We start from the raw sequence: 112927 nt of genomic DNA, 5'->3' as shown, positions 1-112927 counted from the left end.
GTCTCTGGATTCCCAACTTCTTCTACTGGGGCCTGAACCAGTACATCATGCAGCGTACGCTGGCTTCCAAGTCCCTGGCGGAAGGCCAGATGGGCATCGTGTTCGCCGCGTTCCTCAAGCTCATCATTCCGTTTGTGGTGGTAGTGCCTGGCATTCTGGCCTACAACCTGTACCGCAATGACCTGAAGGAACAGGCCGAAGTGAAGTACGCGGCGGAAATCCGCAACGCGGAAGACCCCGCCAAGGTCCAGGGCCGTCCCGTCATCTACAAGCTTACGGACAGCTTCCTGGTGGAAAACGTGGAAGAAGGCTGCGCCCACGCCCTGCATAACGCGGAGGTGATGAAGGTTGGCGGCGAGGTCATGGCCGAATTGAAACAGGCCTGCGCCGATCTGAAGGCGGATGCCGCCAATGACCAGACTACTCTGGCGGAACGCGCTCCGTTCGTGGAAAAGATCGCCTCGCTTAACAGCAAGATCATCAAGCCGGCCGTAGACAACTCGGACAACTATTATCTGACGGATACCCTGGTGGGCTTTGACTATGACTCCGCCTTCGGCACGCTGATCAGGAAGCTGCTGCCCGGCACGGGCTGGACGTGGTTTGTGCTTGCCGCACTCTTCGGCGCGGTGGTGTCTTCCCTGGCGTCCATGCTGAACTCCGCCTCCACCATCTTTACGATGGACATTTACAACAAGCTTCGCAGGAACGCGAAGCCCACGGAGCTTGTTACTGTTGGCAAGATCGGCCTGCTGGTGTGCGCCGTGATTGCGCTGTGCATTGCGCCGTTCCTGGACAGCCCTGCTTTCGGAGGAATCTTCAACTTCATCCAGGAATTCCAGGGCTTCCTGAGTCCTGGTGCCCTGTGCGTGTTCCTCTTCGGCTTCTTCGTGCCCAAGTGCCCGCGCATCTTCGGCTGGCTGGGTATTGTCATCAATGCCCTCCTGTACGGAGCCTTGAAGATATGGCAGCCGGAAATGGCCTTCCTGAACCGCATGGCCGTGTGCTTTATTACGGTGGTGATCATCGGCTTCATCTTCACGGCAGTGAACGTCGCCCGCGGCGGACAGTCCATCGTGCTGCCCGATAGAGGCGTGGTGGCCCTCCAGTCCTCTTCACGCGCCAAGATATTCGGCTGGTTCGTGATTGCCGCGACGGTTGCCCTGTACATCATCTTCTGGTGACGGACAGGGGCGTTAAGCCTGTGTTTTTCAATCCCTCCGGTCCAGGCCGGGGGGATTTTTTGTGCCCGGAAAGGAGGATGAACCTGCCCTGAAGCCCTTGGAGCGGAAAAGGATGTCAAAACGGATGACAAATGCTTTCTTGTTGTATCTAAACGAATTGCGTGTGAAATTGAAAAAATGGGACTTTTTTTTCATCTATCGTGTGAACCTGGGAGGCGGGTTCGAGTCAAATCCCTTGTTGATCGTCAATCAAAGGAAAGACGTCAACAGGATATAAGCAAACGGAAAAACTCCATCTCTGTTGATGATATGAAAATGCGTTTATGTATAATGTCGCTCCTTGCTCTCCTGTGCTCCGCACCGGGATGGGGGAAAACGACAATGGTTTCGTTCGGCGAAAGTTCGAACACCTATTCCGCTCCGTGGAATTTGGCAAGCGGTACAATGACAAGTGGCAACCGCACGACCGGCAATTCCATGAAAGCTACGGACGGTACGGCGTCCGCGATTCAGGTTACGTATAACATCTCCGGCGGTCTGCTCGGAGGAGTGCAGGCTACCAACAGCAACATGTACGGTACGCACACGATCGGGACCGGCGGCCTGAACATGTGGAAGCAGGCTTACGGCTATGACCTGGATGCCGCCAAGACCACCCGCGGGTGGAATGAGACCCTGGTTCTTGGGGTGGGAGGCCTCGTCGCCCCCGGTGACGTTAGCGTCACCGGATTTCAGGCCAATAGTTCCTATACGATGTCTTCCGTGTTCACCATAAGCGGCTTGGCAAATGTGGCCACGTGGGGAACGAACAGCCCCGTGAACCTGACCGGTACTGGTATCAACGTCAAGAATATCTATCTGGCCGGCTCCAACGGGCAGGTAGTGGATCTGCTTCACATCAGCGGCGGTAGCCTGGCTACCCTGCTTTCCAGCGGTACGTTCATGCTGACCTGGCAGTTTGAAACCAATTCTTCTTTCAATCCCAGCTCTTCGGTCACGATGGACTTCTCCGACAGCCTGCTTTCCCTGGCCGGCGACTACGGAATGTCCGCCCTGGCAGTCAGGGACGGAATGCCGAGCCTGGCTGTTCCGGAACCGGCCACGGCTTCCCTCAGCCTTTTTGGACTGGCGGCCCTGCTGATGCGCCGCCGCCGTTCCCGCTAAACCTGTCCCGGTAAAAAATAACTCATGGTTTAAAGGCAGCCGGTGAAGCACCCGGCTGCCTTTTATTCATCTTCCAGAAGCATGCTGCGGAGGGAGTCGAAAAAGTTTCCGGACTCCTCTTCCGTCGCTTCCGCATTCATGAGATCCTCCCATTTGGAATAATCCATCAGGTGGGGAGGAATTTCACTCAGGAAAGAGGAACGCTGGCAGGGCATGCGGTCCCCGTAGCGCAGGCGCGTGGCGCAATAGGTCAGCATGAGTTTTTCCTGGGCGCGCGTGATGCCCACGTAAAGCAGGCGGCGTTCTTCGTCACAGTTGCCGTCTTCCAGGGAACGCTTGTGGGGCAGGATGCCTTCTTCCAGTCCCACGAGGTACACCACCGGGAATTCCAGCCCCTTGGCGGCGTGCATGGTAATCAGGCACACGCCGGGCTTGTTCTCCACGTCGTCGTCATTGTCCTCCTTGTCCAGAGTGACCTGGGCCAGATAGTCCCGGAGGGTTTTTCCGGGCTGCCAGAAGTTGCGGAGGGAGGCTTTCACGTCCCCGATGGATACCAGCCGCTTCTGGATTTCTGCCTCCGTCTTGCACAGGCGCGTGACGTACTCGCTGAATCCGGTTTCTTCAATGAGCTGTTCCAGGGCGTCTCCAAAATCGGTCTCCTTATCCTGGAAAAGGTCGATGTATCTGGCAATCAGGTCGTTGAACTCCAGCACGCTGTTGCGGGCGCGGGTGGAGAGTGTGGCCAGGAATTCGTCGTCCTGCAGGGCGGCCCATACGCTGTTGCCGTGTTCCCGGCTCCAGTCGATGGCCAGGTGACTGGTCAGCTCGCTGATGCCGCGCGGGGGCGTATTGAGGATGCGCAGCAGGTATTCGTCAGCCTGCGGGTTTTCAATGGTCGCCAGGTAGGAAATGAGGTCCTTCACCTCCTTGCGGTCAAAGAAGCTCTGCGCCCCCACCATGCGGTAGGGAATCTTGTGCTCCCGGAGCGTCTGTTCAATAATGCGGCTCTGGGTGTTGGCCCGGAACAGGATGGCGAAATCCTCCCAGGGGCGCTCCTCCTGCCTGCGGACGTTTTCAATGTCCGTGATGATGAACTCCGCTTCCTCCGCGTCTCCGGGCATGGAAATCAGCCTCACTGCTTCTCCGCCGCCCTTGTGGGCGCGCAGCGTCTTGTCCCTCCGGCCCAGGTTGTGGCGGATCAGGGCGTTGGCCGCGTCCAGGATGGGGGCGGTGCAGCGGTAATTCTCCTCCAGCTTGATGACGGCGGGGTTCGGGAAAAAGCGTTCGAACTCCAGGATGTTGCTGATCTGGGCGCCGCGCCAGCCGTAGATGGACTGGTCGTCGTCGCCCACCACGCAGACGTTGTGCGCGGGACCCACCAAGTGTCCCAGCAGGCTCATCTGGAGGCTGTTGGTATCCTGGAACTCATCCACGGTGATATAGCGGAAGCGCTGCTGCCACGCCTCCCTGACGTCCCGGTGCTCCTTCAGCAGCTTGTCCGCCAGAATCAGCAGGTCGTCAAAATCCACGGAATTCTGCGCCTGAAGCTCCCGCTGGTAGGAGGCGGCGATGTTGGCCGTCAGGTTGTCTTCAATGGAATCCAGGCCCAGGCCGCTATTCTTCATCCGGCTCATGGCGGACAGCACGTCCTTGGGGGTGATTTTTTCCGTGATGCCGCCGTGGCGTACGATCAGGCGCCGGATCAGTCCGCTCTGCTCGGAACCGCTGTAAATGGTGAAATTGGTCTTGTACCCCAGCCGGCCTATGTCCTCCCGCAGGATGCGCACGCAGAGGGAGTGGAAGGTGCTCACCATGATCTGGCGGGCCGCCTTCCGTTCCACCATCTGGCCTACGCGCTCCCTCATTTCCAGGGCGGCCTTGTTCGTGAACGTCACGGCCAGGATGCTTTTGGGGCTGATGCCGCGGTCCACCATGTGGGCGATGCGGCAGGTGACGGTGCGCGTCTTGCCCGTTCCGGCCCCGGCCAGGATCAGCACGGGCCCCTGCAGGGTCTGTACGGCCTTCCTCTGGGCCGCGTTCAGGCTCTCCATGGAAAAGGACTTGGCCATTTACACGTCAAAATGGATGTCTTTCAAATTCGGGTGGCCGGCGATGAGCTGGGAGATGTTCATGCGCGTACTTCCTTCAAGCTGGACGTTCGTCACCAGCAGGCCGCCGCTTCCGCAGGCGATCAGCAGCCCCTGTTCTCCGGCGGAAAGCACCTGGCCCGGTTTCCCTTCCGCCTCCGGAACGATGGAGAAGCCGGGGAAGATTTTCATGTTGCGGATACGCTTCTTGCGGTTCCAGTAATTGGTGAAGGTGCCGGGCCACGGGTCATACGCCCGGATCATGCGTCCGATTTCCTCTGCGGGGCGCGTCCAGTCAATCTTTCCGTCCGCACGCAGGAGCTTGGGAGCGTACGTCGCCAGGAATTCCTTCTGAGGGACGCGTGTGGCGGTTCCCTTTTCAATGGCGTGGATGGCTGGGAGCAATACGTCCGGCGTCATCTGGGCCAGCTTGTCGTGCAGGGAGCCGCCGGTTTCCGTGCCTTCCAGCGGGGTGCTGATCTGGGCGATGATGTCCCCGGCGTCCAGCTTTTTGACGATGTGCATGATGGTGATTCCCGTCTCGGAATCGCCGGACTTGATGGCGGACTGGATGCAGGCCGCTCCGCGGTGGCGCGGCAGCAGGGAGGCATGGGCGTTGATGCAGCCCATGGGCGCCATGTCAATCACTTCCTGGCTCAGAATCTGCCCGTACGCCATGACCGCGATCAGGTCCGGATTCAGCCTTTTAAGGTTGATCAGCGCATCCGGAGTCCGCAGGGAGTGCGGCTGGAGCACGGGAATGCCCGCTTCTCTGGCAATGTTCTTGATAGCGGGAGCCGTAAGCACCTGGTGCCTGCCGACGGGGCGGTCAGGCTGCGTGACCAGGCCTACCAGGTCCGAGTTACGGACCAGGCTGCGGAAGGCGGGAATGGCAATGTCGCCTGTGCCCATGAAGACGATGCGCATGGCTGAAAGCTTGCCCTGACGGCCTGCGCAGGTCAATGTTAAATCCGGATTCGGGAGGGGAATAATGGTGTGCAAATGCTGTTTTGCGGTCCTTTTCCGTCCGCGGGCCGCAGGGGCCTTTCGGCCCTTGCAGACAAAACCTCTTCGATTCATTCCGGATTGGATCCAATGATGAAGGCCGGGAGGCCTTCATTCCCGGCAGGGCGTTTTCACGCAGTCCGCGGGAAGGTGTTTTTCCGTGTTTCCCGCTGGCTGCCCCGCCGGGAACAAGGCTCTTCCGGCCCCTGCCGTCAAGGCAGGCGCTGCGCCGGATCTGCCGGAAGAAGCTCTGCGGGCGTGCCCGTCTTCCTGCAAGAAGTTCTTTCCGATTGACTGGAATACTGGTATATCCTGTCCCATGGAGAAGAGAAGGCTGCCGCGAATTCTGATCGTGACTGCGGGATACGGGGAAGGGCACAATTCCGCCGCCAGGGGTGTGCGGGATGCCCTCGCAGGGCGCGCGGAAGTCCGCGTGACGGACCTGTGCGCGGAGGCGATGCCCCGGATGTTCCGCCTGACGCGCGCCGCCTACCTGTGGATTATTTCCCGCCTGCCCCGCCTCTGGAAGCTGATGTACGAGGTGAGCGACAAGCGCAACCTGGCGGAAAAACCCGTCAAGGGGCTCGCTCCCGTGGAGCGTTTTCTGGAACGGCTGCTGCGGGATTGGAAGCCGGACGCCGTGGTCTGCACGTACATGGTGTATCCCTACATGCTGGATTCCCTGGCGGCCCGCACGGGGAACGCGGTGCCGTACTTGACCGTTGTGACGGATTCCTTCGTCATCAATAAGTCCTGGCTGTGTTCGGAGTCCCCCCGTGGGCCGTGACGGACCCCTGGACGCGGGAAATCATGGTGGAGAAGGGGCTTCCTCCGGACAGGGTGCGCGTCACGGGATTCCCCGTCAATCCCGGCCTGGGGGCGCTGGCGCGGGAGCGCCCCGTTTCCTGGAAGGCGGGCGAGCCGTTCCGGGTGCTTTATTTTGCCCAGCGTTCCGCACGGCATGCGCGCGCGGAGCTGGAGGCCATGCTGGAGGCGGACCCCTCCATACGCGTCACCTGCATCCTGGGCCGCCGGTTCAGGCGCATTTACCCCCATATCCGGGATTTGCGCGCCAGATACGGGCATAGGCTGGCCGTGCGCGGCTGGACGCGCCGCGTGCCCTTCTATCTCGCCGCCAGCCATGTGGTGGTTGGGAAAGCGGGAGGGGCCACCGTGCACGAGGTGCTGGCGTCTGCACGGCCCATGCTGGTAAACTTTCTTCTTCCGGGCCAGGAGGAGGGCAACGCCCGCCTGCTGGAAAAACTGGGCGGCGGCCGCCATGTGCCGGACGCCCGTGCCCTGGCTGCCGCCTTGCGGGAGATGGTTGAGGAAGGCGGTGCGCCGTGGAGGCGCATGCATGAAAATTTGGTGAAGGCGGAGATGACCGGGGGAAGCGGCAAGATAGCGGATTTGGTCTTGAAACTGGCGGAGGAACGTACTAACTGATTTCCGTGACTTATCTGCTGATCGACAATTCCAATACGCGCACCAAGTTCGTGCTTTCCACGCCGGACGCCCTGCTGCCGGAACGGTACATGATTCCCACCCGGGAGGTGAGCGAGGAACGGCTGGATGAAGTGCTGGCCGGCGTCCATTACGATGCCGCCGTGGTGTGCTCCGTAGTGCCGCGCGTGGGGGAGGTGCTGAAAAACTGGATAGGCAAGCCGTGCCATTTCCTTTCCTGCGATTCCCGGCTGGGCGTGGGCATCGACTACCCCCACCCGCGCCAGATAGGAGCCGACAGGCTGGCGAACGCCGTGGGCGCCGCGGCCTATTACGGCTGCCCGTGCGTCGTGGTGGACTTCGGCACTGCGGTGACCTTTGACGTGATCGGCCCCCAATGCACCTATCTGGGCGGCGTCATTGCTCCAGGGCTTGCCAGCATGGGGGATTACCTGGAGCGCAATACCGCCCTTCTTCCCGCCATCGACCCGCAGGAGCCCGCCCATGCCATTGGAACCAGCACGGTGGAGGCCATGCAGTCCGGCGCCGTGTACGGCTACCGGGGGCTGGTGAAGGAAATCCTGGCCCGGCTGGAGGAGGAGCTGGGCACGCGCCCGGCCGTGGTGGCTACGGGCGGGGACGCCGCGCTGATCGCCAGGGGCGTGGAGCGCATCGACCATGTGGACCCGGATATTACGCTGAACGGTTTGCGGATAGCTGCCGTGCTTAATCTTTGAAGAACGGGCAACGGCCTGGCCGGGAGCTTGTTACTTCCGGCGAGGGGGCCGGATGACACGTAAAAACTCATAAATAGGTGTTGCAAATTGCGTATACCCCATGTAGTATCCATGAACCTTAACAATAAATATCATGTCTGACAACAGCATCGAAGAAAAAGTAAGAAGTATCATCGTTGAGCAACTTGGCGTTGAATCCGATAAAGTGACTGCTGATGCGAAATTCATCGAGGATCTCGGTGCTGATTCGCTGGATACCGTTGAACTCGTGATGGCTTTCGAAGAAAACTTTGACATCGAAGTACCCGACGAAGAAGCTGAAAAGCTTCAGTCCGTTGCCGATGTCGTTGCTTACATCGAAAAGGTTCAGGGTTAAGTTGAACTGCTAAAAATCCTTTATTACAAAAGCGGCTTCCCTGTCCAAGGCAAGGAAGCCGCTTTTTCATGGAAAGCTCCCGGCTTCTTCTTCCATGAGTGATCTGCCCTCCTTCTCCCGTGACGATATCCGCTATGCGGCGGAAATGACCCGGGTGGTTTATGAACCGGACCGCCGCATTGATACCTTTGGCGATACCAGGTTCAATTTCCTTCTCCTCAGCGAGCTGATGGATGAAGCGGGCGTGGTGCGCGTGCGCAGCGGCTGGGTGGAGGCGGAAAAGCCGAAAATCATACGCCCTTCCGTTTACAATGAAGTCAGTACGGAGGGCTTTTCCGGAGAGGCCAAGCGCTTCTTTGACTGGCTTTCCAAGAACGGACCGGGCTTTTTGACGCTGCTGGAATACGGCTTCAGGTTCAAGAGGTCGGAAGTGAATGAGGAAATTCTGCATGAACCCCTTGATGCCGTGCGCGGCCGTCTGCTGGACCAGGTGCGCAACGGAGAGGATACGTTCATGGCCCTCATTGAAGGGGTGGATGACGCATGGGAGGTCTCCCTCTTGAAATTCACCGTGGAAATGATACAAAAATCCCATGAGATCAATATCTTTGACTTCAAGCGCAAGGGTCTTCTTTAGCCTTCTGGCGGCGGCCTGCTGCGCCCAGGGAGTTTTTGCGGACGGGGAGAACTATTCCCTCTGGCCGCGCCGTCCGGAAGCCCTGGCGGAAGCCCGGCGCCTGATGGACCGGGGAGCCTGCCGCAGGCTCTGGAGCTGTTGCAGCCCCTGGTGGAGCAGGGCGGCGTGGTGGGGAGGGAAGCGAAGGATCTCATCGGCAGCCTGCGCATCCGGCAATTGCTGGACCCCAACGGGCCGGATGTGAAGAAATACACCGTACGGAGAGGGGATTCCTGGATACGCATGGTCAGGAAGCTGGACTGCTCCCAGGCCATGGTGATGCACCTCAACGGCCTGATGGACATTCCCGTTCTGCATGCGGGGGATGTGCTCAAGTACCGTCCCCTGGATTTTCATGTAGTGGTGAACGTGCCGGAGAAGGAAGTCTGCCTGTACGACGGGACGAATTTTGTGAAGGGCTATCCCATTCTCTCCATGAAGGACGGAGGAAAAAAGAATTTGGAGACGTCCGTCAAGGACGAGCAGGCCCCTGTTTCCATTTACAGCAAGCAGTTTCCCTCTGCGGACAAAACGCTGGTGCTGGCGGCGGGGGGCTATGTCATTGACGTTTCCCGCGGAGCTCCCCGTTCACCGGGCTTTTATTTGAGCCGGCAGGACTGCAATGAGCTGGCCATGCTGACCCGTGCGGGCACGAAGGTGACCATTCTGAGGGAGAAGGGAGCGGCGCAGTGAGGCTGGTCATTCAACGCGTCACGGAGGCTGCCGTGCACATCGGCGGCGTCTGTGCGGGAAGCACGGGTCCGGGACTGATGATTCTGGCGGGCATTGAAGAGGCGGATACGGAAGAGGATGTGCGCTGGCTTGCCAAAAAGGCGGCGGACATGCGTATTTTTTCCGATGCGGAGGGGAAGATGAATCTTTCCGTGAAGGAAATGGGGGGAGTGCCCTGGTGGTGAGCCAGTTTACGCTGCACGCCTCCACCAGGAAGGGCAACAGGCCCTCCTTCATCCGCGCCGCAAGGCCGGAGCAGGCCGTTCCCCTGTATGAACTGTTCAAGAGGGAACTGGCGTCCTTGCTGGAAGGCAGGGTGGAAAGCGGCGAATTCGGCGCGGATATGCAGGTTTCCCTGGTCAACGACGGTCCGGTGACCATTTTCATGGATTCCCGTAACAGGGAGTGACGGGAGGGGTGAGAGTGGAGAGTGGAGAGTGGAGAGTGGAGAGTGGAGAGTGGAGAGTGGAGAGTGGAGAGTGGAGCGGCCTTGCGGAATGGGGACTGCCTCCATTCGGAAGTGACAGGGCCAATAAAGGGAAGCCGTACCGCTTTTGCGTTTGGCGCGTATAAGGCGCGCTGTGACCAGCCATGAATACTTGAAAAGGGTTGAAATTGGTTGAGGAAGCTTGAAAATACAGGCTTCCGCTCCGGAATGGAAGGGCCACGGGGCAATTGAAGAAATAAATGCCTGAAAGGGGCCGTCTTGAATAATTGAAAGGGGCATTTGTCCCATTGGGGACACTTCACCCTTTTCTTTCCCCTTCCTGATCTTTTCAGCCATTTAAGGGCCTATTCTTCCGTCCATTTATGGTTGGTTGCAGCGCCGTCTTGCGGAAAGCGGGAATGCTTCACTTGCCCCGGTTTCTGTCTGTTGCGCAGGTTTGCGGCGTTTCCCGGAGCAATAAAAAACTCCCGGCGGGCACGAGCGCCGCCGGGAGTTCTGATTAACGTTTTGAAAAGGGGGCCCGCCTTAGTAGGCGAGGCCTTCCTTGGTGTTGGCCACGATAAAGTCGCGGTTGAGGCGGGCAATGTTGTCCACGCTGATGCCCTTCGGGCAGGCGGCTTCACATTCATACTGGTTCGTACAGTTGCCGAAGCCTTCCGCTTCCATCTGCTTCATCATGGCCAGGACGCGCTTGGTGCGTTCCGGCTGGCCCTGCGGGAGCAGATTGAGGTGGGCGATCTTGGCGGACGTGAACAGCATGGCAGAGGCGTTTTTGCAGGAGGCCACGCAGGCGCCGCAGCCGATGCAGGCGGCGGCATCAAAGGCGGCTTCCGCCTTCACTTTTTCCACGGCGATGTTGTTGGCATTCGGCGCGGAGCCGGTGCGCACGTCGATGTAGCCGCCGGAGGCGATAATGCGGTCCAGGGCGGAGCGGTCCACCATCAGGTCCCGCAGGATCGGGAAGGCTTTCGCGCGGAAGGGTTCGATCCAGACGGTATCGCCGTCCTTGAACTTGCGCATGTGAAGCTGGCAGGTGGTTACCTGGCGTTCCGGGCCGTGGGGAATGCCGTTGATGGTCAGGGAGCACATGCCGCAGATGCCTTCCCGGCAGTCGTGGTCAAAGTGGATGGGTTCCTTGCCTTCCTTGACCAGGCCTTCATTGACGATGTCCAGCATTTCCAGGAAGGAGGCGTCCACCGGAATGTCCTTGGCGGCATAGGTCTCAATGCGGCCCTTGGCTTCCCGGTTTTCCTGGCGCCAGACCTTGAGAGTGAGATTGAGTGTTTTAGCCATGTTATAATCTTTCTTTTAAGTGTTAATGTATTGGCTATCTTTACTTGTAGCTGCGGATGGCAAGGTGCACGTTCTCGAAGGTCAGCGGTTCCTTGTGAAGAATGGGCAGGCTGTCCACGCCGGTGTATTCCCAGGCGGCCACGTAGGCGTATTCTTCGTCGTTGCGCTTGGCTTCGCCGTCCGGCAGCTGGTATTCCACGCGGAAGTGGGCGCCGCAGGATTCCTGGCGGTTCAGGGCGTCATAGCAGAGCAGCTGGGCGAATTCCAGGAAGTCCGCCACGCGGCAGGCTTTTTCCAGTTCCGCATTGATGCCGTCCGCCGTTCCGGTCACACGCACGTTTTCCCAGAATTCCTTGCGGAGCTGGGGAATGCGTTCGATGGCGTTCATGAGGCTTTCTTCCGTACGGGCCATGCCGCAGTCTTCCCACATGATGAGGCCCAGTTCCCGGTGGAAGGAGTCCACCGTCTTGGTGCCCTTCACGTTCAGGAGCTTGTTGATGCGTTCCTTCACTTCGTCTTCCGCGGCCTTGAATTCCGGGGAGGCGGTGGTGACGGAGCCGGGCTTGATGGTCGTGAGGTAGGCGGGCAGCGTGGCGGGAATGACGAAGTAGCCGTCGGACAGGCCCTGCATCAGGGCGGAAGCGCCCAGGCGGTTGGCGCCGTGGTCGGAGAAGTTGGCTTCACCGAGGACGTGCAGCCCCTTCACGTTGGACATGAGGTTGTAGTCCACCCACAGGCCGCCCATCGTGTAGTGGGAGGCGGGATAGATCATCATGGGCGTTTCATGGGGATCGTCGTCTGTGATTTCCTCGTACATGTCGAACAGGTTGCCGTACTGGCCGTCAATCCATTCGCGGCCCATGCGCTTGATTTCATCCGCAAAGTCCAGGAAGACGCCCTTGCCGGTGATGGCTACGCCGCGGCCGTCGTCGCAGGCTTCCTTGGCGGCGCGGGAGGAGATGTCGCGCGGAGCCAGGTTGCCGAAGGAGGGGTACTTGCGTTCCAGGTAGTAATCGCGTTCTTCTTCGGGAACGTCGGAAGGCTTGATTTCCTTCTTGCGGATTTTTTCCGCGGTTTCACGGGACTTGGGCACCCAGATGCGGCCGCTGTTGCGGAGGGATTCCGACATCAGCGTCAGCTTGGACTGGTAGTCGCCCTTGACCGGAATGCAGGTGGGGTGAATCTGCGTGAAGCAGGGGTTGGCGAAGAAGGCGCCGCGCTTGTAGGCCTTGTAGGCGGCGGTGACGTTGCAGCCCATCGCGTTGGTGGACAGGAAGAAGACGTTGCCGTAGCCGCCCGTGCAGAGCAGGACGGTGTCCCCTGCGTAGGACTGGATTTCACCGGTGATCAGGTTGCGGGTGACGATGCCCCTGGCTTCGCCGTCCACCAGCACCAGGTCCATCATTTCATGGCGGGAGAACATTTCAATGTGTCCCTTGGCCACTTCCTTTTCCAGGGCCTGGTAGGCGCCCAGCAGGAGCTGCTGGCCCGTCTGGCCGCGTGCGTAGAAGGTGCGCTTGAGCTGGGCGCCGCCGAAGGAGCGGTTGTCCAGCAGGCCGCCGTATTCACGGCCGAAGGGAACGCCCTGGGCCACGCACTGGTCAATGATGTTGGAGGAAACTTCCGCCAGGCGGTAGACGTTGGCTTCACGGGCGCGGAAGTCGCCGCCCTTCACGGTGTCATAGAACAGGCGGTAGACGGAGTCGCCGTCGTTCTGGTAGTTCTTGGCCGCGTTGATGCCGCCCTGGGCCGCAATGGAGTGGGCGCGGCGGGGGCTGTCCTGGTAGCAGAAGCACTTGACGTTGTAGCCAAGCTCGGCAAGCGTGGCGGCGGCGGAGGCGCCGGCCAGGCCGGACCCTACCACGAGCACGGTGTACTTGCGCTTGTTGTTCGGGTTGATCAGTTTGGACTCAAGCTTGTACTTGGACCATTTGTCCTGAATCGGGCCGGAAGGAATCTTGGCATCCGGCATCCAGTCGCTTACGGGAAAATTAATCATGACTTTGAGAGGAGTTGATGGTTATTTGATGATACCCAGAAGAACCGAGACCGGCACGGAAATGAAGCCCAGGCAGATCACTGCGCCGTAGGCGATGGCGACAAAGTTGTAGAAGGGCCGGATTTTGCGGGAATCAGCGCCCACCGTCTGGAAGATGGACTGCACGCCGTGGCGCAGGTGGCTGAACAGCATCAGGATGGCCAGGATGTAGAAGGCGGAGCACCATACGTTGGAGAATCCGGCCACGATCATCTTGTACACGTCAAAGGTTTCCACCTTGCCGTCGGAAATGAAGGCGGTGTACTGGGCGGGATCGTAACCCACGCGCAGGGTGTACTGGTACAGATGGTAGATCAGGAACACCAGGATAGTCAGGCCGGTGTAGATCATGTAGCGGGAGGAGAGCGTTGCCTTGATCGTGTTCTTGAACACGTAGGGTTCGCGGGCGGCGTGGTTTTCCAGCTTCAGCTGGATGGTCAGCCAGATGTGGATGATGAAGATCACCGCAAGCCCCGCGCGGATGCCCCAGAGGGCTGCTTCCGGCATGGAGTGCAGGCCGTGGGCGTAGGTGTTGATCCATTCAGGGCCTCCGAAGATAAGAAGGTTGCCTGCCAGGTGTCCCGCGAGGAACAAGACCAAACATAACCCCGTCAGAGCCACAATGATTTTGCGGCCGATGGAGGATGTCACGAATGTACATATGGTTTTTACTAGTGCATTCATAGGCGCTCTAATGAAATAAATGCGTCTCCACAGGATGCCCGGTTCAAACCCGGATGGCAAGCCTCTTCTTGAATTCCCGGCGCTTTTTGGATTTTTGAAAAGACGTGAAAAGACGTTGCAGTTCACTAGTTTGGAATAGTTATAATTTTGTTACCTGTTCCGGCTTGACGAGGCTTTCCGCATGGGCGTATCGTCTGCGTATGAAAAGGAGTAAAAAAGAGGTATTGGACGCCGATTTTGCGGCGGCGCGCGCCGGGGTGCTGGATATAGCCGCGTTTCTGGACCGGGTGGACCGGGGGAAGGGGAGGCGGATTTCCGCTACCGCGCCCTGATGGAAGCGCTCCCCCTCCTGTCCGCCTCCGGCGCCGGGCGCGTCCGGGCCATTCTGGAAGCCCTTTCCTACCGGGATGACGCCGTGCCGGAAACCGCCGCCGCCAAGGCGGCCTGCGGAGCCCCGAACTTCAGCAAATAAGAATCATGGCTTTCATAGAACCTCATATACACATGGTGTGCCGCACCACGGACGAATACCGGGCCATGGCGCAGGCAGGCTGCCTGGCGGTAGGAGAACCGGCGTTCTGGGCCGGCTATGACCGTTCCTCCGCGGACGGTTTCCGGGATTACTTCGTGCAGCTTACGGAATGCGAACCGGCCAGGGCGGCCAAGTTCGGCATGGACCATTACACGTGGCTGTGCATCAACCCTAAGGAGGCGCAGGATGTGGCCTTTGCCCGGGAAGTGATGAAGCTCATCCCGGAATTTATTGACCGTCCGAATGTCCTCGGCATCGGGGAGATCGGGCTGAACCGGAATACCTCCCATGAAATGACTATTTTTGAAGAGCATCTGGACATGGCAATACGCCTGAACCAGCTTGTCCTGATTCACACCCCCCATCTGGAAGACAAGCTGAAAGGGACCAGAATGATTCTTTCCGCCCTGAAAAACCGTCCGGAGCTGGACCCCGGCCGGGTGCTGGTGGACCATTGCGAGGAGCACACCTTCCCGCTGGTGAAGGAGGCCGGCTACTGGGCCGGGCTGACCCTTTACCCCACCAGCAAGCTGAACCCCAAGCGGGCGGCGGATATTCTGGAGCTGTACGGAATGGATTGCGTCTGGGCCAATTCCGCGGCGGACTGGGGAGATTCCGACCCCCTGGCGCTTACGGCCCTGGCCTGCGAGCTTTACAAGCGCGGTTTTTCCCGGCAGGAGGCGGAGAAGCTTCTTTTAGGCAATCCGGAGGCGTTCATGGGACAGTCCCCGAAGTTCCGGAAGGTATCGTCCGTCTAGCCGCATCCCTGGCCGCGGGCCGCTAGTCCCCGTCCGGAAAAAAGACGGTGAAGACGGCTCCCAGGATGACTGCGGCGTCATCCAGGAGACCCAGCTTGCCGATTCCGTCAAACAGGAATTCGTCAGGAGTCAGGATGTAGGCGGCGGCAATGGCGAGCAGCCATATATTCCGCTTGTTGAAAAACCGCGGTTCTCCTTTTTTGCTTTTGAAATACCGGAAAAGGCGCAGGAGCAATTGCTGTTTCTGGAGATTCATGATCAGGATGTGGGGTATGCAGGTTAAAAACGTTTCCCCCTTTCAGGCGGAAGGAGCAGCTTGAAACAGGCGCCCTTCCCGGAACGTGGGGGTGTGCTGCTCCCGGCAGAGCCTGAATGGCCGCTCTGCGCAGGGGTAGGACGGCTGCAAGGATGAGGCGCGCCGCCCGCAGAGGGAAGACGGTTTTTTCCGTATCCGGTTCCGGCTGTTCCGGCGTGGGGGAAAAGGATTTGTGCGGAAGGTGGGGTGACACGGACGCCCCGTGAAGCGTTTCAGCCGGAGGCTGCCTTGAACATCGTTTTTCAGGGGAGGAAAGGAAGAAGTATCTGCCTCCGGTAGGGTAGGCGCGTTGTGCGGATGCAGAAAGGGCCGCCTCACGGAGTCGCGAGGCAGCCCTGAAAGAAAAACGGAGAACCGGTGCGGTTTTATGCCCTGCGGCGGCGCATCATCAGCGCGGCCAGTCCCAGCAGGCCCAGGGTTGCCGTTGCGGGTTCCGGAACGCTGGCGATTTCACTCATCAACTGGCCGATCTGCTCCTGGGAAAGAGCGGAGTCATGAACGTAGAGCTGTTCAACAGCGTCAGCCAGTCCCGCGTCAATCAGAATCTGGGTGATATCCACGCCGCCGAATTTCAGGCCGCTGGCAGTATGGTACGTGGCACTGTCGCCCAGGTAGATGCGGGTGCCGAATTCCCCGGTGACCACGGAAATGGTCAGGGTGCCTTCCGTGCCCAGAGCGGAGGTGGTAGGGCCGCCGCTGTATGCGGCATTGTTCCATAATCCCTGGAGAGTACGGTCCGTATTCAGGCCCGCACCCCAGCTGGTACTTCCTCCCTTGGCGTTAAACAGGGCGGTATAGGCTTCCGGAGTGTTGATTTTGGACAGATCCAGAACCATGGTCACGGTCATGTTGTTGCGCGTGCTTCCCCCGGAAACGGGCTGGCTAAAGGTCGTGCCGGACAACACCAGATTGCCGCCATCGGTCGTGATGGCAACGGAATCCTTCCGGGTGCCGAAATCCGCCAGACGGGAGGTGAAGTCGGAATACCCTACGATGGAACTGTCCAGAAGCGTGGTCGCCGCGGTGGCGCTCAGGCTCATGCCGGCTGCAAGCATTAAGGCGGATAGTATTTTCTTCATGATCAATGTTCTGGAGTAAACGGTACGCGTGCGCATGCATAAGCAGGGCTTCTGCGTAAGTAACTAAATAACGGATTTGGAATCCGGATTTGGAATCCGGCAAGTATGAAAAAGAGGCCAAAGCAATAGGGAAATCAATGAATAACAAAGACCGTTCCACCACGTTAATAAAAGAACCAGAGGCATCAAAAAATCATTATTTCCAACGAATTATGAATGCAATATATTAACCTTTAATATTTTTAATTGTTTGCGGATTCCAAATCCGCTACAAAGCCTAAAAGGAACAGGACAATAGACATGAAGAAAACACTAACAATTTTAGCCGCACTTGGAACCTTCGCCGTTTCCTCAGAAGCCGCGACTGTTTTTAATTATTACACTCCTGGAGCAGACAATTACAACAGCACCATTCATGGGTTCTATCTGGGGCTGGATTCTTCCGCCCTGGCCCCCGTCTCTGGTTCCGGCTCTCCCGCCTCCCTGTCCGGAGATATCCGGCTGGACAGTTTTACTCTGCGCGGGCCCAGCGGCAATACGGGCGCTAACGTCACTTACGGTTTTCTGGTGCTGAACGCTTCCGATAATTCGGTCATCGGCCTGAGCACCAATATGGGAACCTCCGGCAACGGGGTCAATCTGACGTTCAATTTCTCAGCCGTGGATGGTTCTTCCCTGATTCTTGACGCCGGCACGACGTACCGTTACCTGACCGTGAGCCAGGCCGTGATGGACATGATCAATGGAGATACGTCAAAAACGTACTTGTATGCTGCGGGAGGGACAGGCGCGCCTACTTCTTCCACGGATGGAGATACGGTAACCATCAGCAACGGATTGACTGCTCCCGGCATTCGCGGCCATCATGACAGCGCGGGAGCGCCCGATGATTCCATTGTCATTACAGGAGCCAATGGAACCAATACCTTCGCTCAATTATCCCCCATTTTTACGGAGATCCGCGGGGAAGTGGTTCCGGAACCCGCTACGGCCACGCTGAGCCTGCTGGGGCTGGCTGCCCTGATGATGCGCCGCCGCAGGGCCTGAGCCCTTGATGACAGGCTTTTGACGGATAAGGGCTGTTCTCATGGAACGGCCCTTATTTTTTACCCCTGGAAAAAAGGGCTGCGAATGTAACGTATCCGGATGCGGGATTCATGACATCCGGAGGGTGCAAGGATTTCCGGTTTCAGGTTCCCGTATCCGCTTTTCTCCGCATGGCGGCAATTTTCTCAAAGCGCTTTTGCGACGGAGTTCCGGAGACCATCTCCTTTGCCGGAAAATGCAGGTCAAATTCGGCGGCGCACTTTTCATCAAGATCATACACGGCAGCTTCCACGTAACGGCCTTTCATGCTGGATAAGGCCTCTTCCTGCAGTTCGCAGACCTGGAGGGCTGCCGCGTACATGTCATCCGCCGTTCTGATGCCCAGCGTTTCCGCGGCCACGAACCCGTGGCGTGAATAGTAGTCCGGGTCGCCGTACAGCAGAATGGCCCGGAACCCCATTTCACGGGCCTTCATTTTGGTATGTTCGATCATTTGCCGTCCAATTCCCCGGCGCTGGTATTCCGGAAGAACGGAAATGGGCCCCATGCCCAGCACCTCGCATTCCTTCCCGTCATCTGTCCTGATGACGGATTTTGCATAAACGATGTTCCCGACAATGCGGCCGCCGTGGACGGCGACCACATCCAGTTCCGGGATGAAGGAGGGGCTGCCGCGCATGATATGGAGCAGGTAATGCTCATTGCAGCCGGGGGAATAATGGTTCCAGAACGCTTCCCGCGTGACATGTTCCGTTTCGGCATAGTCTGCGGGCTGTTCCGTTCTTAATTTGATGGTCATAGAAGGTCTCTCTTCACGGCTCCCCCTTGGAGAAGTTCCAGAGGCGGTGCATGGTGATGACGTCCGGAATGTTCATGGGGCGTACCACGCGGAAGCCGATCATGCCGCCGTCCGTCAGGTACCAGATGCTTTTGGGGTTCTGGGGATCCTGCCGGTTCCAGGCGGGGGAGCTGGCGCGGCGCGCGGCGCTCCGCAGGCGGTCCGGATCGTCTTCCCAGGAGCCGCCGCGAACGACGTGGGGAGCCTTGGGCGCGATGACCAGGGGGTCTTTGGCGGGCTGGCCGTCCCGCTTGCCGTAGGCATCCGGAAGGTAGGAATCCAGAACCCATTCCGCCACGTTTCCGTGCATGTCCCGGAGGCCCCACTTATTCGGCTTTTTGGAGCCTGTTTTTTGGTAGCGGTCGTTGGAATTGTCCCAGTACCAGGCGTACTGGTCCAGGGCTTCCTCCCCGTTTCCGTAAGAGTAGGCTCCGGGGTTCCCGGCACGGCAGGCGTATTCCCATTCCGCTTCCGTCGGCAGGCGGTAGTAATGCCCGGTCTGGGCGCTCAGCCATTCGCAGAATTTGCTGGCGGCGTGATGGGACATGGAGATGGCCGGCAGGCCGTGTTCATAGCCGTGGCCCATGCCCAGGTTCATGGCGGTGTAGGGGGCTGTGGGCTGCGTGACGGAGTCCCACAGTTCATCGTCCGGCTGTTCCTCCAGAAGCTGGCCGTCCTTGGCGCGCGGACGTCCATTTTCCATGAAGGCCGTATAGAGCTCCCAGGGAATTTCCGTTTCCGAGATCCAGAACGGAGAGACGTTCACTTCATGCCGCGGGCCTTCGTCCGGCTTGCGGCCCGGCTCCTCCGCAGGGCTCCCCATGAGAAAGGTTCCGCCGGGAATGGCGGCCATGCGCAGGGATGCCCCCGCTGCGGGCACCGCTTCCGTATAGGATTCAAAACGTGAGGGGATCCCGGAAGCTTCAATGAGCTGGTGGATTTGGCGTGTGGTGCCGACCAGCTCCCTGGCGGGCAGATCGTCCGGAATAGGGAGGGCGGGTCCGGCGGCGCGGTCCAGCTCCCGTTTTTGCAGTGCGGAGCGGCTCTCTCCCCACTGGCGCGCGCCGGTAATGCGCGCGGCATCCTCCGTGGCCGGGCGGGGGGAGCCGTCGTCCCGGCACCCGGCCAGCAGGGCGCTTCCTCCCAGAAAGCAGGAAACAAGGAAAATGCCGCGCATGGGATGGTGAAGACCGGGAAAGCCTTACATCGTCATGCCCCCGTCACAGGCGATGACCTGTCCGGTGATGTAACGGGCATCGTCAGAGGCGAGGAAGGCCGTCAGGGCGGCGATGTCTTCCACGGAGCCCTGTTCCTTCAGGGGAATTTTCTTGACGATTTCTTCCTTGAGGTTGTCCGGAATGGCGTTGGACATTTCCGTGGAAATGAAGCCGGGGGCAATGGCGTTGCACGTCACCTTGCGCGGGGCGAATTCCAGGGCCAGGGATTTGGTGAAACCGATGAGGCCCGCCTTGGAGGCGGCGTAGTTGGCCTGCCCGATGTTGCCCACGAGGCCGATGACGGAACTCATGTTAATGATGCGTCCGGCAGGGGACTTCATCAGCACGCGCTGCAGGGCTTTCACCGTATTGAACGCGCTTTTCAGGTTGGTATCCATGACGGCGTCCCAGTCTTCCTCCTTCATGCGAAGCATCAGGGAGTCACGGGTAATGCCGGCGTTGTTCACCAGAATGTCGATCTGCGGAAAGTCCTTCAGGATGGCGGAGACGGTTTCCTGAACGGCGGCGTAATCCGCCACGTCGCAGGGATAGGCCTTGCAGGAGTCCGGGAATTCCTTGTTAATCTCTTCTGCGGCTCCTCCACAGCTTGACGGGCTGCGGCTGATCAGGATGACTTTGGCTCCTTCTGAAGCGAAGCGGCGGGCGATGGCATTGCCGATGCCGCGGCCTGCCCCGGTAACGATGGCTGTTTTACCTGCTAACTTTTGCATGCTGCCCACAGTAAACCCGTTTTTCATGGTTCCGGCAAGCTTGAAATGGAAGCGGGAAAGGGCGGTTGTTCTCCACGGCTTTTCCTGTATGGGCGCCTTTTTCCGGTCAATTCGGCGGGAGGAGGTCTTCAGGGTTGGGAGAAAGAACGTTTCCGGCTGTGGCTGGCGTATTGTCCTCCTCCGGTTCCGCCACATCTTCATCCGGCTCGACGAGATCGCTGAATTCATCCGAGTTTTCCAGGATGTCCTTCAGGGCGGAGGAGCCGTAATAGCGGGCTTCCAGCAGCCGCTGGCCCTCCTTTTCACAGCGTTCGCTCAGCATGTCCATCCGTTCCTCCATTTTTTCTGACAGGGCGTCCATTTTTTCCTTTTCCGCATCGCTCAATTTCTCCCGGAAGCCCATGAGACGCTGAATGTCCTTCTGAATGCCCTGCAATTTCTTGACGGCCTTGTCCCCGCTTTCCTTGTCCTGTACTGCCGCCAGCGTCTGCTGGACATCAATGGCTACGGAAAAGGCCTGGTTGAGGAGGGAATCCGCGGACGGAGTTTTTTCCGCCGGGGCTGCCGGCGCGGGTGAAGCCGCCGGGGCAGCCGTTTCACCAAAGGCGAGCGGAACTCCGGCCATCAGGGCGGAGGCCAGGACGGGGACGAGGAAAGTCTTCATCCTGTCTTTCTAAGGCAGGATGAGACCCAAGGCAAGGAGAAAAGGGAAGCTGAAAAGGGGAGGACGGTTATTCCGCCGTGATGCCGCCTTTTTCGTCGTCCAGAATGCCTGACTTTTCCAGGTAATAATCGTACCCGCCCGCATAGGTGGTGATGGTTCCCCGGTTCACGTGCAGGGTTTTTTCCGCCAGGGAGCGGATGAAGTGCACGTCGTGGGAGATGAAGACCAGGGTCCCCTCATAATGTTTCAGGGCCTGCACCAGGGCTTCCACGGACAGGAGGTCCAGGTGGGTGGTCGGTTCGTCCATCAGCAGGAGGTTGGGCGGGTCCACCAGGAACTTGACCAGGCTGAGCCGTGATTTTTCTCCGCCGGAAAGCACGCTGACGCGTTTTTCCACATCCAGCCTCCGGAACAGGAAGGAGCCCAGGATGGATCGGGCCTCCTCCTCCCGGATTTCAGCGTTGCACTTCATGATTTCCTCCAGGACGGTGTTTTCCGTATTCAGGTTTTCCGTGCGTGCCTGGGAGAAGTAGCCGATGCGCGTGGTGGTGCCGGGAGTGCGTTTTCCCGAGTCAATGGGGATGATGCCCGCCAGGATTTTCAGCAGGGTGGACTTGCCCGCGCCGTTGGGGCCCACCAGCACGGTGCGTTCTCCCCGTTCCACCAGCAGGTCCAGGTTTTCATAAACCTTGTGGTCGCCGTAGGACTGGCAGATTTTTTCCAGCTCAATGACCTTCTGGGTGCTGCGCGGAGGCTGGGGAAAGTTGAATTTGAACACCTTCCTGCGGGCCACGGGTTTTTGGATGAGCTTCATCTTTTCCAGTTGCTTGATGCGGCTCTGGACCTGCCCGGCCTTGGAGTTGATGGAGCGGAAGCGGTCGATGAATTCCTGGATGTGCGCGATTTCCTTCTGCTGGTTGCGGTAGGCGGCCTGAAGCTGTTCAAAGCGCATGTCCCTTTGTTTCAGGAAATCCGAGTAGTTGCCGCGGTATTCCACCAGTTCCTCGTTGTCGATGTCGTACACGCTTTCCACCAGTTCGTCCATGAAATCCCGGTCGTGGGAAATCATCAGGATGGCGCCGGGGTAGTTTTTCAGGTAGCGCTGGAGCCACAGCAGGGAAAGGAGGTCCAGGTGGTTGGTGGGTTCGTCCAGCATCAGGAGGTCCGGTTCCAGGACGAGCAGTTTGGCCAGGTACGCGCGCATGATCCAGCCGCCGGACATTTCCCGAGCGGGGCGGTGGAAGTCGCTTTCCCGGAAGGCCAGCCCCTTGAGGATTTTCTTGGCCTTGGGTTCCAGCTGGTAGCCGTTGGCGGCGTTAAAGGTGTCAATGGCCTCCGCATACTCCGGCGTATCCGTCTTGTTGGCGTTTTCCGCCGTCCGGATGACGTGGATGGCGCGTTCCATTTCCGGCGTGATGCCCATGGCTATTTCCAGCACGGTTTCATCCTTCGGTTCGCTGGCTTCCTGCGGAAGATAGCCCACCATGGCGTATTCATCCATGTTGATAGAGCCTTCGTCCGGCGTATCTTCTCCCAGAATCATGCGGAACAGGGTGGACTTGCCCGCGCCGTTGGGGCCTACCAGGGCAACCCGTTCCCCCAGTTAATGGTCATTTCCGTTTCCCGGAACAGGGTGCGTCCGGCGTGGGATTTCGTGAGGTTTTTGATCGTCAGCATGGTGAAGAGGGGCGGCATTCTACCGGGGAGGGAGGGGGAAGGCAAGAGCCGTCAGGGCAGGGACGGTCATTTTTGAAAGCTTTACTGGATTTTTACGCGTAATCTGCTAGCCTTGGCGCGCCATGCCGACCATGCAGACATTCAGGCTTTTGCTTGCTGCCGCCCTCCTGTGCGGATGGAGTTCCTGCTGCACTCCTCCGGCTGAGGATTATATACAGAGACCTTACGTGCAGCAGCAGATGTCCGGATTGGCGAATGCTTTTCTGGGGCTGCTGCCGCCGGAGAAGGCCGCTCTTCCCGCCGCCAGGGCGGAAGCCAAGTGGCTGGCGGACACGGCGGTAGTCCAGTCCGCGGCGATTGCCCGGAATAACAGGATTGTGCTGTTCGGCTGGCTGAACAACATCCTGGTCAATTCCAACCTGCGCGACAGGGGGCTCTGCTGGCAGGTGCAGCAGGATTTGTACCGTGACATGCGCCGCCGCCCCGTGAAGTTTTTCCGTGTGGGGTTGACCATCCGCGACCATGGAACGGGCAGGGAGCACAGCTGCGTGTACGTGAACGCTGCCGGAGGGGGATTGCAGGGTTCCATCGTCCTGGACGCCTGGAAGAACTGCGGGCATCTGGTGGTGCTGACCCAGAAGGACCGGGAAGGGGGCAAATGGGAGGAGGACTGGCGGGAACCGTTCGTGTCCAAGGCCTTTCCTGAAGGGCATTCCTACGGAATGGACCATCACCTGGTCTGGCCCGGATGGGCCAGGAAACGCCCCCTGCTGATCCAGAGGATATTCCAGTCCGGTCAGCAGGAGGAGGCGAAGGCAAGCGGTTCCGCTGCTGTCCATAAAGAAGCTGGCGCTTCCGGCGGCGGAGCTTCCAAGGCTGCCTGAATGTAAAAGGCCGTTTAACGAGGCCGGAGCTTGTGCACGTCCCTGCTTGATGGCGGGTGACGCCTGCATGTGCGGGGAATGCCTGCGTTTGCTACGGCGTCCGCCGTTTTTAAGGAAAATCCCGGTGAACCGGCAAATGACGGCTGAAAACCGGGTTCCGGGCAAATAAAAACGCACTCAGTGCGTACACCGAGTGCGGATTAATTGGATGATTTGCTAATGTTGCAGGGCGAGGCCCTGCTGCAAACTTACTTGCCCTTGGCCTGCACAACCGGAGCGGGAGCAGGAGCGGTGGTTTGCTGTTGCTGCTGCTGCTGGGAGCAAGAAGCGACCAGGCAAGCGGCGCCGGCGATGGCGAGGATAGCGATGTTCTTCATAATTCGAATTAAATACAGTGTTTGTTAACTACTGGAACCTCCGCATCCACGGAGGTTTGCTGGGACCAATGTAAATGGTGGCAAGTAGAAATCAAGAGATTTTCTTGTTCCATGTCACGGCATTACAGAAAAGAGCAGGACCCCCGGTTTCAGGAGTCCTGCTCTTTTTGATGCGTTATGGAAAACGGTTTGTTTCAAAACCGTTTTTTACGGTCACAGGCTGGTGCCTAGTTCAATAATGGAGTAGTCCCCGTCCGGCCTCCGGTACACGATCTGGAGCACGTCGCGTCGCGCATTCCTGTAGAGCACGAAGGGCTTGTCGGAAAGTTCCAGTTCCATGATGGCTTCCTCCTTGTAAAGCTTCTTGAGATTGTAGCTTTCTCTGTGAATGAGGAGGGGTTCCGGGTCTTCCTTGGAATCTCCGGGGTAATCCAGTACGGAATCGTCATATACCGTTTCATCCAGCTTGCGGATGGTTTCCTGGTGATGGGGGCGGAAATTTTTCATCAGGCGCGTCTTGTGCTTGCGCATGCGGCGCATGATTTTGGTGATCGTTTCGTCGATGCAGGCGTACATGTCCGTCCCTTCCGTGGAAGCGTCAATGGTGATGTGGTCCGAGCAGAACAGAATCACCTGGGAAATCTTGCGGTCGCGTTGCACATCAAGCAATACTTTAACCTCCATAATGCGTGGGAAGTCCAGGCGGATCCCCTCAATCTTTTTCGTTACGAATTCCCGAATCGCGTCTGTGACTTCCACGTGGCGCCCCGTGATCGTAATGGGTGTGTTTACGTTTACCTTTTGCATTGTCGTACCTCTTTCTAGTTGATGTTAATGCGCGGAACCCAGTCCGCACCTTTCAAGATATACAGATTTGACAATGTTTGTCGAGGAATCCTTTCTTTTTTTCCGTGTGCGGGGAAGGGGATTTTTCCGCTCTTGTTCCCTCATGCCGGGGCCGGGCAACTCTCCTACCTGTTGTGAGCCAAGCCGCCGGAAGGGGCCTGCGTTTTTCCTTTCCCTTCCGCCGCCCCCGGAAAGCGTTTCCGGACCTCTGTCATACGGTCGCAGCCATGAAAATTTTTATTTGAAAGTACTTGACATGCTGCGGAAGTAGGTTATAACAATTCCGCACTCCTCTACGGATGCTCTTTAAATCGCGGGATGGAGCAGCCAGGTAGCTCGTCAGGCTCATAACCTGAAGGTCGCAGGTTCAAATCCTGCTCCCGTAACCATTTGAAAGCCCTGCAAGTCAAAAGCTTGCAGGGCTTTTTCGTGCCCCTGCGCCATGGGGCGGAAGTAATTCTTTTAAAAAGGTCATCCTTGAAAGGGAAGTGGCTGTGAACGGGTATTTTATGGCCGTGTGGAGCAATGGTGCGCCGTTACTGCCGTCTTTGGCCTTGTGGCGATTACGGACAAAGGGTATGGTGCAGCAAGATAATCTGCGCCACTGGACGGCATGACGAAGGAAAACGGCCCGTTGCCCGGCCGGAAACGATCGTTTGCATCCCTTCCGTGGCGCCGCTCCGGCTGAATAATATAAAACACTACAATAATGGGAAACTCAATTGACCATGGCATGTTCCGGAAGTCCGTCCTGCTGGCTTTCGGATTGTCTTTTCCTTCTCCGGTCTCGCCGTTGCCGCATCGGGAGAACTGACCCCGGAACAACAGGTCCAGCCCGTTGAAGGCGCCAGGAAAATCAACCCTGCCGCCGTGGAAGTGCTGCTTGGCAAGAACCACCGGATGACATTCGATTTTTACGGGGACAACGTTTTCCGGATTTTCCGGGATGACAAGGGCGGCATTATCCGCGACCCCAAGGCGGAGCCGGAAGCCCGCATCCTGGCGGACAACCCCCGGAAGCCGGTTTCCCGCCTGGACGTGGACCAGCAGGGAGATGTGGTCACCATCACCACAGGGAAGATCAGGATTGAAATAGACAAAAAGACCTCTCTTCTCAAGATCATCAACCTGAAGGACAATTCCGTGGTGGTGGAGCAGGCGGCCCCCGTCCTTTTTGAAAAGGGCAGCACCAGCTTTTCCCTGAAAGCGAAGCCGGATGAATATTTCTACGGCGGCGGCGTGCAGAACGGCCGTTTTTCCCACAAGGGGAAGGTGATTTCCATTGAGAACCAGAACAGCTGGACGGATGGCGGCGTGGCTTCCCCCACTCCCTTCTACTGGTCCACCGGCGGCTACGGCGTCATGTGGCATACCTTCAAGAAGGGCCAGTATGATTTCGGCTCCAGGGAGAAGAACCTGGTCAGCCTTTCGCATGATGAAAATTACCTGGACGTCTTTTTCATGGTCAACGACGGGCCCGTCAGCCTGCTGGGGGATTTCTACCAGCTTACCGGCGCCCCCGTCCTGCTGCCCAAGTTCGCCTTTTACCAGGGCCACCTGAACGCCTACAACCGGGATTACTGGAAGGAAGACGAGAAGGGCATCCTGTTTGAGGACGGAAAACGGTACAAGGAAAGCCAGAAGGATAACGGAGGCATTAAGGAATCCCTGAACGGGGAGTTGAACAATTACCAGTTTTCCGGCCGCGCCGTGGTGGACCGCTACAAGGCCCATGACATGCCGCTGGGATGGCTCCTGCCGAACGATGGCTACGGAGCCGGCTACGGCCAGACGGATACCCTGGACGGCAATATCGCGAATTTGAAGAACCTGGCGGACTACGCCAGGAAGAACGGCGTGGAAATAGGCCTGTGGACCCAGTCCGACCTGCATCCCAAGCCGGAAATCAGCGCCCTGCTCCAGCGCGACATCGTGAAGGAGGTGAGGGACGCCGGAGTGCGCGTGCTGAAGACGGACGTCGCCTGGGTGGGCGCCGGCTATTCCTTCGGCCTGAACGGCATTACGGACGTGGCCCAGATCATGACCTATTACGGTAACAACAGCCGACCGTTCATCATTTCCCTGGACGGCTGGGCCGGAACCCAGCGTTATGCCGGCATCTGGTCGGGCGACCAGACGGGCGGCGTCTGGGAGTACATCCGTTTCCATATTCCCACCTACATCGGCTCCGGCCTCTCCGGCCAGCCCAACATCTGTTCGGACATGGACGGCATTTTCGGCGGGAAGAATCCGCTGGTGAACGTCCGCGATTTCCAGTGGAAGACCTTCACTCCCATGGAGCTGAACATGGACGGCTGGGGAGCCAATGAAAAGTATCCCCACGCCTTCGGGGAACCCTATACCTCCATCAACCGGTGGTACCTCAAGCTCAAGTCGGAATTGCTTCCGTACGCCTACAGCATCGCGGAGGAATCCGTTTCCGGCCTGCCCATGATCCGGGCCATGTTCCTGGAATACCCCAATCCCTACACGCTGGGGAAGGCCACGCAGTACCAGTTCCTGTACGGCCCCTATTTTCTGGTGGCGCCCGTTTACCAGGAAACCAGGGCGGACAAGGAGGGGAATGACGTGCGCCACGGCATTTACCTGCCGGAAGGACAATGGATCGATTATTTCACCGGGGATTTGTATGAAGGCGGCAAGATTTACAATGACGTTGACGCTCCCCTGTGGAAACTGCCCGTGTTTGTCAAGAACGGCGCGATCATTCCCATGGCCAATCCGAGCAACAATGTCTCGGAAATCAATCCTAACCTGCGCATTTACGAGCTTTACCCGCACGGCAGCACTTCCTTTACCGCGTATGACGACGACGGCGTGACGGAGGAATACAGGGCCGGCAAGGGTGTCCGCACCCTGGTTGAATCCCGGGCGGACGACAAGAACAACGTGACCGTCACCGTTCATCCGGCGGTGGGGGATTTCAACGGCTTCCAGAAGAAGAAGGCCACGGAGTTCCGCATCAATGTGACGCAGAAGCCGTCCAGCGTTTCCGCCAAAGTCGGGGAAAACAGCGTCAACCTGGCGGAAGCGAATTCCATGGAGGATTTCAAGTCCCGGGAGAACGTGTATTTCTATGACCAGGCTCCCAACCTGAACAGGTTTGCGACCAAGGGAAGCGATTTTGAGAAGAAGGTGATTGCCAAAAACCCGCAGCTGCTGGTGAAGCTGGCCCCGGCGGATATTACGGCTGTCCCCACCGTGCTTTCCGTGGAAGGCTTCCGCTTTGAACCCGCGGAAAAATACCGTGTCTCTTCCGGCGCCCTGACCGCTCCCGCTAATGCCAGGGTGACGGAGGAAAACGCGGCCGCATATACCTTGACTCCTTCATGGGATGCTGTTCCGAACGCTGATTTTTATGAAATCGAATTCGGCGGAATGCTGTATACCACCATCAAGGGGACGGAGTTCCTGTTTGAGGATTTGGAGGCGGAAACGCCCTATTCCTTCAATGTACGCGCCGTCAACAAGGACGGCCATTCCGCCTGGACGGCCATCAGCGCGAAGACCAAGGCCAACCCGCTTGAGTTCGCCATTCCGGGAATCGAAGGTGAAACGAGCGTGGAAAACCAGGGCAATTCCCTGACGAAACTCTTTGACTTCAAGGAAAAGGACGCGTGGCACACGAAGTACAACGAGAAGGCCGTGCCGTTTGACCTGGTTCTGGACCTGAAGACCATCAACAAGCTTGAGAAGTTCCATTACGTTCCGCGTGAGGACGGCGGCAACGGAACGCTCCTGAAGGGCTCCATTTCCTACAGCATGGACCGGGAAAACTGGACGAAGGCCGGAACGTTCCAGTGGGACAAGAATGGCGACGTGAAGATCTTCAACTTCAAGGACGCCCCCACGGCGCGCTACATCAAGCTGAATGTCACGGAAGGCGTGGGCGACTACGGCTCCGGCAGGGAAATCTACGTCTTCAAGGTGCCGGGCACGGAAAGCTATCTGCCGGGCGACATCAATAATGACGGCAAGATCGACCGGAACGACCTGACCTCCTACATCAACTACACGGGCCTGCGGAAAGGCGATTCCGACTTTGAAGGCTACATCAGCAACGGAGACATCAACAAGAATGGCCTTATTGACGCTTACGATATTTCCGTGGTAGCCACCCAGCTGGAAGACGAAGCCGACCAGCCGCAGGAAGAAGCCGCCAGGAAGGACGAGGAAGGGGATAAGAAGGAAGGGGACGGCGAGAAGAAGAAAGCCGCCGAGGAGGCAAAGAAGAAAGCCCGCTTGGACGGAAAGCTCCTGCTCAGCGCCGATAAGAAGAGGTACGCCAAGGGAGACGCCGTCAAGGTGACCGTGAAGGGCCGGAACCTCCGGCTGGTGAATGCTCTGAGCTTTGCCCTCCCGTACGATCCCAAGGATTTGGAATTCGTGGGCGTGGAGGTTAAGAACATGAAGAAGATGGAGAACCTGACGAACGACAGGCTTCATACGAACGGAACCAAGGCCCTGTATCCCACCTTCGTCAATATCGGGGACAAGGAACCTGTGGAGGGAACCTCCGAGCTGTTTGTGCTGAAGTTCAAGGCCCGTCGCGACGTGAAGTTCCAGCCGAAGCTCACGGACGGCATGGTGGTGGATAAAAAGCTGAACACCAGGAAATTGTAATTTTAACATCCTGATGCGGCTCCATGCGCGGCTGGACAGCGTCCACGCATGGAGGCCGCCGTTTCCGGCAGGGCGCCCCCGCGGCTTTCGCCGCCGTGGAACGGCGCCCTTCCGCATGTTCCGGAGGCTTCCGGACGGAGCGGCGGAGGGGAAATATTTCCCTGCGTTGCTGTTCCGGCGGAGGGGTGACGCAATGAGGCTCCCTTCACGGGCGGATGAACCGTTTTTTTCTGGAGCGCCCGGTCTTTTCACTTATGTTGGGGGTGCCAGACAGGCGCCCACGATGCCATGACCGGCCCCGGACTCATCTCCTTGTTCTGCTTTCTGATGACGGCCGCCCATTTTTTGCGCGGCGGGATGCATGCGGGCGTCATTTTGTGCATGGGGCTGGCGGCGCTTTCGTTTTCCCGGCGCGGCTGGCTCCGCAGGAGCGTCACGTTCCTGCTGCTGGCCTCCCTGCTTTTCTGGGGGGCGGAAACCTGGCATCTGGCCAGGCTGCGGATGATGGAGGGACTGCCGTTTCTGCGGCTGGCCGCCATTCTGGCGGGCGTACTGCTGCTTCATGCGGCGGCCATCCTGTGGCGCAGGCGCGGGGAGAAGGATTTGCCTGTTCCGGAGCTGGCGCGCAGCCGCGTGTTTTCCGCCTCCGTGCTATTTCTGTTTCTGCTGGATGCGCTGGCCCCTTTCCGCCTGCTGCTGGGAGAGCGTGTTCTGCCGTGGCAGGGCGTCAACGGATTCGTGATTCTTCTTCTGGCCTGGTGGGGAGGCTATTGTGCGGAGGGGCTGCTGAATCCGCAGGCGTCTCCCCGCAGGCGGCGGCTGATGTGGACCGTATTCGCCTCCGTGTTTTTTCTTCAGTTTCTGCTGGGCGTGACGGTGGCTTCCTCCCTTCTGATGACGGGCAGGCTGCATGTTCCCGTGCCGTTCATGATGATTTCCGGCCCGGTTTACCGGGGAGAAGGCATCTTCATGCTGGCGCTGTTCAGCGTATCCGTCCTTCTGGCCGGGAGCGCGTGGTGCAGCCATCTGTGCTACTTCGGGGTGTGGGACTGCCTGTCCGCCGCCTCCTCCCGCAGAAAGGGGCGTCCGGTGAAGGGAGGCAAGGGCCTCCGGGACTGGAGATGGGCGGCCCTCGCCGCAGCGGTGGGAACGCCGCTGCTCCTGTCCCTGTGGGGACTCCCGGTGGAATACGCCCTGGCGGTTGCGCTTGCCGCGGCTTTCCTGGCTCCCCTGGCCTGGAGAATGAGCGCCGCGGGCGGCGTGAGGGAATATTGCAGCAGGTTTTGCCCCATGGGGCTGGCCGCCGGTTTGCTGGGCAGGCTGTCCCCCTGGCGCATGCTCGTGAAGGAGACGTGCACCGGGTGCATGCAGTGCGCCGCCGCCTGCCGTGACCTCGCCATCTCGCGCGAGGGCGGGGCCTGCCGCATTTCCAGGCGCTGCACCCTTTGCCGGGACTGCATTTCCCGGTGTTCCCACGGCGCTCTGGGCCTCGGCATGGCCGGTCCCTTCTCCTCTGTGCCGTCCGCGCGGGCGGACATGTATTTTGTAACGCTGGTTTCCGTCATGCACGTGGTGTTCCTGGCGACGGCGCGAGTCTGATTTTATTCATCATGAGAAATACCTACACCCTGGAATATCCGTTTTGCGGAGGATGGATGGAACCCGCCCAGTGGCAGGCCGTTCTGGACGCCGTGGACGGGGGATGCCGCCTTGTTTCCTTTTCCACCCTGTCCATTCCTCTGGACGGGGTGGATGAGCGGGAATGCGTGGAGAAGGGCATTGCCCTGGCGGAAAAGCTTTCCCGCCTGGTTCCCTATACGGAACAGGCCGTGGATGTAGGTTCCTCCCTCTGCTGGGGGAAAACCGGGACGCATGGCTGGAGTTCGCCGGAAAGTTGAACAGGTTTTCCGCTCCCGTTTCCTTCCCCGCGTATGAAATACGCAAAAACCGCGAACGTCTTTTTTCCTCGGACCCGCAGCCTGAAGGACGTTTTTCCGCCCTGCACAAGCGCGCCCGTATTTGTCTGGAAGAGGCTCCGCACCATGAATTCGGGCTGTTTTCCTGTGACCTGGGCTTTGTGGTTCCCAAGGGCGGCCATCCGGAGGGCGGCGTGCATTTGTTTGCCGGAGGCGGGGGCGGCATTCGGGGGGCAGTGCGGCCCTGGCGCCGCGGGCGGCATCCTGGCTGGGGCGGTATTCCCTGCCGGAGGCCGTGAAGGCGGCGGGGGTGCTGACGGCCCTGAATGAACAGTTCGGGGAACCGGACAATCCGCGCAAGAGGAGATTGAAGTCGCTGTTCGCCTCCCGCAGCCTGGACTGGGTTCTGAATGAATTGAAAAACGCCGGCTTGTACCCGGGAGAGGGGGAGCAACCTGAGTTTTCCTCTTCCGGGGAGTGGAGCCGCAATGATTTCTATAACGGGCTGCTGGTGGCGCTCCCTTCCGGCAGTCTGGAGGATACGCCGGAATATGCCGTGGCGTCGGCATGGCGGCGCGTGGTCCCTTTTTTGACTTCTCCGGTGCGCATCACGCCGCGGGGCAATTTGAGGCTTCATCCGGCGGACAGGTGCGTGGCGGAACGCATCAAGGTACTGCTGCGCGGGTCCAGGCATTTTCCCCGCTCTCCATTGAATCCTGCTCCTGCCGCGGCTTGCCGGGCTGCCGCCGCGCCCGCGCCGCTTCTTCCCTGGTCCACCGGGAGCTCAACGGATGGCTGGAAGAAATTCTCGTGAATTTGGGCTGGATGACGAACCCGTGGTGTTCCGGATTTCCGGCTGTCCCAACGGCTGCTCCCGCCCCTTGTTTGCAGAGCTGGCCATGGTGGGCCGCAGCGAGGGCGTTTACGATGTTTTTGCCGGAGGGCGCGCCCAGGGCGACAGGACGGCGTTCCTGCTGCGCCGCGCCGTTCCCCTTGGCGAAGTGAGGGAGCTGTTCCGGGAACTTTTCCGGCAGTTCGCCCTTGCCAAAGGGGAGAATGAGGAGTGGACGTTCGGGGAGTGGGTCTTTGACCGCCTGCTTTCCGGAGAGACAGAGCCGTGACGGCTGCACCGTCCGTGAATTCCACGGGAAGCTTCAGGGGGCGCGCCGGGACCTCCCTGTTTTTTCATGGGCATGCATCAGGAGGCGCGAAGATGAAAGCCGCGTTTTTCCTTTTTCCGGTATGTTGTTGTGTGGCGATTTTTTGACCTGAAAATGGTTCAGGCGGGTTCCGGAACGGATATGGTGGGGAATCATGTCCCTGGCCTCTTTTTTCTATGCCGCCTGTTTTGGCTGCGCCGTCGGCTTTGCGTGTGGCGCGGAAGGTTTTTCCTCCTGGAACGGAACGGCGGGCGGCGTGTCCTCCCTGTCCGGACTCTGGGCGCAAAGCTACGGAGCCCGTCCCGGCAACGTGCATTTGTACAGGAATGGCGAGAATCCGTGGCTTCAGGAGTTCAACGTGTCCCTGCGGGCCCAGTACCAGGCGGCGGCCGTGTCCCCCAGCGGTTCCGGGACGTACCCCGGCTCCCACGGGCGCACGGAGGAATGGCGGCGGCTGAGGCTGGGCTGGAACGCCAGGGTGCTCCGGGACCTGAAAGTGGCTAATATCTGGAACATGGGCGGCGTGGACAGTCTGGGCTATTACAAGGGCGGACGCTGGAACAACCACAAAATGACCCGCGGCAACCTTTATGAGGCCCATTTGGAATATTCCCTGCCGGGCGCTGTTGTGGGTGCGGGGAAGGTGCTTCCCGTCATTCTGGCGGAGAACCGCATTTCCAGTTCCAAGTATAAGCTGCCGGAGATTTCCGCCGTGGAAAACATGCTGGTCAGCGACAGTTCCTTCGGCGTCTGGAGCTATAATGACGAAAAGAAGGAGCCGCTGGGGTATTACGCGGGCCTGTGGTCCAACACGGACGAGAGGAGCCGCGGAACCTGGGGCACTTGGGAGTCCGTGAACATGAGCCTGGGCCTGTCCGCGCGCGCGGACGGCCTGCTGCTGAAGGAAGGGCGGCTTTACTGCGACTGGATTTACAACTGGGGCGACATGAAGGACCGCCCCTACGACGGCAATTACACGGGCACCGGGGCGCGGAACGTGCTGGCGCTGTATTATTACGGAAAGCAGGGCGCATTTGAGCTGATGGCCCAGGCGGTCTGGGCCTCCCGGCTGCGGGAGTATTCCTCCGGCGGCGTGATAGCTCCGTCCGGCCTGGCGGGGCTGACCGTCATGCCGTCCCTCAACCTGACGGGGCATGTGCAGGCGGTCGCCCGCTACCAGCTCGCATTCGGTCCGGACGCCGTGAAGCCGAACAAGCGCTATGCCTCCCTGGCGGAAAGGGGAGGGAACCGCGTGGATTGCTACCAGGCCGTGGCCGCCGGGTTGAATTTCTTTGTGTACCGGGACGATCCCGCGCGGCTGAAGATCATGACGATGGCGGAGTACGGGCATTCCCGCGGAGGCCGTTCCGCCGGGTTTACGGGGTGGACGTTTATCTGCGGCGCGTACACGAATTTCTGACCGTGTCCGGCGCCGTTTATGTGACAACATTGCAACCAGGCGGCTCTTGTCCGGCGGCGGGGAAGGTTTTAGGTTGGCTCCGTTCCCGGAGGAAAGCCGCCGCTGCTGCTCCTTCAACGACCAGACATTACAGATTATGAATAAAGTCAGTTGCATCATCATGGATTGGGCCGGTACGGCCGTGGACTTCGGCTGTTTCGCCCCTTTGAACGTTTTTTTGAGCGTGTTCAGGGAAAAGGGCCTGGATATCACCTACAGGCAGGCGCGGGAACCCATGGGGTTGCTGAAAGTGGACCACATCCGCGCCATTCTGGAAATGGAGCCGGTTCGCGAACAGTTTGAGAGGAAGTACGGCCGTTCCTGGAATGAATCCGACGTGCGGGAGCTTTACGCCGGGTTTGAAACGCACCTGTTCGCCTCCCTGAAGGATTTCACCACCCCCATTCCCGGCGTGGTGGAAACGCTGGAGGGGCTGAAGGCCCGTGGCATCAAAGTCGGGTCCACCACGGGCTACACGGCGGAGATGATGGACATTGTGCGTCCCGGGGCTGCCGCCCGGGGTTACGTGGTGGACAACCTGGTGACGCCGGACGAAGTGCCCGCGGGCCGTCCCGCGCCGTACATGGTTTACCGGAACATGATTGACCTGGAGATCCCCTCCGTGGACCAGGTGGTGAAGGTGGGCGATACGATGGCGGATATCCGGGAAGGATTGAGTGCGAAAGTGCACACCGTGGGCATCATCACGGGCAGCAATGAACTGGGCCTGAGCGAGGAGGAATATGAGGCCATGCCCGCCGCAGAATTGAACAGAATGAAGGAGGAAGTGCGCCGCCGCATGCTGGACGCGGGAGCGCATTACGTGCTGGATTCCATTCGTGAACTGCCCGCCTGCATTGAGGAGATCAACGCCTCCATGAACCGCTAGCCTTTCAACCATCCATTAACCATGAGAAATTACCTTCTTCTTACCCCCGGCCCGCTGAGCACTTCCGAATCCGTCCGCCAGGCCATGCTTCAGGACTGGTGCACCTGGGACAAGGATTACAACGAGGGCGTGGTCACCGTCATCCGGGAACAGCTTTTGAAGCTGGCGGGGCTGGACGGCGAATACACCACCGTTCTTTTACAGGGCAGCGGCACCTATGCCGTGGAAGCCACGCTGAGCTGCGCCGTCAGGCCGCAGGACAAGCTGCTGATCGTCGCCAACGGTGCGTACGGCAAGCGCATGGGGGACATCGCCCGCCGCCATGGCCTGAATCACGTCCTCGTTTCCCTGAAGGAGACGGCGCCCGTGACGCCGGAGGCCGTGCGGCGCGCGCTGGAGGAACACCCGGACATCACCCACCTGGCCATGGTGCACTGCGAGACCACCACCGGCATTCTGAATCCGGTGGAGGCCGTCGCCAGGGCGATCCGCGGTCGCGGCCTGACGTTCATCGTGGACGCCATGAGCAGCTTCGGCGGCATTCCCATTGACATCCGCAAGCTGGGAATCGACTTCCTGGTCAGCAGCGCGAACAAGTGCATCCAGGGCGTTCCGGGTTTCGGCTTCGTCATTGCCAGACGCTCCTTCCTGTCCCGGTGCGAGGGGGTCTCCCGCTCCCTGTCCCTGGATTTGTATGACCAGTGGGCGGAGATGGAGAAGGGCCATGGCAAGTGGCGCTTTACCTCTCCCACGCATGTGGTGCGCGCCTTCTTCCAGGCCGTGAAGGAGCTGGAAGATGAGGGCGGCGTGGAAGCGCGCCATGACCGGTACCGGGAAAACCATGCGGCGCTGGTGGAGGGGATGCGCCGGAGCGGGTTCCGGACCCTGCTGCCGGACGAACTCCAGTCCCCCATCATCACGTCCTTCCTGTACCCGGAGGAGGATTTTGATTTCCAGAAGTTTTATGAGGCCTTGAAGGAACGGGGATTCGTCATTTACCCCGGCAAGATTTCGGAAGCCCCTACCTTCCGCATCGGCAATATCGGGGACGTGTTCCCGGACGATTTCCGCCGCCTGGCGGAGGCCGTGGCGGATATCCGCCGGAACAAGTAGTTCCCTTCCCATCCATCAATGCCAGCGGGCCGCTGCGGCGGCCAGGAGGTTACCATGCTACAGTTGAAAAACATCAAGAAAGTCTATAACGGAGTTCCCATTCTGAACGGCATCAGCCTGGACATCGGGAAAGGGGAAATCGTCTCCATCCTGGGGCCGTCCGGCAGCGGAAAGACTACGCTGCTGAACGTCATCCTGGGGCTGGCGGAACTGGACGGCGGCCAGATCCTTTTTGACGGGGAGGACGTGAGCGGCACGCCCATGCAGCGGCGCGGCTTCAACATCGTGTTCCAGGATTATGCCCTGTTCCCCAACCTGAACGCCTATCGGAACATCACGTACGGCCTGAAGAACAAGCCGGGGGTCAGCTCCCCCGTGAGGTGCGGGAGCTGGTGGAGCTGCTGGGCCTGAGCGAACATCTGGACAAGCGCATCGACCAGCTTTCCGGCGGCCAGAAGCAGCGCGTGGCCCTGGCCCGCACGCTGGTGATGAAGCCCCGCATCCTGCTGTTGGACGAACCTCTGAGCGCCCTGGACGGCGTCATCAAGGAGTCCATCAAGTCCCGCATCAAGACGATTGCCCGGGAGTACAACCTGACCACAATCATTGTGACGCATGACCCGGAGGAGGCCCTTACCCTGTCCGACCGGGTGCTGATCCTGAACGAAGGAGGCATTTCCCAGTATTCCACGCCGCGGGAAATCATTTCCAGCCCCAGCAACAGCTTTGTGAAGCAGTTCATCCTGAACCAGCTGGAGATCAAGAGGAATAACATTCTTTCCCTCTTTGAGGGTTCCTATGCATAAAACCCAGATAGAAATCCGGGGCGTGTTCTGGGCGGTTGCCCTGGTGTTCTCCGTCTTCCTGGTCCTGCCCATGGCGCTGCTGCTGGGCAAGTCCTTCCTGGTAGGTGGGGAATCCGGCCTGGGGAATTATACGGCCATGCTGGCCAGCCCGGCATTCCTGGAATCCTTCCGGAACAGTTTTCTGATTTCCGGGATTTCCGCGGCGCTGACCACCGCGCTGGCCTTTTTCCTGGCGTATGCCGTGAACAATACGGGACTGCCGCCCTTGTTCCGCAAGTTCATCGCGGGAATGACGGTGGCGCCCATGTTCCTGCCCACCATCACGTACGGCTTCGTCATCATCTATTCCTTCGGCAGGGAAGGGCTGCTGACGCGGCTGCTGGGGTTCCAGGTGCTGGACATTTACGGGTTCCAGGGAATGCTGCTGGGCTACACCATTTACACGCTGCCGGTCGCCTTCCTGCTGATTAACAACACCTTCAAGTATGTAGACAAGAACTTCGTCATCGTTTCCAAGGTGATGGGGGACGGCCCCGTTCGCACCTTCCTGGGAACGGCCGTGAGGCCGCTGGTGGGTACGCTGGGGGCGGCGCTGATCCAGTCGTTCACGCTGAGTTTTACGGACTTCGGCATTCCCGCCTCCATCGGAGGCAGTTTTGACGTGGTGGCCATCCATTTGTACAATGAAATGCTGGGGGCCATCCCGAACTTCGGCGGCGGCGCGGCGGTCGCCGTTTCCATGCTGCTGCCGTCCATCATCAGCATCCTGCTGATCAATTACCTGGAACGGTACAATTTCCGGTACAACAGGATTTGCCGCCAGGACATCGTCAAAAGCCGCCTGAGGGACGCCGTGTGCGGCGCCGGGTCCCTGGCCGTCATCGGAACCATTGCGGCGGTTTTTGCGGTCATGTTCGTGGTGCCTTTCGTCAGAAACTGGCCTTATGAGGTGGAATTTTCCCTGGAACGCTTCATGCGCATCCTCTCTTCCCGCGGCCTGCTTTCCATTTACGGCAATTCCCTGTGGGTGGCGCTGCTGACCGCGCTGCTGGGCACCCTGCTTTCCTACGGCGCCGCGCTGGCATCCGCGCGCTCCGGGCTGGGGCGGGTGGCCCGCGGCGCGATTGATGGGATAGCCGTGGTGACCAACACCATTCCGGGCATGGTGCTCGGCCTGGCATTCCTGTTCGCCTTCACGGGAACCAGCCTGCAAAACACCTTCCTGATTCTGGTGCTCTGCAACGTGGTCCATTTCTTCACCACGCCCTACCTGATGGGCAAGAGCTCCTTGGAGAAAATGAACAAGGGCTGGGAGGCCACGGCCGCCCTGATGGGTGATTCCTGGCTGAAAACCCTGTGCCGGGTTGTGGTGCCCAATTCGCTGGGAACCGTGCTGGAAATGTTCAGCTATTATTTCATCAACAGCATGATCACGATCAGCGCCGTCATCTTCCTAGTGGGCGCCAGAACGGCCGTGCTGACCACCAAGATCAAGGAATTGCAGCATTACGCGCAGTTTGATTCCATCTTTGTGATGTCCCTCCTGATTCTGGCCACGAATATCCTGGTCCGGGTCATTCTGGGCGGCATTGTCGCCCGATGCACCAAAAAACAATAAAATACCGTCATGAAAAAACAGTCCACCATGATTGCCTGCGCGCTTGCCGTCGTTTCCGGAGTCCTTCTGTGCCTGGGCGGCTGCAATCAGAGCCCGGAGGTAGTGATTTACTCCAACGCGGACGAAGAATCCCGGCTAGCCATGCAGGACGCCCTGGACAGGGCCGGATTTTCCGGACAGTACATTTTTTCCTCCTTCAGCACCTCGGAGCTGGGCGGAAAGATCATGGCGGAGGGCAGCAACATTGAGGCGGACGTGATTACCGCCTCCACCTACTACCTGGAAAGCGCCCAGCAGGCCCACCGGATGTTCGCCCCCCTCTCCTTCACGTTCCATGCCCTGGAAAAGACGCCCGGTTTCTGCGCGCCCCTTACGGCGCAGGAAGGGGCCATTTTCATCAATACGAGGGCGCTTCAGGAGAACGGGCTGCCCCGGCCCGCCTCCCTGAAAGACCTTGCAAGCCCGGCGTACAAGGGATTCATCTCCATTCCCAATATCCGCAGTTCCTCCACGGCATGGCTGATGGTCCAGGCCCTGGTCAGCGCGTACGGGGAGCAGGAGGCGCGACGCCTGCTGCACAGCATTGTGGAGAACGCGGGGCCTCATCTGGAAAATTCCGGTTCCGGACCGCTGAAGAAGGTGCGCGCCGGGGAGGTGGCGATTGCCTTCGGCCTGCGCCACCAGGCCGTGGCGGACAGGAAGGCTGGGCTGCCCATTGATTACGTGGACCCGGCGGAAGGCAATTTCATGCTGACGGAGTCCGTCTGCGTGACGGACAAGGGCGCGGGGGGCAATCCCCTGGCGATGAAGATGGCGGAGACGCTTGTCCGGACCGCCCGCCCCGGCATCCTCAAGGTCTACCCCGTGCCGCTGTATGAGGGGAAAACTTTAGGGAGGATGCCAGATCGTCCAACGTGAAGGCCTTTCCCGAACCGCTGACGGTAGACTTGCTGAAAAGGCACCAGGCGCTGATGAATTAGGTTTTTCCCGGCAGAGACGGGTGCCATTCAGGCCGCGGAATACGGTTTCCGCGGCCTGAATGCGTTGGTAAGGCACGGTTTCCAATGGCCGTTCAGAAGAGATAAATTTGGTTTCAGAAGGTCATTTCTGCTGTTCATTGATGAATTTATTGAGTATTTAAAGTTTTTGCTATGATTTTTGAATGACCATTAAATTTATTAAAGTCACTAAAAAAGATAGGATTTGTTATGCCCCGGCGCCGGAACCGGTGGAGCACGGAGACAAGCTGGAAATCATGGAAATGAAGGATGACTCCCTTACGCCGCTGTTGGGGAGGCCCGCCGGATTTTCCCTGTCCAGAAACCCCATGGTGTTCGTCAAAATGAACGACGGGTTCCAGCGCATCCTGATGAAGCATATCCTGTATGTGGAGGCGGGGGAAGCTACTGCACGCTGCACGTGCACGGCATGTCGTCCATTCTGGTATCCGCCCCGCTGGCGCGGGTGGCCGAGCACCTGGACGGGGAATATTTCATCCGCGTGCACCGTTCCTATCTGGTTAATAAATTACACATAGAGTCCATTGCGGGTAATTTCCTTCAGGTGGGGAATGTTTCCATCCCCGTCAGCAAGTTCATGAAAAAGAAAGTGCTGGGAAGCCTGAACATGCTGTCGTTTTCCAAATAGACCCCGGCCATGGCCGCCGGCGCCGCGGGAAAGCGGAACAGTTCTTCCGGACAGGCGGGATGGAAAAAGCGCCGGAATGACCCCATGATCACAACGTCGCCAAAAGGCGGCACCTCATATTAACCTCAACCAGAAAATAAAATAATATGGCAATTGACAAATCAGCAGCAGATGTGGCGACCTCCTCCCTCAAGTCGCTGCCTTTCGGCAACATCATCGGCGGTCCCCTGGTCGCCTGCGTGGAAGCCCAGGCCCAGGCGGCCCGGACCTCCTGGGAATTCATCCAAAATGTGGGTCTGTACACGGAAGGAGAAGAGAAGAAGACGGTGAATGTCTCCTTCCAGTTCATCAAGGACGGCCACATGGCCCAGATTACGGTTCCCCTTCTGACCATCGTCCCCATCCCCTACATCGCCATCAACTCCATTGACATCAACTTCAAGGCGAATATCAGCGCTTCCGCCGCCAGTACGGAGACGGAGAATTCCTCCAGCTCCGTAGATACCAGTGTTTCCGCCTCTGCAAGATGCTTCTGGGCGCGCGGCAGCATGAACGCCAGCTATTCCAGCAAGAAGGACTCCTCCGCCACGAAGGACTCCAAGTACAGCGTGGAGTACACGATGGACGTGGCCGTTCATGCCGGACAGGACAGCATGCCCGCCGGGATGGCCAAGGTGCTGGAAATGCTGAACAACAGCATTTCCGTGGTATCTCCCACCGGTTCCCTGGAGGTTCAGCATGCCATCCAGGACGATGGAAGCGTGAAGCTGATGACCTCCTACAAGAACAAGGAAGGCCTGTTTGAGCCGGATGCCATCACTCTCCGGATAGGGGACGCCACGGACCCGTTTGATAACGGTGCGGGGAATGAAGCCAAGATTGTGAAAACGGATTCCGGCAAGGAATACACGATTTCCAAGGAAGACGCCAGGAACTGCACGGTGAGCGCCGGAGAGCTCAAGAGGAAGGTGGCCGTGGCCGCTACGCCTGCACAATAACCGGAGCATAACGATTTCTCTTCCATCCCAGAGCCATGTCTCGTCTGAATCTGATTGTCGAATCCCTGCTTAGGGACATTATCGAAGCGCAGCACGCGGCGAACTGCCATGCGGCGGGGCTGGCGCGCCAGTACGGGAAGCACGGCGGTGTGCGTGGCTTCCAGCTTCCCAGCGCCCAGATAGGGTCCCTGGAATTCGATTTGAAGTATGCGGTGACGGGAACCTCCGGGGTGGAGGAGAGGCAGGTGCTGGATGCGGAGCAGTGCAGCCTGTTCCAGCAGGAACTGGCGGAGCGGGTGCCTGCGTATGCCATCCGTTCCATTGTGATGGCCGTGGTGCACTCCAATCTCCCGGCGGATGAGGCGAGAAGTGATTTTTCCTCCCTGCTTGCCAGGGAGGAACAGTGGAAAAGGAATTTCTGCCTCTACCTGGGGAAGAAGATCACTGCGGCTGTTTCCGGCCATGAGGGGGCCCTCCTGCGGGCGGACTCCGGACTGGACAAGGGATTGCTGGCGGAGCTTCTGGCGGATGTGGCGGAGAAGGAATTCATGGACAATCCCAATCTGGCCGACCTGTTCCAGGGTGCCCAGGGGGACGCCCTCAGGCAGGAGTGCCGCACGAACCTCCGGGAAGGCCTCTCCTCCTTCATTGACGTGCTTGCGGAAAAGTATGCGTTCACCCGGCAGGTAAGCAATGTGGTGGTGGACGTGGAGGTGGAGACGGAGAAGCTCAAAAAGATGCCGGAGAACTCCATCCAGACGCTTCACCTCAACATCGCGCCCGCCGCCGTTCCCGCCGTCCTGGCGGAGCAGAATGACGTTTCCGGACTGGCCGCACAATAGTGATATTATTATGAGTGATTCTACAAACAACAAGGTGAACGGGCACATCATGAGCCTGCAGCAGTTGATCTCGGCCCCGCTGGTCGCGACGATTGATGCGGACGCGATGTCCACGGAACGCTACATGAAGCATTTCATGTCCCTGGCTTTCGAGTCCTACAATCCTGCGGACGGTTCCACGGGGGCGCTGAGGCTCATCAGCTTCAATTTTACGGACAGCGACGCTTCCGGCGGCGCGGAGAAGAAAGTCAGCGTGCCGCTCATCAGCCTGGTGACGCTGCCGCTGCTGCAAATCAAGCAGGCGGACTTTGACTTTGACATCAACATCATTGACGCGGTCGCCTCCGCTCCGGATGAACGCTTTTCCCTGAACAAGGGCGAGGTGGATTCCTCCGCCGGAAAGGGGCAGGATGACGGCCTGAACTTCCGCGCTTCCCTGGCGCCCCAGTCCGGGAGGGGTTCCTCCTCTTCCTCCCTACAGGCGAACATGAAAATCCATGTCACCATGCAGCAGGCGGACATGCCTTCCGGCCTGTCCCAATTCCTCCAGCTGACCTCCAGGCCGCATTATGAAGATTCTCCCTCCCAGGAGAAAAAATAACTAATTGAAAGAAAAAAACATGGACCAGAAAACCACTTATTCCTACCAGCGCACTCCGGGGCTTGACTGCCCCAAATGCGGAGTGTATTTCCCCACGACCATTCCGGACCTGTTGTCCGGCGGCATTGAATGCCCCCACTGCGGGCTGAAGCTTTCCATTGACCGGAAGGCTTCCGACCACGCCATGCAGGCCCTGGAAAAGTTCCAGGCCACCATTAACAAGCAACTCCCCGCCGCCTCCCTGTCATGAAGAGACTATTGATCATGCTGTCCGCCGTGCTCTGCATGGCTCTGCCCCCTCTTTCCCGGGCGGAGATGCAGCAGCGGGAACCGCGCCAGCTGGCCGCCGCATGGCAGGAGGTGAAGAAGCAAATTTCAGGCGACGGCCAGTCCATCCGTGTGAGGGACGGCGCCAGGGCGCTTGAACTGCTGGAAGAGCTGGGCGTTTTCTCCGTTCCGGAGGATGGCGTGAAGCTGTCCCGCGGCAGCCTGACCATTACCGTCACGCGCGGGAAGAAGGAGGACCGGGTGTTTTATGTGCTGGCCGTCACGGAAGAGGACGGGACAAGGCGGGAAGTGAAGCTCGTTCCCCCTCCTGATGACGCGGGAAGAATGCGTTCCTTCCGGGGGAAGGTTATTCGCTCTCAAAATCCCACACGCGGCGGCGGGCGTTTTTCTTCGTCCGTCCGCCGTTGGCCTTGCGGAAGGGGTCAAAAAGAGGATCCAGCCCGTTACCTTTCAGCAGCAGGCACTGTTCCATCAGGCAGCCAAGTTTTCCCTTGGGAAAGCCCTTGGCCTGGAACCACGCCAGGTATTCCTGGGGCACGTCCATCAGCGGGCACCCCTTGGGCGGGTACTTGGCCGGGCCGTACATGCCGAAGGGGACGTGGGTCTGCGCGATTTCCTCCACCAGTTTTCTCAAATCTTCCGCGTCCGGTATTTTGGGATCGTTCATGGGTTTTGCAGGATGAATTGTTGAAGGCTTTCCGCCAGCCGCGCCGGAGCTTCCAGGGGGAGGCGGTGGCCGGCGCGGGGAATGATGACGGCTTGTTCCCCCGCCGCCCGGCGGGCCAGGGCAGTGAATTTGGGATCACGCTCCCCGGCTATCCATAACTGGGGAACAGGGGACTGGTTCAGGAGCGGGGCCAGGTTTTTCTGGGCGCCCACGGACCAGTCGATGAAAGCGCGGGAGATGGATTTGCGCCACGGTTTCAGGGAAGAACGGTCCGGAGGCGGCGGGCCGCCTTCAAATACGCCCTGCGCGTCCCATTCCTTCAAAAAATCCTCCCATGGCGCGGAGAGGCACTTGACGGCCCATTCTGCGTCCTTCGCGCGCCGGGCCGCTTTTGCCGTTTCATCCTCCATGCCGGGATTGGCGCTGACGAATACGGCGCCTTTCCAGAGGGGGGATGGGCCAGAACGGCCTGCATGGCCAGCCTGCCTCCCAGGGAATAACCGCAGAGCCAGGGGTGCTTGTCCTGGGCGGCTATTTCAGAGCACAGCACGCGCCCCATGTCCTTCAGGCTCTTGGGGCAGCATTCCAGGTACTTCCAGAGGTTCAGGGCGCGGGCTTCCACTCCCCCGGCGCGCAGGACTTCCATGACGGGTTTCCAGTCCGCCGGAGAGCCCAGGTTACCGTGCAGGAGCCAAAGCATGGTCGGCGCGCCTTCCTATTTCACGCCGTACCCGGCGAGTCCGTTCATAAACATCTGGACGGAAATCATGATGAGCACCATGCCCATCATACGTTCCAGGGCGATCGTCCCTTTTTCCCCCAGCAGGCGCAGGAACTTCTGCGCGATGAAAAGCACCAGTCCGGAGAGGAACCAGGCAGTCACGATGGCGCCGGCATAGGTCATCTGGGAGATGCTGTCCGGGCTCTGGGAGGCGTGCAGCATGATGATGGCCAGGGAGGAGGGGCCGGCCATCAGGGGCATGGCGATGGGAACGATGAAAGGCTCGTCCTGTCCGGTCGTGCGTCCGGCGGAAGAGAGCATGTCCTTGGCGGGAAAGACCATGCCCAGCGCCACGAGGAACAGCAGGATGCCCCCGGAAATATTCAGGGTGGACGGTTCCAGCCCCAGCAGGTCCAGCAGGAATTTCCCGGAGAAGAAGAACAGGAGCAGCAGGCTCAGGGCAAACACAAGCTCCCGCATCAGAATGGCCTTCTGCTGGGCGGCCGAATATTTCTTCAGCATTCCCTGAATCATCGGGGCCAGTCCCACGGGATCAATGACGATGAACAGGAGAATAACGGTGGAAAGGAAGTCCTGCATGGAGTAAGCCCGTTGTAAACGATACGGGCGTGCACGTCAAAGGGAACCGTCGGCAGCGGAAATTTTCCCCGTCCGGATGGCCGTTTTCTCCACCAGTTCCGGAAATGGGTTTTTATATCTGGAAAGCGATTTGAGGGACTTTGGGAGGCTTTGCGCAGGAGACCATGGGATTTTTAGGAGAGGTAATAAGTGTTCTAGAATGACGGTGTACAAGTCGAGCATGTGCCCGAAATGGATTGTATAAGCTACTTCCGGCATCAGGAGGCAGTATTTTTACCGCCTCCAAGGCGATTGATCAACCAAAGAAAAATCTGCCCTCCCTACATATTTTCTCCGAACACCCCGTTCTCCGAATCCGTCCCAGAAGTTTACTTCCAACTCGTATCTCTTGTCATTGCGGAGTAAGTCGAGATATGTCAATAATAAATAGGCATTTTGGATAGGCACTTCATGTTTCTCTCCGGGTTCCAGAGTAATGAAGTGTATGGAGTTCGCTCTACGTTCTATCAGATATGGGGCTCCATACCAAGCTATGGCTTTTTCCATCTTTTTCCCGTTTCCCAGTTTTAAGTAGATATATATGGAAATATTCGGGCCATTATCCTTGAGGGGATAGAAGTCGTCAAAAAGGCGAACCGTCTTTTCGCCCTTGTTCGTGAACACCAGCTTGAAGTCCGGGAAAGCCTCTCTCGCGTCAAACCGGGTTTTTTCCATCACAACGGAGCATTCCACTCCGTTGTCAGCCGTATCCCCCATGCCGCTGCATGGAGGGACAGGCAAACCAAAATTCCTAAATACCGGAAGATTTTTTTCATCACAGCGAGAGTTTGGCCGTCGCCCGGAGAGTCCCCAGGAAACAATCCTTACCCTGCTGATTATAGTAGCGCGTTTCGAGTTCACAAGAACATTGTTTCCAATCTTCCAGCTCGACTTCATCGAGGAACACCGGAATCGTGACGCTGTATTCCTGGCCGGGGAAAGCTTCCGGTAGTTCAAGGGACGGTTGAAGGTGATTTTTCCCGTTTCAGCATTCAGGATGCGGACGTTCCCTTGTTCGCTCCTCAACACCGTCAGGAAGAAATAATCAGCCGTTTCGTCGTTGATTTCATCGGGAATGCGGACAGGCTCATTTCCTTCGTTGCGGAAGCACAGCGTAATCCTGCCTTCCGCGAACCGGGAAGTATCCGCAATGGAGAGCTTCAGGGGGGACGGTTCCTCCGCAACGGCCATGCTGCGGGTTTCCCCTTCGCTGACCGGAGGCATGAAACAGGGCGGCTCAATAGCTCCCGGTTCCGTGATTTGATCGGGTACGTTGCTCCATCCATTGGCTTTCGCCTGTTGTATGACTTGGCGGGTAGCTTCATTCAGAGCTTGTTGTCCGGCACAGTAGGGACGGTCATTGGCATCGTCTGGTAATCCTCTGACATAATTATCAACTTCAAACCAGAAGCGCTCCGTCCAAGTGTTGGCATATTCTTGCGCGAATTGGATGACAGTATCCATGTCGGGGACATTCTCAATATTAAAAGTCTTTTCTTCAATTTTTTCTTGAATCTTCATGTGCTTCCAGAAAAACTTGCCTGCATCTTCGTATTGTCGGCAATGGTGATTCTCATGAGCCGAGGAAGCCTCCTTTGTATGCCATGCTCCTACCCCTGGACGAGATTGATAGCCGTTCATTGAGTTAACTGCTGTAATGGCTTCTGCTTCGGTCTTGGGAGGGTTAAGCGTAGCGTCCCTGTAACCTCCAGTGCGTATAACAACGTCAGCACCCCCAGAAACAGCGACAACACGCGTCCTCCAAAGTTTGGCCGCCTCATCCTTGCAAACCGTTACTACGGTAGAGGGTTTAGTTCCTCGTGTTGTGCAGGCGTTATCTTCATCAAGATAGGTAGTTTTCGGTTTTTTAAATTCATATTCGACTTCCTTGGATTCTTCGCATTTGATGTCGGATTCCCTTTCAATCGTCCACAGCTTGATTTTGGGAGAAGGCGAAAATTCACGCTTCATCGTGGAATCTCCTTCATATTTCCCTTCCTGAATCGGTTCCTTGTCCATCGTGACGTTGAACGCGATCGCGTTGTTGCTGGTAGGATCATAGGCGTTGTTGGTCCACGACAAGGCAACCTTGTAATAACCAGCTTTCAAATATCTGGAAGCCGTTTTGATATTCAGCTTGCCGTTGGGTTTATCTCCCTTCTTTTCGCAAAGCTTATCACCAGTTATTGTAATACTGCCGGAGTCGTCGGCCTCTACGCCGAAGTAATACAGGCCGTCTTCTTCGACCTTGATGAACATTTCCGGAGCACCGGGACAAGTGGCGTGTTCACACGCCGACCCGTCAAAGTTGAACGTCATCGCATCGACTCCGAGCTTCTGAGGGATGAGAGCCTGGTACCCGTCGCAGATGACCTTCGGGCCAACAGCCTTGTTTAGAGGAATATAGTTATTCATTTTCCTGATCGTTTTTTGTTTCTGAACCAAACGTTTAGTTCACCGGGAATCATGAAGAGTTCCTGGGCCAGCAACAACACGCCTCAGACGTGATAAGAAGACGAACTTCGACCGCCTTCACGAAAAGACTGCCAAATGAATATTCTCTGATCTATGCCAGAAACCACCCCGGTTCAATCCGAAGGTTTTTACAGAACAAAATGGATGCTTTGACAATCGATTCAAGGAAGAAAAAACAGGAAGCAATCCGAAGAGAGAATTGCAAATGCTCTACCGATTCCAGGGCGATTGATCGACCACGGAGAAATTTTCTCTCCCTACATACTTCCTCCAAATACCGGGATCTCCATACCCATCCCGAAAGATTACTTCCAACTCATAGTTCTCACCATTGCGAAGACGGCGTAAAGGCCCAAAATAGTGCATCAACAGATAAGCATCCTTAATGAGCACTTCATGCTTTTCTCCGGGCTTCAGCGTAATAAAATTCAAGAAACGTCCTCGTTCAATGCAATAATGAGGGTAATATGCTGCTACCTTTTTCCTTTTCTCTTTTCCCAGTTCCGAAAAAATCTCTATGGAAATATGCGGCCCGTCATCCTTCAGGGGATAGAAGTCGTCGAACAGGCGAACGGTCTTTTCGCCCTTGTTCGTGAACACCAGCTTGAAGTCCGGGAAAGCCGCCCTCGCGTCAAACTCGGTCTTTTCCATCACCACGGAACATTCAATCCCGTTGTCGGCCATGTCCCCCCATGCCGCTGCATGGAGGGGCAGGCAAACCAAAATTCCTAAATACCGGAAGATTTTTTTCATCACAGCGAGAGTTTGGCCGTCGCCCGGAGAGTCCCCAGGAAACAATCCTTACCCTGCTGATTATAGTAGCGCGTTTCGAGTTCACAAGAACATTGTTTCCAATCTTCCAGCCCGACTTCATCGAGGAACACCGGAATCGTGACGCTGTATTCCTGGCCGGGGGCAAGCTTCCGGTAGTTCAAGGGCCGCTGGAAGGTCATGGTACCGATTTCCCTGTTCAGAACGCGCATTTTCCCCTGTTCCGTTCTCAACAACGTCACGAAAAAGAAATTGGACGTTTCGTCGTTGATTTCGTCCGGAATCCGGACAGGCTCATTTCCTTCGTTGCGGAAGCACAGCGTAATCCTGCCTTCCGCGAACCGGGAAGTATCCGCAATGGAGAGCTTCAGGGGGGACGGTTCCTCCGCAACGGCCATGCTGCGGGTTTCCCCTTCGCTGACCGGAGGCATGAAACAGGGCGGCTCAATCGTACCGGGCTTTGTGATGAACCTGGGTACATTGTTCCACCCCATCGCGTCGGCCAGACGGATGACATGGGCGGTTGCTTCGTTCAGGACTTCCTGTCCGGCGCAATAGGGCCTGTCATTGGCCTGATCCGGCAACGCCAGAACATAGGCCGACGTTTCTGTCCAAAGGTCCAACGCCATTTCATTGGCAAGCGATTGCATGAATTTGACGGCTTCATCCATGTCCGGTTCTTCGTCGCAGGAGAGAGTCTCCTTTTCAAGCATTTCCTGTATTTTGGATTCCTTCCAATAGAACTTGTAGGCATCCTCCCATTGACGGCGGTGATGTTCTTCATGGGCTAGGGAAGCTTGCGGCGTGTGCCATGTGCCCACTCTTCCTCGTGCCTGGTAGCCGTTCATTTCGTTGACAGCCTCAATAGCCTCTTCCTCGTCGAGAGGAGGATTAAAATAGGGGTCAATGTAGCTTCCCTGATACACCTTTAGTTCGGCTCCGGCAGAAACGGAAACAACACGGCACTTCCATACGTTTTCCGCTTCATCTTTGCAAACCGTCACGCAAATCTTAGGTCTCATGCCCTTTACATTGCAGTCAGCATGCCCTTCCAAATAGACGGGTTCCGGACTTTCAAATTCCAGCTCCACTTTCTTGGACGGTTCACAGGTAATGTTGGATTCCTTTTCAATCGTCCACAGCTTGATTTTGGGAGAAGGTGAGAATTCCCGCCTCATCGTCGAGTTGCCTTCATACTTCCCTGCCTGAATGGGTTCCTTGTCCATCGTCACATTGAATGCGGCTGCATTGTTGCTGACGGGATCGTAGGCATTATTCTCGTAAGACAGGGCCACCTTGTAATAACCAGCTTTCAGGAACCTGGAATCGGTTTCAATATTCAGCTTGCCGTTGGGCTGCGTCCCATCCTTTTTTATAGCTTGCTCACCGGCAATCGTAAGGCTGCCCGTATCGTCGGCCTCTACGCCGAAATAATACAGGCCGTCTTCTTCGACCTTGATGAACATTTCCGGAGCACCGGGACAAGTGGCGTGCTCGCACGCCGACCCGTCAAAGTTGAACGTTATCGCATCGACTCCGAGCTTCTGAGGGATGAGAGCCTGGTACCCGTCGCAGATGACCTTCGGGCCGACTGCCTTGTTTAGAGGAATATAGTTATTCATTTTCCTGATCGTTTCTTGTTTCCGAACTAAACGTTTAGTTCTACGATGAACATGGCAAATTCCAGGGAAGGCAACAACAATCCTCATGCGGGATAAGAGTCGATTCCTGGAAGAATCGGCCGTCTTTGGATATCTGCCGTATCATCCGGACAGAACGCCCGAAAGAAAGGGAAAAATCTTTGGCCGTCTCATATGAAAAATTGGCGTATGCCATTCATTACCAGCTAATACAGTTGTTGCAGTTGGATGTATTTCTTCGCAAATAGGTTAATTGGTGCAGCAGCTACCGGGCCTGATAGCTGCGCCCTTCCTGCCGGATAAATCCCCTATTCCGGATGGCCGTTTTCTTCGCCAGTTCCGGGGTTTGGAAACTCTGCCTTCCGTTCCGGATGGAGACTAGCAAGACGGGGGGAAGGCACAGCCATGGCCGGAAGAGAAAAGGCTTTATAACAGTGGGGGCCGGGGCAGCGCGGCGTTCCTACGGTTCCGGTGTCCGGTGTTCCCGTTTGCGGAGAAAACCGGTTTTCAGGAAGGCGGATTCGGGACGGGGAGGAAAGAAATCCGGTTTGCCCGGCGAAGAGTTTCCGCTCCCTGGGCCGGGAACGAAGAATGCTTCCGTTTCCGGAGTTACAGAAGGAGGTCCTGGATGTTGTCCGAGGAGATGACGCCCGTTTCCGTGGAGGACAGCACGCAGAGAGCGTCCACCAGGTTTTCCTGGCCCAGAGCCAGACCGGCTTCTTCCACCAGCACATCGTCAATGTTCAGGGTGGCGATGGAGAGGGGGGCGTTTGCGGAGCAGAGGGTTCCATCAGGGCTGCAATGCCGATGACGGCAGCCACCAGGGCCGCCGCCGCGGCGCCCCAGATGCGGAAGGAGTTCCGCTTGAAGTGGTGGATGGATTCCGCCGGAACGGCGGTGGCGTGTTCTTCCCCGGCAATACGCATCATGACCCTGCGGGCAAAATCATCCCCCGGCGCAGGCTGGGAGGCATGGCCCAGAATCTGCCAGAGTTTTGTATCGTCCTGTTCGTTCATTATGGTGTTTCTGCTGAGGTTTCCATGAATAAAAACACCGGAAAGCGGGTCCGGTTTCTTGGCGGAGTCATTTTTTCCGTTCCGCCGCCTGCCTGATGACGGGGGCCAGCACGGCGGCGATGCGCTCATAGCCGGCCGCGGAGGGATGCAGCCCGTCGCTGGAGAGTTTTTCCGGAACGTGTCCTGCGGCGTCCGCCATGACGCGGCCCGGTTCCGTGTACAGGAAGCCCTGTTCTGCGGCCAGACGGTTCAGGAGGAGATTGATGGCGGCAATGCGTTCCGCGGTATCTTTACGGGCGCTGTTGCGCGGGTAGAAGCCCTGGAGGATGATGACGGCCTTTTTCAGCCTTCCGGTAATTTCCCCGCAGACGGCGCGGATGCCCTGGAGTATTTCCCCGTCCGTGTTTTCCGCGAGGTTGTTCGTGCCGAGGAGCACCACGCAGACGGCATCGTCCGCCGCTCCGTCCAGTTCGCCGTGGCGGAGCCGCCACAGGGCGTTTTCCACCCGGTCATAGCCGAAGCCCAGATTGACCGCCCTCATTCCCTCCGTGCACAGGCTCCAGGTTTCCGGAGATTTCTGGAGGATGTCCCGGTGCGGTTCGTCCACGGGAGGCCCTCCCCAGAAATGCGTGATGGAGTCTCCGATGAAGAGGAGGTCCGGATGCGTTTTCCTCACCGCGCGGCAAGCGGCTTCGTGCCGGGCCGCCCAGTCGTAAATCATGAAGTCCCTGTTCTGGGTGCAGGGAATCAGCGTGGAAGGAACGGGCTGGGCGGGAGGAGCTCCGGGCATGATGAAGGTTTCCGGGGCCGTCAGACCGCGCTTCCCCTGGAACAGGCGGAAGCGGATGCGCGTGCCGGGCGGGGCCTGCACCGGAGCCAGGTAGCGGCCCTGCGTGCAGAGCATGCGGGGGAAGTCGCATTAACGTCCATCCGGATGACGGCTCCCGCAGGGGCGTTCACCATGGTGAGTTCCAGTTCTCCCGCGCCGTTCAGGGCGGCGCGGATGCCGGGGGTTGGAGATGGTTCTGTCATGAGACGTCGCGCATGTGCTGGCGCATCTGCCTGCGGCCGATGGAGTCCGGTCCACGGCCGTCCTGCATGCAGTAGTTTACGGGACGGCTCTGGGAGGCGCCGTGCGGAGCGCCCAGGCGCTTGTCCGGTTCCGACGGCAGCAAACGCACCACTCTTTTGTTTTTCCAGACCAGCCAGAGCGCCACTACGGCCACCAGTGCGGAGGCGTGCAGGATGATGCCGGCCACATTGGCCAGGGCAAAGGACATCCAGGCCTTCATCATGGCGTGCAGATGGGATTCACGCGCTTCCTCCGGCTCCTGGATGGTGATGTTGGCTTCCGGGATGCTGGCGGGGTTGTCCGGGTCCAGCGCGGGCAGGGAAGGCTTGGGGGCGGAGGCCATGTCCGCCTCTGTCCTCCGCGCCAGGGAAATCATGGCTTCAACAAGCTCGTCCTGCGGGTTGGTGAACCGGGAGGCGTCCTGCTTCACCTGGTACAGGAGGTCCCGCCGCCCCGCATCCCCGAGCTGGGCGCTCAACTCCGGATCCAGCGCGATCTGGGCGCTTTTAATGTCCCCCATGTGGAAGTGGAGGAGCAGGTTCCGTTCCTTGTTTTTGAATATCTGGCGGGCGATTGTGGGGGCGTTGACGGAAGGGGGGACTTTCTGCCCGGCCGCGAAGATGCTGACGAACAGGTTGACGTTGTAACGGGATTTGATGAGCTTGATGAGTTCAATGACGTCATTGCTCTCCACTTCCGTGAGAAGCTTCTGGGGGTCGATCAGGCCCGTGGAGGTGCGGATGTAGTCCGGAAGGAAGTATTCGTTGACGTCCGTGAAATCCTCCGGAACAGGGTCCACAGCGGGGGAGTCTGCATTGGCGGAGGGTTCCGGGACGGAGGCGGAAGGGGCCACAGCCGCATCCACAGGGGGCAGAAGGGGTGCGTTGGCTTCCCACCAGGTGCCCTTCATCAGGGATTGCTGGTCACGGGCGTTCCATTTAAGGGCGGGGAGTTCCTGCGCCGGGGCCACGCACATGGCCGCCGCCAGCATGAAGGGGAACAGCAGGAATCTCATAGGCCGCCTCCTTTCCGGTTTGCGGGGGGAGGGGGCGTCAACCCGTAGCGCATGGGGTGCCTGACCTTGGAGCGCGCCTTCCGGGCCACGAGCTGGACGGCGTCTTTCATGATAGAGCCCACGGCCTGGAGCAGCATGCTTTCCCGCAGGGGGATGCGGGCCTTCATGATGGATTTGTTGATCAGGTCCGGCTCTACGTAGGGATCCAGTTCATACCCCCACATGAAGCAGGCCGTGTCCGTCCGCACGTCCAGTACCAGAATCAGGAGCCACTGGGGGTCCAGCGGGCCCTGGTGGCTGGGGAAGCCGGCTTCGTCCACCGTCAGGTGGTTCATCACCCAGAAGCTGTGGGGAATGAGGGAAAAGGGCTCCAGAATGTTGGGGAAATAGACGGAAAGGAGGACGGGGGGAATGCGGCGCTCCAGTTTTTCCAGCAGGGCGTTCAGCTTTACGCGGTCCTGCTGCCGCAGGGCGCCGGCGTTGTCGCATACGCGGCGGTAGGGGATGGAGTCCCTGCCGTATTTCTTGTCCAGGTTTTCCAGGGAAAAGCCGCAGTGAGGGCACAATGATTCCGCCCCGCGGTGGAAATTATGTAAACACTTCGGACAAGTCGGCACGGGGAAAGTTTAAGCACGAAATTCGTTGCCGAAAAGGCTAATTGTCAGAAAGAAATCATGTATGTCTCAATCTTCCAGATTTTCTTTCGTCACTCGGTAAATGGCGGCGCACCTGGGGCAGGTGACTTCCAGCGCCTCTTCCCCCTGGAACAGGTCTTCCTCCCTTTCCTGAAGCGCCTTGAGCGTCGGCAGGATGCGGTCCAGCGTGCAGCCGCAGTAAAAGCGGAACCGGCGCGTTTCCAGTACTCGGGTATCTTCATCCTCTTCCAGATGGGCCATTTTTTCCCGGGTTAGGGAATTCAGCCATTCTTCATCCGCGTCCGGCTGGGCCGTTACCATGGTGTAGCATTCATCCGGCAGTTCAATGCAGCGCGCGTTTCTCTGTTCGCTCTGCTTGTAAATTCCTCCACCCACCGGGCGGGGGAGGTTCCCGGAATGGGGACGACGGAGTACCGCGGTTCAAAGCCCTTGCGGAGCAGGGTGGAGTACAGCGTGTTTTCCTCAGGCTCCTTGATGTCCTGCGTGAAGATGCGCCCCACTACGGATTCCGTCAGGGAGGAGCCCGTAACGAACAGGTTGGCTACGGCGGGCGTTCTGAGGTTGACCGTCCAGGCGTGCTGTTCCGCCCAGGGCCGCGCGACCATGTAGAGGGTGAAGTAGGCCATCAGCTCTTTCAGCAGGCTGTCGTAGGGTTCCTCGTTACGCAGGCCGTACTGCATGAGATGAAGGTAGTAGTCTGTGAACAGGGGAGAGAATTTCGCCTTCAGCGCCAGGCAGTTGCGCCCACGGACAAAGATGGATTCAACCGTAACGAATTCTTCTACCAATTCTTCGCTCATATCATTCAAATTCGGCCCTTTCCGGTAGAAAATCAACCGTTCCTCCTGTCATTAGGGCCCGTCATGACAGGTAGGCGCCGCGGGGGCGGCCTCCTTGCCCGGCATGGAAAAGGAGGAAAAGAGGCCGGCGGAGAAATGGGGGCGCAGGCCCGGCGGCAGCACGCAATACAGTCTTTACCATGCCTTTCCGCGCGTTTAACATGCACCCATGGCAACTGACAAGAATATCACCATCCACACTTCCAAGGGCGACATCAAGCTGACGGTATTCGCTTCCAAGACGCCCGTGACGGCGGCTTCCTTTCTGAACCTGGCTTCCAGGGGCTTCTATGACGGCCTCAAGTTCCACCGCGTGATTCCGAATTTCATGATCCAGGGCGGCGACCCCACCGGCACGGGCATGGGAGGCCCCGGCTACCGTTTTGAGGACGAGTGCCGCCCGGACCTCAAGCATGACGGCCCCGGCGTGCTTTCCATGGCGAACGCGGGCCCCGGCACCAACGGTTCCCAGTTCTTCATCACGCATGTACCTACCGACTGGCTGAACGGCAAGCACACCGTCTTCGGCAAGGTGACGGAAGGCCAGGACGTGGTGGATTCCATCGGGCAGGGGGATACCATTTCCGGTATCACGATTGAAGATGGCGCGGATGATCTGTTCACGGAGCAGGCCGACCGCATCGCCGCGTGGAACAAGGTTCTGGACAAATAAGCTTATCCGGCTTTTCCTGGCGGCGGAACAGGCGATGCAACGCCGCGTTCCGCCGCCTTCCTCTCTACTCATTCGGTACATGGTTCTGGCCGTTCAAAATCTGCGCGTGCAGTACGGCGCGCGCGTCCTGTTCAATGATCTTTCCTTCACGGTGGAGGATGGGGAAAGAATTGCCCTGGCGGGGCATAACGGCGCGGGCAAGTCCACGCTGATGAAGTGCATGGCCGGCCTGAATGAGCCGGATTCCGGCTCCATCATCAAGTCCAGGCACTCCCAGGTGGGCTATCTGCCCCAGGAGGGCATCCATGTCCGCGGGCGCAGGCTGATTGACGAGGCCATGTCCGCCTTTGCGGACCTGATGGACCTCCAGGAGCGCATTGACGCCCTGACGCAGGAGATGGAGAAACTGGACCCCCGTTCCGCCGCCTATTCCGAAGTGCTCAACGAGATCGGGGAACTGGAGCTGGTGCTGCACGCCCATGATTCCGCCCGGCTGCGCCCCCGCACGGAGTCCATCCTGCGCGGCCTGGGGTTCAAGGACCGGGACTTTGACCGGGACTGCGGGGAATTTTCCGGCGGCTGGCAGATGCGCATTGCGCTGGCCAAGCTGCTGCTCCGGGAACCGGAAGTGCTGCTGCTGGACGAACCCACGAACCACCTGGACATTCAATCCCAGCGGTGGATGGAACAGTACCTGCGCACCTACCGGGGGGCCATCATCCTCATTTCCCACGACGTCGCGCTGCTGGATTCCCTGGTTTCCCGAACGATTGCCTTTTACCACGGGCGCGCGGAGGAGTACGCGGGCAATTTTTCCTATTTCCTGAAGGAAAGCGTGCTGCGGAAGGAGATTCTGCTGCGCCAGAAAAAGGCCCAGGAACGGGAAATCGCCAAGACGAAGGAGTTCATCGACCGGTTCCGCTACAAGGCTACCAAGGCCTCCCTGGTGCAGTCCCGCATCAAGCAGTTGGAGAAGGTGGAGCTGATTGAGGTGGAGGAGGATGACGCCGTGATGAATTTTCATTTTCCCACCCCGCCTGCCGGCGCGCATTCCGTGGTCAGGCTGGAAAAGGTTTCCAAGCGGTACGGCTCCATTTCCGTCTTTGAGGATGTGGATTTTGAAATCGTAAAGGGGGACCGCATCGCCATTGTGGGGGTGAACGGAGCGGGCAAGTCCACGTTTTCCCGCCTCATTTCCGGCGGGGAGGAGCCCAGCTCCGGGAGCGTGACGATGGGGCGCCACACGCAGATCGCTTTTTTCTCCCAGACGCATGCCGATGACCTGGACCCGGAAAAAACGGTCCTGGAATGCGTGGAGGCGGCCGCTACGCGGGAATCCGCGCCCATGGTGCGGAACCTGCTGGGCTGCTTCCTGTTCCGGGGGGACGACGTGCACAAGCGCGTGGGCGTGCTCTCCGGGGGAACGCTTCCGCGTGGCGCTGGTGTGCATGCTGCTGCATCCGGCCAATTTCCTGATTCTGGACGAGCCGACGAACCACCTGGACATCCAGTCCCAGCAGGTGCTTCAGCAGGCGCTGTCCGAATATCCGGGTTCCTACTGCATCGTTTCCCACAACCGCAGCTTCCTGGACCCCATTGTGACGAAGGTGCTGGAATTCGTGCCGGGAGAGAAACCGCGCGTTTACATAGGCAACGTTTCCGATTATCTGGAGAAGGTGGAGCGGGACCAGGCTCTGGCTTCCTCCGCTGCGTCTGCCGTCTCCGGAGCGGCTGACCCGGGAGCCGGGGCGGACCGCAAGGCGCGCAGGCGCATGGAGGCGGAAATCCGCCAGAAAAAGGCGCGCCTGCTCCGTCCCCTCCAGGAAAAACTGGAACAGTTGGAAGCGGAGATAGCGCGTCTGGAAACGGAAAAGACGGAGATCGCCTCCCAGTTGGAACGTCCGGAGGTGGCGGCTGATACGGAGGCCGTCATGGAGCTCACCACCCGGTTCCAGCAGGCGGACCGCCAGTTGGAAACCTGTTTTACGCAGTGGGCCGATCTTTCAGAAAAGATTGAAGAGACGGAAGCCCGTATTGAAGAAGAGGCGGAAAGAAACGTTTCCGGAAATTGAGCGGATTTTTATTTAAAAAAACAGGACCGTTTCCCGGTGGGGGACGGTCCTGTTTTAGTAAAGGAATAAAGCAGAGATTAAATGATGCTCCCGCTTATACGCGGCGGCGCAGGAGCAGGGCGGCCAGTCCGAGCAGTCCGAGGGAGGCTGTGGCCGGTTCCGGCACTGCGTCCCCGTGGAGGGCCAGTTGGGAAAGCCCCAGGAAGGTGCCCCCGGTGTTGGGTGCCTTGGCGTTCACGGTGAGGGTAAAGGTTTCTCCCGCCTTGACCGTGACCGGGGTATTGAAGGAGGCTTGCTGGATGTCCGCTGTCGGCGTGCCGTTCTTGTCGGCCTGGACGCGTTCGAAGCTCAGATCAGCCGTGGCAGAGGAATCTCCGGCGGCCAGCGTGACGGTAGCGGTTCCCGTTTTGGAATCTGTGTTTCCGTGCCGTGTTCCGGTACCGGTGACGAATTGGAAGCCCAGGTTCAGGGAAGAGATGATGATGTCCTGCGTAGCCGTGAAGGAAAAGGTAACGGTCCATCCGGCGTTGTTATTCTGCATTTGGACATTGGGGACAAGGAGGTCCGCGGCCAAATTGCCGGAAAGGGATGTGGAAGGATTGGTGAGCGAGACGGAAGCGCCGTCCAGAAAGTCACTGTCCACATTGATGGCGGTCTGGCGGAACTGGGTTTCATACAATGTCGTTGCCGCCTGTACCCCGGAAATGCACAGTAAAAAAGCTGGGATGGAAAGGAGCTTTTTCATGCGCGCCATACTAGCGGATTAGATATCCGGTAACGGAGAAGGGAAAATGGAAGTGAATGATGGAACACATCCTCAATGATTCATGAATACGGAACTTCATTGCATCTTGAACGTATTTCTGATTATTCCCCTTTGCCCGCGGTGAAACTCGTTTTTTTTCAAAAAATTTTGTTGTCTGCGGATATCTAATCCGCTAACAGCCATCCTCTGGGGGCGGAAAGCGTTGCAACGCCGGAGGCATTCCGTCCGGGAATATTCGCCAGCCGTTTTTCTTCCTGGAAAAAACAGCATGATTCCGGAAAGCAGGGGGAATCAGCCTTTTTGCAGAACGGGCTTTTCTCCCTTTTCTCTGACGCTCTTCCGCGTTTTTTTCCTGTACTCGGAAATCGTGACGCCGCAGAGGGTCAGGAGAATCCCCGTCAGGGATATCCAGGTCAGGCGTTCCCCCAGGATGATGGCGGAGGCCACTACGGCCACGACCGGAACCATGTAAATGTACACGCTGGATTTGACGGCTCCCAGGATTTCCACCACGCGGTTCCAGGAGAGGAAGCACAGGGCGGAGGCAAACAGGCCCAGGTACAGCAGATTGAGGGCGTTGACGGGCTTCACCATCAGATGCCAGTCCATGTTCACCGGAAGGACGAACAGGGCCGGAATCATCAGCACGATGCCGTAAAAGAAGATGCGGCGCGTGCAGATGATCATGTTGGACGTGTTGACGCCGATTTTTTTCATCAGGATGGAATAGACCGCCCAGACGAAGGCCGCGCCCAGAGCCAGCACGTCCCCCGCCGGGTTCAGTTCCAGCACGAAGGCGCCGTTCGCCATGATGAGGAAGATGCCTGTGAAGGCGGCGGCGAAGCCCAGGAAGAAGCGGCGGGAGAAGCCCTCCCCTTTCAGCAGGAAGTGGGCCAGAAGAGCCGTGAAGAAAGGCACCACGGCCACGATGATGCCCACATTGGAGGCGAAGGTGTACGTCAGGGCGATGTTTTCCAGCAGGAAGTACAGGGTGACGCCGGTGAGGCCCGCTCCCGCGAACAGGAGTTCCTTTTTCCAGCCGGAGAGCGGAAGCAGGCGCGGCTTCAGGCACCAGAGGAAAGCGTACCCGATCACGAAGCGGGTGAAGAGCACCGTGACGGGGGTAAAGTCCGGAGAAGCACCTTGGTGGACACGAAGGTGGTCCCCCAGATCAGGATGGTCATCAGGGCGGCGGCATGGCCCAGCGTGCGTTGGCGGGAGTTCATCGGGTTGTAGGTAGTTGGGGGGCGCGGGCGGCTTCCAGCGTAAGGCCTACGATTTCCGCCGGTTCCGCGCTCCTGTTCCAGACGGCATGACGGCCGCCGCCGGGCACGAGCAGGGATTCATGCTCACGGACCGTTTTTTCCTCTTCGTCAAGCAGGATAACGACCGTTCCGCGGGTGACAATGAATAAATGGGCGTGGGCGTGGCGGTGCGGGGAAAGAGGGCCGCCGCCTCCGGGTTCCATGTTGGCGAAGGCTCCGTCCTTCAGGGTTCCCTGCGCATCCGTGAACAGGCTCCTGGCCGTGAAGCCCGTGTGGTTGGGGATAGGGGAGAAAGCGTCCATGCCGTTCAGTTGCGCGCCAGGTCGTATCCGTCCTTGCGGTCCTTGATGGTCCAGCCCAGCGCCGTTACTTCCGCCCGCAGGCGGTCGGCTTCCGCCCAGTCCCGGTTCTGCCTGGCCTGCCAGCGCTGTTCCGCCAGGGTGCGCACGTTCTCCGGCGCTTCCGCCTGTTCCTCTTCCGGCAGAAGAATGCCGAAAGCGGCCAGAATGAAGTGGAAGGCGTTCCGCATGCGGCGCGCTTCCTCCGGAGTCAGGGAGGGAACATCCGCCTTCCTGATGGCGCTGAAGACGTGGCCCAGGGCTTCCGGAGTGTTCAGGTCATCATTCAGGCTGTCCCAGGCCGGCTGGAAGATGCCCGGTTCCGGGGGGCGGCGCAGAATTCCTCATAGGACGGAACGGAGTCCGTTCCGGAGGCGTTCCGGAGCTGCGTGTCGAATTTGGCCAGGCGGTTCAGCGCGGCTTTAGCGTCTTCCAGCGAGGAAAGGGTAAAGTTCAACGGACGGCGGTAATAGCCCCCCGCCAGCACGTACCGGACCGCGGACGGCTTATGGCCCAGTTTGTCCAAATCCGCCAGCGTGTACATGTTGCCCAGGGATTTGGACATCTTGCCGCCGTCCACCAGCAGGTGCGTGATGTGGAACCACAGGCGCGCGAAGCCTCCGCCGCAGGCGCAGCGGGACTGGGCTACTTCGTTTTCATGGTGGGGGAATACCAGATCCACGCCGCCGGAATGGAGATCGAAGTCATTGCCGAAGTATTTATGGATCATGGCGGAGCATTCCAGGTGCCAGCCGGGGCGGCCTTCTCCCCAGGGAGAGGGCCAGAAGTTGTCGCCGTCTTCCGGCCTGCGGCTCTTCCATAGCACGAAGTCTGCCACGGAATCCTTTTCATATTCGTCCGCGTTGGACCGGGTATTGGCGGTTTTTCCTAAATCCAGTTCACGTTCGTCCAGGTGGGAAAGCCTTCCGTATTCCGGGAAGGAAGAAATTTGAAATACACGGAACCATCTTCCGAGACATAGGCATGCCCCTTTTCCACCAGTATTTGGACCATTCGTATCTGTTCGGGAATATGGCCCACGGCGGAGGGTTCCGCATGGGGTGGCAGGCAATTAAGTGCGGCGCAGTCCCGGTGGAACAGGTCCGCCCAGCCAGCGGTGAATTCCGCCAGGGAAACGCCGGCCTTTTGAGAATCCCGGATAGTTTTGTCGTCCACATCCGTCAGATTGCGAATGTGCGTGGTGGGAACCCCCCCAGCTCCAGGACGCGGCGGAAGACGTCCTGCATCACGAAAGTGCGGAAATTGCCGATGTGGGCCGGGCCGTACACCGTGGGGCCGCAACAGTAAAAGCGCAGTGTTTTTCCATCCATGGGGGAAATGGCCTGGGCCGTTCTGGTGCGGGTATCGTAAAGGTGTAACATGGCGGAACGATTAGAAGGGAAGAGGGCTTTCCGGTCAAGCGGGAAAAGAAAGCCGGGGATCCGCGGTTGTCCGCGTCCCCGGCTTTGAAGAAATCAGAGGATGGCGAGAGAAAAGGAAACGCTATTTGTCCGCGTTTTGCTGGCCCTTTTTATAATTTCTCGTTAATACGTTCGATTTCCTCCTGGGTGATGAATTTTTCCCGGTAGGGTTTGTTTTCCACAGTGCGTTCCAGAGTATAGCCGAAACGCTTCTGGAAATGTTTCTTGTGGGTTTCCATTTTCTTTTCAAACTCTTCCAGGCTTGGACGGTTCTTGTGGCTGCCCCACGCGGTTTCGGAAACAGCCATGGCGCGGGGGTAGGTCATGTACATCAGCAATTCGCCGGAGGGAATCCATTCCGCCCACATGCAGAGGTTGATTCCCTTGATGTGCTTGACGTCATTCTTGTCCCGTCCGTTGCGGGGATCGAAGTTGTAGCAGTCTTTCAGCAGGATGGGAGCTCCGCCGGGCCGGGCACGCACGTCGTCCGCCGGGAATTTCATCTGGGTACGCGCCAGGTAGTACTTGAACTGGGGGGTGACGATGAGGTCGATGCCCTGTTCCTTCGTCTTATCAATGCAACGCGGGAATTCTCCCGGCAGCCAGGACATGACGGTTTCCCCCTTGTGGTAATAGCTCTTGTTGATGTCATACCAAAGGATGGGCTTTTTCCGGTGCTTGGAGAGCATGGCCGTCAGGCTTTTCGTGAAATCGCTCATCTGGACTTCCACATTATCCCCCTGGCCCTTTTTGGCTCGGGCGGCCTGGCAGTCCGGGCATTTCTTCCAGTCTCCCATGGGGCATTCGTCACCGCCGATGTGGATGTACGGGAAAGGGAATATCTGCTGGACGGTATTGAAGGTATCCTTAAGAAACTTTTTGGTGGCCGGTTTCTGCGGGCAAATCAGCTTGGAGGAAACGCCGCCGTGCGTCCATACCTGGGCCCGTTTGGTGTTGCAGCAGAATTCGGGATAGGACGCGGCCAGGGCCATATTGTGGCCCGGCATTTCCACTTCCGGCAGCACCTGGATACCGCGCGCTTTGCAGTAGGCTACCAGGTCCTGGAGTTCCTTTTTGGTATACATGCCTTCATTGGCCAGCAGGGAATTGTTCTGGTTTTCCGGAGCGGAAGGGCGGACGGCGCCGATGGTGCGGAGCTTGTCGTAGCCCGGCACGGGGAGACGCCAGCCCTGGTCTTCCGTCAGATGGAGATGCAGGACGTTGTATTTGTAATAATGCATGGCGTCCACAAAATTGTAGATCTCCTTCATGGGATAGTGGTAGCGGCCTACGTCTACCATCATGCCGCGCCAGCCGAAGTCGGGGGAATCCTGGATGCTGCCGCAGGGAAGGCCCTCAGGAGTATCCGAAAGCTGGTCCTGGAGCTGGAACAGGGTCGCCATGGCCATGGCCTTCCCGTTGGGCGTGGTATAACGGAGTTCCACGCCGCCGGGCGTCAGTTTCATGGCATACCCTTCATTGCCCAGTCCGGCGACTTTTTGCTCATGGATGATTTTGATGTTTTTGGTAGTTCCGGAAGTTGTCGTCACGTTGACGGGCTCCGGAATAATGTTGTAGGGATTGGTTCCGGCCCAGCAGAGGGAACCCAGGAACGCTGCGGCTAGCAAAATTGATTTCATGCGGCGCCGTATAGTAATGGTTGTTGTTTGTGTGAGGATTTAAACCCTGTCCCTCCGTCGTCAATGGCGTGTTCCGGACAACCTGTTTCGGGAGGAACGGTGAATGGCGGCGTCAATCTCTGGAGGGAGCGCAGTCCCACTGCGGCTTGACGGCCAGTTTGCCGGTGGCCCCGGGGAAGCCTTCCGGTACCTGGTAGTCTTTGCGGAGCTTGCCGTACAGGGTTTTGAGTTCTTTCACGGTTTCCGCATATTCCGGTTTGTTGATGACGTTGTGCATTTGGGCCGGGTCCTTCTGGTTGTCAAAGAGCATCCATTCGTCGCTGGTCCAGATATAGGACAGCGTGTAGCGGTCCGTGCGCAGGCCGTCATGGCGCGGAGCGTTGTGTTCACCCGGATTTTCGTAAAAAGCGTAGTAAAGAGAACGGTTTTTGAAATCCTGATGTTCTCCGGTCTTGAACAGGGGAGTGAGGCTGCGGCCCTGGAAGGTATTCATATTTTCCTTGGTATTTACCCCGGCCACGTCGCAGAAAGTGGGAGCATAATCCAGTTCCTGCACCATGGCGGAGGAGCGCACGCCCGGCCTGATGTGGCCAGGCCATCTCATGATGAGGGGCATGCGGAAGGATTCTTCAAAAATCCAGCGCTTGTCGTACAGGCCGTGTTCGCCCATGTAGAATCCCTGGTCTCCGCAGTAGAGCACCAGCGTATTCCTGTCCAGGCCGTTCTGTTTCAGATAGTCCATGATCTGGCCGATGCTTTCGTCCACGGAAAGAACGGTGCCCAGATAGTCTTCCATATAATGGCGCCAGCGGCGCAGCAAAATGTCGCGCTGCGTTTTGATTTTCCCGTTTTTAATATCTTTGACAAGCTGTACAGTACGGGCCTTGTGGTAGTTGTACCAGGCTTCCTTCTGCTGCGGGTCCATGCGCACCCATTCCGGCATTTCCCAGTCATACTGAGTATGCAGGGTCTTGGATTCCGGGCAGGAAAGCATTTTCTGGATGTCTTCCGGGACCACCTCCTTGATCAGGTGCTCGTCAGACCATACGTTGAAATGGTTGAGCAGGGTTTGTTCCGTCATTTTCAGGAATTCCGGGCGGTCTGCAAAATCGTCTTCCAGATTGGCGGGCGGGTCAATGGCGTCCGCATACTGTTTGGCGCGGCCCAGATTCTGAATGGAGGGGCACCAGCAACGGTGGGGTGCCTTGTGGCCCACGACGAGCATGAAGGGTTTGTCCTTGTCCCTCTGGTCCAGCCATTTGAGGCTTTTTTGCGTGACCAGTTCCGTGGCATAGCCGGGTTCCGTTTTCACCACGCGTTTGCCGTCCTTGCCGGGAGTGATGAAATCCGGATTGAAATAGTTGCCCTGGCCGGGAAAATTTCCCAGTAATCGAATCCGGTGGGGTCGGATTCATATTTGGACGTATCTCCCTTGGCGCCCGGCGGGATGGCTTCCAGGTGCCACTTGCCGACAATGGCCGTCTGGTAACCGGCCTTTTGGAGCATTTTCGGGAAAGTGGGCTGGGAACCGTCAAAGGGAGCCGCATGTTCGTTGAAGAGGTACCCGTTCATATGGGAGTGGCGGCCAGTGTAGATACAAGCCCGCGAAGGTCCGCACAGGGAGTTGGCGCAGTAGCTCCGGTCAAAGACCATGCCTTCGTCCGCCAGTTTGCGGAAGTTTGGATAAGGCATGGGAGAATCCTTTTCACAGGTGCCCAGGGTCTGGTAGGAATGGTCGTCGGTGACAATGACCACGATGTTGGGGCGCTGGTCCGGCGTCTGCTTTTGAGGCTGGTCCGCGGAAGCGGACAGGGGACAGGCCGCAAGCATCAGGGCGGTGGCGGCATGACGGTTCATTGTTAAAATCATGAATTAAACAGGCAATGGTTGGAGAGGGGGAAGCGGCGGAATTTGTCCGCAAGGGCATTCCTGCCGGTACGGAAAAGACCACATCCCCGAAAGAAAAAATGCTGGAAGAGAGTTTTAGGAAAAATAAAACATCAGTTTCATATTTCAATACAAAAATGGGGATGGAGCGGAAGCCCATGAATAAACCGTTCCGCAGCCGGACGGCAGGGGAAAAGCCGTTCAGGTGCCACGTGGGCCGGAGCGCTTGTTCCGGCCGTTGTTTTCATGGGATTCTTTCTGTTCCAGGAGCCATGTTCTGTCTTCAAGGCTGAGCTTTTTCAGGGATGTTCTGCTCTGGTGTCCGTCCAGCTCCTGAAGCCAGAGGGTCTGGGTCTTTTCCGAATAACGGGAAAGTTTGGCGAAGACGGTATTTCCGTTGACTCCTGTCCAGACCCGGTAGCCTTTGGGAATCAGCGTTTTTTTAAACTCTTCATATTGCTGCTTCGCCAGTTTGACGCTGTTCTTGATCTGGTCAAAATAAAGGGCGTTTTGTCCGGTATAATAACCGCGCAACGTATCCACTTTGGAGCCGTCCGGAGACATGACCAGAAGCACGGGCGTTCCTCTCACGCCAAACAGGGAGGGAGCCTTTTTCACATACTCCAGCATCTTCTGGCGCTTCCTGTAAACAGGTTCGCTTTCAAATTTTTCCGCCTGGTCGTAACAGACGCGGACGACATTCCTTTTCGCCCAGTCTTCAAATTCCTTCGTATGGAGGAGTTCTGCCCCCAGCTTTTTGCTGGGAGGGCTGCCCACGGAATGGTGGAACCAGATGAGAATGGGTTTTCCGGTACTCTGGGCTTCCCGGAGGGCGGTGGGATAGCTTTGGATCCAGCGTTCGTTTTCCTTACGCTGGGCGAAAGCTTCTTCCAGCCCGGGGATGGGGGCGTCCGGGTCATGAGCGTCCGTGTAATAGACGGCCCCGCTGTCTGCCCTGGTCATTTCCTCCTGTGTGGTGGCGGTAAGATGGGTGGCCTGTTGCTGATTCGGGGTAGTGCTCAACAGCCCCGTCGGCACATTGGCGATGGAATTGGTCTTGTTATCCTGCATGTATTCCGAAAGGCTTTTTTTTACCTTCGGTTCTTCCTGTTCCGGAGAGGTTCCCACGCAGGAACAGAGAGCCGCGGACGCAAACAGGAACATGGACAGCCGGGGCAGACTCATGACTGACCTGATAGCATAACAGGGAAAAATACGCAACCGGGAATTGTTCAACGGTCGCAGCGGTTTCAGTATTTCTTGGCTTCCTGTTCCTTCTGCTTCCGGTCCCGTATGGCGATATCCAGGGGGGTGCATGTAGCGGTCGTTGATGTGGCTCGCCCTGCCGGTGCGCAGCTTCTTTTCGTACCGTTTGCCCCGGTTTCTCCTGAACAGGAATTCGGACTCCGGAACGCGGCCCACGGTCCGGTAGATCAGCTCGTCGATTTCCTCCTTTTCCCGGTAGCCGGCAGCCTGATGTAGCATTCCTCCTCCCGGGAATGGTTGGGGAAGTAGTGCAGGAAGTGTCTCATGGTCCATTTTCATCCATTGAATCCTGATGGAAAGGCTGTTTCTGGCGCTTTTGAACGAATGTTTGCTACGGAAGAAGGACCACGTGAAGTGGCTCATTTAGCCGGGGCATGAATGCTCACCAAAACGCAGGCCGCGAGAACCCGGGAAAACAGAAACAGTTCCTTGTTATACTCTCTATCATCAGAGTAATGGGAAGGAAATCTGCCGATTAAAACGCGAGTAATACCCTGTTTTCCAAAATAGCCAATATATTCTCCCTGCAAATAAACTGTTTTCCCATATTCAAACGGAAAAACGATATAAAGCCGGGAAGAAAATGGGTTAATCCCCCGTTTTCAGCACCTTGATGAACGCTTCCTGCGGAATGTTGATTTTTCCGATGGCCTTCATGCGCTTTTTGCCTTCCTTCTGCTTTTCCAGAAGTTTGCGCTTGCGGGTGACGTCCCCGCCGTAGCATTTGGCCGTCACGTCCTTGCGCATGGGGGAGATGCTTTCCCGGGCAATGATTTTTCCGCCAATGCAGGCCTGAATGGCGACGGTGAAGAGCTGGCGGGGAATGACGTTTTTCAGGCGTTCCGCCAGTTCCCTGCCGCGGGAGGCTGCCTTGTCCTGGTGAACAATCATGGAGAAGGCATCCACCGGTTCCCCGGCGATGAGCATGTCCATTTTAATGAGCTTGGCGGCCTGATAGCCGGCGTATTCATAATCCATGGAGCCGTAGCCTCGCGTCATGGATTTGAGCTTGTCGTTGAAATCCACCAGAATTTCCGCCAGAGGAACGGTGCAGGTGAGCATTATGCGCATATCGTCAATGGTCTCCGTATTGTCCACGCTGCCGCGTTTTTCCAGGACAAGTTGCATGATATCCCCGATGTATTCCCCAGGAAGCATAATGAACACCTTGACGATAGGTTCCCGGATTTCCTGAATTTCCTGCGGTTCCGGGAGCAGGCTGGGATTGTCCACATTGATTTCCTCTCCATTGGTCTTGGTGACCTCATAAATCACGGAGGGGTAGGTGGAGATGATATCCATGTTGAATTCCCGGCGCAGACGCTCCTGGATGATTTCCATATGGAGCAGGCCAAGGAAGCCGCAACGGAACCCGAAGCCCAGAGCTACGGAAGATTCCGCCTGGAAGGAGAAAGCGGCGTCATTAATCTGAAGCTTCGCCATGGCCGCTTTCAGGGCTTCAAAATCGGAGGAATCCACCGGATAAATGCCGGAAAAGACCATGGGGCGGATTTCCTTGAAACCGGGCAGGGGGGATGGGCAGGGGCGCATGTAATCCGTATACGTGTCCCCGATTTTGACATCCGCCGCGGATTTCATGTTGGCGATGATGTAGCCTACGTCGCCGGCTTCCAGGGAATCCGTTCGGGTCATTTTGGGGGTGAAGATACCCACTTCCTTCACTTCATACACTTCGTCCGTTGCGAAAAGTTTGACTTTCATGCCGCGGTGCACGCTGCCGGAAATGACGCGCACATAGGAGACTACGCCGCGGTAGGCGTCGTAAACGGAATCGAACACCAGGGCGCGCAGAAGGCCGTCCTGTTCCGTTTCAGGCGGAGGGATGCGCTGAACAACGGCTTCCAGAATATCGTCAATGCCGATGCCCATCTTGGCGGAGGCATGGATGGCTTCCTCATGGGGGATGCAGACGATGTCCTCCAGCTGGCGGTATACTTTGGGCAGGTTGGCACTGGGAAGGTCAATCTTATTGATGACGGGGATAATGGCCAGGTTCAGATCCATGGCCAGGTGCATGTTGGCAAGTGTCTGGGCTTCCACTCCCTGGGCCGCGTCCACAATAAGAAGGGCTCCCTCGCATGCCGCCAGGGAACGGGACACTTCATAGGAGAAATCCACATGGCCCGGCGTATCCAGAAGATTGAGCTTGTAAGTCTTTCCGTCCCCGGCCTTGTAGAAAATGGTAACGGGGTGGGACTTGATGGTGATGCCCTTTTCCCTCTCCAGATCCATGGCGTCCAGAAGCTGATCCTGCTTCTCCCGTTCGGAAATGGTATTCGTCTTTTCCAGCAGCCGGTCGGAAAGGGTGGTCTTTCCGTGGTCGATGTGAGCGATAATGGAGAAATTGCGAGTCAGTTCAATGGACATGGTGGTCTCTACCCTTCTAACATGAGTGCCCTGTGCGCGGGGAGGGTAACATAGCCCATGCGGCGGTCAAGACTTGAACATGACTGCCTCCCGTTCCCTGCCGCGTCGGCTTCATTCGCTCCGGGAAAACCGTCATTCATGACAGGGGTTGCGCCGGGAGATTGAACGTGAGGGAAGAAGGAAGGCTCTCAACTGGTACAGGCACGCGAACCTTTTCCCGTGCGGCCATTTCTTACCAAGCCAGCATATGAAATCTTTTTTAGCAGCCATTTTAAGCCTATTTATTCCCGGCCTCGGCCAGTTGTACAAGGGCCACTTTGTCCAGGCCATTCTCTGGTTCCTGGTGGTAGGTGCGGCTTACGGCCTCCTGTATTGGTTCATCTTTGCACTCGTTCCTATTGTCCTGCATATCATTTGTATTTTGCAGGCCTATTTCATGGACAATGAATGATGCCTGCCGTTTCGGCTTCACGGCCAGGATGGCCGAAAGAGCAGAGCATCCTGCGCACCGGCAGCGGCATTCATTCCCTGAGGTTGCGGAAGGAATGCGCCGTTCATAGCGGCGTCATTCTTCTTGATACCGGTATTTGCAATGTTAACGGGTTTGTTGGTGCCAGTGGAATCCGCGGATTCTTTTTTAACGGACTTCGATTTGTTTACAGGGGAAACGTCAGCACAACTGTTTTGAATTTGTTAATGACCCCGTCTGTCTTGAAAAATCGGATCGGATGGGAGACGTTGATTCTTCAACAAATAGGATTTTGAATCCGGTATCAATAAAAAAAATTGGTGGTAAGAAAATTATAGAAATCAATATTTTGTTCTTACCGATATTCTATCTATAATTTTTGATATATTATTTATTGTAATTTTTTAACAATAAATATTTTATCGATAAATTCGGATTCAAAATCCGCTATCTCCGTTTTATAGTTACTAACATTAGTAAACGATGGAAAAAATACTGGGAACCACAATTGTATTGCTGGGGGCTGCCGCTCTTTCCGCAACGGCCGCAACCGTCCAGATTGATCTGTCAGGGTATGATTCAGGAAGCGATGTTAATTCTTCCTTCCAAGCCTACCGTGGCGATCCTTCCGCCATGGCGAATCACTTGAATGAGTGGTTGGCGAATTCTTCCGGATGGTGCGGATCTAAAGCCAATACATCTTCTGAAACCTCAAGTTATTTTAAAAGCGCTGTTGGGAACGAAGACGGTTCTGTAACGGTGACCTATACCAATAGACGGGGATATGGCGGTTCCGGCGTAGGCCTCAAAGTTTCCCTGGATGCTGCGGGGTATTCTGCTGATGCTTTTTCTTCTCTGACATTCACAGTGGATTTGGCTACCTCCACCGGCGGCACTTATCGGGTTTATCTGGCCTACCAGACGGAAAATGGCTGGCAGGCGGTAGAGTCGCAGGCGACGTCCGGCACGATTACTGTGACGGCAGATCTTTCCGGAAACAAACTGACTTCTGAAAACGTTTATGTATTCGTTGAGTCAAATCAGGGAAGGGGTAATGATTCTACATTCACGGCTTCCATGACGGGAGAATTGGCTTCAGTGCCGGAACCTGCCACGGCTTCCCTGGGACTGCTGGGACTGGCCGCCCTGATGATGCGCCGTCGCCGGTCTTAAGGCATCCTGCCGGCAGACAAATTAATCATAGGACGGTCTCCGCATGGAGGCCGTCTTTTTTATTTTTACTGGAGGGGGATAACAGAATGCAATGTACCGGGAATCGAGTATTCCCGGCTATGGAAAGAAAAACTGCCCGGAAAATTATTTTTCGCCATGCTTCAGGTTTATTCTTCCAAATAGAGAGGCCGGGATGTTTTTGTTCTTCATCCGGATGTTATCTTTGTTTCTGGAAATTTTTTTACAGAGCAGGTTTCCTCTGGAAATGAATGAGAAATTGTTTCCTAATTGATCATCTGCCGGATACAATGGTTTCCGCAACAGAAATGTTGATATCTTGGCCGTTTGTTCTTGTAAAACGTCATTTGAATTAATCATCCTTTTTGGAAACAGGCCAAAGGAATAATCTTCCGATAAACAAAAACTCAGAGCCGTTCCGGAATTATTCCGGAACGGCTCTGAAGGGCCAGGAGGAAGGCTTTTCGGGGGTGGGTGGGGTGCCTTCTCCTTGGTTTTTCTTTCTTTTAGAAATCGTAGCGGTAGCCGACGCTTCCGTTGACCGAGCTGGACCCGTCACGGATGTCCGCGTTCCCGTTCACGTAGATGGTTCCCTTCGTTCCCACCGGCACGCTTAACCCCGCTCCCAGCTGCAGCGCCGTCGTTCCCGTTTTCGCCCCTCTCACGCTTTGCGCGAAGCCGGGGTTGCCCAGCAGGGAGACGTTCGTTTCCCCTCTCCGGTCTCCCAGGTCCTGCGCCGCGTTGACCCGGATTTCCGCCAGCGATTCCCGGCCGAAGATGTTGCTGCCCACCAGACCCATCCAACGGCCGCCCAGCGCCAGCGTCCCCGTCGTCCAGTCCTGCCGGCCGACGTTCAGGCCCGCGTTGCCCGCTCCCGTTTCTTCATAGCCGTCCATCCGCGTCGTCACCACCGAGGCGTTGAACAGCGGCTGAAGCACGCTGCTGCGGTTTTCGTTGAGGTATACGTCGCAGGTGAGTTCGTACATCGCTCCAAGGCCCCACCCGCTGGTGCTTCCCTGCGTCCCGTAGCTTCCTTCCCCGTAGTTGACCGTACGGTTGAGTTTCGCGTCGTTCCACCCTCCCGTCAGGATGAGCGTGTGCGCCCAGCGTTTGTTCTGGTAGCGCCCGAAGAGGCTGGCGTAGTAGCTGTCCAGGCGCCCGTCGGCGCTGTCCGCCGCGCTGGCCGTCAGGTCGCCGTAGCCGGCCGTGAAGGCCGCTCCCGCCGTGAGGCCGTCGCTGAGGTCCGCGTCCACGCCTACCGTACCTCCCCAGGTGGTGAGCTGGTAGCCGCTTTCATCCCCGCGGGTGTCGAGTTTGGCGTAGGAGCCCGTGCCTTCCATCCACATGTGGAAGCGGGGGAGGTCGTCGTTGACGTAGGCCGGGTTGACGCCCATGAGGGTGGTCCGGTTCCTGATCCAGCCCATCTGGTCGCGCAGGGCGTCCCTTTGCGCCGTCCCCAGCGCGTTGACCGTGCTCCCAGCCACTGCTGCCAAAGCCCTGGATGCCCCCGCCAAGTCGGGATTATCTCCCGTAATCATGGTGCTGATGGAATGCATCGCCTGCCCAAGCTGGGAAGTGGCATCCAGATTATTTTTTGCCTCCCACAGAAGTTCGGAACCTGCTCCGGAATTATGGGAATTCACCGCAGGTGTAAAAATATTGTCCTGCTGCACCGTGGCATTCAGCACAATATGATTGCCCTTCCGGCTCATGGTCGCATCCTTGTAATAAACGGCAAACAGGCCGGAAGTCCCCACGGATATGGATTCCCCCTCCGTCAGTCCGTCAATCGTGTCTGCTGTCATCAGCACCACGCCGTCCAGGTTGTCATACGTTCCCAGCCCCGTGTTGCCTTCCATGTTGGCAAGAGAGAATCCCGCCCCATTTCCAATGGTGATGGAATCCGCCGTCAGCATAGCGGAGCCGAAAGGATCAGACGCACTTAAATTATAAACGAATTCCGTCGTAGAGCCGCTTTGAAAATCAATGCTGCCGACGTTTAAGGAGGTATTGGAGTCTCCGGCTTCATGTCCAATGGCTTCAATACGCAGGGTGCCGGCAGAACCTACTGCAACATTACGGTAATCAAGCGCGGGGGCGTCAGAAGTGCCTTTCAGGACCAGGACGCCTCCGTCACGGACGGCGAGGTCGTAGTCCTTATTGCCGGTTTGCAGGTATTGGGTGGCTTGCCCGGAGATGTCCAGGGCGCCTCTGCCTGCCAGCGTGCCGGAGAAGGTTCCGGAGGAGGTTGTCGCCGAGGAGATGGAGAGGCTGCCTCCGTTCATGGACAGGGCGCCGCTTCCGGAGAGGCCGCTGATGGCGCCGGATTCCGTTCCGGTGAGGGTCAGCGTGCCGTCGGCGGTGACTGAGGTTCCGTCCAGCCGGGCTTCTCCGCCCAGGGCCAGTTCCGCTCCTTCCCGGATGCGGAGGGAGCCGGTTCCGGTGATGGCTCCGTTGTTGATGCTGCTTGTTCCGGTCAGGTCAAGAGTTCCCTGAATGGCCAGGGTTCCTCCGGCTTCCGTGCCGGTGATGGTTTCGATTTCGGCGTTGCCGCTGATGGTCAGGCCTCCTCCTTCCAGCGTGAGGGTGTCCAGGGAGTTTTCCGTGCCGTTGAGGATGATGTTTCCTTCTCGCAGGGCGAGGGTTTCCACGTCCATCGTTCCTCCGACCGTCAGCGTCCCGGTTCCTTCCTTGATGAAGGTGACGTTGCTGCCGCCCGTGATGCTGCCGCCCATGACGGTGTCCTGGCCGGCCGGGTCGATGTCGTCTTCTCCCGTCGTCATTTGTTTGTTGTTGAGGATGACGACGGCCGTGCCGTCTCCGGTGTTGTTGACGGCCAGGCTGCTGCCCGTGGCTCCCATCAGGTTGTTGATTTTAGCTCCCTGTCCGTCGGCTTCGCCCGGGGCTCCGGCCAGGTTGACCGTCAGGGTCTGGCCGCCGCCGATGACGACGCCGGCGTAGCCGGAGAGCGTTTGATAGGAGTTGACTTCATGGGCGTTTCCTCCTTCTTCCTGCACGCGGTAGAGGCCGGTGGCCGCTCCGCTGAGCACCAGGCTGCCTCCGTCCGTTCCGGTGATCCGGATGCCGTAGTTGGACAGAAGGTCGGTAGTGAAGGCGATGTCGCCCAGGTTGCCGACGGTCAGCGTTCCGCTGGTCAGGGTCAGGTAGCTGGAGGAGTCGTCGGTTTTGTGATCCAACAGGAGGTTGACGACGGCGTCGTTGCTCAGGTCCAGCGTCAGCCCTTTCCCCTCGATGGACAGGTTCGGGTCGCTTCCCGTTCCGCTGCCGTTGCTGATGACGGCGCCAGACGCCTGCGTGTCCTGGCCGATGTTTTCCGTTCCCAGGGCAATGGACAGACTGTCCAGACCGTTTTCCCCACCCACGGTGACGGTTCCGCTGACTCCGGTGAGGCGGGAGCCGGAGGCGATGTTCCACGTTCCTTTCATATGGCTGCCGCCGGCTCCGGAGAGGTTCAGGCTGCCTTCCGTGATGGTGATTCCTTCCGTGGTTCCGTCAAGGATGGTTTCCGCTCCTGCCGCGTCTGCCCCCAGCGTCAGGGTTCCCGCTCCCGTTTTGGTCAGGGACGGGCTGTCGGTCAGCGCCCAGATGGTGGCCGAGGCTCCTTCCTGCGCGATATTGATTTCATCAAACCGGGTGAAGGTGACGTTTTGGAAGTCCCCGTTTCCAAAGGTTCCCTTGAGCTCCAGCGTCCTGTTTCCTTCGACCGCCGCTCCGGCGCTTCCGCCGACGGTGATGCCTCCGTCTTGTCCTTCCGCCCTGAAGACGCTTCCTCCCGTCAGGGAGACGAGGACGTCGCCTCCTGCCGTGCCTTTATTTCCTGCTCCATAAATGTTTCCCCGGTAGGTGCCTGTTCCGAGTTCTACCGTGATATTGCCTGCAGTGGTCATGGTGCTGCCTGTGTTTCCTGGCACTTTGGAGTAGGAGCCACCGTAGATGTTGCCGGTGAAGGTGGAGCCTCCGCTAATGGAGATGGAGGAATTTCCTCTAATCGTGTATTGGGCCTGGCCTGAATTTTCAAAGGAACCCCCAATGATGTCCCCCGTGAAGGTGATTCCTTCCCTGCCGATGATGGAAACGGAGGTGTCTCCGTTGATGTTGTTGACCGTTCCGGCGTTGTTTACATTGCCATAACTGCCGCCAATGATTGTTTTGACGAAGCTGTTGTGTTCCTCTGTTCCGGAAAGCGTGATTCCGTTCAGGTTGATTGTAGCCGACGTGCTGCCTTGAATCGTTGTTCCGGAAGTGGTATTGCTTGACCAGGAGCTTCCTCCGATGATGTATGAGTTGGAGAGTCCCCCATCCAGGTTCTGGGCCGTGTTGGAATATTGGACATTGGTTACCAGCACGCTCGTGTTGCCCGTGATGGTGGTGACGGCGTTGTGGGCGGAGGTGCTCCCGCCGATGATGGCTCCCGCCACGATGGCGTTATCCTTGACGGTAACGTTGGTGTTTCCCGTTAATGTTGTAGACGCTCCCTTGTTGTTCCCGCCGATGACGTGTTCCGCCGTGGCTTTTCCGGAAAGCTGCACATGGGTGTCCCCAGTCAGCGTGCTGGTCTGGAGTTTGGTGCTCCATTCATTGGTGACACCTCCGGAGATGATGCCGAATGCTCCTCCGCTGATGTCCATCCAGATGTCCCCCCGGTAGTTGAGGTTGCCGGACGGCAGCGTCTCCCCGCTGTTGTATACCCCGTTCAGGTTGATTCTGGTTCCGCCGGTGTTGGTGATTTGATAGACTTTGTCCCCGCTCGTCGTCAGCGTATCGTTCAGATAGCCCAGGCTGACGTTGGCCGCACTTCCCTCCCCAAGAGCCAGCGTAAAGGCATTCTTGACCGTTTCTTCCAATGCCCCTCCCGCTCCCGCAGATACCCACGTCACACGGGATATCGCCACGTCTTTTATCATCAGCACGCTGCCTTCCATCCTATATTGCCCTGTCTTTAAGCCCAATACGGTAAAGCCCTCGCCAAGCGCCTCTCCCAATTCAAACAGGTATTCCGGTCCTTCCTTCATCAGGCGGTCAAGCGCGCCGCCGATGTCAATGGTGCCTGAAGTGAAAGTTACATGTTCCTTGATAAAGTGGGAACCGAATTCCGTATAGGTTAGCTTGGCTCCGTCAATGGCTGCATTTTTCAATATGCCGGTGCCGTTCATGTTCAGAACAGCATTTGCCCCCAGAGTGGCGGAGGTGAAATCCAGCGTTCCTCCCGCCATGGTGATTATTCCGGAATAGGCCAGGGAAGAATTGTTGATTTTCAAGGCGCCACCTTGGGCCGTGATATTCGCGTTGATGACGGGTCCCGTCAGGTTTTGCGTGCCTGTTCCGGCCATAATCAGATTTATTCCTCCCGTGGGAGTAGTGTTGCCGGTTTCTCCGGAATGCTGCGTGGTTGCCCCGATACTTCCCCCATACGTGTAATTTCCGTTGCCCGTCAGGGTAAGATTCGCTCTGGAGGAATTAGCCGACTGGACGCGCCCCTTATGTGTTCCGTTGAAGCCGTCGGCATCATTTAAACCGGCCAGAGAGGCGGCATTGGAAATTTGCAACGTCAGGGCGTTGGAACTTTGATTGATTGAGCCTGACAAATCTACCGTTGCGTTGGCGAGAGCCGTTCCCGTAATCTGGAGAATGGCGCCGCCGGGCTGCGTCCCCTTCTGGGAAAGGATAATGTTCCCGGAAAAACTGCTTTCCTGGGAACCAAGCACAAACTTGGAGGCATAGCCGGCATTGCCGTTAGCCGCTACCAGCGTCAAATTTCCTTCTCCGGCAAATGCCCCGTTCAAATTGATGGTACAGGCGCCGTTCGTATTCTGATTAATGGTAAACGAGGAGCCTGCTCCGATATAAAGTCCTGTGGAATAATTGTTGTTTCCTGAATTTACATCAAGGTTGACGGATTGACTCCCAGTAACTGAATACTCATTGGCGGGCTCATTGTTATTAAAGGTGGAGTTCGCTCCCCATGCGGGGGATTCAGATGTTGGGACGGCCAGGGAAACACTGGTGTAACAAGCCAGAACAGCCGCCAGCAGGGTAATAGGCAGATGGAGACGCATTGCAAAAATATTAGATGTTAATTTTTTATGTATATAACGGATTGAAAATTCGATGTCAAGTTGAAAATACCAGTTCCCGGATTCTCATACTTTTACTGTAAGTGCATTATGATTTTTTAAATTTCTAAAATGGAATTTTCACCTTTTCATTTACCTCCCCCCTTGAAGCAAGGGGAGGTATACTATAAGACTTTCATTTTGAATATAAAATATCAAATTTTATATTGCATGGGCCAATATTGGAATCATCGCCGAATTTTCAATCCGCTTTTCCTCTTTTCGTGAAATAACGCGGAGAAGACATAAAAAAGGCCGCACCCCGGAAACGGGGTGCGGCCCTTGAAGTGTGGGTGGAGAGAACAGGTTAGCGTTCGTTGTCGAAGTTGATGGTATCGTTCAACATGTCTTCGGCAAGTTCCGCCGCTTCCTCTTCTTCGCTGGCCGACGCGATTTCTTCTGCGCCCTCTGCGGGTTCCACTTCAATCTTGCTGTAACGGGAGAATCCGGTGCCGGCGGGAATGAGGTGGCCCATGATGACGTTTTCCTTGAAGCCTTCCAGCGTATCGGTCTTGCCGAGGGTGGATGCTTCCGTCAGAACGCGCGTGGTATCCTGGAAGGATGCCGCGGAAATGAAGGATTCCGTTTCCAGGGAGGCCTTCGTGATGCCGAGCAGAACGGGCTTGGCTGCGGCCGGTTGGCCTCCCTGGGCTACGGTTTGTTCATTGATGCGGTCGAACGTAGTCTTGTCCACCTGGTCTCCCCACAGGAATTCGGTATTGCCGGGTTCCGTGATGACTACCTTGCGAAGCATCTGGCGCACGATGATTTCCACATGCTTGTCGTTGATTTCCACACCCTGGAGGCGGTACACTTCCTGAACTTCGTTGACGAGGTGTTCCTGAAGGCGTTCCTTGCCGCAGACATCCAGAATTTCTTCCGGAGAGACGGGGCCTTCCGTAAGCTGGTCGCCCAGATGCACATGGTCGTCTTCATGAACGATAACGTGCTTGTTCATCGGAACCAGATGATCCACCAGTTCGCCCGTGGGTGTTTCAATGGTAATGACCTTCTTGCCGCGGGAGGTATTCTTGCTGCTGAGGCGCACAATGCCCTCCACGCGTGCAATGGTGCAGGCATCCTTGGGCTTGCGGGCTTCGAACAGTTCCGCCACGCGGGGCAGACCGCCGGTGATGTCCTTCGTCTTGGCTACCTTGCGGGGCGTCTTGGCCACCATCGTGCCGGCGGAGATGGTTTCCCCGTCCTTCACGGTGAGGTTGGCGCCTGCGGGAATGGCATGATGAGCCAGAACTTCACGGGTCTTGGCATCGCGGATGACCACCTGCGGGTGAAGTTCCTGCTTGTGTTCCATCACGACAAGAGAGGAGGCGCCGGTTTCCCGGTCCGTTTCCTTGGAAACGGTGATGCCGACGATCATGTCCTTGAATTCGACGATGCCGCCCTTTTCTGCGATTACGGGTACGTTGTACGGGTCCCAGGTGGCGAGGGTTTCATCCTTCTTGATAGCGCCGCCGTTGGGCACGTACAGGATGGTGCCGATGACGGGCTGGTAGGATTCCAGTTCGCGGCCCTGTTCGTTTTCGATGCGGACGGAGCAGTTTTTATTCAGAACGACAAAGTTGCCGTCTGCGTTTTCCACCGTGCGGAGATCTTCCGTGTAGATGACGCGGCCGTCGTTCTTGGCTTTCACAATGGGCTGCTTGAACGCCGTGGTGGCCGTTCCGCCCACGTGGAACGTACGCATGGTGAGCTGCGTGCCGGGTTCGCCGATGGACTGGGCGGCAATAATGCCGACCGCTTCCCCGATCTTCACTTCCTGTCCGGTGGCCAGGTTCAGGCCGTAGCACTTGGCGCAGCAGCCTTTCTTGAGTTCGCAGGTGAGCACGGAACGGATTTTCAGCCGTTCAATGCCGATTTTTTCCAGTTGTTCCGCCTGCTTTTCGTTAATGAGGTCGTTGATGTCCACGATAACCTCGCCGCTGACGGGGTCAACGATGCGTTCGCAGGAAGTCCGGCCGTAGATACGGGAGGCAAGGGACGCCACTTCTTCGTCGCCGTCATAAATGGCGTGAACGGTGATGCCGTTGCTGGTGCCGCAGTCTTCCGCGTGGACGATGACATCCTGGGCCACGTCCACGAGTTTGCGGGTCATGTAGCCGGAGTCTGCCGTTTTCAGGGCGGTATCCGCCAGACCCTTGCGAGCGCCGTGGGTGGAGATGAAGTATTCCAGCACGGAAAGGCCTTCACGGAAGTTGGCCGTGATGGGGCGTTCGATAATTTCGCCGCTGGGTTTCGCCATCAAACCGCGCATGCCGGAGAGCTGCTTGATCTGCGCCTTGTTGCCTCGGGCGCCGGAGTCCACCATCATGAAGAGCGGGCTGGCCATCTTGGAGCCTTCGTTGTGTTCCAGCTTGCGGTACAGAGCCGCCTGGATGACATCCGTAGTCTGGGTCCAGATGTCCACCACCTTCTGGTAGCGTTCCCCATCCGTGATAATACCGTTCTTATACTGGCGGGTCACCTTGTCCAGTTCCGCATAGGCTTTTTCAATTTCCGTCTTTTTCTGGGAGGGAACCACCATGTCCACGATGCCGATGGAGCAGCCGGAACGGGTTGCTTCCTTGAAGCCCAGGTTTTTCAGGGCGTCCAGAGTCTGTACGGTACGTTCCTTGCCGACGGTCTGGTAGCAGCGCCAGATGATGTCGCCCATCTGTTTCTTGCCTACGTTGCGGTTAATGTAACCGAGTTCCCGGGGCCAGATTTCATTGAAACGCACGCGTCCGGCAGTAGTGATGATAACCTTCTTGGTGACATCCCCATACACCACTTCGGAAGGCTTTTTACCGTAGTCCGGGTTGTGCAGGCGGATCCAGTCATGGTAGCCGATTTTGCGGGCGGCAATGGCGTATTCCACCTCGTCGATGGATTCGAAGAGGGGAAGATGGTGATGATTATCCTGATTGTTCTGTACTTCCGCAGCACGGGTGTGTGTCAGGAAGTACGCGCCCAGAATGATGTCCTGCGTGGGTGTGGCAATGGGCTTGCCGGAGGCAGGCGAGAAAATATTGTTGGGCGCCAGCATGAGCTGGCGGGCTTCCATCTGCGCTTCCACGGACAGAGGCACGTGTACAGCCATCTGGTCGCCGTCGAAGTCCGCGTTGTACGCATTACAGACGAGCGGGTGCAGACGGATGGCGGAACCTTCAATCAGAACCGGTTCAAAAGCCTGGATGGAGAGGCGGTGCAGGGTGGGCGCGCGGTTGAGCATCACCGGGTGGCCCTTGGTCACTTCTTCCAGGATATCCCACACCTCCGGCGTCTTGCGGTCAATGAGCTTCTTGGCGGAGCGCACCGTGTGCACGTAGCCCAGCTCTTTCAGACGGTGGATGATGAAGGGTTCAAACAGAATGAGCGCCATCTTCTTGGGAAGACCGCACTGGTTGAGTTTCAATTCCGGACCGATGACGATAACGGAGCGGCCGGAGTAGTCCACGCGCTTGCCGAGCAGGTTCTGGCGGAAACGGCCTCCCTTGCCCTTCAGCATGTCGGAGAGGGATTTGAGGGGGCGGTTGCCGGCGCCGGTGACGGCACGACCGTGGCGGCCGTTGTCAAACAGGGCATCCACGGCTTCCTGAAGCATGCGTTTTTCATTACGGATGATGACTTCCGGAGTTTTGAGGCTCAGGAGGGTTTTCAGGCGGTTGTTGCGGTTGATGACGCGGCGGTACAGGTCATTCAGGTCAGACGTTGCGAAACGACCGCCTTCCAGGGGAACCAGCGGGCGCAGGTCCGGAGGAATGACGGGCAGAACGTTCAAAATCATCCATTCCGGGCGCGTGTTGGACTGAAGGAACCCCTGGGCCAGTTTCAGACGCTTGGCAATCTTGCGTTTGTTCTGTTTGGAGTTGGTATTGTCCAGCTGTTCCTGAAGATCCGCGACGAGGGTGGGCAGATCAATGGCCGCCAGCATTTTCTGGATGGCTTCCGCGCCCATGCCGGCTTCAAAGCTGTCATAGCCGTATTCGTCTTCCGCATTGCGGAATTCTTCTTCCGTCAGAATGGCCCCCTTTTCCAGAGGGGTACTTCCGGGATCTACCACGATGTAGTCTTCATAGTAAATCACGCGTTCCAAATGGCGGGCCGTCATGTCCAGCATAAGGCCGATGCGGCTGGGCATGCATTTGTAAAACCAGATGTGGGAGACCGGAACGGCCAGTTCAATGTGGCCCATTCGTTCGCGGCGCACGCGCGCGTTGGTTACTTCCACGCCGCAGCGGTCGCAGGTGATGCCCTTATGCTTGATGCGCTTGTACTTGCCGCAGGCGCATTCCATGTCTCGGGTGGGCCCGAAGATGCGTTCGCAGAACAGGCCGCCTTTTTCCGGCTTGAACGTGCGGTAGTTGATGGTTTCCGGGTTGACGACTTCGCCGAATGACCAGCTGCGGATGGTATCCGGATCCGCCACGGTGATGGCAACCTGGTCAAAGGTCCGGGGCTTGTCGCTCAGGCCGTGCATTTCCCTGATGGTGGGGGTGTCAGACATATATTGAAAGTTTAAAGGAGGTTTGGTGTCCGCCCCCGCGTTTTGCGGCGCGGGGGCGGAATGCGGTGGATATTAGAATTTGAGGTCGGAGAAGTCGACGTCCGCCAGGCCGGCCATGTCGTCGCTGCCAAAGCCTTCCGTCATGCCGTCCACAGGAGTGAGATCCGTGCCGCCGAGTTGCAGGGAGGGTTGTTCATCCTTGCTTCCGGGGCGTACGTTCAGCCCCAGGGACTGCATTTCCTTCATCAGAACGTTGAAGGATTCCGGAGTTCCGGCTTCCAGGGTATTATCCCCCTTCACGATGGATTCGTAAATGCGGGTACGGCCCTGAACGTCGTCGGACTTGACGGTGAGAAGCTCCTGGAGGGTATAGGCGGCGCCATAGGCTTCCAGCGCCCACACTTCCATTTCCCCGAAACGCTGGCCGCCGTATTGGGCCTTGCCGCCCAGGGGCTGCTGCGTGACCAGGCTGTACGGACCCACGGCGCGGGCGTGAATCTTGTCCGCCACCAGGTGGTTCAACTTGAGCATGTAGGTCTGGCCTACCACCACCGGGTTGTGGAAAGGTTCGCCGGTCAGGCCGTCATAAAGGGTGCTCTTCCCGCCTACGGTTCCGTCCTTGCCGTCACCGATCCAGGTGAATCCGTCCACCTTCTTGGCTTCGGACATGTAGTTCCAGATGGTTTCTTCACTGATGCCGTCGAACACCGGGGTAGCCACCTTGAAGCCGAGGGCCCTGGCAGCAATGCCAAGGTGGGCTTCAAGCACCTGGCCCACGTTCATTCGGGAAGGCACGCCCAACGGGTTCAGCACGATGTCCACCGGAGTGCCGTCCGCGAGGAAGGGCATGTCCTGTTCCGGGACGATCTTGGCGACGACGCCCTTGTTGCCGTGGCGGCCGGCCATCTTGTCGCCCACGCCGAGCTTGCGCTTGGCGGCGATGTACACCTTGACTTCCTTCAGTCCGCCGGGTTCGGATTCGTCCCCGGATTCCATCTGGTCCAGCCTGTGTTCGCGTTCGTCGTCCAGCTCCGTGAAGCGGCCTTCGAAGGAGGTGATGATTTCCAGGATCTTGTTGCGGATCGGGCTGGGTTCGATTTCGATGTGGTCGTGCACCAGGGCCAGCTTGCGCAGCAGGGTCTTGGTGATCTTGCGGTTGGCCGGGATGATGATTTCACCGGTCTGCTCGTTGACCACGTCCAGCGGGATCTTTTCACCCAGAAGAATGTCGGAGAGCTTCTTGGTCAGCTGGTCAATGAGCTGTTCCTTCTTCTTCTTGTGCTCGTCATTGATCTTCTTGAACTGCTTTTTCTTTTCCGCGCTGTCCACGACGAGGTCGCCGCGGTGGTGGCCGGAGCCCGTGGAAGAGATGCGAACGTCCATCACGATGCCGGTGCAGCCGGAGGGGACGCGGAGGGAGGTGTCTTTCACTTCCGCAGCCTTTTCACCGAAGATGGCGCGCAGCAGGCGTTCTTCCGGAGCCAGTTCCGTTTCAGACTTGGGAGTGATTTTACCGACGAGGATGTCGCCGGGCTTCACTTCCGCGCCGATGCGGATGACGCCGTCATGGTCCAGGTTTTTCAGGGCTTCATCACCGGCGTTCGGAATGTCGCGGGTGATTTCTTCCGGGCCCAGCTTGGTGTCGCGGGCCTGCACTTCAAACTCGGAGATATGGATGGAGGTGAAGGTGTCTTCCTTCACGGTTTTTTCGGAGATGACGATGGCGTCTTCGAAGTTGTAACCGTTCCACGGCATATATGCCACCAGCACGTTGCGGCCGAGGGCCAGTTCGCCCTGGTCCGTGTTCGGGCCGTCCGCCAGCACGTCGCCGGTCTTGATCTTGTCGCCGCGGCGCACGATCGGACGCTGGTTGATGCAGGTTCCGGCATTGGAACGCATGAACTTGCGCAGGGGATAGACGTATACGCCGTTGTCGCGGTCCGTGCGCACGCTGTCCGGATCGGACAGGAAGACTTCCGGACGCACGGGCAATTCCCCGTCCTTCGTGGTGATAATGACTTCAGCCGTGGCGGAAGCCACGATGCCGTCCGCTTCCGCCAGAACGACGGAACGGGAGTCCCTGGCGCACTTGCCTTCAATGCCGGTTCCCACGTACGGGGATTCCGCCACCATGAGAGGCACGCCCTGGCGCTGCATGTTGGAGCCCATCAGGGCGCGGTTGGCGTCATCGTGTTCCAGGAAGGGAATGAGGCCTGCGGCGATGGAGACGAGCTGCTTGGGAGACACGTCCATGTAGTGCACGTCCGCCGGGTCCACTTCAATGAACTCGCCCTTTTCGCGGGCGGTCACGCGGGAGGTGGTGAAGTTGCCCTGTTCGTCCAGCGGGTTGTTGGCCTGGGCGATGAGGTAGCCTTCCTCCTGGTCGGCGGTGACGTATTCGATGGTGTTGGTGACCCGGCCGTTTTCCACCTTGCGGTAGGGCGTTTCAATGAATCCGAATTCATTGATGCGGGCGTAGGTGCACATGGAGTTGATCAGACCGATGTTGGGGCCTTCCGGCGTTTCAATCGGGCAGATACGGCCGTAGTGGGAGGGATGCACGTCTCGCACTTCGAATCCGGCGCGGTCGCGGTTCAGGCCGCCGGGCCCCAGGGCGGAGAGGCGGCGCTTGTGCGTCAGTTCCGCAAGGGGGTTGATCTGGTCCATGAACTGGGAGAGCTGGGAACGTCCGAAGAAGTCGCGCACGACGGCGCTGAGGGCCTTCGGGTTGATGAGCTTGCTGGGCGTCACGCCTTCAATGTTCTGGTCAATGAGGGTCATGCGTTCCTTCACCAGGCGTTCCGTGCGGGCGAGGCCCACGCGGCACTGGTTGGCCATGAGTTCGCCCACGGCGCGCACGCGGCGGCTGCCCAGGTGGTCGATGTCGTCCACCATGCCTTCGCCCTTCTTGAGGCGCAGGAGGTACTTGAGGGCGGCCAGGAAGTCTTCTGCCGTCATCAGGCGCTGGTCCAGGCTGGTGTCCAGACCGAGCTTCTGGTTGATCTTGTAGCGGCCCACGCGGGTGAGGTCGTATTTCTTGGGATCGTCAAAGAGCCTCTTGAGCAGGGTGCGGGCCTGGGCGGCCGTGGCGGGATCGCCGGGACGGAGGCGCTTGTAGATTTCCTTGAGGGCGGATTCCTCGTCATGGGCGGGATCCTTCTTCAGGGTCTTGATCAGCACGTCGTCCTCGCTCTGGTCGATGACGTCGATTTCCTTGATGCCGAACTGGAGGAGCTGGCGAACCACGCCCATGTTGAGCTGTTCGAAAGCCTTGGCAAGAACGAGGTCCTTGTCCTTGATCGTGTCCACGGCCACGAGGTTGTGCAGGTCTTCCTCCGTCATGTCTTCGCTCAGGGGAAGCGTGCGGATGTCGTAGAACTGGCTGACGATATCGCGGTCCGTCTTGAAGCCCAGATAACGCATGAACGTCGTCGCAAGGAACTTGCGGCGGCGGCGGCGGCGGTCAAGGTAGACGTAGAGCAGGTCGTTGGTGTCAAACTGGACTTCCAGCCAGGAGCCGCGGTCCGGAATGATGCGGAAGGAGTGGAGCAGTTTGCCGTTCAGGTGCTGGGCGCTTTCAAAGCAGATGCCCGGAGAACGGTGGAGCTGGGACACGATGACGCGTTCGGCGCCGTTGATTACAAAGGTGCCGCGGTTGGTCATCATGGGGAGTTCACCCATGTAGACCGTTTCTTCCTTGGATTCGTTGTCGGACTTGAGCTTGAAGGTGACCTGGAGGGCGGCGCTGTAGGTTTCCCCGGCGCGGATAGCCTCGTAATCGCTCATCTTCGGCTGTTCGATGTCGTAGGAGACGAAGTCGAGCTCAATGTTTTCGTCATAGCTCTTGATAGGAAAGATTTCCTTCAGAACGCCGTGTAACCCGATGTTTTTCCTGGCCGCGGCCGGGGTGTCCTGTTGTAGAAAATCGAAGTATGATTGAAGTTGAATCTCAATAAGGTTCGGAGGTTCGATGACTTCCTTGATATTCCCGAAGTAGAGTCGCTTTGACATGGGCTGCTGTGGCGGAGATGTTATGGGTTTGCATCCTGAAAACCCGGATGCTGGGTTGATTGGTTCCTTCCTTGGGAGACGGAACCGACTGGAAGCGTTTTGACGGGTAAAAAGCCTCTAGTCGGTCACGCGGGATGTGAAGACGAGGAAGCGCAACAGGAGAAAAACGGGTCTTCTCCTGTTGCGCGGGAAGTAAAAAGCTTACTTGACGTCCACCTTGGCGCCAGCTTCTTCCAGCTTGGCTTTGGCGGCGTTAGCTTCGTCCTTGGAGACGGCTTCCAGGATGACGGCGGGGGTGCCTTCAACCAGTTTCTTGGCGTCCACCAGGCCGAGACCGGTCTTCACTTCGCGGACGGCCTTAATCACGGCGATCTTGTTGGCGCCGGCTTCCGTCAGGACGACGTTGAATTCGGTCTTTTCTTCTTCAGCTTCGGCAGGAGCGGCAGCGGCAGCGGCGGCTACGGGAGCAGCGGCGGAAACGCCCCACTTTTCTTCCAGAAGCTTGACGAGGTCGGCAGCTTCCAGGATGGTGAGGGTACCGAGTTCTTCAGCGATTTTGTTAATATCAGCCATTGTATTGTTTTCTAGTTTGGTTTCGAGTCGCGCCAAGAGCCAACTTGGCATTTCAGTTCTCCGGCTGGAGTTCCGACAAGGAACCTGTAGGAGAGTCGGGCCCGGTTTTCACACATTTGGCTAGAGTGCAACCGGGCCGTCCGGTCAAGGGGTTAGTATTAGGCGGCGGGTTCTTCGCTGCCGCCGTTTTCTTTGTCCACATATGCCTGAAGAACTCGGGCAAGAGCGGAGCCGGCCGCGTTGATGGTGCCAAGGAGCTTGGCAAGCAGCTGGTCGCGGGGAGGCAGTTCACCGATGGCGCGGATGTCGTCCGCGGAGAGGATGGCTCCGTCCAGGATCGCCACCTTGTATTCGGCCTTCTTGGAGGCCTTCGCAAAGGTATTGATGGCCTTGGCGGCGGCGGCCACGTCGGACGCGCCGGTCACGAAGGCGGTCTGGCCGACGAGGTGTTCCCCGATGTCGGGAAGGCCTGCATCCGTCAGGGCCGTACGCATGAAGTTGTTCTTGGCTACGTGGCACTGGGCGCCGCAGGCGGCCAGGGCGGAACGCAGGTTGGTGAACTCAGGCACGGTGATCGAGGTGTAGTCCACGACAATCAGGAACGGGGAGGCGTTGACGCGGGCGGTCAGGTCGTCAATGATGATACGCTTGTCAGGATTCATGGTGTGCTAAATCGGTTCGGGTTACAGTTTGGCGATGGAAGCGGTGTCAACCGGCAGACCGGGGCACATGGCGCATGAAACGGTGACGGATTCGATGTAGGCGCCCTTGGCGGAAGCCGGGCGGGCCTTGACGACGGAATCAATCAGAGCAACGATGTTTTCAGTGATGCCTTCGTTGGAGAAGGACAGCTTGCCTACAGCGGCGGAGATGTTGGCGTTCTTGTCAACCTTGTAGTCAACGCGGCCGGCCTTCACTTCCTTCACGGCCTTGGCCGTATCATCCGTAACGGTGCCGGTTTTCGGGTTGGGCATCAGGCCGCGCGGACCCAGCACACGGGCAACCTTGCGAACCTCCGTCATGGCGTCGGGGGTGGCAATGGCCGTGTCAAAGTCGACGAATCCTTCCTGGACCTTCTTGATGAGGTCTTCAAAACCCACGAATTCGGCTCCGGCTTCCTGGGCGGCCTTGGCGGCATCACCCTGGGCGAAGACGAGGACGCGGACGTTCTTACCCGTGCCGTTGGGCAGGGAGACGCTGCCGCGGACCATCTGGTCGGATTTGCGGGGGTCCACGGTCAGGTGGAAGGAAACGGTGACAGTCGGGTCAAATTTCGGGGCCGGGAAAGATTTCATGGTTTCCACGGCTTCCGTGATGCTGTAGTTCTTGTTAGGGGTAACAAGCTTGGCTGCTTCTTGATATCGCTTGCTGCGTTTGGTAGACATGTGTGTATTTGGCAGTGCGTTCGGATTGGTTAATCCTCCTGCGGTGAGTGTTACATACCTTCAACTTCAATGCCCATCTGGCGGGCCTGGCCGGCAAGGATGCGGGCGGCGCGTTCGGGGTCTTTCGTGTTGAGGTCCGGGAGTTTGGTGTTGACGACTTCCATCAGCTTGGCCTTGGAAAGAGTGGCGACCTTCTTTTTGTTCGGTTCGCCGGAGCCGGAGGCGATGCCGGCGGCCTTCTTGAGAAGCAGGCTGCCCGGGGGCTGCTTGGTGATGAAAGAGAATGATTTGTCCTTGTAAACGGTGATGACGGTCGGCAGGAGGTCGCCGGCCTGCTTTTGCGTGGCGGCGTTGAACTCCTTGCAGAATGCCATGATGTTTACACCGGCCTGACCAAGTGCCGGACCCACGGGCGGGGAGGGGTTAGCGGCTCCGGCATTGATCTGGAGCTTGATGATTTTGGTTATTTCTTTTGCCATGGTTTTGCTTTGTTAGCGGAGAAAATGAACGGGAGAAGCTTGCTGCCTGCCGGCGAATGGGGCTCAGGCTTTTTCCACCTGCCAGTATTCCAGGTCCACCGGAGTGGCGCGGCCAAAGATGGAGACGCTGACGCGCAGTTTGCCTTTTTCGGGGTCGATTTCTTCGATGGTGCCTTCCTGGCTCTGGAACGGGCCTTCGCAGACGCGCACGGGATCGCCGACGGCGAATTCCACCTTGGGACGGGCGGCGACGGCTTCCGCATCCAGCAGGGGCAGAAGATCCTCCACCTCGCGCTTGCGCATGGGCAGGGGAGCGTTGCGGGAACCGGCGATGCTGATGACGCCGTCAATCTGCTGGATGAAGTACCAGAGGTCCTTGTTCAGGGTGCCGTCCGCTTCCAGCAGGTACATGTTGGCATAGACGTACCCGGGAAAAAGCTTGCTGTGGCGTTCCGTCTTTTTGCCGTTGCGCACTTCGGAGATGAGTTCCGTGGGGACTTCCACCCGGTAGATGAAGTCGGAAAGTTCGGCGTCCTTCGCCTTGCGGATAATGCGGTCACGAACGCTGTTTTCCTGTCCGGAGAGGACGTGAAGAACATACCATTGTTCGTGAGGCTCTGGGGTACTGGGCATGATCGGAGAAAGAAAGTGGGAGTAAAACTAGATTGCCAACTGGATGAGGTAGTTGACCACGCTGTGAAGGAAGATGTCGAACGATGCAACAAACGCGCCAAGGAAGACCATGGCAATCAGTACGACGAGAGTGGAACCCCAGAGTTCGCGGAATTTTTTAAAACCTTTCACCTTGGGATCGCTTTCCCAGGGCCAGGTGGTCTTCTTAAGTTCGCCCTTAACTTCGGCGATGAATTGAGAAATCTTGCGAAACATGCTTCAAGGTGGGGTGATGTATTTGGAAAGAAGTGGCAGGTCAGGAGGGACTCGAACCCCCAACTTTTGGTTTTGGAGACCAACGCTCTACCAATTGAACTACTGACCTGTTGGTGTCTCTTCTTTCGTGGGAAATGAGGGGGCCTGCGGGGAGGCCCCCTCATTAAACCTATGTAGATTCCTCTACAAGTTCCAGGGGAACTTAGTCAAGGATTTCGCTGATACGACCGGCACCCACGGTGCGGCCGCCTTCGCGGATAGCGAATCGCATGGCTTTTTCCATGGCGATCGGAGTGATGAGCTGGACTTCCAGGTTGACGTTGTCGCCGGGCATCACCATTTCCACGCCTTCGGGAAGGGTGCAGCAGCCGGTCACGTCCGTCGTGCGGAAGTAGAACTGCGGGCGGTAGTTGTTGAAGAACGGGGTGTGACGGCCGCCTTCTTCCTTGGTCAGGACGTAAACTTCAGCCTTGAAGTTTTTGTGGGGCTTCACGGTGCCGGGCTTGATGATCACCTGGCCGCGTTCGATGTCTTCCTTCTTCAGGCCGCGGAGGAGCAGGCCAACGTTGTCACCGGCCTGGCCTTCGTCAAGCAGCTTGCGGAACATTTCGATGTCCGTAACGGCGGTCTTCTGGGTGTCCTTGATGCCGATGATTTCGACTTCTTCCATCTTCTTGACGATGCCGCGTTCGATACGGCCGGTAGCCACGGTGCCGCGGCCGGAGATGGAGAACACGTCTTCCACGGGCATGAGGAAGGGCTGGTCCACGGGGCGTTCGGGCTGCGGGATGTAGGAGTCAACGGCAGCCATGAGTTCCATGATGGAGTCTTCAGCGGCGGCGTCGCCTTCCAGAGCCTTAACGGCGGAACCCTTGATGATGGGGGTGTCGTCGCCCGGGAATTCGTATTCGTTGAGAAGTTCGCGGATTTCCATTTCCACGAGTTCGATCAGGTCGGGGTCGTCAACCAGGTCGCACTTGTTCATGTAAACGACGATGGCGGGGACGCCCACCTGGCGGGCAAGGAGGATGTGTTCGCGGGTCTGCGGCATCGGGCCGTCGGAAGCGGCAACCACGAGGATGGCGCCGTCCATCTGGGCAGCGCCGGTGATCATGTTCTTCACATAGTCGGCGTGTCCGGGGCAGTCAACGTGGGCATAGTGACGGTTTTCCGTTTCGTATTCAACGTGGGCCGTGGAGATGGTAATGCCGCGTTCGCGTTCTTCGGGAGCGGCGTCGATCTGGTCATAGCCGCGTGCTTCGGCGAAACCCTTCTTAGCGAGCACTGAAGTAATGGCGGCGGTAAGGGAGGTTTTGCCGTGGTCAACGTGACCGATGGTGCCCACGTTCACGTGGGGCTTGTTGCGCTGGAATTGCTCTTTAGCCATAATGTTTTGTTTAGGTTTGGGCTGCTATGGGTCTAGCTTGAAGATGGAGCTTCTGGCGGGAATTGAACCCGCGACCTCATCCTTACCAAGGATGCGCTCTACCCCTGAGCTACAGAAGCATAGACTTCTTCCGCCTTTCGCTGCTCTTAGAGAGTTGTAAATCCGCCCAAACCTGCGGTTCTAGCGGATAAATAGCATCCTCCCGTGTTGCCTGACGAAAAGCGGACGCTATGTTACGTTTTTAAATACGGGATGTCAATGAAAACATGAACATTTTTTTATCATTATGCCGAAAATACGGGGTGTTCATGTGTAATATCTTTATCAGGAATGCGTTGAATATTTGGATCTGTTCAGATCCTCCGTTAATTTGAGATTGGGGTCAACGTCTTCATCCAGAGAGTGGAACAGCCCCCTGCGGGCTTTCAGGCAGGTGACATAGGCGATCATGGCGGCATTGTCCGTCGTCAGGTCAAAGTCCGGCAGGACCAGTTCCACGTTTTCACGGTCGCAGGCGGCTTTCAGGCGGGAGCGCAGTTCCCCGTTGCAGGAGACGCCGCCGGAAACGGAAAGGGTGCGGTGGCCGGAAACGCGCAGGGCATGCAGCGCCTTGTGAATCAGTACGTCCGTCACGGCACGCTGGAAGGAGGCGCAGAGATCGCGCAGGGTCTGTTCCGGCAGGTCGTGAGGGTCGCCGCTTGCCGTCAGCCTGGGGAGGGTGTAGAGAACGGCCGTTTTCAGGCCGGAGAAGGAGACATTGGCCGTGTGCTCCTTCATCAGGGCGCGGGGGAAGGAGAAGGCCTGCGGGTCGCCGTGCGCCGCCATGCGGTCGATTTCCGGGCCGCCGGGGTAGGGGAGGCCGAGCATTTTTCCACCTTGTCAAAGGCTTCCCCTGCGGCGTCGTCCAGGGAACGGCCCAGGAGGCGGTAGTCCCCCACGCCGCGCACATCCACAAAGAGGGTATGGCCGCCGGAGACGACCATGCCCAGATGGGGAACGGGGCCTCCGGGACGTTTAAGGAAGGGGGAGAGCAAATGGCCTTCCAGATGGTTGACGGAGACGAAGGGCTTTCCCGTCGCCAGCGCCAGCGCCTTGGCCGTGCTGTTGCCTACCAGCAGGGCGGCTACCAGGCCGGGGCCGCCCGTGGCGCCGAAGACATCGATGTCCGCCGGGGTCACGCCGGCTTCACGGCACGCGGCCCGGATGACTCCGGGAAGGTCCGCCGAGTGGTTGCGGGAGGCCAGCTCCGGCACCACGCCGCCGTGCCGGCGGTGGATGGCGATCTGGGAGGAGATGATGGAGGAGAGTATTTCCGGCGCTTTTCCCTCCCCGGCGGAACGCAGGATGGCGACCGCCGTTTCATCACAGGAGGATTCTATTCCCAGAACGGTGAGGGATTCCGGCATGGCGGAGAAGCGGGGGAGTTAGGAGGCCTGGCGGATTTGCGCCGGTTTTTTGTCGGTAACCGTTTCCCTGGTGATGGTGACGGAGTCCGCGTCTTCCATGCTGGGCACCTTGTACATGACGTCCAGCATGAGGGTTTCAAAGATGGAACGCAGGGCGCGGGCTCCCGTGCCGCGTTCCATGGCTTCCGCGGCCATGGCTTTCAGGGCGTCCGGCTGCACATCCAGCCTGGCGCCGTACATGGCGAGCAGTTTGGAGTATTGCTTGACCAGGGCATTTTTAGGTTCCGTGAGCAGGCGGACGAGCTGGCCTTCATCCAGCTTGGAGAGCGGGCAGAAGATGGGCAGGCGTCCTACGAGCTCCGGAATCATGCCGAAGGAGAAGAGGTCTTCCGGCATCGCCTGGGCCAGGACTTCCTCTTCCGAGTATTCCTTGCGGTCGCGCTGTTCCGTGATGGCTCCGAACCCCATCTGGGTGGCGCCGAGGCGTTTGCGGATGATGTCTTCCAGTCCGACGAAGGCCCCGCCCACGATGAAGAGGATTTTTTCCGTGTTGACGCGGATGTATTCCTGCTGCGGGTGTTTGCGGCCCCCGGTGGGCGGAACGTTGCAGATGGTGCCTTCAATGATTTTCAGCAGGGCCTGCTGCACGCCTTCCCCGGAGACGTCCCGCGTGACGGAGACGTTCTGGGTCTTGCGGCCGATCTTGTCGATTTCATCCACATAGATGATGCCCTGTTCCGCCTTGGCTACGTCAAAGTTCGCGGCCTGGAGAAGGCGCAGGATGATGTTTTCCACGTCTTCCCCCACGTAGCCGGCTTCCGTCAGCGTGGTGGCGTCCACAATGCAGAAGGGGACGTTGAGCATTTTCGCCAGCGTTTTCGCCAGCAGGGTTTTTCCGGAGCCGGTAGGGCCGGCCAGCAGGATGTTGGATTTTTCAATTTCCACGTCGTCCAGGGATTCGTCCTCCAGCATCACGGCGCTCTGGCGCAGGCGCATGTAGTGGTTGTACACGGCTACGGAGAGCACTTTTTTGGCGTAATCCTGGCCAATGACGTACTGGTTGAGCGTGGCGCACATTTCTTCCGGCGTGGGCAGCGGTCCTTCGTAGGAGGCCGGGGCTCCCGGCGTTTCCTTGAGCATATCCGCGGCAGCGGCCTTGCGGGCCTCCGCCTGGCACATGGCATAGGCGGAGGGCTCCATGCTCAGAATGCCGCGGATGAAGCGGGTCGCCAGCGGAAGGCCGGTATCCTTCACAATCATGTTGACGCAAATTTCAACGCAATTGTTGCAGATATAGAAGTCTTCCGCTATCTGGATGAGCTTGTCCACCTTGTTCCCGGGCTTGCCGCAGCAGGAACAGGCAGGAATATGAGGGTTGGAACCGGACATGGTTTTTCAGGGAGAGAGAAATGGGGGAGGCAGGGGTCAGGCCTTGGCCTTTTTCTTGTCGTCCCGTCCGTCGGAATGATGCGTCAGCACCTTGTCCACCAGGCCGTAGGCCGCGGCTTCCTCAGCGGTCATGTAGTTGTCGCGGTCGGCGTCCTTTTCAATCTGCTTTTCCGTTTTGCCGGTGTGCTTGGCCAGAATGCCGTTGAGGCGCTTCTTGAGGTTGAACATGAAGCCGATGGTGCGTTCCACGTCGGAGGCGGTGCCCTGGGCGCCGCCGGAAACCTGGTGGATCATCACATGGGAGTTCGGCAGGCAGAAGCGCTTGCCGGGCGTGCCCGCCGCCAGAAGGACGGACCCCATGGAGGCGGCGATGCCCAGGCAGTACGTGTTCACGTCACAGGAGACGAACTGCATCGTGTCGTAAATCGCCAGGCCCGCGGTGACGGAGCCGCCGGGGGAGTTGATGTACACGTGGATGTCTTTTTTCGGGTCGGCCATCTGGAGGAACAGAAGCTGGGCAATCACGGAGTTCGCCACATCGTCGTCAATGGCGGAACCGATGAAGATGACGCGGTCCTTCAGGAGGCGGGAGTAAATGTCAAAGGCTCGTTCGCCGCGGCCGTCCTGCTCCACCACCATGGGGACGTAGTAGGCGTTCATGGGGCCTGATTTGGAAGATTGGTCTTGAAACATGTTTGTTGAAGATGGGATGTTGTTTTATTTAATGTATGCTACCCGTCTGCAGGATGCAAAACGGGGGAGTCGGGCATGTGCGCGCCAACTCCCCCTGGTAAGGTGTCTTGTGCAGAGGAGGGTTATTGCTCGTCTACCGTTACTTTGGCCTCTTTTGTCAGGAAGTCCAGAACCTTGGCTGTCAGCAGGCTCATTCTGATGCCATGCACGCGGCCTTCGCGCTGAAGTTCGCGGATGTAGGACTTGAGGTTCTTTTTCTGCTGGCGGGCCTGGCGGGCCACTTCATTGTAGAGTTCCATTTCCGTGACGGCGATTTTTTCCACCTGGGCCACTTCCTGGAGCATGAAGAAGACCTTGAGATTGCGCTTGGCTTCCTTTCTGGCTTCTTCGCGGGCTTCCTCCACAAACTTGTCCATGTCCGCCGGGGCGTTCCCGCTGTACATGGCCTGCTGCATCTTCTGCTGGAGGATACCGTACACTTCGCGTTCCACGACGGCTTCCGGCAGGTTGAAGTCAAGCATGTCCGCCAGCTTTTCCGTGATCTGGTCGGCCTTGGCTTCGTCAATCTGCATGGTCTTGCGCTGGGCCAGGTTTTCCTTCAGGGCGGTTTTCAGTTCTTCCAGGTTCTTGCCGGGAAGCACCTTTTCCGCAAAGGCGTCATCCATGGCCGGGAGCTGCTTTTCACGCACTTCCTTCACGGTGGTGTGGAACACGAGTTCCTTGCCGCGCAGTTCCGCCATCGGGAAGGTATCCGGAATGGTGACGGTGATATCCTTGCTGTCGCCGGCCTTCAAGCCTTCCAAGGCGGAGGCGAAGCCGGGCAGGAACTGGTCTTCCTCCACTTTCATCCACTGGCCGTCGCGGCCTTCCAGGAAGCCTACGGGCTTGCCCGCGGCTTCCGCTACGGGCTTGCCGTCCAGGGTGGTCTTGAAATCAATGATCGCCACGTCATCCTTCTTCGCGGCGCGGTCCACGGGGGTAAATTCCGCAATCTGTTCGGCCAGGGAGTTCAGGGCTTCCTCCACGTCCGCTTCCGTCACTTCGGAGGAGGGGACCTTGACTTCGATGCCCTTGTATTCCGGCAGTTCGAATTCGGGAACCACGGTCATCGCGCTGGTGGCGGTGTAATTTCCCTGGTCGTCGAGGGATTGTTCCGGCTTGCCGAAGTTGAGCACTTTCAATTTGGGATTTTCTTCCAGAGCGGCGGAGCAGGCCGTTTCAAAAAGAGTGTCCAGCAGTTCTTCTTCAATTTCCTTCTTGAAACGTTTTTCAATGATGGACTTGGGCGTTTTGCCGGGGCGGAAGCCGGGCAGCTTGGCTTTGCCGGCGTAGGAATCCACAATAGAGGCGCGGCGCGCGGCCGTGGTTTCTGCGGGGATGGAAGCTTTCAGCGTGGCTGTGCAGTCCGGTTGAATATCAACGTTGATTTCCATAAATAATACGGTCAGTGTTAATTGAAAGTGGTTCTGTCTCGGCTCCGGTATGGCGGCAGCGGTCAAAACACGAGCGGCAATAAATGTAATGAGCGGGTATCTGGAGTGCAAGCTATTGCACGGGAATGACACAATTGCCTTTCTCAGGCGCACATGCGCGCGCAACGTAAGAAATGCAGGGCAACTGCGTTCTACGCGGAATCACGTCTTGACTATGCGGACGGAAAAGTCCTTTATATCCCAAGCATTAAGTTCAGCTCTCATGATTCGTCCCGTTTTTTTGTGTGTTTCCTTTCCCCTGATAGCATGTTCGGCTGCTTTGGCCCAGGATAAGACTTCCCTTAACAGAGGCGGCTACGGTTCCGTAATGACCCCGGAACAGGTGGTGCGGGAACTCGGTCCGGAAACGGGGCTTCTGCCCGGTGACCAGGCGTATGAGGGCCGTCCCGTGAAAAGCGTCTCCGTGCGTTATAGAAGCACCGGCAAGACCGTGTCCGAAGACCGCCTGAAAAACCTGCTGGCTACCCAGCCGGGCACCAATTATTCCCCGGAAGTGGTGAACAAGGACTTGGAACGGCTGCTGGAAAGCGGCCTGGTAGGCGGCAATACGACGGTGGCTGTGGAACCTTCCGGCGACGGCGTGACCGTGGTGTTTGAAATGGCGGCCCAGAACCTGCTGGGCGGCGTGGGCTTCCGCGGCAACACCGCGTTCGACAACCGGGACCTTTCCGAGGAATGCGGCTTGAAGGGAGGGGAAGCCCTCAGCGACAAGGCCCTCAGCAGCGCCATCTCCAAGCTGCGCACCTATTATCAGGAAGCCCGGTATCCGGATGTGCGCGTTTCCTATTTTTACCAGAAGACGGAGCGCCCCGGCTTTGTGGACGTGGTCTTTGACATCAATGAAGGCAGGAAGGCCAATATCATCAACATCGATTTTGTAGGCAACGACCACATCAGCGCCAAGGACCTCCGCCAGGTGATGAAGACCAAGGAGAAGGGCTGGCTGACCTGGATTACCAAGTCCGGCCGCATTGACCGCGAGCAATTGGAGGACGATCTGGCGGAACTGGTGACTTATTACCGCAACAAGGGCTACCTGCGCGTCAAGCTGGACAAGGTGGAATATTTTGACGCCGGCAAGGGCAACGAGCAGAAGCTGACGATGAGGATCACGCTTACCGAAGGGCGGCGCTACAAGGTCAATCAGGTCGCCTTCGGCCCCACCAAGGTGTTTACGGCCCAGGAGCTGATTCCCGGCTTGAGCATGTACAACGGGGATACCTATTCCGCCCAGAAGGTGGCCGACGACGTGACGATGATTCGCCGTTATTACGGCTCCCGCGGGTATGCGGACGCCGCCGTGCGCCCGGACATCCAGGAAGTGGGCATTGATCCCAGGACCGGCTACGGGCAGATCAACATCGTTTACCATGTGACGGAAGGCAGCCCCTACCGCGTAGGCAACATCCGCCTGACCGGGAACAACCGCACCAAGGATTACGTCATCCGCCAGGAACTACCCCTCCAGTCCAACGACCCCATGAACTCCGTGGACCTGGATACCGCCCAGAAGCGTCTCCAGAACCTGAACTATTTTGACATGGTGGACGTGGCCCAGGTGGGTTCCACGCGGCCCGGCTACCGTGACATCAACATTGAAGTGGCGGAAAAACGCACCGGTTCCCTGAACATTGGCGTGGCGTTCTCCTCCATTGAAAGCGTGTACCTGTTCGCGGGCATCACCCAGTCCAACTTCGACATGTATGACTGGTCCTCCTTCGTGGGCGGCGGCCAGCGCTTCGCCATCAATACCCGCGTGGGTTTTGAAACGCAGGATGCCAGCATCTCCTGGGTGGACCCGTGGTTCCTGCACCGCAAGCTGGCCTTCGGCACGGAAATCTTCTACAGCAATTCCACGTACTTCTCCGACTATTACGACCAGCAGAACTACGGCTTTGCCGTTTCCCTGCGCAAACCGATCGGGGAACTGGATTACGTGAAGCTGGAATACCGCCTGGAACAGTACCAGATTGACGCCAAGGGTAACGCCCCCATCTTCTTCTGGCTGCAGGACGGCGATTACCTGCGCAGCCACGTGGAACTTTCCTACACCATTGATACCCGTGACGCGCAAATCTTCCCCCGCAAGGGCGGCAAGTTTGAAGTGCTGGCCGGTTATTCCGGCCTGGGCGGCGATGTGAAGACTTACAACTTCGGCATCAACGGCTCTTATTACTGGAACTTGCGCGGAGACACCATTTTCAGCATCAATGCCGGTGCGGCCACCGTGGATTCCTACGGCGACCATGACGTACCCATTTTTGAACGCCTCTACCTCGGCGGCCCGTACAACATGCGCGGCTTCCGCTTCCGGGACGTGGCTCCGTACAATCCGGCTTTGAGCGGTGATGAAACGATGGGCGGCCGTTCCTCCTTCTTCTGCCAGTTTGAATATTCCATTCCGGTGATTGAAGAAGTGCGCGTCGCCGTGTTCTACGACATCGGCTTCGTCAACGGGGACGCCTTTGACTTCAGCGCATCCAAGATCGTTTCCGACTACGGGATCGGCCTGCGCCTGAACCTGCCCATCGGTCCTCTGGCGGTGGACTATGCCATTCCGATTCAGAAGAACAACGCCATTGACCGCGGAGGACAATTCCAGTTCTATCTCAACTATTCCTACTAATTTTATTCAATAATCCCTCTACCATTTGACGACATGAGCAATTTCCGCATCCTTATTCTGGTGTTCCTGGTGGTGGTGCTGGCCGTTCTGGGAATGATCTATGTGAACATTTCCTCAAGGATGGATGTGATTCAACAGCAGCAGATAGCCCCCGTGCCCGCTCCGGCAGCCGTCAATCCCTCTCCTTATCTTCCCATGCCCACGCAGACGCCCGGCACCGCCGTTCAGCCGGTAGTCGTGGCGGACCCGGTGGTGAGCGAGGAGCTGGCCCATGCCACGGCCGAGCTGGAACGGATGAAGAAGGAGAATGAAGATTTGAAGAAGCGCCACGCCATGGCGGAGGAGGAACGCGCCCTGCTGGAACGCCGGAGCATTGAAAAGGGAGACCCCCGCCTGCAATGGCTCAATGAGATCAAGGACGCCGAACAGGTGGGACGCGTGACGGAATACTACCGTGACGCCAACCTTGTCCTGTTCCAGTCCATCGGCCAGCCTGACCTGAAAGTGGGGCAGGAACTGGGCATCCGCAGGCGCGGAAGCATCTTTGTCTCCCTGATTATCGACGGAGTTGACCCGGACGGGAAGGTGTTCCAGTCCTACGTGAAGCGCAACACGCTTTTTGACAACAATGACAAGGAGCCCATCAAGCCGGGGGATGAAGTGATTGTCCCGCCCGCAAGCTGGCAGGAAAACATGATGGGAGAAGGCGAGCCCGGCGCGGCCCCGTCTGCCGCTCCCGCTCCTGCGGCGGCTCCCCAGCCGGTGATGATTCCCATGGAGCCGTAATGCGGGTCCGGATAGAGCCAAGCCAAATAAAGAAAAAGTGCATCTGAGAGAAAGATTGCAGTCGGGCGCGGGCCCCAGTCTGTCCTTTGAATTTTTCCCGCCCAAGAACGAGCAGGCTGCGGCGGCCCTGTACCAGACCATTCGTGAACTGGAACCGTACCATCCCAGTTTTGTCAGCGTGACATACGGCGCGGGCGGCTCCACCCGTGAGCTTACCCGGGAGGTGGTGCTGCGCATCCAGCATGAATCCCGCATTCCCACGGTGCCCCACCTTACTTGCGTAGGCCATAGCCGGGAGGAAGTATGGAGCATTCTGGACCAGTACGCCCAGGCAGGGGTGCGGGCCGTTCTGGCCCTGCGGGGAGATCCCCCGCGCGGCACGGAAAATTACAACCGTGATGCGGATGCCTTCCGCCATGCGGCGGAACTGGTGGCTTTTATTCGTGAATATAACGAATCCGGACGCCATCCTGATCCGGACGGGTTCGCCATAGGTGTGGCCGGCTTCCCTGAAGGCCATCCGTCCACGCCCAACCGCCTGCGCGAGATGGATTTTCTGAAAGCGAAGGTGGATGCCGGCGCAGACTACATCTGCACCCAGTTGTTTTTTGACAACCATTCTTTTCTGGATTACCGGGAACGCTGCCTGCTGGCCGGCATCAAGGTGCCCATTCTGGCCGGAATCATGCCCGTAACCAGCCTGTCCGGCATGAACCGCATGGCGGAGCTTTCCGGGGGCACGTGTTTTCCGGCCCGGCTGCTCAAGGCGCTGAAACGCGCCGGCTCCAATCCGGACGCCGTTCAGGAGGTAGGCATCCAGTACGCCTCCAGCCAATGTGCGGAGCTGCTGGATTCCGGCGTGGCCGGCATTCATTTTTATACGCTCAACCAGAGCCGCGCCACGCGGCAGATCTACAGGAACCTGGGCCTGAAGGATTCCCTCCAGCTTCTGGAACATGGCGAAGATAAGTAAAAAGCTGATTGATTTGGCCGGGACAACACGATAGAAACCTCTTCAACATATTATGGATATCAAGGATATTAAACGGGCCATGGACAACATGCCGATGGGCGACGGAAGCGCGTTTGCGGAAATCTCCGTCGGTCCGGCCAAGCATGAACAGTTTTTGGATGAACACTACGGAAAGGTTGCGCTGGTCGTGCTGCTGTGCGTTCTCGGAGCCGCCGGATGGATCATTTACAACGGCATGCAGGATTCCATGGAAAGAAAGGCAGGCGCCGCGCTGGTGGCCGCCATGCCGGAATCCCCCGCTACCGGGGAAATCTCCCTGAATGAACAGGGGCTTCAGCAGGTGGTGGCGGATTTTGACGATTCCCGCGCCGCCGTCACCGCCACCTATCTTCAGGCGGTCGCCCTGTGGAACGCCGGCAAGGAGGATGAAGGCGTAGCCAGGATGAAAGCTTTTATTGATTCCGCTCCCACGGAGGAATGGAAGGCCCAGGCTTCCGTTACCCTGGCATGCCGCCTGATGAACCGCGGGAAGGCGGATGAGGCGGATGGCCTGTTCCGTTCCGTGGTGGACGCGGGGGATCCCACTTTTTCCGGTTTTGCCACCATGTGCCTGGGGGACATTGCCCGGGCGAAGAAGGACAATGCCGCCGCGGGAGCCTTTTACCGTGAATTGGCGGAAAAGTTCCCGTCCAGCGCGTTTGTCCTCCAGCGCGGAGGCTACCTGCTGCGCAAGAGCCTGTTTGATATTCAGAGCCCCGTCCGCATCGAACCCGCTGCGGAGCAGAAATAATCCGGGCGGACTTTTCCGGAGCTTTCCGGAAGATGAACGCTTTCTACATCCGCATGTCTGTTCTTTTGCAGCGCATGCGGATTTTCGTGTTCAGGCGCGCCGGAACAGGGCGTTCCAAAGGGTCCGCTGTGCATAACAGGCGTCATGATTCCGGGAATTCCTCTCCGGGCTGTGACATGCTTAAACAAATCATGCGGGCACGCCGCGCTTACTGGATGCAAGCCGGGTTGCCGGCATTACCAATATTTCACACCATGAACAAGCATATCAAATCCCTCTGGCTCCTTCCCGTGGCCGGGCTGTCTCTTTCCCTGATGCCGTCCTGCACGACGGACAGTTACGGAAACAGCACCGTGACGCCTGGCGGGGCCGCCGCCATCGGCGTGGGTGCGCTGGCCGCCGGGGCTGCCATCGGCGCGGCGGTCCAGCATGACCGCGACAAGGACAGGTATCGCAATGACTGGCATCATCACAATCCTCCGCCTCCGCCGCCCCGTCCGCCCCACCGCCCCCATTGGAGGCGGTAAGGGAAAGCCCATGGCCCGCAAATCCTGCGGCGCTCCAGCTTTGCAGGAAGAGCGCGGCGCAACGTGGTATTTCCGGAGTCCGGTGGGTTCTCAGGACTGGCGGATGCCGCGGAGCGCCCAGGTCATGCGCTGCCTGGCGCTTTCCGGGTCATTGAGGATGGAGCCCAGCAGATCCAGCACGGGCCGCACGGCATTCGGGTCGTGCACCTGGAGTTGTCCGGAAAGGATAAAAGGAGCCCCGCCGCAGCAGACGAGGTAGATGAGGATGTTCATGGGGTCTCCCTGGAGCACGGAACCTTCCTCCTGGGCTTCCCGTATGGTTTCCAGCAGGACGAGGGGGTGGCGCGTATGGATTCCTGAAATGAAGCGGATGGCCGCCCGTTCTCCCGCCAGGGCGTCCAGCACCAGCTGGGCAATGAACTGGCCGTGGCGCAGCAGGAACTCCATGACGTCTTCCAGGATGGCTTCCAGTTTTTCAAAGGCCGGAAGATGAATATTGGCGTGGGTTCTGACGCCGGTGAACAACGGTTCGTACCAGCGTTCCAGCAGTTCGTTCAGAAAAGCTTCCCGGTTGCCGAAGTGATAGACAAAGCTCCCCGTATTGGTGCCGGCGCGCAGGGACAGGCCGCGGATGGTGAGAGCGCGGAGCCCGGATTCCCCGACGATCATGGCTCCCGTATTGAGCAGGTGCTCTCTGGTGGATTTCCGTTTGGGCATGACGGTGAAGCTTAAGCACCCATGTGTGCTCCTTATCGGCCCGGAAGGCAAGGACTTGTTACGTCTGTCATTGTAAAAGGCGGAACCGGGGCCTCGTCCTTCCCCGGTTCCGCCGCTGGAATCCCGAATGGATCAGGAGGTTGCTTCCAATTCTTTCCGGCGGGAGGAAATCCAGCGGGAGAAGAGTTTGGCTGTGGCCGGAATGATGAGCAGGTTCAGGATGGTGGCTGAAACCAGTCCGCCGAACTGAACGATGGCCAGCGGCCCGAGCAGTTCGCCCCCGGGCTTGTCAATGGCCCAGATCAGGGGAGCAGGCCGAGCACCGTTGTAAGGGAGGTCATGATGATGGGAACCACGCGTTCCAGCGAACCTTCCCGGATGGCTTCCGCCGGGTTCATGCCCTTGTGTTCCAGCGCCCGGTACCTGTTGAGCAGGATCAGGCCGCTGCGGATGGCGAAGCCGATGACGGTAACGAACCCCACGATGGAAGCCACGGAGAGGATGGGCGGAATGTACGCGGCGCCGAACAGGGAGGACAGCGTGCCGGGGGAGGCCAGGAAGACGGCTACAATGCCGCCCACCAGGCACAGCGGAATATTCACCAGCGTCAGCATGGCGCGGCGGACGCTCCCCAGCGCGGAGGAAAGCAGCAGCACAATGAGCACCATCACGATGGCTCCCAGCACGTAAAGCCGCTGGGAAGCGGATTCCCGCGCCTTGATGGTGCCGTCATAGTCCACTGTGCAGCCCATGGCGTTCATCACCGGGTCCAATTGTTCCCGGCAGGCTTTTGCCAGGTCCCCCAGGTTGGAATTGGGGAGGGGTTGCAGGAGATCATGGCCTTCCGCATGGTGTTGTCCCTCAGGATGAGGTTGGAGACCTCCTCCCGGTACACCTGCGCCACGTCGGCCAGGCGCACGGTCTTTTTATTGGGGGAAATGAGTTCCAGGTTCTTGATGTCTTCAATGGACGTCTTCAGCCTGGGATCAATGCGCAGGACAATGTTCCAGTGGTCCTGGTTCTTGATCACTTCCCCCAGCTTCTGGCCGTTCATGGCCGTGGAAACCTGTTCCGCGGCGTTCGCCATGGTCAGGCCGTGGGAGGCCAGGGCTTCCTGGTTGTACTGCACGCGGATGGTATCCACCATGATTTCCCGGTTGGCGCGCGCGTCCGCCACCTCCGGCATCTTTGCCAGAATCTCCTTGGCCTTCTGGGCCGCCAGGCGGAGCTGGGGCAGCTCCGTGCCGTAAATATTGATGGCGATTTCCGAGTTGGAGCCGGAGAGGGCGGAACTGATGCGGTGCGCCAGCGGATAGCCGATCATGGAGCTGGTGCCGGGAATATCGTCAATGCACTTCTTGATGGCGGCGCGCAGTTCCTTCTGGTCCTTCTCCAGGTCTACGCGCACGAGCAGTTCGGAGGCGCTGACGGGTTCCGCGTGTTCGTCGTTTTCCGCGCGTCCCGTGCGCTGGGTGACGCTGAGAACGCCCGGAATGCGTTCAATGTCCTTCATCACCGTTCGGGAGATGCGCTCCGTTTCATCCAGGGAAGTGCCCGGCACCGTGCTGACGAAGACCGTGTAGCAGTCCTCGTTGAACGGCGGCAGGAAGCTGGTTCCGAAGGTGGACCCCAGCCACAGGGCCAGCAGCGTGATGGCCGCCATGATGGCGCAGACCGTCTTGGAGAAGCGCAGGCAGAATTCAAGAATGGGCGCATAAATGCGCTTGATGAGGCGGGAGCTGAAGGAGTCCCCGCTTTCCAGCGTGGCGGCGTTTTTGCTCTTCTTGAACCACATGTAGCAGAGCACCGGGGTAATGGTGACGGCTACGATGAGGGAGGAGAGCAGGGCCAGCATGTAGGAGATGCCCAGGGGGCGGAAGAACTGGCCTTCCAGCCCGGACAGGAAGAGGACCGGCGTGAACACCAGCAGGATGATGACGGAGGAGAAGGAGATGGAACCCACGATTTCCCCCTTGGCCTCCATCAGCACCTCATACTTGCTCTTGCGCCTGTCCTCCGGCAGGGCGGCGTTCCGGTTCAGGTGCCGCCACGCTATTTCCACGAAAATGATGGCGTTGTCCACCACGTCCCCCACGGCTACGGCCAGGCCGCCCAGGGTCATGATGTTGATGGCCAGCCCGAAAATGGGGAACATCATCATCCCGAACAGGACGGACAGGGGCATGGAAATCAGCGTGATGATGGCCGTGCGCAGGTTCAGCAGCGTCAGGAAGATGACGATCATGACCACCGCTCCCGCAATGAGCAGGGTCTCCGTGCCGTTGTCCAGGGACATTTCAATGAAATCCGCCTGGCGGTAGGCGGTGGTGTGCAGTTTCATGCCCTTGGGAAGCTGACTCTGGCTGAACTCCTTGACGGCTGCGTCCACAGCCTGCGTCAGGGCCAGCGTATTGGCTCCCGGCACCTTCTGCACGGAAAGCACCACGGCGTCTTCCCCCATGAACCCGGCGTCACCCCGTCGCGGCGCGCCGTCTATCTTGACCTCCGCTACGTCCTGAAGCCGGAGAATGCCGGAGGCGTGGTCCGGAACCAGGGCGCGGTTCAGCTGTTCAATATTGGCGGTGCGGGTATCCTGCTGAATGGGGAGCTCCTGCCCGGCCACGTCCTCCAGGTACCCGGCGGGCACGGAAGACTGGGATTCCTCAATGGCCGTTTTCAGGCTGGAAAGGTCCACCCCTGCCAGCTTGAGCTTGTTGGGATCGTAAACCACCTGGTATTCCGGCAGGCGGCCGCCCAGCACCGTGACCTGTCCCACGCCGGGGATGGCCAGCAGGCGCGTGCGCAGCTTGTATTCCGCCAATTGCCGCATGTCCAGCGTGGAGGTGTCCTTGTCCCCCGTCAGGGCGATCAGCATGATTTCCCCCGTTACGGAGACGATGGGCGCCAGCTCCGGGGACGTGCCTTCCGGCAAGGACTCCCGGACCGCGCCCAGGCGTTCCGTTACGATCTGGCGCGCCTGGTAGATATCCTTGTCCCAGTCAAAGTCCACCCATACGAAGGAGAGGCCGCTGCCGGAGGAGGAGCGCACGCCCTTGACCCCGGCGGTGCCGTTCATGGCGGACTCAATGGGAATGGTGATATACTGCTCCACTTCCTCAGCGGTGAGGCCGGGGGCTTCCGTCTGGATGGTGACGCGCGGAACCTTCAGTTCCGGAAACACGTCCACGGGAATATTTTTCACCACGAAAATGCTGATGACCGCCAGCGCGAGCGTCAGCAGAATCACGGTAATCCTGTTATTCAGGCAGAATGAAATTAGAAAGTTCATCGAATTCCTGTTTCTATTAACCGTTCTCTAATCACGTTGAGCTGAAAATCAATGTTCCCCTTCGTGGAACTGGCCGTCCGCATGGAAATGCCCGGCCGCCTTCTTGCTCCCGGCGTCTCCCGTGGGCAGGATGTATTTCAATTCATAGCCGCCTTTGGTCACGATGGTTTGTCCCGGCGTCAACCCCTTGACGGGCGTTTTTCCCTGCCGTGCGGGCAGTGTTTCCACCTTCTTCATGACGAAGGTATCGTCCGCCGCCTTGATGAAGACCACGTCGTTCACCCCCACCTTGACGACGGCGCTGTTGGGAACGGGAATAAATCCGTCCGTGGCGGCGTCATGGGAATACAGGTCCAGCCGGGCAAGCTGTCCGGCATGCGTCCCTTCCGGCATGCGGTCCGGAACGAAGTACAGGGCACGGGACTGCGTGGCGGGGTCCACCTGGTCCGCCACCCGCAGGGCTCCGTCCAGCACTTCCGTATTTTTTCCGCTGGTCAGGGCCAGCTGGGCCTTCGCATAATGGACGGGGTCAGCCCCGTAAATGGTGGTGGCGAATTCCAGTTCCCCCTTGTTGGTCATGACGAGGGCGGGCGCGCCCTGTTCCCCCAGGAACCCTGGGTCATGTTCACGGACTGGACGGAGCCGTCCGCCGCGGCGTACACGTAAAGGAGGTTGTTTTTCAACGCTCCGGAATCCGTCACCAGCTTCAGTTTATTATTGCTGGCGTCCAGAGCGGCCCGGAGGCTGTGGATTTCTGCTTCCTTGAACTGGATGGAGGTGTTCAATTCACTGTTACGGGTGCCGATTTTTTCCAGTTGGGCCCGGCGTTCCTTGAGGGTATTAAGTTCCGCCGCGGCGCGGTCCAGAGCGGCTTGCGCCTGGGAGGCGTTCCCCTCCATCTCCACGATGTCCGGTGAGGCCAGCGTGTACAGCAGTTCTCCCTTGCGTACCTGCTGGGCGGACTTTACGTTGAAGGTGACGCGCCCGGCGGCAGGAAGGGCGTACGTCGTTACCGCATGGGGAGGAATAACCATCTGGCCGTGAAGGGTCTTTTCCGCGCCGTGAGTGGCTTCCGTCACCTTTTCAAAGCGCATGTCCAGGGAATGGCGCGCCTTTTCATCCACATGCACGGGAATCATGTCCCCCGGCTGGCCGGAACCTTTCTCCGCGGCCTCTTCATGTTTGTGGTCGCCCGTGCAGGCTTCCCCCTCTGCATGCTGGTGGCCCTCAGGCTCGTGGTCGCCTGTGCAGACGGAGCCGTCCGCGTGCTTGTGTTCCTCATGGGCGTGGCCCTCGGCGCAGGTTTCCCCTTCCTTGTGCTGGTGGTCTTCATGGCCGTGGTCCGCCGTGCAGGCGGTGCCGTCCTCGTGTTTGTGTTCCGTAGGTGCCGGCTGCTCTCCGCGTGCGGGATTGAGGCTGAAAACGGGAGCCAGGCCCAGGATAATGGAAAAATAGAGACGTTTCATGTTCGTTAAAATGATGAAGATTTTTATTTGGATTGAAGGTTGGCGTGGGTGAGGTAGCGCAGCTGGGCCTGAATGGCCAGCAGCTTGTCCAGATTGTCCAGGAAAGCCAGACGGCTTTCATAAAGCTGGTGGCGGTTTTCCGCCAGCTCCAGCAGGGAGGCTTCCCCGATGCCGTGCAGTTTCTCCATGGTCCGGACGGAGGAGGCGAAGGACTCCATGCGCTGAAGCTCCGTCCGGCAGTGGCGGAGCACCATCTGCTGGCTGACGTCAAGCTGTCGGGCGTTGAACAACTCCGTTTTCCAAAGCTGGATGGTTTCCTGCCTGGACAGGTTCCGTGTGCCGCGCGCTTCCGCAATGGCCTTGCGGTTGCGGTTCCAGAGGGGGAGATTGAACCCTATTTCTCCGCCCACTTCCTTTTCCCCGTCGTCACGGGTGAAGGAGGGCCCGAGCTCCAGTTCCGGGTACTGCCGGCGGATCTCCGTCTTGAACAGGGTTTCCGTGGTGGCGTAGGTTGCCAGTTGGGCCTTGATTTTCGGGGCTGAGGCCAGGGCGGCGGGGCCGGGGGCCGGAACGGCGGCAGGCAGTTGGAAGCCCTGTCCCGTCAGGAAGCCGAGCTTCCGTGCCGCGGAGGGATGCAGCCCCATCAGCCTGACCAGCTCCATCTTCTGCTCCAGTTCCGTTTCCGTCACGGTCTGGAGTTCCCGGATGGCGTCGTTCATGCGCTGGGAAGCCACCTGGCGGGAGGAAAATTCCACTTCCCCTGCGCCAATGAGTTTTTCAATCACGCCGTTTTCCTGCCGCACCGCATCCAGGCGTTCCCGGATGACGGCCTTGCGGCGCTGGGTAACGGCCAGCTTGCTCCAGGCCTGGTCCAGGGAACTGAGAAAATCCAGTTCCGCCTGGCGGAGGGTCCAGAAGTCCGCCTCCTTGTACTGTTCCGCCACCTTTTTTTCCAGGGCGGGAAGACCCGTCACGGGAATGGTGAAGCCCAGGCTGCCGGACATGTTGAGCGTATTTTCCTGGAGGACTTGTTCAATATCCCAGGAAAAGGACGGATTGTTCCACCAGCCCGATTGTTTGGCTGCTTCATTGCTGGAAGCCAGTTTCAGGCGTGCCTTGTTCAGATCCGGATTCATGACCAGGCCGATCTGGCGTGCCTGGTTCCGGGTAACGGAGATGTGTGTGTCCACGCGGGATGCCTCTTTCCAGGAGGCTTCCTCCGCGTTCAGGTCGATGGGCGCGCTGTGATAGACGCTGCATGAGCTGAGGAAGGCGGTCAGGCCTAGCCCAGCGAAAAATGGTATGGATTTCATGATGAAAAAGAGAATAGAAATAGTTCGGTCCAATCAGGTTTGGACAATGCGGCAAATAATTCCGCGGAAACAAATAAGGCCGGACGCAATCAACAAGCAGCGTTCAGCCGGAAACGTCCCTGGGACGTTTCTGAAAAAGGGCCGTTAAATCAGCAGGGGAAGTTGAAAGCCTTCATGTATCGGGCCGTCGTCCCTGAAGGGGTCAGGGGGGCGGGTATTGCGGAATCCGATGTTTGGCTTGTTAAAAGAAGAGACTGTGCCAGATGATGGAAATCCGGGAAGGTCTGCCAGATAATGCAGGGCTGGGGAAGCGGCGCATGAAGAACGGGCAGCGTCAGGTCGTCAATCTCCAGACGCTGGTGTTCGCAGAGGTGCCCGGCCAGCGGGCTGGAAGTGCTGCTGCCGGGACCATGGTCCCCACGGCATCCGCAGGGTGCGGCATCGTGATGGCAGGAGCAGGAAAAGAGGAAGACCTCCTGATGGCAGGGGCATACGGAAACCATGCCCGTTCCGCCTACAATGACCAGCAGAAGGGTGAGCAGCATGATGCCGTTGCGCAATGCTCTAACCATGGTATGCCGCGAATCCTAGAAAGGAGCCGTGAAAGCGTCAAGAGCAAAGTGGCGGATGTCGGAACCTTGAAGAAACCGGGCTGTTATTTCCCAGCCGCTTTACGGAGCAGGTCCACGGTGTGTTCAAAGGCTACGCCGCGCACGTCAATGATCTGGGATTTTTCCGCTACGGCCCCGGTGATTTCCTCCTTGAATTTTCCGGCCTGTTCCTCCGTGAACAGGTTTTTGGAGATCAGGGAGCGCGTAATGAGCTGGAGAACGTACTCCGTTTCCACAAAGGACTGGCGGCCTACCGCCTTTTTCATGGCTTCCATGAATTCGGGGGCGTGTTCAGGCGAGAGGGCTGCAACGGCTTTTTCATAAGCCTGTGCAAAGGTGTTCACCGGGGCCTTGGAAACTTCCGTCTTGGTCAGGTCAAAGCTGGATTGGTAGGCAAGGGCCCCTTCCTCCGCCAGTTGAAGGGCGTTCTTGCCGAATTTGTTGACGGCATTCATGTCCGCCCCTTTTTCCAGCAGCAGGGCCGCCACCTGGAAGTTGCCGCGCATGGCCGCCAGCATCAGCGGCGTAAAGCCGTTGCCTTCCCGGTTGTTGATGTCCGCCTTCTTTTCAATCAGCATGTCGGACAAGCGGTCCAGCCCGCTCCAGGAAGCCCAGTGCAGGGCGGTCCATCCGTCCTTGTCCTTCTGGTCGATTTCCACGCGGGGGTCTTCCAGCAGGCGTCCCAGGTAGGGCGCACGCTTGGCTTCCAGCTTCAGCGTGGTTTCAATGTTGTTGTAGTTGGCGTAGCACACCCACATGACGGGCGTTCTGCCGTGGGGGTCCGTCATGTTGACGAAGGCTTTTCCTTCCTTCGCCGCCAGTTGTTCCCCTTCTTCCAGAGTTTGGTCGAATTCCTTCATTCCCTTGACTCTGGCTTCCTGTTCCTCCTGTTCAGAGGAGGCATTGACTTCCTTGGCCTCCGCCTTTTTCATCACGGTGATGAGGTCCAGGGCCGGATTGGGGTCTCCGGAGAAGGATTTGGAAACCACCAGGCTAATCCCGCCCAGAATGGAACTGAAAGCCACCAGGATGAGGGAGTCCACAATGATGTTGCGCGTGTGCTGGTTCATCGTCTTGAGAGGTTAGGAGTTGGCTTCCGTGAGTTCTTCCGCCGTAACGGCGGGGTCCATTTCCGTTTCAATGGCCGCAATGGGCGGGGAGTCCGCATCTTCCTCCGGATGGTCGGAGGTGATGGTCTTGCGGGTCATGATGATGGCGATGGGGCTGATGACGGCCATGGCCAGGTAAATGGTCCACATGAATTCGGGTGAATCCCAGAAGCCGATGTGCCCGGTATCCATCTTGGCGCAGATGCCGTCGTAGCAGAGGTAGGCGACCAGCAGGCCGCCGATGATGCCGTTGATGGGCTTGGCAATGAACATGGGCAATGCCGCCAGGGACATGTAGGAGGCCACCTTGTCCTTGGGCGCCACGCGGGCCACATATTCCGAGAAGCGGGGGAGAACAGCAGTTCCCCGAACGCGAACACCAGAATCTGCGTCACAATGGCTACCAGATACGCCTGGGAGCGCGTTTCAATGCCGGGCACCAAATAGTACCATTCAATGGGAATGGCCATGAAGACAAGGGAGAAAGCGGAAATGGACATGCCCACGATCATGAGGCTGACGGTGGAGAAGCGTCCCAGCACCGGAATGAGCAGGATGAGGCCGGAGACGATGATGGCCGGGTTGATGGCATTGATGGAGCCGATGGCAAAGTCATCATACAGGGTGCGCACGTAGTATTTGGGCATGACCAGGAATTGCAGCGTGAAGACGATGCGCACGCCCATGGTCAGCACCAGGAAGAGGATGAGCTTGCGGAAGGCGGATTCCTTCCACACTTCCCGGAAAAGCTGCAGGGGCCGCCGGAGGGGCGCTTTCAGGTTGGCCTCCTTTTCACTGGGTTCCGCGTAGTTGTCTTCGTCAATGAAGCGGGTGGTAATGCAGCCCAGCAGCACCATCAGCGTGCCGAAGTTGATGATCCAGTAGCCGCCGTCCACGGCGCCGAAGTGCTTGCGGAAGAATTCAATCAGGAATACGTTCGCGATCACGGCGGCAATGTTCATCAGCAGATAATAAATATTGAACCCCGTGGCGCGCGCATTCAGCGGGGCGAAGCGCCGGATGGAGGTCTGGATGACGGGTGACATGAACGCCGTGCCGAAGGACATGATCAGAATCCCCGTCATGACCACCAGCCTCCCGGAGTCCACGGTGGGGCTCAGATCCGGCCCGAATCCCATGATGAGACGCCCGGCGATGAGGATGATGAAGCCGATCAGGTACGTGCGCCGTATGCCGATGATGTCGCAGATGGAACCCACCGCAAAGACGAAGGCGGAGATGAACAGGGTGTACAGCCCCACCCACAGGGCCGCGTCCGCATCGTTGAAACTGCAATAGTCCGTCAGGTAGAGGACAAATACCGTAATCAGGGAGAAGTAGGCCATGCCGTCAAAGAACTGGACGACGTTGGTGAGCCAGAAATCTTTAGATACGGTTTTTAGGATTTTGAACTCGGAAAAGTACTTGATGATAGGGTTGGCGGACTCGTTCATGCAGAAGAGAGTAAATTTTGACGACGGTGGAAGAGTGGGTTACCCGCACCCCCGTTTCAAGTTTTTTTCTCTCAAAAGCCGGATTAACCGGAAAAATGCGCGCCGCCGTCACGGCGCGTCCCCTATCTGGGCAGAATGCGCCGGAAGCCCGCCACATTGCACCATGACAGCGCCTTCAGGCATTGTTCCACGGCCATGGCGTCAGAGGGCAGCAGGGGCCACAATCCGGCTTCCTTCAGCCCGGATTTGGCTATTTCCGCCGCCTTCCATTCACGGAACTGGGTGGGAAGGGCGGAGAAGGTGAAGAAGGCCCAGCAGGCCAGCCCGATAGCCAGCGCAATCTGGAACTTCAACAGCCCGGTGGCCAGCATCCCCAGCAGGATAAGAGCCGTGAAGAAGGGAATCATCATGGCGCGGCCGGAGGCGGTCTTGCGGGCTTTGGCCGCCGCAGGGTCTTCCCTGACCAGGCTGCTCATGGCCCAGGTGTGGGCCACGCAGGCCAGGCGCCCCGCAGTTACCTTGCCCTCCCAGGCGGGGGCAGGCTGATGAGGCCGTTTTCATCCACACCGGGAAAACGGGCCTCCGCCAGTTTCCTCTGGCGCTTCTCCGCGCCGTCCAGGCGGTGAATCAGCCCCGCCGGACCCGGAAATCCCGGCAGTTCACGTGATTCATAAGTACGCAGCGGAATGACGCCCTTGGTGAAGCGCAGCGCGGCAATGACGCCGAGCACGACCACGGAAAGGAAAATCACTACTGCGAATAGCATAGACCGCTTTTTCTCATACAGCCGCCTGTCCGTCAATCTCCCCGGATGGCATGACCCGCGCTCTGGCGGTTCTCCGGGTGCGGATGGCCCTCTCCTCCGGGAAACGCTGGATTTGGATTGCTTTTGCGGCTCTTTTCATGTAATTGCTGACCGCAATGGTCCATATCCGGGAATGCATGAGGAAGTGGCTGCCGTTTGTTCTGATGGCGGCGGCTCTCGGAGTGTCTCCGGCCCAGGATGTGGCGAGTCCCGATGCCGCGGAGCTGGACCTGGACCTGGTTAAATTGAAGAAGGGGCCCAAGGGCAAACAGCGGGAAGCCATGCGGAAGGCCCTTCTGCTCGTGCATCTGAAGCAGAAGGAAACCTGGCTGGCGGAGTCCACGGGGAAGCCGCCCTTCACCTGAAGGCGGAAATTTCCTTCCGGCGGTACCTTGCCGCGGTGGATATGGCCGGCTGCCCGGAGGAATTCAAACGCGCGTTCCGCCGTTATGCCGGACTGCTGAATTCTTTTGAAGAGAAAAATTTGAAGAGCGTGAAGGATTTCCCCCGGCTCCCTTGCAGGAGGCCGGAAGGGAGCTTTTCCGGGTATTGCTGAACTACCGTCTGGAGCCGGAGCATCTGCTGGAGGAAATGAAAGCGCTGGTGGATGAAGAGGTGGAAGGTAAAGAGGAGCTTTCCCCGGAGCAGATGATGGACATTGTCCGGGAAGTGCGGGAAGCCCTCCAATCCGGCAGACGCCCTTTTCCTGCGGAAAGGGCTCCGGAGGACAGGGAATGAGGCATGGCCTGTTTTTCACCTGTAGTTTTGTTGAATCCATTCAACGGCTTTCGGGTTTTGCGGCAGGTAGGTTTTTAAAACTTCCCTGATACGCTCCCTGGATTGACGGTTCGCGGGGACCTCTCCGTCCATGGCGGCAGGCATGATCGGGAACGCTTTCTGCCGCTGCGCCTGTTGAAGATAGCGGGCATAGGCGTCCGGGTGCCGTTCCGCCTCCTCCCTGGACGGAATTTCCAGTTTTCCCATCAGGTAGAGCAGGTAAAGGGCCTCCGGGTTATTCAGCGCGGCTGCTTTTTGGTAAAACTCCATGGCTTTCCGTTCATCCCGCATGATGCCGTATTCTTCGTCTCCGCAGGCATACAGCCGTCCCAGTTCCAGGGAGGCGGGAGCATAAGACTGTCTGTCCGCCTGTATCAGATAGGCGAGGACTTCGGAAGGGTTTTCGGAAATGCATTCCGTGAAGGCTTCATACTGGGCCTGCGGGCTTCCATGGTCCGCCGCTTTTTTGATCCAGTAATTGTATTCATCGACTTTGAGATCGTTTTTGGAGATGAAGTTATGATCCGCCATTTGGCGCATGGCGGGAACGCAGCCAGCCTGCGCCGCTTTTTTCAACAGTTTCTCCTTCTGGTCAAATTGCTCAAAGGGGGAGAGCTCCATGTATTGCCGGTACAGTTCCTCGGGACAGGCTTCCCTCGGGGCGGCTATCCAGTAAATGCCCAGGGCGGCAGCGAGGACGGCGCCTGAAATGATTAATGCGGATTTAATGCTCACAATAGGTGAGCGGTTGCCCGGCAGAATTTTGTCTGAAAAAACGGTTGGAAAAAGGAGTGGGGCGCCTTCCGGTTACGGTTTCCAGGCGGCGGCCATCAGGGTCTGGAAATGGGGAGGTTCCGGTTCCCTGTCCACAATGTCCGTATGGATGTTCCGGAAGCCGGCTTCCTTGAGCATGCTTTCCAGAGCGGCGGGCGTGAAGCCCAGCCAGCGGTCCGCATAGAGTTCGCGGGCTTCCTCCTGCCCGTGCTGGAGCAGGTCCAGAACGACCAGGCAGCCTCCGGGTTTCAGGATGTTCCAGGCGGCTTCCAGGGCCTTGACCGGCTTTTGGGCATGGTGCAGGGCCTGGCTGAGCAGGGCCAGGTCCACGGTGCCGGGATCAATGGGCGGCGTTTCAATGTCGCCCAGGCGGTATTCCAGATTGTCCAGCCCGTGCTTGCGCGCCAGTTCCTGCCCCAGTTCCACCATGCTGGGGGAGTTGTCCACGGCGATCACCTGCTTGGCGCTGGGGGAAATGAGCTGGGAGACGAAGCCTTCCCCGGCGCCCAGGTCCGCCACCACGTCATAATTCAGGATGCGGAGCAGGGCTCCGGCCAGCGCCTTCCAGGAACGGCCCGGAGCGTAGTTCTTGCCCAGGCGGCAAACGACTTCATCAAAGTAGGCCTGCGTGCGGTTCTTGCGCTTGTCCAGAATGACCTGGAGGGCTTTTTTGTCCGTTTCCGCCTCCGGCAGTTCCTCGCAGGCTTTCAGGGCCACGTTGTGCAGGTCGTTGGCCAGGGAGAGGGTGTAAAAAACGTTTTTCCCGGAGCGGGTGTCCTCCACCACTCCTTCCTGCCGGAGCTGGGCAAGCTGCGTGGAGATGCGGCTCTGCCCCATGCCGAGAATTTCCTGGAGCTTCGCAACGCT

General features: G+C 58.1%; 106 protein-coding genes, 3 tRNA genes and 6 pseudogenes (2 of these 115 running past the window's edge). 44 read left to right on the top strand and 71 right to left on the bottom strand.

Annotation, left to right across the window (positions count from 1 at the left end; genetic code table 11):
• Both PVA48_RS04590 and PVA48_RS04585 read left to right on the top strand, forming a co-directional pair.
• Nucleotides 1-1184 carry the 3' portion of a sodium:solute symporter family transporter gene (locus PVA48_RS04590; RefSeq protein WP_218957691.1) on the top strand. 1111 nt of this gene lie to the left of the window's left edge, so 1184 of the gene's 2295 nt are visible here — the last part of the coding sequence; its start codon lies beyond the left edge, outside the window; the stop codon is at nucleotides 1182-1184.
• A gap of 477 nt (nucleotides 1185-1661) precedes the next feature.
• Nucleotides 1662-2348, top strand: a complete 687-nt coding sequence (locus PVA48_RS04585; RefSeq protein ID WP_180973005.1) for a PEP-CTERM sorting domain-containing protein — start codon at nucleotides 1662-1664, stop codon at nucleotides 2346-2348.
• A 62-nt stretch (nucleotides 2349-2410) separates the two neighbouring features.
• Here PVA48_RS04585 and PVA48_RS04580 read toward each other — a convergent pair whose 3' ends face one another.
• Nucleotides 2411-4417 carry an ATP-dependent helicase gene (locus tag PVA48_RS04580; protein WP_022396897.1) on the bottom strand — a complete coding sequence of 669 codons (2007 nt, stop codon included), beginning with the start codon at nucleotides 4415-4417 and terminating at the stop codon, nucleotides 2411-2413.
• Entirely contained in the window at nucleotides 4418-5437 is a 1020-nt protein-coding gene (gene fmt / locus PVA48_RS04575; protein WP_240454377.1) for a methionyl-tRNA formyltransferase, read from the bottom strand.
• A 163-nt stretch (nucleotides 5438-5600) separates the two neighbouring features.
• Here fmt and PVA48_RS04570 point away from each other — a divergent pair, with 163 nt between their 5' ends.
• The 7 genes and pseudogenes from PVA48_RS04570 (at nucleotide 5601) to dtd (ending at nucleotide 9813) form a co-directional block, all read left to right on the top strand.
• A complete protein-coding gene (locus tag PVA48_RS04570; RefSeq protein ID WP_423232310.1) occupies nucleotides 5601-6227 on the top strand; it encodes an MGDG synthase family glycosyltransferase in 627 nt (208 codons plus the stop codon).
• A complete protein-coding gene (locus PVA48_RS04565) occupies nucleotides 6200-6886 on the top strand; it encodes a glycosyltransferase (RefSeq protein WP_423232309.1) in 687 nt (228 codons plus the stop codon). Before PVA48_RS04570 ends, PVA48_RS04565 begins: the two co-directional genes overlap by 28 nt.
• Nucleotides 6887-6891: 5 nt before the next feature.
• Entirely contained in the window at nucleotides 6892-7620 is a 729-nt protein-coding gene (locus PVA48_RS04560) for a type III pantothenate kinase (RefSeq protein WP_022396894.1), read from the top strand.
• Nucleotides 7621-7753: 133 nt separating this feature from the next.
• Nucleotides 7754-7996 carry an acyl carrier protein gene (locus tag PVA48_RS04555; RefSeq protein ID WP_022396893.1) on the top strand — a complete coding sequence of 81 codons (243 nt, stop codon included), beginning with the start codon at nucleotides 7754-7756 and terminating at the stop codon, nucleotides 7994-7996.
• 94 nt (nucleotides 7997-8090) lie between these two features.
• The gene (locus tag PVA48_RS04550; protein ID WP_022396892.1) at nucleotides 8091-8633 is read left to right on the top strand and encodes a hypothetical protein; all 543 of its coding nucleotides are present in this window, start codon (nucleotides 8091-8093) and stop codon (nucleotides 8631-8633) included.
• Between the two features lie 138 nt (nucleotides 8634-8771).
• Nucleotides 8772-9365 carry a LysM peptidoglycan-binding domain-containing protein gene (locus tag PVA48_RS04545; protein ID WP_423232308.1) on the top strand — a complete coding sequence of 198 codons (594 nt, stop codon included), beginning with the start codon at nucleotides 8772-8774 and terminating at the stop codon, nucleotides 9363-9365.
• Nucleotides 9362-9813: pseudogene (gene dtd / locus PVA48_RS04540) on the top strand (D-aminoacyl-tRNA deacylase). The gene PVA48_RS04545 and the pseudogene dtd overlap by 4 nt, the downstream one beginning before the upstream one ends.
• Before the next feature lie 564 nt (nucleotides 9814-10377).
• Here the strand turns inward: dtd and PVA48_RS04535 are convergent.
• Genes PVA48_RS04535 through PVA48_RS04525 form a run of 3 tightly spaced genes read right to left on the bottom strand, consistent with a single transcriptional unit; the run spans nucleotide 10378 to nucleotide 13834 of the window.
• Entirely contained in the window at nucleotides 10378-11145 is a 768-nt protein-coding gene (locus PVA48_RS04535; protein WP_102721138.1) for a succinate dehydrogenase/fumarate reductase iron-sulfur subunit, read from the bottom strand.
• A gap of 40 nt (nucleotides 11146-11185) precedes the next feature.
• On the bottom strand, nucleotides 11186-13144 hold the full coding sequence (locus PVA48_RS04530) for a fumarate reductase/succinate dehydrogenase flavoprotein subunit (RefSeq protein WP_102721139.1): 1959 nt from the start codon (nucleotides 13142-13144) through the stop codon (nucleotides 11186-11188).
• Between the two features lie 21 nt (nucleotides 13145-13165).
• On the bottom strand, nucleotides 13166-13834 hold the full coding sequence (locus PVA48_RS04525) for a succinate dehydrogenase cytochrome b subunit (RefSeq protein WP_180973006.1): 669 nt from the start codon (nucleotides 13832-13834) through the stop codon (nucleotides 13166-13168).
• Between the two features lie 233 nt (nucleotides 13835-14067).
• On the opposite strand from PVA48_RS04525, the gene PVA48_RS04520 reads away from it, so the two are divergent.
• The 3 genes from PVA48_RS04520 to PVA48_RS04510 are packed head-to-tail and all read left to right on the top strand — an operon-like array spanning nucleotide 14068 to nucleotide 15157.
• The gene (locus PVA48_RS04520) at nucleotides 14068-14199 is read left to right on the top strand and encodes a hypothetical protein (RefSeq protein WP_423232307.1); all 132 of its coding nucleotides are present in this window, start codon (nucleotides 14068-14070) and stop codon (nucleotides 14197-14199) included.
• Complete coding sequence (locus PVA48_RS04515) at nucleotides 14199-14339, top strand: hypothetical protein (RefSeq protein ID WP_423232306.1); 141 nt, start codon at nucleotides 14199-14201, stop codon at nucleotides 14337-14339. The genes PVA48_RS04520 and PVA48_RS04515 overlap by 1 nt, the downstream gene beginning before the upstream one ends.
• Before the next feature lie 5 nt (nucleotides 14340-14344).
• Nucleotides 14345-15157 carry a TatD family hydrolase gene (locus PVA48_RS04510; RefSeq protein WP_423232305.1) on the top strand — a complete coding sequence of 271 codons (813 nt, stop codon included), beginning with the start codon at nucleotides 14345-14347 and terminating at the stop codon, nucleotides 15155-15157.
• Between the two features lie 22 nt (nucleotides 15158-15179).
• Here PVA48_RS04510 and PVA48_RS04505 read toward each other — a convergent pair whose 3' ends face one another.
• The gene (locus tag PVA48_RS04505) at nucleotides 15180-15413 is read right to left on the bottom strand and encodes a YkvA family protein (protein ID WP_022395926.1); all 234 of its coding nucleotides are present in this window, start codon (nucleotides 15411-15413) and stop codon (nucleotides 15180-15182) included.
• Between the two features lie 425 nt (nucleotides 15414-15838).
• Nucleotides 15839-16552: a PEP-CTERM sorting domain-containing protein gene (locus PVA48_RS04500; RefSeq protein ID WP_180975216.1), complete on the bottom strand. Its 714-nt coding sequence runs from the start codon at nucleotides 16550-16552 to the stop codon at nucleotides 15839-15841.
• Nucleotides 16553-16852: 300 nt separating this feature from the next.
• Between PVA48_RS04500 and PVA48_RS04495 the strand changes: the two genes are divergently transcribed.
• Nucleotides 16853-17599: a PEP-CTERM sorting domain-containing protein gene (locus PVA48_RS04495; protein ID WP_022397868.1), complete on the top strand. Its 747-nt coding sequence runs from the start codon at nucleotides 16853-16855 to the stop codon at nucleotides 17597-17599.
• Between the two features lie 142 nt (nucleotides 17600-17741).
• Here PVA48_RS04495 and PVA48_RS04490 read toward each other — a convergent pair whose 3' ends face one another.
• From PVA48_RS04490 to PVA48_RS04470, 5 genes are all read right to left on the bottom strand, one after another.
• Nucleotides 17742-18398: a GNAT family N-acetyltransferase gene (locus PVA48_RS04490; protein WP_102728609.1), complete on the bottom strand. Its 657-nt coding sequence runs from the start codon at nucleotides 18396-18398 to the stop codon at nucleotides 17742-17744.
• A gap of 13 nt (nucleotides 18399-18411) precedes the next feature.
• Nucleotides 18412-19614 (bottom strand): formylglycine-generating enzyme family protein, encoded by a 1203-nt coding sequence (locus PVA48_RS04485; RefSeq protein ID WP_022397870.1) that lies wholly within the window; start codon nucleotides 19612-19614, stop codon nucleotides 18412-18414.
• Between the two features lie 24 nt (nucleotides 19615-19638).
• The gene (fabG, locus tag PVA48_RS04480) at nucleotides 19639-20385 is read right to left on the bottom strand and encodes a 3-oxoacyl-[acyl-carrier-protein] reductase (protein ID WP_102721145.1); all 747 of its coding nucleotides are present in this window, start codon (nucleotides 20383-20385) and stop codon (nucleotides 19639-19641) included.
• Between the two features lie 106 nt (nucleotides 20386-20491).
• Nucleotides 20492-21049, bottom strand: coding sequence for a hypothetical protein (locus PVA48_RS04475; protein ID WP_102728610.1), 558 nt, complete (start codon nucleotides 21047-21049; stop codon nucleotides 20492-20494).
• 67 nt (nucleotides 21050-21116) lie between these two features.
• Nucleotides 21117-22592, bottom strand: a complete 1476-nt coding sequence (locus PVA48_RS04470; RefSeq protein WP_423232304.1) for an ABC-F family ATP-binding cassette domain-containing protein — start codon at nucleotides 22590-22592, stop codon at nucleotides 21117-21119.
• 256 nt (nucleotides 22593-22848) lie between these two features.
• Between PVA48_RS04470 and PVA48_RS04465 the strand changes: the two genes are divergently transcribed.
• Complete coding sequence (locus tag PVA48_RS04465) at nucleotides 22849-23610, top strand: hypothetical protein (protein WP_102749281.1); 762 nt, start codon at nucleotides 22849-22851, stop codon at nucleotides 23608-23610.
• A gap of 248 nt (nucleotides 23611-23858) precedes the next feature.
• On the opposite strand, the gene PVA48_RS04460 is transcribed toward PVA48_RS04465, so the two are convergent.
• Nucleotides 23859-23987 carry a hypothetical protein gene (locus PVA48_RS04460; protein ID WP_012420041.1) on the bottom strand — a complete coding sequence of 43 codons (129 nt, stop codon included), beginning with the start codon at nucleotides 23985-23987 and terminating at the stop codon, nucleotides 23859-23861.
• A gap of 213 nt (nucleotides 23988-24200) precedes the next feature.
• Nucleotides 24201-24794, bottom strand: a complete 594-nt coding sequence (gene hpf / locus PVA48_RS04455) for a ribosome hibernation-promoting factor, HPF/YfiA family (protein ID WP_022397875.1) — start codon at nucleotides 24792-24794, stop codon at nucleotides 24201-24203.
• Nucleotides 24795-25145: 351 nt separating this feature from the next.
• Here hpf and PVA48_RS04450 point away from each other — a divergent pair.
• From PVA48_RS04450 to PVA48_RS04395, 12 genes and pseudogenes are all read left to right on the top strand, one after another.
• Nucleotides 25146-25222, top strand: a tRNA-Met gene (locus PVA48_RS04450).
• Between the two features lie 481 nt (nucleotides 25223-25703).
• Complete coding sequence (locus PVA48_RS04445; protein WP_423232303.1) at nucleotides 25704-29477, top strand: TIM-barrel domain-containing protein; 3774 nt, start codon at nucleotides 25704-25706, stop codon at nucleotides 29475-29477.
• 288 nt (nucleotides 29478-29765) lie between these two features.
• Nucleotides 29766-31076 (top strand): 4Fe-4S binding protein, encoded by a 1311-nt coding sequence (locus PVA48_RS04440; protein WP_102728613.1) that lies wholly within the window; start codon nucleotides 29766-29768, stop codon nucleotides 31074-31076.
• Nucleotides 31077-31087: 11 nt separating this feature from the next.
• The gene (locus PVA48_RS04435; protein WP_423232302.1) at nucleotides 31088-31375 is read left to right on the top strand and encodes a hypothetical protein; all 288 of its coding nucleotides are present in this window, start codon (nucleotides 31088-31090) and stop codon (nucleotides 31373-31375) included.
• Nucleotides 31372-31692 (top strand): hypothetical protein, encoded by a 321-nt coding sequence (locus PVA48_RS04430; RefSeq protein ID WP_423232301.1) that lies wholly within the window; start codon nucleotides 31372-31374, stop codon nucleotides 31690-31692. The genes PVA48_RS04435 and PVA48_RS04430 overlap by 4 nt, the downstream gene beginning before the upstream one ends.
• Entirely contained in the window at nucleotides 31689-32207 is a 519-nt protein-coding gene (locus PVA48_RS04425; protein WP_423232300.1) for a hypothetical protein, read from the top strand. The genes PVA48_RS04430 and PVA48_RS04425 overlap by 4 nt, the downstream gene beginning before the upstream one ends.
• Nucleotides 32185-32514, top strand: coding sequence for a hypothetical protein (locus PVA48_RS04420; protein ID WP_423232299.1), 330 nt, complete (start codon nucleotides 32185-32187; stop codon nucleotides 32512-32514). Before PVA48_RS04425 ends, PVA48_RS04420 begins: the two co-directional genes overlap by 23 nt.
• A 193-nt stretch (nucleotides 32515-32707) precedes the next feature.
• Nucleotides 32708-33973, top strand: coding sequence for a hypothetical protein (locus PVA48_RS04415; protein ID WP_102728615.1), 1266 nt, complete (start codon nucleotides 32708-32710; stop codon nucleotides 33971-33973).
• 136 nt (nucleotides 33974-34109) lie between these two features.
• A complete protein-coding gene (phnX, locus tag PVA48_RS04410; protein ID WP_102728706.1) occupies nucleotides 34110-34901 on the top strand; it encodes a phosphonoacetaldehyde hydrolase in 792 nt (263 codons plus the stop codon).
• Nucleotides 34902-34922: 21 nt separating this feature from the next.
• Nucleotides 34923-36014, top strand: coding sequence for a 2-aminoethylphosphonate--pyruvate transaminase (gene phnW, locus PVA48_RS04405; protein ID WP_102728616.1), 1092 nt, complete (start codon nucleotides 34923-34925; stop codon nucleotides 36012-36014).
• Between the two features lie 54 nt (nucleotides 36015-36068).
• Nucleotides 36069-36820, top strand: a pseudogene (locus tag PVA48_RS04400) (ABC transporter ATP-binding protein).
• Nucleotides 36813-39418: pseudogene (locus PVA48_RS04395) on the top strand (extracellular solute-binding protein). The pseudogenes PVA48_RS04400 and PVA48_RS04395 overlap by 8 nt, the downstream one beginning before the upstream one ends.
• A 226-nt stretch (nucleotides 39419-39644) precedes the next feature.
• Here the strand turns inward: PVA48_RS04395 and PVA48_RS04390 are convergent.
• Nucleotides 39645-39863 (bottom strand): hypothetical protein, encoded by a 219-nt coding sequence (locus tag PVA48_RS04390; RefSeq protein ID WP_423232298.1) that lies wholly within the window; start codon nucleotides 39861-39863, stop codon nucleotides 39645-39647.
• A gap of 3 nt (nucleotides 39864-39866) precedes the next feature.
• Here PVA48_RS04390 and PVA48_RS04385 point away from each other — a divergent pair, with 3 nt between their 5' ends.
• The 5 genes from PVA48_RS04385 (at nucleotide 39867) to PVA48_RS04365 (ending at nucleotide 42776) form a co-directional block, all read left to right on the top strand.
• On the top strand, nucleotides 39867-40085 hold the full coding sequence (locus PVA48_RS04385) for a LytTR family transcriptional regulator DNA-binding domain-containing protein (RefSeq protein WP_423232297.1): 219 nt from the start codon (nucleotides 39867-39869) through the stop codon (nucleotides 40083-40085).
• A 146-nt stretch (nucleotides 40086-40231) separates the two neighbouring features.
• Nucleotides 40232-41083 (top strand): DUF2589 domain-containing protein, encoded by an 852-nt coding sequence (locus tag PVA48_RS04380; RefSeq protein ID WP_022397889.1) that lies wholly within the window; start codon nucleotides 40232-40234, stop codon nucleotides 41081-41083.
• Between the two features lie 35 nt (nucleotides 41084-41118).
• Nucleotides 41119-41925, top strand: coding sequence for a hypothetical protein (locus PVA48_RS04375; protein ID WP_423232296.1), 807 nt, complete (start codon nucleotides 41119-41121; stop codon nucleotides 41923-41925).
• 10 nt (nucleotides 41926-41935) lie between these two features.
• A complete protein-coding gene (locus tag PVA48_RS04370; RefSeq protein ID WP_102725786.1) occupies nucleotides 41936-42526 on the top strand; it encodes a DUF2589 domain-containing protein in 591 nt (196 codons plus the stop codon).
• A 19-nt stretch (nucleotides 42527-42545) separates the two neighbouring features.
• Nucleotides 42546-42776, top strand: coding sequence for a hypothetical protein (locus tag PVA48_RS04365; RefSeq protein ID WP_022397892.1), 231 nt, complete (start codon nucleotides 42546-42548; stop codon nucleotides 42774-42776).
• Nucleotides 42777-43160: 384 nt separating this feature from the next.
• On the opposite strand, the gene PVA48_RS04360 is transcribed toward PVA48_RS04365, so the two are convergent.
• The 15 genes from PVA48_RS04360 to PVA48_RS04290 form a co-directional block, all read right to left on the bottom strand.
• Nucleotides 43161-43481 (bottom strand): DUF3820 family protein, encoded by a 321-nt coding sequence (locus PVA48_RS04360; RefSeq protein WP_102728620.1) that lies wholly within the window; start codon nucleotides 43479-43481, stop codon nucleotides 43161-43163.
• Nucleotides 43478-43891, bottom strand: a complete 414-nt coding sequence (locus PVA48_RS04355) for an alpha/beta fold hydrolase (protein ID WP_423232295.1) — start codon at nucleotides 43889-43891, stop codon at nucleotides 43478-43480. The genes PVA48_RS04360 and PVA48_RS04355 overlap by 4 nt, the downstream gene beginning before the upstream one ends.
• Entirely contained in the window at nucleotides 43801-44181 is a 381-nt protein-coding gene (locus PVA48_RS04350; RefSeq protein ID WP_423232294.1) for a hypothetical protein, read from the bottom strand. The genes PVA48_RS04355 and PVA48_RS04350 overlap by 91 nt, the downstream gene beginning before the upstream one ends.
• Nucleotides 44182-44196: 15 nt before the next feature.
• Nucleotides 44197-44802: a MarC family protein gene (locus PVA48_RS04345; RefSeq protein WP_102728622.1), complete on the bottom strand. Its 606-nt coding sequence runs from the start codon at nucleotides 44800-44802 to the stop codon at nucleotides 44197-44199.
• 273 nt (nucleotides 44803-45075) lie between these two features.
• Complete coding sequence (locus tag PVA48_RS04340; protein ID WP_423232293.1) at nucleotides 45076-47256, bottom strand: hypothetical protein; 2181 nt, start codon at nucleotides 47254-47256, stop codon at nucleotides 45076-45078.
• A gap of 270 nt (nucleotides 47257-47526) precedes the next feature.
• Nucleotides 47527-48069, bottom strand: a complete 543-nt coding sequence (locus PVA48_RS04335; protein WP_102729203.1) for a hypothetical protein — start codon at nucleotides 48067-48069, stop codon at nucleotides 47527-47529.
• Nucleotides 48069-49709, bottom strand: a complete 1641-nt coding sequence (locus PVA48_RS04330) for a PA14 domain-containing protein (RefSeq protein WP_423232292.1) — start codon at nucleotides 49707-49709, stop codon at nucleotides 48069-48071. The genes PVA48_RS04335 and PVA48_RS04330 overlap by 1 nt, the downstream gene beginning before the upstream one ends.
• A 627-nt stretch (nucleotides 49710-50336) precedes the next feature.
• Nucleotides 50337-50459 carry a hypothetical protein gene (locus PVA48_RS04325; RefSeq protein WP_423232291.1) on the bottom strand — a complete coding sequence of 41 codons (123 nt, stop codon included), beginning with the start codon at nucleotides 50457-50459 and terminating at the stop codon, nucleotides 50337-50339.
• An 11-nt stretch (nucleotides 50460-50470) separates the two neighbouring features.
• A complete protein-coding gene (locus PVA48_RS04320; RefSeq protein ID WP_423232290.1) occupies nucleotides 50471-50743 on the bottom strand; it encodes a hypothetical protein in 273 nt (90 codons plus the stop codon).
• A gap of 67 nt (nucleotides 50744-50810) precedes the next feature.
• Nucleotides 50811-51647 (bottom strand): GDSL-type esterase/lipase family protein, encoded by an 837-nt coding sequence (locus tag PVA48_RS04315; protein ID WP_309557353.1) that lies wholly within the window; start codon nucleotides 51645-51647, stop codon nucleotides 50811-50813.
• Entirely contained in the window at nucleotides 51554-51775 is a 222-nt protein-coding gene (locus PVA48_RS04310; RefSeq protein WP_309557354.1) for a hypothetical protein, read from the bottom strand. Before PVA48_RS04310 ends, PVA48_RS04315 begins: the two co-directional genes overlap by 94 nt.
• Nucleotides 51772-52830 carry a hypothetical protein gene (locus PVA48_RS04305; protein ID WP_102727652.1) on the bottom strand — a complete coding sequence of 353 codons (1059 nt, stop codon included), beginning with the start codon at nucleotides 52828-52830 and terminating at the stop codon, nucleotides 51772-51774. The genes PVA48_RS04310 and PVA48_RS04305 overlap by 4 nt, the downstream gene beginning before the upstream one ends.
• A complete protein-coding gene (locus tag PVA48_RS04300; protein ID WP_102728626.1) occupies nucleotides 52827-53396 on the bottom strand; it encodes a hypothetical protein in 570 nt (189 codons plus the stop codon). The genes PVA48_RS04305 and PVA48_RS04300 overlap by 4 nt, the downstream gene beginning before the upstream one ends.
• Nucleotides 53397-53513: 117 nt before the next feature.
• Nucleotides 53514-53786: an Hsp33 family molecular chaperone HslO gene (locus PVA48_RS04295; RefSeq protein ID WP_423232289.1), complete on the bottom strand. Its 273-nt coding sequence runs from the start codon at nucleotides 53784-53786 to the stop codon at nucleotides 53514-53516.
• The gene (locus tag PVA48_RS04290) at nucleotides 53780-54286 is read right to left on the bottom strand and encodes a hypothetical protein (RefSeq protein ID WP_423232288.1); all 507 of its coding nucleotides are present in this window, start codon (nucleotides 54284-54286) and stop codon (nucleotides 53780-53782) included. Before PVA48_RS04290 ends, PVA48_RS04295 begins: the two co-directional genes overlap by 7 nt.
• Before the next feature lie 208 nt (nucleotides 54287-54494).
• On the opposite strand from PVA48_RS04290, the gene PVA48_RS04285 reads away from it, so the two are divergent.
• The 3 genes from PVA48_RS04285 (at nucleotide 54495) to PVA48_RS04275 (ending at nucleotide 57070) form a co-directional block, all read left to right on the top strand.
• A complete protein-coding gene (locus PVA48_RS04285) occupies nucleotides 54495-54998 on the top strand; it encodes a peptidylprolyl isomerase (RefSeq protein ID WP_022397903.1) in 504 nt (167 codons plus the stop codon).
• Nucleotides 54999-55077: 79 nt separating this feature from the next.
• A complete protein-coding gene (locus tag PVA48_RS04280; protein ID WP_423232287.1) occupies nucleotides 55078-56733 on the top strand; it encodes an ABC-F family ATP-binding cassette domain-containing protein in 1656 nt (551 codons plus the stop codon).
• Nucleotides 56675-57070 carry an ABC transporter C-terminal domain-containing protein gene (locus tag PVA48_RS04275; protein ID WP_423232286.1) on the top strand — a complete coding sequence of 132 codons (396 nt, stop codon included), beginning with the start codon at nucleotides 56675-56677 and terminating at the stop codon, nucleotides 57068-57070. The genes PVA48_RS04280 and PVA48_RS04275 overlap by 59 nt, the downstream gene beginning before the upstream one ends.
• Nucleotides 57071-57164: 94 nt before the next feature.
• Here the strand turns inward: PVA48_RS04275 and PVA48_RS04270 are convergent, their stop codons facing one another.
• The 11 genes and pseudogenes from PVA48_RS04270 to lepA form a co-directional block, all read right to left on the bottom strand.
• Entirely contained in the window at nucleotides 57165-57815 is a 651-nt protein-coding gene (locus PVA48_RS04270; protein ID WP_180971104.1) for a PEP-CTERM sorting domain-containing protein, read from the bottom strand.
• A gap of 312 nt (nucleotides 57816-58127) precedes the next feature.
• Nucleotides 58128-59062, bottom strand: a pseudogene (locus PVA48_RS04265) (DMT family transporter).
• The gene (locus PVA48_RS04260; RefSeq protein ID WP_102728628.1) at nucleotides 59059-59403 is read right to left on the bottom strand and encodes a cupin domain-containing protein; all 345 of its coding nucleotides are present in this window, start codon (nucleotides 59401-59403) and stop codon (nucleotides 59059-59061) included. Before PVA48_RS04260 ends, PVA48_RS04265 begins: the two are co-directional and overlap by 4 nt.
• A 5-nt stretch (nucleotides 59404-59408) precedes the next feature.
• Nucleotides 59409-59630, bottom strand: coding sequence for a CysS/YqeB C-terminal domain-containing protein (locus tag PVA48_RS04255; protein WP_423232285.1), 222 nt, complete (start codon nucleotides 59628-59630; stop codon nucleotides 59409-59411).
• A gap of 95 nt (nucleotides 59631-59725) precedes the next feature.
• A pseudogene (locus PVA48_RS04250) lies at nucleotides 59726-60615 on the bottom strand (hypothetical protein).
• 5 nt (nucleotides 60616-60620) lie between these two features.
• Nucleotides 60621-60821 carry a hypothetical protein gene (locus PVA48_RS04245; protein WP_423232284.1) on the bottom strand — a complete coding sequence of 67 codons (201 nt, stop codon included), beginning with the start codon at nucleotides 60819-60821 and terminating at the stop codon, nucleotides 60621-60623.
• A gap of 149 nt (nucleotides 60822-60970) precedes the next feature.
• Nucleotides 60971-62500 (bottom strand): beta-N-acetylhexosaminidase, encoded by a 1530-nt coding sequence (locus tag PVA48_RS04240; protein WP_423232283.1) that lies wholly within the window; start codon nucleotides 62498-62500, stop codon nucleotides 60971-60973.
• Between the two features lie 112 nt (nucleotides 62501-62612).
• Entirely contained in the window at nucleotides 62613-63815 is a 1203-nt protein-coding gene (locus tag PVA48_RS04235) for a sulfatase/phosphatase domain-containing protein (protein WP_423232282.1), read from the bottom strand.
• Nucleotides 63809-64357 (bottom strand): sulfatase-like hydrolase/transferase, encoded by a 549-nt coding sequence (locus PVA48_RS04230; protein WP_423232281.1) that lies wholly within the window; start codon nucleotides 64355-64357, stop codon nucleotides 63809-63811. The genes PVA48_RS04235 and PVA48_RS04230 overlap by 7 nt, the downstream gene beginning before the upstream one ends.
• Before the next feature lie 231 nt (nucleotides 64358-64588).
• Complete coding sequence (locus tag PVA48_RS04225) at nucleotides 64589-65872, bottom strand: thioredoxin fold domain-containing protein (RefSeq protein WP_046434503.1); 1284 nt, start codon at nucleotides 65870-65872, stop codon at nucleotides 64589-64591.
• Nucleotides 65873-66241: 369 nt separating this feature from the next.
• The gene (gene lepA, locus PVA48_RS04220; protein ID WP_215442371.1) at nucleotides 66242-68041 is read right to left on the bottom strand and encodes a translation elongation factor 4; all 1800 of its coding nucleotides are present in this window, start codon (nucleotides 68039-68041) and stop codon (nucleotides 66242-66244) included.
• A 247-nt stretch (nucleotides 68042-68288) separates the two neighbouring features.
• Here lepA and PVA48_RS04215 point away from each other — a divergent pair, with 247 nt between their 5' ends.
• The 3 genes from PVA48_RS04215 to PVA48_RS04205 all read left to right on the top strand — a co-directional run bounded on the left by PVA48_RS04215 (nucleotide 68289) and on the right by PVA48_RS04205 (nucleotide 69683).
• Complete coding sequence (locus PVA48_RS04215) at nucleotides 68289-68492, top strand: hypothetical protein (protein WP_022197112.1); 204 nt, start codon at nucleotides 68289-68291, stop codon at nucleotides 68490-68492.
• The gene (locus PVA48_RS04210) at nucleotides 68489-68806 is read left to right on the top strand and encodes a hypothetical protein (RefSeq protein ID WP_102732478.1); all 318 of its coding nucleotides are present in this window, start codon (nucleotides 68489-68491) and stop codon (nucleotides 68804-68806) included. Before PVA48_RS04215 ends, PVA48_RS04210 begins: the two co-directional genes overlap by 4 nt.
• Nucleotides 68807-68993: 187 nt before the next feature.
• A complete protein-coding gene (locus PVA48_RS04205; protein ID WP_146023923.1) occupies nucleotides 68994-69683 on the top strand; it encodes a PEP-CTERM sorting domain-containing protein in 690 nt (229 codons plus the stop codon).
• A gap of 524 nt (nucleotides 69684-70207) precedes the next feature.
• Here PVA48_RS04205 and PVA48_RS04200 read toward each other — a convergent pair.
• The 16 genes and pseudogenes from PVA48_RS04200 to tig all read right to left on the bottom strand — a co-directional run bounded on the left by PVA48_RS04200 (nucleotide 70208) and on the right by tig (nucleotide 93983).
• Entirely contained in the window at nucleotides 70208-75778 is a 5571-nt protein-coding gene (locus tag PVA48_RS04200) for an autotransporter domain-containing protein (RefSeq protein WP_423232280.1), read from the bottom strand.
• A 364-nt stretch (nucleotides 75779-76142) separates the two neighbouring features.
• Entirely contained in the window at nucleotides 76143-80339 is a 4197-nt protein-coding gene (gene rpoC, locus PVA48_RS04195; protein ID WP_046434515.1) for a DNA-directed RNA polymerase subunit beta', read from the bottom strand.
• A gap of 72 nt (nucleotides 80340-80411) precedes the next feature.
• The gene (gene rpoB, locus PVA48_RS04190) at nucleotides 80412-84350 is read right to left on the bottom strand and encodes a DNA-directed RNA polymerase subunit beta (RefSeq protein ID WP_215451347.1); all 3939 of its coding nucleotides are present in this window, start codon (nucleotides 84348-84350) and stop codon (nucleotides 80412-80414) included.
• A gap of 201 nt (nucleotides 84351-84551) precedes the next feature.
• Nucleotides 84552-84923, bottom strand: coding sequence for a 50S ribosomal protein L7/L12 (gene rplL, locus PVA48_RS04185; protein WP_022396951.1), 372 nt, complete (start codon nucleotides 84921-84923; stop codon nucleotides 84552-84554).
• A 158-nt stretch (nucleotides 84924-85081) separates the two neighbouring features.
• A complete protein-coding gene (gene rplJ, locus PVA48_RS04180; protein WP_022396950.1) occupies nucleotides 85082-85585 on the bottom strand; it encodes a 50S ribosomal protein L10 in 504 nt (167 codons plus the stop codon).
• Nucleotides 85586-85606: 21 nt separating this feature from the next.
• A complete protein-coding gene (gene rplA, locus PVA48_RS04175) occupies nucleotides 85607-86308 on the bottom strand; it encodes a 50S ribosomal protein L1 (RefSeq protein ID WP_022396949.1) in 702 nt (233 codons plus the stop codon).
• Nucleotides 86309-86358: 50 nt separating this feature from the next.
• Complete coding sequence (gene rplK / locus PVA48_RS04170; protein ID WP_022396948.1) at nucleotides 86359-86787, bottom strand: 50S ribosomal protein L11; 429 nt, start codon at nucleotides 86785-86787, stop codon at nucleotides 86359-86361.
• Nucleotides 86788-86850: 63 nt separating this feature from the next.
• Nucleotides 86851-87420 (bottom strand): transcription termination/antitermination protein NusG, encoded by a 570-nt coding sequence (gene nusG / locus PVA48_RS04165; protein WP_012420087.1) that lies wholly within the window; start codon nucleotides 87418-87420, stop codon nucleotides 86851-86853.
• A 27-nt stretch (nucleotides 87421-87447) separates the two neighbouring features.
• A complete protein-coding gene (locus PVA48_RS04160) occupies nucleotides 87448-87675 on the bottom strand; it encodes a preprotein translocase subunit SecE (protein WP_012420088.1) in 228 nt (75 codons plus the stop codon).
• Between the two features lie 33 nt (nucleotides 87676-87708).
• A tRNA-Trp gene (locus tag PVA48_RS04155) sits at nucleotides 87709-87784 on the bottom strand.
• A gap of 93 nt (nucleotides 87785-87877) precedes the next feature.
• On the bottom strand, nucleotides 87878-89062 hold the full coding sequence (tuf, locus tag PVA48_RS04150) for an elongation factor Tu (RefSeq protein ID WP_022396947.1): 1185 nt from the start codon (nucleotides 89060-89062) through the stop codon (nucleotides 87878-87880).
• A gap of 44 nt (nucleotides 89063-89106) precedes the next feature.
• Nucleotides 89107-89181 (bottom strand) — tRNA-Thr (locus PVA48_RS04145).
• A gap of 205 nt (nucleotides 89182-89386) precedes the next feature.
• A pseudogene (tsaD, locus tag PVA48_RS04140) lies at nucleotides 89387-90468 on the bottom strand (tRNA (adenosine(37)-N6)-threonylcarbamoyltransferase complex transferase subunit TsaD).
• An 18-nt stretch (nucleotides 90469-90486) separates the two neighbouring features.
• A complete protein-coding gene (gene clpX, locus PVA48_RS04135) occupies nucleotides 90487-91857 on the bottom strand; it encodes an ATP-dependent Clp protease ATP-binding subunit ClpX (protein ID WP_102721184.1) in 1371 nt (456 codons plus the stop codon).
• Between the two features lie 36 nt (nucleotides 91858-91893).
• On the bottom strand, nucleotides 91894-92550 hold the full coding sequence (locus tag PVA48_RS04130) for an ATP-dependent Clp protease proteolytic subunit (protein ID WP_102721185.1): 657 nt from the start codon (nucleotides 92548-92550) through the stop codon (nucleotides 91894-91896).
• Between the two features lie 122 nt (nucleotides 92551-92672).
• The gene (gene tig, locus PVA48_RS04125) at nucleotides 92673-93983 is read right to left on the bottom strand and encodes a trigger factor (RefSeq protein ID WP_102721186.1); all 1311 of its coding nucleotides are present in this window, start codon (nucleotides 93981-93983) and stop codon (nucleotides 92673-92675) included.
• Between the two features lie 367 nt (nucleotides 93984-94350).
• On the opposite strand from tig, the gene bamA reads away from it, so the two are divergent.
• From bamA to PVA48_RS04100, 5 genes are all read left to right on the top strand, one after another.
• Complete coding sequence (bamA, locus tag PVA48_RS04120) at nucleotides 94351-96669, top strand: outer membrane protein assembly factor BamA (protein ID WP_180975217.1); 2319 nt, start codon at nucleotides 94351-94353, stop codon at nucleotides 96667-96669.
• A gap of 33 nt (nucleotides 96670-96702) precedes the next feature.
• Nucleotides 96703-97455: a hypothetical protein gene (locus PVA48_RS04115; protein WP_102721188.1), complete on the top strand. Its 753-nt coding sequence runs from the start codon at nucleotides 96703-96705 to the stop codon at nucleotides 97453-97455.
• A 37-nt stretch (nucleotides 97456-97492) separates the two neighbouring features.
• Nucleotides 97493-98428, top strand: a complete 936-nt coding sequence (gene metF / locus PVA48_RS04110; RefSeq protein WP_102728632.1) for a methylenetetrahydrofolate reductase [NAD(P)H] — start codon at nucleotides 97493-97495, stop codon at nucleotides 98426-98428.
• A 52-nt stretch (nucleotides 98429-98480) separates the two neighbouring features.
• On the top strand, nucleotides 98481-99218 hold the full coding sequence (locus tag PVA48_RS04105; protein WP_022396939.1) for a tetratricopeptide repeat protein: 738 nt from the start codon (nucleotides 98481-98483) through the stop codon (nucleotides 99216-99218).
• A 254-nt stretch (nucleotides 99219-99472) separates the two neighbouring features.
• On the top strand, nucleotides 99473-99745 hold the full coding sequence (locus PVA48_RS04100; protein ID WP_102728633.1) for a hypothetical protein: 273 nt from the start codon (nucleotides 99473-99475) through the stop codon (nucleotides 99743-99745).
• A gap of 90 nt (nucleotides 99746-99835) precedes the next feature.
• On the opposite strand, the gene PVA48_RS04095 is transcribed toward PVA48_RS04100, so the two are convergent.
• The 12 genes from PVA48_RS04095 to PVA48_RS04040 all read right to left on the bottom strand — a co-directional run bounded on the left by PVA48_RS04095 (nucleotide 99836) and on the right by PVA48_RS04040 (nucleotide 110455).
• On the bottom strand, nucleotides 99836-100462 hold the full coding sequence (locus PVA48_RS04095; RefSeq protein ID WP_022396937.1) for a TetR/AcrR family transcriptional regulator: 627 nt from the start codon (nucleotides 100460-100462) through the stop codon (nucleotides 99836-99838).
• 302 nt (nucleotides 100463-100764) lie between these two features.
• Nucleotides 100765-101223, bottom strand: a complete 459-nt coding sequence (locus PVA48_RS04090) for an efflux RND transporter permease subunit (protein WP_423232492.1) — start codon at nucleotides 101221-101223, stop codon at nucleotides 100765-100767.
• The gene (locus tag PVA48_RS04085; RefSeq protein WP_423232279.1) at nucleotides 101223-103751 is read right to left on the bottom strand and encodes an efflux RND transporter permease subunit; all 2529 of its coding nucleotides are present in this window, start codon (nucleotides 103749-103751) and stop codon (nucleotides 101223-101225) included. The genes PVA48_RS04090 and PVA48_RS04085 overlap by 1 nt, the downstream gene beginning before the upstream one ends.
• A gap of 48 nt (nucleotides 103752-103799) precedes the next feature.
• Nucleotides 103800-104330 (bottom strand): hypothetical protein, encoded by a 531-nt coding sequence (locus PVA48_RS04080; protein ID WP_423232278.1) that lies wholly within the window; start codon nucleotides 104328-104330, stop codon nucleotides 103800-103802.
• Complete coding sequence (locus PVA48_RS04075) at nucleotides 104327-105217, bottom strand: hypothetical protein (protein ID WP_423232277.1); 891 nt, start codon at nucleotides 105215-105217, stop codon at nucleotides 104327-104329. The genes PVA48_RS04080 and PVA48_RS04075 overlap by 4 nt, the downstream gene beginning before the upstream one ends.
• A gap of 23 nt (nucleotides 105218-105240) precedes the next feature.
• Nucleotides 105241-106530: a TolC family protein gene (locus PVA48_RS04070; protein ID WP_423232276.1), complete on the bottom strand. Its 1290-nt coding sequence runs from the start codon at nucleotides 106528-106530 to the stop codon at nucleotides 105241-105243.
• Nucleotides 106531-106679: 149 nt separating this feature from the next.
• The gene (locus PVA48_RS04065; RefSeq protein WP_423232275.1) at nucleotides 106680-107102 is read right to left on the bottom strand and encodes a hypothetical protein; all 423 of its coding nucleotides are present in this window, start codon (nucleotides 107100-107102) and stop codon (nucleotides 106680-106682) included.
• Nucleotides 107103-107185: 83 nt separating this feature from the next.
• Nucleotides 107186-108211 carry an ankyrin repeat domain-containing protein gene (locus PVA48_RS04060; RefSeq protein ID WP_102728637.1) on the bottom strand — a complete coding sequence of 342 codons (1026 nt, stop codon included), beginning with the start codon at nucleotides 108209-108211 and terminating at the stop codon, nucleotides 107186-107188.
• 12 nt (nucleotides 108212-108223) lie between these two features.
• Entirely contained in the window at nucleotides 108224-108400 is a 177-nt protein-coding gene (locus PVA48_RS04055; RefSeq protein WP_423232274.1) for a hypothetical protein, read from the bottom strand.
• Entirely contained in the window at nucleotides 108346-109704 is a 1359-nt protein-coding gene (locus PVA48_RS04050; protein WP_423232273.1) for an MFS transporter, read from the bottom strand. Before PVA48_RS04050 ends, PVA48_RS04055 begins: the two co-directional genes overlap by 55 nt.
• A gap of 122 nt (nucleotides 109705-109826) precedes the next feature.
• On the bottom strand, nucleotides 109827-110198 hold the full coding sequence (locus tag PVA48_RS04045; RefSeq protein WP_423232272.1) for a hypothetical protein: 372 nt from the start codon (nucleotides 110196-110198) through the stop codon (nucleotides 109827-109829).
• 20 nt (nucleotides 110199-110218) lie between these two features.
• Nucleotides 110219-110455, bottom strand: a complete 237-nt coding sequence (locus PVA48_RS04040; protein ID WP_423232271.1) for a hypothetical protein — start codon at nucleotides 110453-110455, stop codon at nucleotides 110219-110221.
• A 191-nt stretch (nucleotides 110456-110646) separates the two neighbouring features.
• On the opposite strand from PVA48_RS04040, the gene PVA48_RS04035 reads away from it, so the two are divergent.
• Together PVA48_RS04035 and PVA48_RS04030 are read left to right on the top strand one after the other, a co-directional pair.
• Nucleotides 110647-110874: a hypothetical protein gene (locus tag PVA48_RS04035; RefSeq protein ID WP_423232270.1), complete on the top strand. Its 228-nt coding sequence runs from the start codon at nucleotides 110647-110649 to the stop codon at nucleotides 110872-110874.
• Nucleotides 110875-111058: 184 nt separating this feature from the next.
• The gene (locus tag PVA48_RS04030; RefSeq protein WP_423232269.1) at nucleotides 111059-111247 is read left to right on the top strand and encodes a hypothetical protein; all 189 of its coding nucleotides are present in this window, start codon (nucleotides 111059-111061) and stop codon (nucleotides 111245-111247) included.
• A gap of 15 nt (nucleotides 111248-111262) precedes the next feature.
• On the opposite strand, the gene PVA48_RS04025 is transcribed toward PVA48_RS04030, so the two are convergent.
• Nucleotides 111263-112021, bottom strand: a complete 759-nt coding sequence (locus PVA48_RS04025) for a tetratricopeptide repeat protein (RefSeq protein ID WP_102728641.1) — start codon at nucleotides 112019-112021, stop codon at nucleotides 111263-111265.
• Nucleotides 112022-112093: 72 nt separating this feature from the next.
• Nucleotides 112094-112927: the 3' portion of an ArsR/SmtB family transcription factor gene (locus tag PVA48_RS04020; protein ID WP_423232268.1), read on the bottom strand. 84 nt of this gene lie beyond the right edge of the window; the window shows 834 of its 918 coding nt (coding positions 85-918); the start codon falls outside the window, past its right edge; the stop codon is at nucleotides 112094-112096.

It is taken from the genome of Akkermansia sp. JRP_AM1 (assembly GCF_049262625.1).
In the GTDB taxonomy this organism is placed as follows: domain Bacteria; phylum Verrucomicrobiota; class Verrucomicrobiia; order Verrucomicrobiales; family Akkermansiaceae; genus Akkermansia; species Akkermansia massiliensis.
Note: the sequence above shows the minus strand (reverse complement) of the source record. Positions and strands in the feature narration are given on the sequence as shown.

Excerpts from the sequence above, each read along its gene's own strand:
- PVA48_RS04585 (WP_180973005.1), top strand. The coding sequence starts at position 1,662 with ATGAAAGCTACGGACGGTACGGCGTCCGCGATTCAGGTTACGTATAAC.
- PVA48_RS04580 (WP_022396897.1), bottom strand. The coding sequence starts at position 4,417 with ATGGCCAAGTCCTTTTCCATGGAGAGCCTGAACGCGGCCCAGAGGAAG.
- PVA48_RS04555 (WP_022396893.1), top strand. The coding sequence starts at position 7,754 with ATGTCTGACAACAGCATCGAAGAAAAAGTAAGAAGTATCATCGTTGAG.
- PVA48_RS04550 (WP_022396892.1), top strand. The coding sequence starts at position 8,091 with ATGAGTGATCTGCCCTCCTTCTCCCGTGACGATATCCGCTATGCGGCG.
- PVA48_RS04535 (WP_102721138.1), bottom strand. The coding sequence starts at position 11,145 with ATGGCTAAAACACTCAATCTCACTCTCAAGGTCTGGCGCCAGGAAAAC.
- PVA48_RS04530 (WP_102721139.1), bottom strand. The coding sequence starts at position 13,144 with ATGATTAATTTTCCCGTAAGCGACTGGATGCCGGATGCCAAGATTCCT.
- PVA48_RS04520 (WP_423232307.1), top strand. The coding sequence starts at position 14,068 with ATGAAAAGGAGTAAAAAAGAGGTATTGGACGCCGATTTTGCGGCGGCG.
- PVA48_RS04515 (WP_423232306.1), top strand. The coding sequence starts at position 14,199 with ATGGAAGCGCTCCCCCTCCTGTCCGCCTCCGGCGCCGGGCGCGTCCGG.
- PVA48_RS04510 (WP_423232305.1), top strand. The coding sequence starts at position 14,345 with ATGGCTTTCATAGAACCTCATATACACATGGTGTGCCGCACCACGGAC.
- PVA48_RS04505 (WP_022395926.1), bottom strand. The coding sequence starts at position 15,413 with ATGAATCTCCAGAAACAGCAATTGCTCCTGCGCCTTTTCCGGTATTTC.
- PVA48_RS04500 (WP_180975216.1), bottom strand. The coding sequence starts at position 16,552 with ATGAAGAAAATACTATCCGCCTTAATGCTTGCAGCCGGCATGAGCCTG.
- PVA48_RS04495 (WP_022397868.1), top strand. The coding sequence starts at position 16,853 with ATGAAGAAAACACTAACAATTTTAGCCGCACTTGGAACCTTCGCCGTT.
- PVA48_RS04490 (WP_102728609.1), bottom strand. The coding sequence starts at position 18,398 with ATGACCATCAAATTAAGAACGGAACAGCCCGCAGACTATGCCGAAACG.
- PVA48_RS04485 (WP_022397870.1), bottom strand. The coding sequence starts at position 19,614 with ATGCGCGGCATTTTCCTTGTTTCCTGCTTTCTGGGAGGAAGCGCCCTG.
- fabG (WP_102721145.1), bottom strand. The coding sequence starts at position 20,385 with ATGCAAAAGTTAGCAGGTAAAACAGCCATCGTTACCGGGGCAGGCCGC.
- PVA48_RS04475 (WP_102728610.1), bottom strand. The coding sequence starts at position 21,049 with ATGAAGACTTTCCTCGTCCCCGTCCTGGCCTCCGCCCTGATGGCCGGA.
- PVA48_RS04470 (WP_423232304.1), bottom strand. The coding sequence starts at position 22,592 with ATGATTCTGGGAGAAGATACGCCGGACGAAGGCTCTATCAACATGGAT.
- PVA48_RS04465 (WP_102749281.1), top strand. The coding sequence starts at position 22,849 with ATGCCGACCATGCAGACATTCAGGCTTTTGCTTGCTGCCGCCCTCCTG.
- PVA48_RS04460 (WP_012420041.1), bottom strand. The coding sequence starts at position 23,987 with ATGAAGAACATCGCTATCCTCGCCATCGCCGGCGCCGCTTGCCTGGTC.
- hpf (WP_022397875.1), bottom strand. The coding sequence starts at position 24,794 with ATGCAAAAGGTAAACGTAAACACACCCATTACGATCACGGGGCGCCAC.
- PVA48_RS04440 (WP_102728613.1), top strand. The coding sequence starts at position 29,766 with ATGACCGGCCCCGGACTCATCTCCTTGTTCTGCTTTCTGATGACGGCC.
- PVA48_RS04435 (WP_423232302.1), top strand. The coding sequence starts at position 31,088 with ATGAGAAATACCTACACCCTGGAATATCCGTTTTGCGGAGGATGGATG.
- PVA48_RS04420 (WP_423232299.1), top strand. The coding sequence starts at position 32,185 with ATGGCTGGAAGAAATTCTCGTGAATTTGGGCTGGATGACGAACCCGTG.
- PVA48_RS04415 (WP_102728615.1), top strand. The coding sequence starts at position 32,708 with ATGTCCCTGGCCTCTTTTTTCTATGCCGCCTGTTTTGGCTGCGCCGTC.
- phnX (WP_102728706.1), top strand. The coding sequence starts at position 34,110 with ATGAATAAAGTCAGTTGCATCATCATGGATTGGGCCGGTACGGCCGTG.
- phnW (WP_102728616.1), top strand. The coding sequence starts at position 34,923 with ATGAGAAATTACCTTCTTCTTACCCCCGGCCCGCTGAGCACTTCCGAA.
- PVA48_RS04385 (WP_423232297.1), top strand. The coding sequence starts at position 39,867 with ATGTCGTCCATTCTGGTATCCGCCCCGCTGGCGCGGGTGGCCGAGCAC.
- PVA48_RS04380 (WP_022397889.1), top strand. The coding sequence starts at position 40,232 with ATGGCAATTGACAAATCAGCAGCAGATGTGGCGACCTCCTCCCTCAAG.
- PVA48_RS04375 (WP_423232296.1), top strand. The coding sequence starts at position 41,119 with ATGTCTCGTCTGAATCTGATTGTCGAATCCCTGCTTAGGGACATTATC.
- PVA48_RS04370 (WP_102725786.1), top strand. The coding sequence starts at position 41,936 with ATGAGTGATTCTACAAACAACAAGGTGAACGGGCACATCATGAGCCTG.
- PVA48_RS04365 (WP_022397892.1), top strand. The coding sequence starts at position 42,546 with ATGGACCAGAAAACCACTTATTCCTACCAGCGCACTCCGGGGCTTGAC.
- PVA48_RS04360 (WP_102728620.1), bottom strand. The coding sequence starts at position 43,481 with ATGAACGATCCCAAAATACCGGACGCGGAAGATTTGAGAAAACTGGTG.
- PVA48_RS04355 (WP_423232295.1), bottom strand. The coding sequence starts at position 43,891 with ATGGAGGATGAAACGGCAAAAGCGGCCCGGCGCGCGAAGGACGCAGAA.
- PVA48_RS04350 (WP_423232294.1), bottom strand. The coding sequence starts at position 44,181 with ATGCTTTGGCTCCTGCACGGTAACCTGGGCTCTCCGGCGGACTGGAAA.
- PVA48_RS04345 (WP_102728622.1), bottom strand. The coding sequence starts at position 44,802 with ATGCAGGACTTCCTTTCCACCGTTATTCTCCTGTTCATCGTCATTGAT.
- PVA48_RS04340 (WP_423232293.1), bottom strand. The coding sequence starts at position 47,256 with ATGAATAACTATATTCCTCTAAACAAGGCTGTTGGCCCGAAGGTCATC.
- PVA48_RS04335 (WP_102729203.1), bottom strand. The coding sequence starts at position 48,069 with ATGAAAAAAATCTTCCGGTATTTAGGAATTTTGGTTTGCCTGCCCCTC.
- PVA48_RS04330 (WP_423232292.1), bottom strand. The coding sequence starts at position 49,709 with ATGAATAACTATATTCCTCTAAACAAGGCAGTCGGCCCGAAGGTCATC.
- PVA48_RS04320 (WP_423232290.1), bottom strand. The coding sequence starts at position 50,743 with ATGAACGAACAGGACGATACAAAACTCTGGCAGATTCTGGGCCATGCC.
- PVA48_RS04315 (WP_309557353.1), bottom strand. The coding sequence starts at position 51,647 with ATGCTCTGCACGCAGGGCCGCTACCTGGCTCCGGTGCAGGCCCCGCCC.
- PVA48_RS04310 (WP_309557354.1), bottom strand. The coding sequence starts at position 51,775 with ATGACAGAACCATCTCCAACCCCCGGCATCCGCGCCGCCCTGAACGGC.
- PVA48_RS04305 (WP_102727652.1), bottom strand. The coding sequence starts at position 52,830 with ATGAGATTCCTGCTGTTCCCCTTCATGCTGGCGGCGGCCATGTGCGTG.
- PVA48_RS04295 (WP_423232289.1), bottom strand. The coding sequence starts at position 53,786 with ATGGTAACGGCCCAGCCGGACGCGGATGAAGAATGGCTGAATTCCCTA.
- PVA48_RS04290 (WP_423232288.1), bottom strand. The coding sequence starts at position 54,286 with ATGAGCGAAGAATTGGTAGAAGAATTCGTTACGGTTGAATCCATCTTT.
- PVA48_RS04285 (WP_022397903.1), top strand. The coding sequence starts at position 54,495 with ATGGCAACTGACAAGAATATCACCATCCACACTTCCAAGGGCGACATC.
- PVA48_RS04280 (WP_423232287.1), top strand. The coding sequence starts at position 55,078 with ATGGTTCTGGCCGTTCAAAATCTGCGCGTGCAGTACGGCGCGCGCGTC.
- PVA48_RS04270 (WP_180971104.1), bottom strand. The coding sequence starts at position 57,815 with ATGAAAAAGCTCCTTTCCATCCCAGCTTTTTTACTGTGCATTTCCGGG.
- PVA48_RS04260 (WP_102728628.1), bottom strand. The coding sequence starts at position 59,403 with ATGGACGCTTTCTCCCCTATCCCCAACCACACGGGCTTCACGGCCAGG.
- PVA48_RS04255 (WP_423232285.1), bottom strand. The coding sequence starts at position 59,630 with ATGCGGAACGCCTTCCACTTCATTCTGGCCGCTTTCGGCATTCTTCTG.
- PVA48_RS04245 (WP_423232284.1), bottom strand. The coding sequence starts at position 60,821 with ATGTTACACCTTTACGATACCCGCACCAGAACGGCCCAGGCCATTTCC.
- PVA48_RS04240 (WP_423232283.1), bottom strand. The coding sequence starts at position 62,500 with ATGAAATCAATTTTGCTAGCCGCAGCGTTCCTGGGTTCCCTCTGCTGG.
- PVA48_RS04230 (WP_423232281.1), bottom strand. The coding sequence starts at position 64,357 with ATGAACCGTCATGCCGCCACCGCCCTGATGCTTGCGGCCTGTCCCCTG.
- PVA48_RS04225 (WP_046434503.1), bottom strand. The coding sequence starts at position 65,872 with ATGCTACATCAGGCTGCCGGCTACCGGGAAAAGGAGGAAATCGACGAG.
- lepA (WP_215442371.1), bottom strand. The coding sequence starts at position 68,041 with ATGTCCATTGAACTGACTCGCAATTTCTCCATTATCGCTCACATCGAC.
- PVA48_RS04215 (WP_022197112.1), top strand. The coding sequence starts at position 68,289 with ATGAAATCTTTTTTAGCAGCCATTTTAAGCCTATTTATTCCCGGCCTC.
- PVA48_RS04210 (WP_102732478.1), top strand. The coding sequence starts at position 68,489 with ATGATGCCTGCCGTTTCGGCTTCACGGCCAGGATGGCCGAAAGAGCAG.
- PVA48_RS04205 (WP_146023923.1), top strand. The coding sequence starts at position 68,994 with ATGGAAAAAATACTGGGAACCACAATTGTATTGCTGGGGGCTGCCGCT.
- PVA48_RS04200 (WP_423232280.1), bottom strand. The coding sequence starts at position 75,778 with ATGCGTCTCCATCTGCCTATTACCCTGCTGGCGGCTGTTCTGGCTTGT.
- rpoC (WP_046434515.1), bottom strand. The coding sequence starts at position 80,339 with ATGTCTGACACCCCCACCATCAGGGAAATGCACGGCCTGAGCGACAAG.
- rpoB (WP_215451347.1), bottom strand. The coding sequence starts at position 84,350 with ATGTCAAAGCGACTCTACTTCGGGAATATCAAGGAAGTCATCGAACCT.
- rplL (WP_022396951.1), bottom strand. The coding sequence starts at position 84,923 with ATGGCTGATATTAACAAAATCGCTGAAGAACTCGGTACCCTCACCATC.
- rplJ (WP_022396950.1), bottom strand. The coding sequence starts at position 85,585 with ATGAATCCTGACAAGCGTATCATCATTGACGACCTGACCGCCCGCGTC.
- rplA (WP_022396949.1), bottom strand. The coding sequence starts at position 86,308 with ATGTCTACCAAACGCAGCAAGCGATATCAAGAAGCAGCCAAGCTTGTT.
- rplK (WP_022396948.1), bottom strand. The coding sequence starts at position 86,787 with ATGGCAAAAGAAATAACCAAAATCATCAAGCTCCAGATCAATGCCGGA.
- nusG (WP_012420087.1), bottom strand. The coding sequence starts at position 87,420 with ATGCCCAGTACCCCAGAGCCTCACGAACAATGGTATGTTCTTCACGTC.
- PVA48_RS04160 (WP_012420088.1), bottom strand. The coding sequence starts at position 87,675 with ATGTTTCGCAAGATTTCTCAATTCATCGCCGAAGTTAAGGGCGAACTT.
- tuf (WP_022396947.1), bottom strand. The coding sequence starts at position 89,062 with ATGGCTAAAGAGCAATTCCAGCGCAACAAGCCCCACGTGAACGTGGGC.
- clpX (WP_102721184.1), bottom strand. The coding sequence starts at position 91,857 with ATGTCCGGTTCCAACCCTCATATTCCTGCCTGTTCCTGCTGCGGCAAG.
- PVA48_RS04130 (WP_102721185.1), bottom strand. The coding sequence starts at position 92,550 with ATGTTTCAAGACCAATCTTCCAAATCAGGCCCCATGAACGCCTACTAC.
- tig (WP_102721186.1), bottom strand. The coding sequence starts at position 93,983 with ATGGAAATCAACGTTGATATTCAACCGGACTGCACAGCCACGCTGAAA.
- bamA (WP_180975217.1), top strand. The coding sequence starts at position 94,351 with ATGACCCCGGAACAGGTGGTGCGGGAACTCGGTCCGGAAACGGGGCTT.
- PVA48_RS04115 (WP_102721188.1), top strand. The coding sequence starts at position 96,703 with ATGAGCAATTTCCGCATCCTTATTCTGGTGTTCCTGGTGGTGGTGCTG.
- PVA48_RS04105 (WP_022396939.1), top strand. The coding sequence starts at position 98,481 with ATGGATATCAAGGATATTAAACGGGCCATGGACAACATGCCGATGGGC.
- PVA48_RS04100 (WP_102728633.1), top strand. The coding sequence starts at position 99,473 with ATGAACAAGCATATCAAATCCCTCTGGCTCCTTCCCGTGGCCGGGCTG.
- PVA48_RS04095 (WP_022396937.1), bottom strand. The coding sequence starts at position 100,462 with ATGCCCAAACGGAAATCCACCAGAGAGCACCTGCTCAATACGGGAGCC.
- PVA48_RS04090 (WP_423232492.1), bottom strand. The coding sequence starts at position 101,223 with ATGAACGCCATGGGCTGCACAGTGGACTATGACGGCACCATCAAGGCG.
- PVA48_RS04085 (WP_423232279.1), bottom strand. The coding sequence starts at position 103,751 with ATGAACTTTCTAATTTCATTCTGCCTGAATAACAGGATTACCGTGATT.
- PVA48_RS04080 (WP_423232278.1), bottom strand. The coding sequence starts at position 104,330 with ATGACCAACAAGGGGGAACTGGAATTCGCCACCACCATTTACGGGGCT.
- PVA48_RS04075 (WP_423232277.1), bottom strand. The coding sequence starts at position 105,217 with ATGAAACGTCTCTATTTTTCCATTATCCTGGGCCTGGCTCCCGTTTTC.
- PVA48_RS04070 (WP_423232276.1), bottom strand. The coding sequence starts at position 106,530 with ATGAAATCCATACCATTTTTCGCTGGGCTAGGCCTGACCGCCTTCCTC.
- PVA48_RS04065 (WP_423232275.1), bottom strand. The coding sequence starts at position 107,102 with ATGGTTAGAGCATTGCGCAACGGCATCATGCTGCTCACCCTTCTGCTG.
- PVA48_RS04060 (WP_102728637.1), bottom strand. The coding sequence starts at position 108,211 with ATGAACCAGCACACGCGCAACATCATTGTGGACTCCCTCATCCTGGTG.
- PVA48_RS04055 (WP_423232274.1), bottom strand. The coding sequence starts at position 108,400 with ATGTGGACCATTTACCTGGCCATGGCCGTCATCAGCCCCATCGCCATC.
- PVA48_RS04050 (WP_423232273.1), bottom strand. The coding sequence starts at position 109,704 with ATGAACGAGTCCGCCAACCCTATCATCAAGTACTTTTCCGAGTTCAAA.
- PVA48_RS04035 (WP_423232270.1), top strand. The coding sequence starts at position 110,647 with ATGAGGAAGTGGCTGCCGTTTGTTCTGATGGCGGCGGCTCTCGGAGTG.